At 71.1% G+C, this 113347-nt stretch carries 99 protein-coding genes and 1 pseudogene (2 of these 100 running past the window's edge); 41 read left to right on the top strand and 59 right to left on the bottom strand.

The genetic code is table 11. The features are described 5' to 3' along the window. The 5 genes from ABZ833_RS08420 to ABZ833_RS08400 form a co-directional block, all read right to left on the bottom strand. Window positions 1-354, bottom strand: partial view of an FAD-binding oxidoreductase gene (locus tag ABZ833_RS08420; protein WP_361042832.1) — the 5' portion only. It extends 252 nt beyond the left edge of the window; only the first 354 of its 606 coding nucleotides appear in the window; it begins with the start codon at window positions 352-354; its stop codon lies beyond the left edge, outside the window. Further along, entirely contained in the window at window positions 351-1604 is a 1254-nt protein-coding gene (locus ABZ833_RS08415) for an aromatic ring-hydroxylating dioxygenase subunit alpha (RefSeq protein ID WP_361042829.1), read from the bottom strand. Before ABZ833_RS08415 ends, ABZ833_RS08420 begins: the two co-directional genes overlap by 4 nt. Before the next feature lie 20 nt (window positions 1605-1624). Then, complete coding sequence (locus ABZ833_RS08410; RefSeq protein ID WP_361042827.1) at window positions 1625-3688, bottom strand: FAD-dependent oxidoreductase; 2064 nt, start codon at window positions 3686-3688, stop codon at window positions 1625-1627. 164 nt (window positions 3689-3852) lie between these two features. Further along, window positions 3853-4635: an IclR family transcriptional regulator gene (locus ABZ833_RS08405; RefSeq protein ID WP_361042825.1), complete on the bottom strand. Its 783-nt coding sequence runs from the start codon at window positions 4633-4635 to the stop codon at window positions 3853-3855. Between the two features lie 84 nt (window positions 4636-4719). After that, window positions 4720-5634 carry a LysR substrate-binding domain-containing protein gene (locus tag ABZ833_RS08400; protein ID WP_361042821.1) on the bottom strand — a complete coding sequence of 305 codons (915 nt, stop codon included), beginning with the start codon at window positions 5632-5634 and terminating at the stop codon, window positions 4720-4722. A 208-nt stretch (window positions 5635-5842) separates the two neighbouring features. Between ABZ833_RS08400 and ABZ833_RS08395 the strand changes: the two genes are divergently transcribed. The 6 genes from ABZ833_RS08395 to ABZ833_RS08370 all read left to right on the top strand — a co-directional run bounded on the left by ABZ833_RS08395 (window position 5843) and on the right by ABZ833_RS08370 (window position 11659). Then, on the top strand, window positions 5843-7054 hold the full coding sequence (locus ABZ833_RS08395; RefSeq protein ID WP_361042818.1) for an FAD-binding oxidoreductase: 1212 nt from the start codon (window positions 5843-5845) through the stop codon (window positions 7052-7054). An 88-nt stretch (window positions 7055-7142) separates the two neighbouring features. After that, entirely contained in the window at window positions 7143-8540 is a 1398-nt protein-coding gene (locus ABZ833_RS08390) for a DUF1338 family protein (RefSeq protein WP_361042815.1), read from the top strand. Between the two features lie 40 nt (window positions 8541-8580). Next, the gene (locus tag ABZ833_RS08385) at window positions 8581-10119 is read left to right on the top strand and encodes an aldehyde dehydrogenase family protein (protein WP_361042812.1); all 1539 of its coding nucleotides are present in this window, start codon (window positions 8581-8583) and stop codon (window positions 10117-10119) included. Between the two features lie 68 nt (window positions 10120-10187). After that, window positions 10188-10529 (top strand): metalloregulator ArsR/SmtB family transcription factor, encoded by a 342-nt coding sequence (locus tag ABZ833_RS08380; protein ID WP_361042810.1) that lies wholly within the window; start codon window positions 10188-10190, stop codon window positions 10527-10529. Between the two features lie 3 nt (window positions 10530-10532). Further along, window positions 10533-11039, top strand: coding sequence for an SRPBCC family protein (locus ABZ833_RS08375; RefSeq protein ID WP_361042807.1), 507 nt, complete (start codon window positions 10533-10535; stop codon window positions 11037-11039). Beyond that, complete coding sequence (locus tag ABZ833_RS08370) at window positions 11039-11659, top strand: dihydrofolate reductase family protein (RefSeq protein ID WP_361042804.1); 621 nt, start codon at window positions 11039-11041, stop codon at window positions 11657-11659. Before ABZ833_RS08375 ends, ABZ833_RS08370 begins: the two co-directional genes overlap by 1 nt. Window positions 11660-11739: 80 nt before the next feature. Here ABZ833_RS08370 and ABZ833_RS08365 read toward each other — a convergent pair whose 3' ends face one another. After that, window positions 11740-11865 carry a hypothetical protein gene (locus tag ABZ833_RS08365; protein ID WP_361042802.1) on the bottom strand — a complete coding sequence of 42 codons (126 nt, stop codon included), beginning with the start codon at window positions 11863-11865 and terminating at the stop codon, window positions 11740-11742. Between the two features lie 418 nt (window positions 11866-12283). On the opposite strand from ABZ833_RS08365, the gene ABZ833_RS08360 reads away from it, so the two are divergent. Then, a complete protein-coding gene (locus ABZ833_RS08360; protein ID WP_361042800.1) occupies window positions 12284-13588 on the top strand; it encodes a sugar ABC transporter substrate-binding protein in 1305 nt (434 codons plus the stop codon). A gap of 146 nt (window positions 13589-13734) precedes the next feature. Beyond that, window positions 13735-13998 carry a hypothetical protein gene (locus ABZ833_RS08355; RefSeq protein WP_361042797.1) on the top strand — a complete coding sequence of 88 codons (264 nt, stop codon included), beginning with the start codon at window positions 13735-13737 and terminating at the stop codon, window positions 13996-13998. Window positions 13999-14508: 510 nt separating this feature from the next. Here the strand turns inward: ABZ833_RS08355 and ABZ833_RS08350 are convergent. Further along, complete coding sequence (locus ABZ833_RS08350; protein ID WP_361043154.1) at window positions 14509-15471, bottom strand: endonuclease/exonuclease/phosphatase family protein; 963 nt, start codon at window positions 15469-15471, stop codon at window positions 14509-14511. A gap of 271 nt (window positions 15472-15742) precedes the next feature. Between ABZ833_RS08350 and ABZ833_RS08345 the strand changes: the two genes are divergently transcribed. Beyond that, window positions 15743-16063 (top strand): cupin, encoded by a 321-nt coding sequence (locus ABZ833_RS08345; protein WP_361042794.1) that lies wholly within the window; start codon window positions 15743-15745, stop codon window positions 16061-16063. A gap of 10 nt (window positions 16064-16073) precedes the next feature. Here the strand turns inward: ABZ833_RS08345 and ABZ833_RS08340 are convergent, their stop codons facing one another. Together ABZ833_RS08340 and ABZ833_RS08335 are read right to left on the bottom strand one after the other, a co-directional pair. Continuing rightward, on the bottom strand, window positions 16074-16637 hold the full coding sequence (locus tag ABZ833_RS08340; protein ID WP_361042792.1) for a cysteine hydrolase: 564 nt from the start codon (window positions 16635-16637) through the stop codon (window positions 16074-16076). A 41-nt stretch (window positions 16638-16678) separates the two neighbouring features. Then, on the bottom strand, window positions 16679-17083 hold the full coding sequence (locus ABZ833_RS08335) for a Rid family hydrolase (protein ID WP_361042788.1): 405 nt from the start codon (window positions 17081-17083) through the stop codon (window positions 16679-16681). Between the two features lie 80 nt (window positions 17084-17163). Here ABZ833_RS08335 and ABZ833_RS08330 point away from each other — a divergent pair, with 80 nt between their 5' ends. Genes ABZ833_RS08330 through ABZ833_RS08320 form a run of 3 tightly spaced genes read left to right on the top strand, consistent with a single transcriptional unit; the run spans window position 17164 to window position 19123 of the window. Beyond that, window positions 17164-17772, top strand: coding sequence for a 2'-5' RNA ligase family protein (locus ABZ833_RS08330; protein ID WP_361042785.1), 609 nt, complete (start codon window positions 17164-17166; stop codon window positions 17770-17772). Between the two features lie 53 nt (window positions 17773-17825). Further along, on the top strand, window positions 17826-18221 hold the full coding sequence (locus tag ABZ833_RS08325; RefSeq protein WP_361042782.1) for an SHOCT domain-containing protein: 396 nt from the start codon (window positions 17826-17828) through the stop codon (window positions 18219-18221). Between the two features lie 38 nt (window positions 18222-18259). Then, the gene (locus ABZ833_RS08320; protein ID WP_361042780.1) at window positions 18260-19123 is read left to right on the top strand and encodes a LysR family transcriptional regulator; all 864 of its coding nucleotides are present in this window, start codon (window positions 18260-18262) and stop codon (window positions 19121-19123) included. A 4-nt stretch (window positions 19124-19127) separates the two neighbouring features. Here ABZ833_RS08320 and ABZ833_RS08315 read toward each other — a convergent pair whose 3' ends face one another. The 9 genes from ABZ833_RS08315 to ABZ833_RS08275 form a co-directional block, all read right to left on the bottom strand. Further along, window positions 19128-20390, bottom strand: coding sequence for a cytochrome P450 (locus ABZ833_RS08315; protein WP_361042778.1), 1263 nt, complete (start codon window positions 20388-20390; stop codon window positions 19128-19130). Window positions 20391-20463: 73 nt separating this feature from the next. Continuing rightward, on the bottom strand, window positions 20464-21768 hold the full coding sequence (locus ABZ833_RS08310) for a cytochrome P450 (RefSeq protein WP_361042775.1): 1305 nt from the start codon (window positions 21766-21768) through the stop codon (window positions 20464-20466). Continuing rightward, entirely contained in the window at window positions 21765-22433 is a 669-nt protein-coding gene (locus ABZ833_RS08305) for an ATP/GTP-binding protein (RefSeq protein ID WP_361042772.1), read from the bottom strand. The genes ABZ833_RS08310 and ABZ833_RS08305 overlap by 4 nt, the downstream gene beginning before the upstream one ends. Further along, window positions 22411-22773 carry a DUF742 domain-containing protein gene (locus ABZ833_RS08300; RefSeq protein ID WP_361042770.1) on the bottom strand — a complete coding sequence of 121 codons (363 nt, stop codon included), beginning with the start codon at window positions 22771-22773 and terminating at the stop codon, window positions 22411-22413. The genes ABZ833_RS08305 and ABZ833_RS08300 overlap by 23 nt, the downstream gene beginning before the upstream one ends. Then, window positions 22770-23216, bottom strand: coding sequence for a roadblock/LC7 domain-containing protein (locus ABZ833_RS08295; protein ID WP_249592272.1), 447 nt, complete (start codon window positions 23214-23216; stop codon window positions 22770-22772). Before ABZ833_RS08295 ends, ABZ833_RS08300 begins: the two co-directional genes overlap by 4 nt. After that, window positions 23213-24757, bottom strand: coding sequence for an ATP-binding protein (locus tag ABZ833_RS08290; protein ID WP_361043152.1), 1545 nt, complete (start codon window positions 24755-24757; stop codon window positions 23213-23215). The genes ABZ833_RS08295 and ABZ833_RS08290 overlap by 4 nt, the downstream gene beginning before the upstream one ends. A 263-nt stretch (window positions 24758-25020) precedes the next feature. Continuing rightward, window positions 25021-26475, bottom strand: a complete 1455-nt coding sequence (locus ABZ833_RS08285) for a tannase/feruloyl esterase family alpha/beta hydrolase (protein ID WP_361042766.1) — start codon at window positions 26473-26475, stop codon at window positions 25021-25023. A 59-nt stretch (window positions 26476-26534) separates the two neighbouring features. Beyond that, window positions 26535-28040, bottom strand: a complete 1506-nt coding sequence (locus ABZ833_RS08280) for a PHB depolymerase family esterase (RefSeq protein WP_361042763.1) — start codon at window positions 28038-28040, stop codon at window positions 26535-26537. Between the two features lie 283 nt (window positions 28041-28323). Next, entirely contained in the window at window positions 28324-28857 is a 534-nt protein-coding gene (locus ABZ833_RS08275; RefSeq protein ID WP_361042760.1) for a flavodoxin domain-containing protein, read from the bottom strand. Window positions 28858-29192: 335 nt separating this feature from the next. On the opposite strand from ABZ833_RS08275, the gene ABZ833_RS08270 reads away from it, so the two are divergent. The 4 genes from ABZ833_RS08270 (at window position 29193) to ABZ833_RS08255 (ending at window position 32135) form a co-directional block, all read left to right on the top strand. Continuing rightward, complete coding sequence (locus ABZ833_RS08270) at window positions 29193-30056, top strand: universal stress protein (RefSeq protein WP_361042758.1); 864 nt, start codon at window positions 29193-29195, stop codon at window positions 30054-30056. Window positions 30057-30227: 171 nt separating this feature from the next. Beyond that, entirely contained in the window at window positions 30228-31079 is an 852-nt protein-coding gene (locus ABZ833_RS08265; RefSeq protein WP_361042755.1) for a universal stress protein, read from the top strand. A 73-nt stretch (window positions 31080-31152) separates the two neighbouring features. Beyond that, complete coding sequence (locus tag ABZ833_RS08260; protein ID WP_361042753.1) at window positions 31153-31689, top strand: hypothetical protein; 537 nt, start codon at window positions 31153-31155, stop codon at window positions 31687-31689. After that, window positions 31686-32135, top strand: a complete 450-nt coding sequence (locus tag ABZ833_RS08255; protein WP_361042750.1) for an RDD family protein — start codon at window positions 31686-31688, stop codon at window positions 32133-32135. The genes ABZ833_RS08260 and ABZ833_RS08255 overlap by 4 nt, the downstream gene beginning before the upstream one ends. Before the next feature lie 31 nt (window positions 32136-32166). Here the strand turns inward: ABZ833_RS08255 and ABZ833_RS08250 are convergent, their stop codons facing one another. Then, complete coding sequence (locus ABZ833_RS08250; protein WP_361042748.1) at window positions 32167-33585, bottom strand: MFS transporter; 1419 nt, start codon at window positions 33583-33585, stop codon at window positions 32167-32169. Between the two features lie 159 nt (window positions 33586-33744). Between ABZ833_RS08250 and ABZ833_RS08245 the strand changes: the two genes are divergently transcribed. Together ABZ833_RS08245 and sulP are read left to right on the top strand one after the other, a co-directional pair. Beyond that, window positions 33745-34161 (top strand): hypothetical protein, encoded by a 417-nt coding sequence (locus ABZ833_RS08245; protein WP_361042745.1) that lies wholly within the window; start codon window positions 33745-33747, stop codon window positions 34159-34161. Window positions 34162-34222: 61 nt separating this feature from the next. After that, the gene (gene sulP / locus ABZ833_RS08240; protein ID WP_361042743.1) at window positions 34223-35923 is read left to right on the top strand and encodes a sulfate permease; all 1701 of its coding nucleotides are present in this window, start codon (window positions 34223-34225) and stop codon (window positions 35921-35923) included. Here the strand turns inward: sulP and ABZ833_RS08235 are convergent. Genes ABZ833_RS08235 through ABZ833_RS08225 form a run of 3 tightly spaced genes read right to left on the bottom strand, consistent with a single transcriptional unit; the run spans window position 35920 to window position 41577 of the window. Next, on the bottom strand, window positions 35920-37413 hold the full coding sequence (locus ABZ833_RS08235) for an alpha-amylase (RefSeq protein ID WP_361042741.1): 1494 nt from the start codon (window positions 37411-37413) through the stop codon (window positions 35920-35922). The two genes, sulP and ABZ833_RS08235, sit on opposite strands and share 4 nt — an antisense overlap. Then, a complete protein-coding gene (locus ABZ833_RS08230; RefSeq protein WP_361042739.1) occupies window positions 37413-40109 on the bottom strand; it encodes a glucosidase in 2697 nt (898 codons plus the stop codon). Before ABZ833_RS08230 ends, ABZ833_RS08235 begins: the two co-directional genes overlap by 1 nt. A gap of 19 nt (window positions 40110-40128) precedes the next feature. Further along, window positions 40129-41577, bottom strand: coding sequence for a hypothetical protein (locus ABZ833_RS08225; protein WP_361042737.1), 1449 nt, complete (start codon window positions 41575-41577; stop codon window positions 40129-40131). Between the two features lie 147 nt (window positions 41578-41724). On the opposite strand from ABZ833_RS08225, the gene ABZ833_RS08220 reads away from it, so the two are divergent. The 3 genes from ABZ833_RS08220 to ABZ833_RS08210 all read left to right on the top strand — a co-directional run bounded on the left by ABZ833_RS08220 (window position 41725) and on the right by ABZ833_RS08210 (window position 45230). Then, entirely contained in the window at window positions 41725-42279 is a 555-nt protein-coding gene (locus ABZ833_RS08220; RefSeq protein WP_361042734.1) for a DUF1269 domain-containing protein, read from the top strand. Then, window positions 42279-42764, top strand: a complete 486-nt coding sequence (locus tag ABZ833_RS08215; RefSeq protein WP_361042732.1) for a DUF1269 domain-containing protein — start codon at window positions 42279-42281, stop codon at window positions 42762-42764. Before ABZ833_RS08220 ends, ABZ833_RS08215 begins: the two co-directional genes overlap by 1 nt. Before the next feature lie 162 nt (window positions 42765-42926). After that, the gene (locus tag ABZ833_RS08210; RefSeq protein ID WP_361042730.1) at window positions 42927-45230 is read left to right on the top strand and encodes a LuxR C-terminal-related transcriptional regulator; all 2304 of its coding nucleotides are present in this window, start codon (window positions 42927-42929) and stop codon (window positions 45228-45230) included. Between the two features lie 63 nt (window positions 45231-45293). On the opposite strand, the gene ABZ833_RS08205 is transcribed toward ABZ833_RS08210, so the two are convergent. Both ABZ833_RS08205 and ABZ833_RS08200 read right to left on the bottom strand, forming a co-directional pair. Next, entirely contained in the window at window positions 45294-45716 is a 423-nt protein-coding gene (locus ABZ833_RS08205) for a LuxR C-terminal-related transcriptional regulator (RefSeq protein ID WP_361042727.1), read from the bottom strand. Window positions 45717-45918: 202 nt separating this feature from the next. Next, a complete protein-coding gene (locus tag ABZ833_RS08200) occupies window positions 45919-46182 on the bottom strand; it encodes a hypothetical protein (RefSeq protein WP_361042725.1) in 264 nt (87 codons plus the stop codon). A 181-nt stretch (window positions 46183-46363) separates the two neighbouring features. Between ABZ833_RS08200 and ABZ833_RS08195 the strand changes: the two genes are divergently transcribed. Next, complete coding sequence (locus ABZ833_RS08195; RefSeq protein WP_361042722.1) at window positions 46364-46825, top strand: hypothetical protein; 462 nt, start codon at window positions 46364-46366, stop codon at window positions 46823-46825. 53 nt (window positions 46826-46878) lie between these two features. On the opposite strand, the gene ABZ833_RS08190 is transcribed toward ABZ833_RS08195, so the two are convergent. After that, window positions 46879-48183, bottom strand: a complete 1305-nt coding sequence (locus ABZ833_RS08190; protein ID WP_361042718.1) for a diacylglycerol kinase family protein — start codon at window positions 48181-48183, stop codon at window positions 46879-46881. 124 nt (window positions 48184-48307) lie between these two features. On the opposite strand from ABZ833_RS08190, the gene ABZ833_RS08185 reads away from it, so the two are divergent. Then, window positions 48308-49720: a DUF2252 domain-containing protein gene (locus tag ABZ833_RS08185; RefSeq protein ID WP_361042715.1), complete on the top strand. Its 1413-nt coding sequence runs from the start codon at window positions 48308-48310 to the stop codon at window positions 49718-49720. Window positions 49721-49779: 59 nt separating this feature from the next. On the opposite strand, the pseudogene ABZ833_RS08180 reads toward ABZ833_RS08185, so the two are convergent. After that, a pseudogene (locus ABZ833_RS08180) lies at window positions 49780-50448 on the bottom strand (YhjD/YihY/BrkB family envelope integrity protein); the annotation flags it as partial. 444 nt (window positions 50449-50892) lie between these two features. Here ABZ833_RS08180 and ABZ833_RS08175 point away from each other — a divergent pair. Next, the gene (locus tag ABZ833_RS08175) at window positions 50893-51303 is read left to right on the top strand and encodes an STAS domain-containing protein (protein WP_361042713.1); all 411 of its coding nucleotides are present in this window, start codon (window positions 50893-50895) and stop codon (window positions 51301-51303) included. A gap of 121 nt (window positions 51304-51424) precedes the next feature. Next, window positions 51425-51976, top strand: a complete 552-nt coding sequence (locus ABZ833_RS08170) for a DUF6069 family protein (protein ID WP_361042711.1) — start codon at window positions 51425-51427, stop codon at window positions 51974-51976. A 22-nt stretch (window positions 51977-51998) separates the two neighbouring features. Here ABZ833_RS08170 and ABZ833_RS08165 read toward each other — a convergent pair whose 3' ends face one another. Next, a complete protein-coding gene (locus ABZ833_RS08165; RefSeq protein ID WP_361042709.1) occupies window positions 51999-52907 on the bottom strand; it encodes a LysR family transcriptional regulator in 909 nt (302 codons plus the stop codon). Between the two features lie 426 nt (window positions 52908-53333). Here ABZ833_RS08165 and ssuE point away from each other — a divergent pair, with 426 nt between their 5' ends. The 3 genes from ssuE (at window position 53334) to ABZ833_RS08150 (ending at window position 56401) form a co-directional block, all read left to right on the top strand. Beyond that, entirely contained in the window at window positions 53334-53888 is a 555-nt protein-coding gene (gene ssuE / locus ABZ833_RS08160) for an NADPH-dependent FMN reductase (protein ID WP_361042706.1), read from the top strand. 83 nt (window positions 53889-53971) lie between these two features. Next, window positions 53972-55153 carry an SfnB family sulfur acquisition oxidoreductase gene (locus tag ABZ833_RS08155; RefSeq protein WP_361042703.1) on the top strand — a complete coding sequence of 394 codons (1182 nt, stop codon included), beginning with the start codon at window positions 53972-53974 and terminating at the stop codon, window positions 55151-55153. A gap of 102 nt (window positions 55154-55255) precedes the next feature. Further along, entirely contained in the window at window positions 55256-56401 is a 1146-nt protein-coding gene (locus tag ABZ833_RS08150; protein WP_361042700.1) for an LLM class flavin-dependent oxidoreductase, read from the top strand. A 9-nt stretch (window positions 56402-56410) separates the two neighbouring features. Here ABZ833_RS08150 and ABZ833_RS08145 read toward each other — a convergent pair whose 3' ends face one another. The 4 genes from ABZ833_RS08145 to ABZ833_RS08130 all read right to left on the bottom strand — a co-directional run bounded on the left by ABZ833_RS08145 (window position 56411) and on the right by ABZ833_RS08130 (window position 62938). Further along, window positions 56411-56968 carry a dihydrofolate reductase family protein gene (locus tag ABZ833_RS08145; protein WP_361042697.1) on the bottom strand — a complete coding sequence of 186 codons (558 nt, stop codon included), beginning with the start codon at window positions 56966-56968 and terminating at the stop codon, window positions 56411-56413. 73 nt (window positions 56969-57041) lie between these two features. Beyond that, complete coding sequence (locus ABZ833_RS08140) at window positions 57042-57734, bottom strand: M15 family metallopeptidase (RefSeq protein WP_361042695.1); 693 nt, start codon at window positions 57732-57734, stop codon at window positions 57042-57044. Between the two features lie 329 nt (window positions 57735-58063). After that, a complete protein-coding gene (locus ABZ833_RS08135; RefSeq protein WP_361042692.1) occupies window positions 58064-61120 on the bottom strand; it encodes a BTAD domain-containing putative transcriptional regulator in 3057 nt (1018 codons plus the stop codon). Window positions 61121-61297: 177 nt separating this feature from the next. Beyond that, a complete protein-coding gene (locus ABZ833_RS08130; RefSeq protein ID WP_361042690.1) occupies window positions 61298-62938 on the bottom strand; it encodes an MFS transporter in 1641 nt (546 codons plus the stop codon). Between the two features lie 250 nt (window positions 62939-63188). Here ABZ833_RS08130 and ABZ833_RS08125 point away from each other — a divergent pair, with 250 nt between their 5' ends. Next, window positions 63189-63401, top strand: coding sequence for a DUF4287 domain-containing protein (locus ABZ833_RS08125; RefSeq protein WP_361042687.1), 213 nt, complete (start codon window positions 63189-63191; stop codon window positions 63399-63401). 16 nt (window positions 63402-63417) lie between these two features. On the opposite strand, the gene ABZ833_RS08120 is transcribed toward ABZ833_RS08125, so the two are convergent. Together ABZ833_RS08120 and ABZ833_RS08115 are read right to left on the bottom strand one after the other, a co-directional pair. Further along, entirely contained in the window at window positions 63418-64959 is a 1542-nt protein-coding gene (locus ABZ833_RS08120) for an FAD-dependent oxidoreductase (protein ID WP_361042684.1), read from the bottom strand. A 32-nt stretch (window positions 64960-64991) separates the two neighbouring features. Next, a complete protein-coding gene (locus ABZ833_RS08115; protein WP_361042681.1) occupies window positions 64992-65906 on the bottom strand; it encodes a diiron oxygenase in 915 nt (304 codons plus the stop codon). A gap of 410 nt (window positions 65907-66316) precedes the next feature. On the opposite strand from ABZ833_RS08115, the gene ABZ833_RS08110 reads away from it, so the two are divergent. After that, window positions 66317-67696 carry an alpha-amylase family protein gene (locus ABZ833_RS08110; protein WP_361042678.1) on the top strand — a complete coding sequence of 460 codons (1380 nt, stop codon included), beginning with the start codon at window positions 66317-66319 and terminating at the stop codon, window positions 67694-67696. 1 nt (window position 67697) lies between these two features. Here the strand turns inward: ABZ833_RS08110 and ABZ833_RS08105 are convergent, their stop codons facing one another. Together ABZ833_RS08105 and ABZ833_RS08100 are read right to left on the bottom strand one after the other, a co-directional pair. Continuing rightward, complete coding sequence (locus tag ABZ833_RS08105) at window positions 67698-68126, bottom strand: nitroreductase/quinone reductase family protein (RefSeq protein WP_361042676.1); 429 nt, start codon at window positions 68124-68126, stop codon at window positions 67698-67700. Further along, entirely contained in the window at window positions 68126-68707 is a 582-nt protein-coding gene (locus tag ABZ833_RS08100) for a TetR/AcrR family transcriptional regulator (RefSeq protein ID WP_361042674.1), read from the bottom strand. The genes ABZ833_RS08105 and ABZ833_RS08100 overlap by 1 nt, the downstream gene beginning before the upstream one ends. A gap of 166 nt (window positions 68708-68873) precedes the next feature. Between ABZ833_RS08100 and ABZ833_RS08095 the strand changes: the two genes are divergently transcribed. After that, window positions 68874-69341: a nuclear transport factor 2 family protein gene (locus ABZ833_RS08095; RefSeq protein ID WP_361042671.1), complete on the top strand. Its 468-nt coding sequence runs from the start codon at window positions 68874-68876 to the stop codon at window positions 69339-69341. On the opposite strand, the gene ABZ833_RS08090 is transcribed toward ABZ833_RS08095, so the two are convergent. The 8 genes from ABZ833_RS08090 to ABZ833_RS08055 form a co-directional block, all read right to left on the bottom strand. After that, window positions 69322-70548, bottom strand: a complete 1227-nt coding sequence (locus ABZ833_RS08090; protein ID WP_361042669.1) for an MFS transporter — start codon at window positions 70546-70548, stop codon at window positions 69322-69324. The two genes, ABZ833_RS08095 and ABZ833_RS08090, sit on opposite strands and share 20 nt — an antisense overlap. Further along, window positions 70545-71771: an ATP-grasp domain-containing protein gene (locus ABZ833_RS08085; protein WP_361042667.1), complete on the bottom strand. Its 1227-nt coding sequence runs from the start codon at window positions 71769-71771 to the stop codon at window positions 70545-70547. The genes ABZ833_RS08090 and ABZ833_RS08085 overlap by 4 nt, the downstream gene beginning before the upstream one ends. After that, window positions 71768-72859 carry a pyridoxal-phosphate dependent enzyme gene (locus ABZ833_RS08080; RefSeq protein ID WP_361042664.1) on the bottom strand — a complete coding sequence of 364 codons (1092 nt, stop codon included), beginning with the start codon at window positions 72857-72859 and terminating at the stop codon, window positions 71768-71770. The genes ABZ833_RS08085 and ABZ833_RS08080 overlap by 4 nt, the downstream gene beginning before the upstream one ends. 11 nt (window positions 72860-72870) lie before the next feature. Continuing rightward, complete coding sequence (locus tag ABZ833_RS08075; protein ID WP_361042661.1) at window positions 72871-73878, bottom strand: ABC transporter substrate-binding protein; 1008 nt, start codon at window positions 73876-73878, stop codon at window positions 72871-72873. Further along, the gene (locus tag ABZ833_RS08070) at window positions 73875-74690 is read right to left on the bottom strand and encodes an ABC transporter ATP-binding protein (protein ID WP_361042659.1); all 816 of its coding nucleotides are present in this window, start codon (window positions 74688-74690) and stop codon (window positions 73875-73877) included. The genes ABZ833_RS08075 and ABZ833_RS08070 overlap by 4 nt, the downstream gene beginning before the upstream one ends. Beyond that, window positions 74691-75794 (bottom strand): iron ABC transporter permease, encoded by a 1104-nt coding sequence (locus ABZ833_RS08065; RefSeq protein ID WP_361042656.1) that lies wholly within the window; start codon window positions 75792-75794, stop codon window positions 74691-74693. Between the two features lie 119 nt (window positions 75795-75913). Beyond that, window positions 75914-76657, bottom strand: a complete 744-nt coding sequence (locus ABZ833_RS08060) for a methyltransferase domain-containing protein (protein ID WP_361042654.1) — start codon at window positions 76655-76657, stop codon at window positions 75914-75916. A gap of 116 nt (window positions 76658-76773) precedes the next feature. After that, the gene (locus ABZ833_RS08055; protein ID WP_361042651.1) at window positions 76774-77964 is read right to left on the bottom strand and encodes a serine hydrolase; all 1191 of its coding nucleotides are present in this window, start codon (window positions 77962-77964) and stop codon (window positions 76774-76776) included. Window positions 77965-78154: 190 nt separating this feature from the next. Here ABZ833_RS08055 and ABZ833_RS08050 point away from each other — a divergent pair, with 190 nt between their 5' ends. Further along, window positions 78155-79525: an MFS transporter gene (locus ABZ833_RS08050; RefSeq protein ID WP_361042649.1), complete on the top strand. Its 1371-nt coding sequence runs from the start codon at window positions 78155-78157 to the stop codon at window positions 79523-79525. Here the strand turns inward: ABZ833_RS08050 and ABZ833_RS08045 are convergent. Further along, on the bottom strand, window positions 79492-80088 hold the full coding sequence (locus ABZ833_RS08045; protein WP_361042647.1) for a TetR/AcrR family transcriptional regulator: 597 nt from the start codon (window positions 80086-80088) through the stop codon (window positions 79492-79494). The genes ABZ833_RS08050 and ABZ833_RS08045 overlap by 34 nt on opposite strands. 168 nt (window positions 80089-80256) lie before the next feature. Here ABZ833_RS08045 and ABZ833_RS08040 point away from each other — a divergent pair, with 168 nt between their 5' ends. Then, a complete protein-coding gene (locus ABZ833_RS08040) occupies window positions 80257-81822 on the top strand; it encodes an AMP-binding protein (RefSeq protein ID WP_361042645.1) in 1566 nt (521 codons plus the stop codon). Between the two features lie 71 nt (window positions 81823-81893). Continuing rightward, on the top strand, window positions 81894-83090 hold the full coding sequence (locus ABZ833_RS08035; RefSeq protein WP_361042642.1) for an acyl-CoA dehydrogenase family protein: 1197 nt from the start codon (window positions 81894-81896) through the stop codon (window positions 83088-83090). 41 nt (window positions 83091-83131) lie between these two features. On the opposite strand, the gene ABZ833_RS08030 is transcribed toward ABZ833_RS08035, so the two are convergent. After that, window positions 83132-84496, bottom strand: coding sequence for an FAD-dependent oxidoreductase (locus tag ABZ833_RS08030; protein WP_361042640.1), 1365 nt, complete (start codon window positions 84494-84496; stop codon window positions 83132-83134). Between the two features lie 400 nt (window positions 84497-84896). Here ABZ833_RS08030 and ABZ833_RS08025 point away from each other — a divergent pair, with 400 nt between their 5' ends. Both ABZ833_RS08025 and ABZ833_RS08020 read left to right on the top strand, forming a co-directional pair. Beyond that, window positions 84897-85865, top strand: a complete 969-nt coding sequence (locus tag ABZ833_RS08025) for a superoxide dismutase (RefSeq protein WP_361042638.1) — start codon at window positions 84897-84899, stop codon at window positions 85863-85865. 114 nt (window positions 85866-85979) lie between these two features. Further along, window positions 85980-87425, top strand: coding sequence for a glyceraldehyde-3-phosphate dehydrogenase (locus ABZ833_RS08020; RefSeq protein WP_361042635.1), 1446 nt, complete (start codon window positions 85980-85982; stop codon window positions 87423-87425). 66 nt (window positions 87426-87491) lie between these two features. On the opposite strand, the gene ABZ833_RS08015 is transcribed toward ABZ833_RS08020, so the two are convergent. The 4 genes from ABZ833_RS08015 to ABZ833_RS08000 form a co-directional block, all read right to left on the bottom strand. Continuing rightward, window positions 87492-88754, bottom strand: a complete 1263-nt coding sequence (locus ABZ833_RS08015) for a helix-turn-helix domain-containing protein (RefSeq protein ID WP_361042632.1) — start codon at window positions 88752-88754, stop codon at window positions 87492-87494. Between the two features lie 75 nt (window positions 88755-88829). Beyond that, complete coding sequence (locus tag ABZ833_RS08010; protein ID WP_361042629.1) at window positions 88830-91439, bottom strand: LuxR C-terminal-related transcriptional regulator; 2610 nt, start codon at window positions 91437-91439, stop codon at window positions 88830-88832. A 183-nt stretch (window positions 91440-91622) separates the two neighbouring features. After that, window positions 91623-92519: a dienelactone hydrolase family protein gene (locus tag ABZ833_RS08005; protein WP_361042626.1), complete on the bottom strand. Its 897-nt coding sequence runs from the start codon at window positions 92517-92519 to the stop codon at window positions 91623-91625. 152 nt (window positions 92520-92671) lie between these two features. After that, entirely contained in the window at window positions 92672-95014 is a 2343-nt protein-coding gene (locus tag ABZ833_RS08000) for a collagenase (RefSeq protein ID WP_361042623.1), read from the bottom strand. Window positions 95015-95357: 343 nt separating this feature from the next. On the opposite strand from ABZ833_RS08000, the gene ABZ833_RS07995 reads away from it, so the two are divergent. From ABZ833_RS07995 to ABZ833_RS07985, 3 genes are all read left to right on the top strand, one after another. After that, window positions 95358-96029 (top strand): GntR family transcriptional regulator, encoded by a 672-nt coding sequence (locus ABZ833_RS07995; RefSeq protein WP_361042621.1) that lies wholly within the window; start codon window positions 95358-95360, stop codon window positions 96027-96029. 120 nt (window positions 96030-96149) lie between these two features. Beyond that, complete coding sequence (locus ABZ833_RS07990) at window positions 96150-98849, top strand: discoidin domain-containing protein (protein WP_361042619.1); 2700 nt, start codon at window positions 96150-96152, stop codon at window positions 98847-98849. Between the two features lie 73 nt (window positions 98850-98922). Continuing rightward, window positions 98923-99708 (top strand): class I SAM-dependent methyltransferase, encoded by a 786-nt coding sequence (locus ABZ833_RS07985; protein WP_361042616.1) that lies wholly within the window; start codon window positions 98923-98925, stop codon window positions 99706-99708. Here ABZ833_RS07985 and ABZ833_RS07980 read toward each other — a convergent pair. The 8 genes from ABZ833_RS07980 to ABZ833_RS07945 are packed head-to-tail and all read right to left on the bottom strand — an operon-like array spanning window position 99665 to window position 108016. Beyond that, window positions 99665-101476, bottom strand: coding sequence for a hypothetical protein (locus ABZ833_RS07980; protein ID WP_361042613.1), 1812 nt, complete (start codon window positions 101474-101476; stop codon window positions 99665-99667). The two genes, ABZ833_RS07985 and ABZ833_RS07980, sit on opposite strands and share 44 nt — an antisense overlap. After that, window positions 101473-102081, bottom strand: coding sequence for a hypothetical protein (locus tag ABZ833_RS07975; RefSeq protein ID WP_361042610.1), 609 nt, complete (start codon window positions 102079-102081; stop codon window positions 101473-101475). Before ABZ833_RS07975 ends, ABZ833_RS07980 begins: the two co-directional genes overlap by 4 nt. Continuing rightward, window positions 102078-102944 (bottom strand): carbohydrate ABC transporter permease, encoded by an 867-nt coding sequence (locus ABZ833_RS07970; protein ID WP_361042608.1) that lies wholly within the window; start codon window positions 102942-102944, stop codon window positions 102078-102080. The genes ABZ833_RS07975 and ABZ833_RS07970 overlap by 4 nt, the downstream gene beginning before the upstream one ends. After that, on the bottom strand, window positions 102941-103900 hold the full coding sequence (locus ABZ833_RS07965; protein WP_249592211.1) for a sugar ABC transporter permease: 960 nt from the start codon (window positions 103898-103900) through the stop codon (window positions 102941-102943). Before ABZ833_RS07965 ends, ABZ833_RS07970 begins: the two co-directional genes overlap by 4 nt. Next, window positions 103897-105180 (bottom strand): ABC transporter substrate-binding protein, encoded by a 1284-nt coding sequence (locus ABZ833_RS07960; RefSeq protein WP_361042605.1) that lies wholly within the window; start codon window positions 105178-105180, stop codon window positions 103897-103899. Before ABZ833_RS07960 ends, ABZ833_RS07965 begins: the two co-directional genes overlap by 4 nt. Before the next feature lie 57 nt (window positions 105181-105237). Further along, window positions 105238-105984 (bottom strand): cupin, encoded by a 747-nt coding sequence (locus ABZ833_RS07955; RefSeq protein ID WP_361042603.1) that lies wholly within the window; start codon window positions 105982-105984, stop codon window positions 105238-105240. After that, complete coding sequence (locus ABZ833_RS07950) at window positions 105978-106901, bottom strand: PmoA family protein (protein WP_361042601.1); 924 nt, start codon at window positions 106899-106901, stop codon at window positions 105978-105980. Before ABZ833_RS07950 ends, ABZ833_RS07955 begins: the two co-directional genes overlap by 7 nt. Continuing rightward, complete coding sequence (locus tag ABZ833_RS07945; protein WP_361042599.1) at window positions 106898-108016, bottom strand: Gfo/Idh/MocA family oxidoreductase; 1119 nt, start codon at window positions 108014-108016, stop codon at window positions 106898-106900. The genes ABZ833_RS07950 and ABZ833_RS07945 overlap by 4 nt, the downstream gene beginning before the upstream one ends. Window positions 108017-108347: 331 nt before the next feature. Between ABZ833_RS07945 and ABZ833_RS07940 the strand changes: the two genes are divergently transcribed. Then, window positions 108348-109703, top strand: a complete 1356-nt coding sequence (locus ABZ833_RS07940) for a Gfo/Idh/MocA family oxidoreductase (protein ID WP_361042597.1) — start codon at window positions 108348-108350, stop codon at window positions 109701-109703. Window positions 109704-109763: 60 nt separating this feature from the next. Here ABZ833_RS07940 and katG read toward each other — a convergent pair whose 3' ends face one another. Beyond that, window positions 109764-111977: a catalase/peroxidase HPI gene (gene katG, locus ABZ833_RS07935; RefSeq protein WP_361042594.1), complete on the bottom strand. Its 2214-nt coding sequence runs from the start codon at window positions 111975-111977 to the stop codon at window positions 109764-109766. Window positions 111978-112453: 476 nt separating this feature from the next. Here katG and ABZ833_RS07930 point away from each other — a divergent pair, with 476 nt between their 5' ends. After that, entirely contained in the window at window positions 112454-112870 is a 417-nt protein-coding gene (locus ABZ833_RS07930; RefSeq protein ID WP_361042592.1) for a Fur family transcriptional regulator, read from the top strand. Window positions 112871-112930: 60 nt separating this feature from the next. Here the strand turns inward: ABZ833_RS07930 and ABZ833_RS07925 are convergent, their stop codons facing one another. Further along, window positions 112931-113347, bottom strand: partial view of an acyl-CoA dehydrogenase family protein gene (locus tag ABZ833_RS07925; RefSeq protein WP_361042590.1) — the 3' portion only. It continues 1311 nt past the right edge of the window; only the last 417 of its 1728 coding nucleotides appear in the window; its start codon lies off the right edge, out of view; its stop codon occupies window positions 112931-112933.

Below are 113347 nucleotides of genomic sequence, written 5' to 3'. Positions count from 1 at the left end.
GAGCGGCCCCCGCGCTCGTACAGCGGCGCCCGGCAGCAGGCGATCGTGGAGCCATGGGGAGACCAGGCCGCCCGGCATCCGTTTCACCGTGATCGTCAGGAGGTCGGGGCGGGTCGGCGGAGACGAGATGGTGTAGCAGCGTTCTACAGGGCGGCCGTCGATGTCGAGGACGAGAGTGAGGAACTGGCCGGGGTCGTGCCGGAACATCCGAGGTTCGGCGGGTTCGAGGACGAAGGTCCGGACGTCGGAGGTGACGTCGATGACCTGCTTGCACACGAGCAGCCCGTCGCCCCAGGCCGGCGGCAGGCCCCCGGCTGTCGTGGTCGCTGTCCTCAGCATCGCTGTCGTCATCATCGCTCCAGGTGTGCCTTCAGCCGCGTGATGTACCAGTTGACGAAGTCCTCGACCTGCGACTCGCTCGGGCTGTAGGGACCGGGCACGTAGGCGGGACTGCTGATGCCCTGGTGGGCGCGGGCGACGAACGTCGCGTCCTGTTCGTTCGTGACCGCCCATACACGCGTCAGGGCGTCCAGGTCGTAGTCGACCCCCTCCTCCGCATCCGCGTGCACCAGCCAGGTGGTGCGCACGAGGGTCCGGTCCGACGCGAGCGGGATGACGGAGAACGTGACCGCGTGATCGGCCGCGAAGTGGAACCAGGCGTTGGGCTGCAGGTGAAAACCGAGGTGCCCGAGGCGCGCCGTGGGGAAGTCCGCCAGCAGACGCTTGACCGCTGCCGATCCGTCCTCCGTGAAGGACTCGCCTGCGAGGTCGAGTGGTTCGCGTTGAATGCGGAAGCCGGTGGGGCGGACGTCAAGCTCCTCGATCGGGGCGTAGGGAAGCCCGAGAGCCTCGTACGAGGCGTGCGCGTCCGCGTCGGCCCTGAGGAATCGCTCGTAGGTGGGGAGCAGGGCAGGCGGGACGTTCTCCGCGGTGAAGTTGTAGAGGGGGAAATAGCAGCGCTGGAGCTCGGGGTGGCCTGCGCAGTGGTAGCACTCCCGGTTGTTCTCCATGGTGAGCTTCCAGTTGCCGCTCTCGACGAGGTCGATCTGCTTCGCCACCTTGGCGTGGGGCAGGTTGTGCGGCGCGATGTAGGGCTCGACACGGCGTGCGACCTCGTCGAAGTCGGCGGGTGGTCGCTCGGCGAGGCAGATGAAGACGAGGCCGGTGACCGTGCGCACGTGGACGGATCTGAGGCCGAAGCACGAGCGGTCGAAGTCCGGCGCCTGCGACTCGGCGTACCGCAGCCGGCCGTCCACGCCGTAGGTCCAATGGTGGTAGCCGCACACGATGTTGCCCACAGAACCGCGCTCGTCATTGAGGATGCGGGCGCCCCGGTGGCGGCAGACGTTGTGGAAGGCCCGCACCTCCTCGTCGTCGTCGCGGACGAGGATGACGGAGTACGGTCCGACGGTGACCGTGACGTAGTCACCGGGTTCGGGGAGTTCGGCCTCCGTCGCGACGAAGATCCAGCTGCGGGCGAAGACGGCCTCGATGTCGAGGTCGAAGAACGCGTCGCTCACGTAGAACGGGGCTTCGAGACTCTGGCCGACGGAACGCCGGGCGACGAGCTCGGCGGTACTCGTGACGGGGGTCGGTGCGTTCATCGCGTCTCTCCGATGGCTCGTCAGACCGGCAGGCACAGCCGCAGGGCGTCGTAGACGGCAGCGTGGATGTTGCGGCTGGTGACCGCGTCGCCGATGCGGAACAGCTGGTACCGGCCCGCCTCGTTGCGGACGACGTTCTGTACGTCGTGCGCCAGCAGGGCGCGGTGGTCCACCTCACCGAGATTGCGGGAGCCGGCCAGCAGGTCGTTGTACAACTCGTCGTTGGGCAGGGTGCCGTGCTCAACCACGACGTGGTCCACGACCAGTTCGGTCTCGGACTCCGGCTCCGTGTACTCGCTGTAGAGGGTCGCGGCCAGACGCCCGTCCCCGGTGCGGCGGACGGAACGCAGCCGCTGGGCGAGGACGGTGGTGACGCCGTGCGCTGCGAAGACCCTCAGATACGCGGGTGAGTTCATGCTGCCGACGTCGGGCGCGAGCATGCGCTCCGGCGTCACGTAGTGCAAACGGGCGCCGGTCGCGGCGAGGAGTTCCACGGCGTCCATCGCCGGATAGCCTCCGTGGTCGTCGTAGACCAGTACGGCGTCGGTGCTCCGGGGGCGCAGGGAGCCGGACATGACGTCCCAGGTGTCGGCCACCAGGTGCTCGCCTTCGCCTAGGAAGGACCGGTTGGGGACGCCCCCGGTGGCGACGACGAGGTCGGCGTGCTCGGCGAGCACGTCCTGGGCCTCGGCGTACGTCCCCAGACGGAGGTCGACGCCGAGGTGCTTGCACTCACCGACCCGCCAGTCGACGATGCCGAGCAGATCGCGGCGCCGGGGGTTCTGCGCGGCGAGCTGGATCTGGCCGCCGGGCTGGTCGCTTGCCTCGAACAGCACGACGTCATGGCCCCGTTCGCCGAGGACCCGTGCGGCTTCGAGCCCGGCGGGCCCCGCTCCGACGACGACGGCCTTCCGTCGGCGGCCGATGGTCGGGGGGACGATGTGGGGTACGTGGAGTTCGCGTCCGGTGGCCGGGTTGTGGACGCACTTGGTGTCCCCGGAGTCGTAGATCGCGTCCAGGCAGTAACTCGCGCCGACGCAGGGCCGGATGCGGTCCTCCTGTCCGGTGGCCACCTTGGTCACCAGATGGGGGTCGGCTATCTGGGCCCGGGTCATCCCGACCAGATCCAGCAGCCCTGCTCGCAGGGCGTGCCGCGCGGTGGCGGGGTCGGCGATGCGGGCCGCGTGCATCACGGGGATGTCGAGGCGGCGGCGTATCTCTCCGTTGAACTCCAGAAAGGGCGCCAGCGGGGTGCCGATCGAGGGAATCGTCCGGGCCAGGGAGGCGTCACTCTCGATGGAGCCCCGAATGGTGCTGATGAAGTCGATGCCGTCGGCGCTGAATTGCTCGGCCGCCGCCATCCCCTCGTCGAACGTCAGGCCGCCGGGACGGTCCTCGGCGAGTGCCATCCGCATGCCCACGACGAAGTCGGGGCCGACGGCCTCGCGCACCGCACGGAGCACACGGCGCGGAACGGCCAGACGGTTCGTGAGGCTGCCGCCCAACTCGTCGTCCCGGTGGTTCGTCGACGGGGACAGAAAGCTGTCGAGGAAGTGGCCGTACGACTGGAGCTCGATGCCGTCAAGGCCGCCCGCCCGGCAGCGCAACGCCGCGGCGACGTAGTCGGCGACGATGCGGTCGATGTCCCATGGCTCGGCGGCCTTGGGGAACGCGCGGTGCGCGGGCTCGCGCAGCGGCGACGCGGACACCACCGGCAGCCAGTCACCCGAGTAGTTGCTGGTGCGGCGGCCCAGATGGGTGACCTGACACATGACGGCCGCGCCGGCGTCGTGCACGTCGTCGGCGAGCCTGCGCAACCACGGAACGATCTCGTCGCGGTACAGGAGCAGGTTGCCGAACGACGGGGGGCTGTCGGGGGACACGACCGCGGAGCCGCCGATCATCGTCAGGCCGACGCCGCCGCGCGCCTTCTCCAGGTGGTAGGCGCGATAGCGGTCCTTGGGCAGGCCGTCCTCGCCGAAGGCCGGTTCATGGGACGTACTGACCACCCGATTGCGCAGGGTGAGGTGCTTCAGCCGGAAGGGCCGGAGCAGGGGATCCACGTTCGAGGTCTGTGCGCGCACGTCCGCTCCTCGAGAAGCTCTGTGGGCGGAGAGACAGCGGCCACGGGCTGGGCCGCGCTCAGAAGGTCATCCACGCATTGCGTTTCGCAATGCGAAACAGTTACGCCATGCGAGACAAATGTGGAGCCTGGGCGTCTCCGTCGTCAACCCCTGGAGCGCTGCGCTCAACCGCGCCTGATGTAGCCCTTGCGCCACGAGATCTTGTCCCCGGCGGCGATGAGCTGCTCGACGAGCCCGGAAATCGTGTGGTCGTTGATGCGGAACGTCGGACCGGAGATGGTCACAGCGGCGATGACCTGCCCGTTCAGGGACCTGATGGGGGCGGAGAGAGCGGCGAGCCCGATCTCGTGCTCCTCGCTCGTGACGCCGTAGCCGAGTTCACGAACGGTCTGCAGCTCCTCCTTCAGGAGCGCCGGGTCCGTGATGGTGTGCGGGGTGAACCTCTCCAGCGGCTGATTCAGGATCTCGGCGGCCTCTTCCTGCCGCATGTGTGCCAGGAGGACCTTGCCCGCCGATGTGGCATGCAGAGGCGTGCGCTTGCCGACCCAGTCGATGCTGGTGATGGCCGCACTGCTGATCACCTGGTCGACGCTGACGACCGCCTGGCCGTCATGGACCGCGAGGTTGACCGTCTCGCCGACGGCCGCGGCGAGCTCCTGACAGATCGGGCGGCTCAGCAGCGACAGGTCACTTCCCTTGGTCGCCCCGCCGGCGAGCTCGACCACGGTGTATCCGATGCGGTAGCGCCCCCGTTCCGCGTCCTGTTCGACAAGGCCCCTGGCCTCCAGGGTGGCGAGCAGGCGGAACACGGTCGACTTGTGGATCCGCAGGGCTTCGGCGATGTCCGTGACGCCGGAAGGTCCCTGCGCGGCCAGTACTTGGAGGATCGAGACCGCCCGGTCCACCGACTGCACCGATGTGTCGCGCGCCCGACCGTTGCTGCTCATGCCCGGAAGCCTATCGGGGCGCGGTCACCGCCCTCCTTGTGCGACCGGCGACGGCCTCCCCGGAAGGGCCACCCTCACCAGGACCTACGCGTGTGTGTCACGGCGCTGATCGGCCACCGTCCGCAACACCTCGACCAGAGCCGCCACCGACGGCCTGCGTTCGGCCGAGGCGCGGCACACCACGACGACGTGCCTCTCGATCCGCTCGCGCAGCCGCACCACGTCGAAGCGTGAGGCGCGAAGGCCGAGCATCAGCTCGGTCACCGTGCTCACGCCGATGCCCGCCTCCACCAGGGCCAGGGTCGCCGCGGTGTCGGTGACCTCGTGGCGCACGTCCGGTTCGAGGCCCGCGCGGCGGCACGCGGTGCGCACGGCGCGGCCGTAGTAGCTGCCCGGCGACGGCAGGATCCACGCCAGGTCCCGGGTTTCGGCCAGAGCGGCGCGGTAGCGGCCCGCCATCCAGCCGGTCGGTACGGCCAGGGCGAAGCGCTCGCGGCAGAGCCGGGTCACCCGCAGAGCGGCGTCGCGCGGGATGGGCACGTCCGGGTAGTCCAGGCCGAGCGCGAGGTCCACGCCTCCCGAGGCGACGGCGTCGTACACCTCGTCCACGTCCATGTCACGGCTGTGCACGGCCAGTTCGGGGTGGGCCGCGTGCATCCGGCGCAGGGCGGGCGGCAGGATCTCGGCGGCGGCCGTGGTGAACAGGCCGACCAGCAGCGTGCCGGAGACCACGCCGCTGCCGCGCTCCAGCTCCTCGACGGCCTCGGCCTCCGTGGCCAGGATCCGCTCGGCGTGCCGGGCCAGCGTGACCCCGGCGTCGGTGAGCTCCACCCGGCGGCCCGCACGGCGCAGCAGCGGTGTGCCCACAGCCCTTTCCAGCGCGGCGATCTGCTGGGACACGCCGCCCGGGGTGTATCCCAGGGCCTGCGCGACGGCGGTGACGGTGCCGCGCCGGGTCAGCTCGACCAGGGACCGCAGCTGGGAACTCGTCCAATCCATGAAGCGACCGTATAGAGACCGTCAAAGATCAGGAGCAGAAACTGTTCATGGACGTCAAAGGTCGGGGTGCGTCACGATGACGGGCAGCCAGCTGATCAGCGTCCCTCGAGTTACGGAGCACGTTTCTGACGGCCCATGCCGCACCCGTGAACTGACGCCTCTTCAGACCCGTCGGTACGGGCGTCGGCCTCTGGAAGGGATCGGCCTCTTGTCCTCCTCTCCGCGTCCGTCCACCTCTTCCCGTCCCTCCACCGCCCCCGCCTTCCGCGCCCCGCCGCCGACCGCCGATGTCGTGATCGTCGGCGGGGGCGTGATGGGCGCCTCGATCGCCTTCCACCTCGCCGAGGCGGGAGTGAGCGACATCGTCGTCGTCGAACGCGGCGAACTCGCCTGCGGCAGTTCCGGGAAACCGATCGGCGGCGTGCGCGCCCACTTCTCCGACCCGCTCAACATCGAGCTGGGCCAACGGAGTCTGCGTGCCTACCGGGACTTCCCGCACCGGCCCGGCGCGGACATCCGCCTGGACACCGTGGGCTATCTCTTCCTGCTCACCGGCGAGCGCCAGGCCACGGAGTTCGCCGAGAGCGTGCGGCTCCAGAACAGCCTGGGCGTACCCAGCCGCATGGTCGGCGCCGACGAGGCCCGGCGCCTCTGCCCGTATCTGAGCACCGAAGGCCTCGTGGCCGCCGTGCACTCCCCCACCGACGGGCACGCCCGCCCCCGCCTCGTCGTGCACGGGTACGCCGACGCCGCGGACCGGGCAGGCGTCCGCTTCGCCACGCACACCCGCGTCACCGGCATGGACACCACCGGCGACCGTGTCAGCGCCGTGCACACCGACCGCGGCACCGTCGCCTGCTCCACCGTGATCTGCACGGCGGGCGCCTGGTCCGGCCGGATCGGCGCCATGGCCGGCGTCGGCCTCCCCGTCCGGCCGGTGCGCCGCCAACTGGCCTTCACCGAACGGCTTTCGCCGTCGGCACCGCGGATCCCCTTCACCATCGACTTCACCTCGTCCGCGTATTTCCACAACAGCGACGACGGGCTGCTGTTCGGCCTCGCCGACTCCCGCGAGGCCGAAGGCTTCGACACCACATGGACCCCGGAGTGGCTCGACCTGTTCCGGGACGTCGTACGCCACCGCGCCCCCGCCCTCGCCACGATGCCGATCGCCGACGGGTGGGCGGGCCTGTACGAAGTCACGCCGGACCACAACGCACTGATCGGCCGCTGCGGGGAGCGGCCCAACTTCCTTTACGCCACCGGCTTCTCGGGGCACGGTTTCCTCCAGGCCCCAGCTGTCGGCGAGGTCGTGCGCGACCTGTATCTGGAGCGCGAGCCGTGCGTCGACATCGCGCCGCTGAGCGCCGACCGTTTCCGGACCGGGGCCGCGAGCCGCCCCGAGGCCCACGTCGTATGACCCTCTCCCCTGCCCAATCCCGGGTCCGATCCCGGGTCCGATCCCATGTCCCGACTCCGTGTCCGAACATTCGAAAGGCAGACCTTCGATGATCAGCCAGTGGCAGCTGCGGGCCGCCTTCGCCGCACGGCTCTCGGAGATGTACGGGCGGGAAGTCCCCGCCTACAACACGCTCGTAGCCGTCTCACGCGAGGTCAACGAGGACACCCTGCGCGCGCAGGGCGCCGACGCCGAACGGCTCGGCTCCATCAGCCGCGTCACCGCGGAACGGCACGGCGCCATCCGGGTGGGCACACCCGCCGAACTGCGCGACGTCGCGCGGATCTTCGGCGCGCTCGGCATGCGCCCGGTCGGCTTCTACGACCTGCGGGAGGCGGCCGCGAGCGCGGTGCCGGTCGTGTCGACGGCGTTCCGCCCCGTGGACGCCGACGAGTTGGCGCGCAACCCCTTCCGGGTCTTCACCTCGCTGCTCACGCCCGCGGACCCGCGCTTCTTCGACGCCGAGCTGCGCTCCCGCCTGGAGACGTTCCTGGCCGGGCGCGAGCTGTTCCCGCCGGAGCTGCTCGCCCTGGCCGACCGGGCCGGGACCGAGCGTGAACTGCCCGAGGAGCACGCCGAGCGTTTCCTCCATCTCGCCGTCCAGGCCTTCGAGTTGTCGGCGGAGCCGATCGACCGGGCCTGGTACGAGGAGCTGGAGAGGGTCTCCGCGGTCGCCGCGGACATCGGCGGCGTCCGCTCCACCCACATCAACCACCTCACCCCGCGCGTCCTGGACATCGACGAGCTGTACCGGCGGATGACCGAACGCGGCATCGAGATGATCGACACCATCCAGGGCCCGCCCGGCTGGAAGGGCCCCGACCTGCTGCTGCGCCAGACGTCGTTCCGCGCCCTGGCCGAACCGCGCGCCCTGCGCCTGGCCGACGGCAGTGTGACCCGCGGCGCGCTGCGGGTGCGGTTCGGCGAGGTCGAGGCCCGCGGCATCGCCCTCACCCCCGCGGGCCGCGCGCTCTACGACCGCCTGCTCACCCTCGCCGACGACGAGGCCGCCCGGCGCCCCGCAGCCGACCGCACCGAACTGGCCCGCACGCTGTGGGCCGCGCACGTCCCCGCCACCGAGCGCGAGCTCGCCGCGCAGGAGCTCGCCTACTTCACCTACCACGCCGCACCCGACCGCCCGCGCGACGGCACCCAACTCCCCACCAACATCGTCGAGTTGGAGCGCCGGGGCTGGGTCCGGGCCGAACCCGTCGTCTACGAGGACTTCCTGCCGCGCTCCGCCGCTGGGATCTTCCAGTCCAACCTCAGCGGCGAGGGCTCCCGGAACACCGGGCAGGAAGGCGCCGCGTACGACAGCGAATGGCTCTCCGGCGCCATCGACCGCGAGGTCCTCGACCCGTACGCCCTGTACGAGCAGCAGCAGAGCCTCTCGATCACCGAAGTCGGCCGCGAACTGGGCCTGGACCTGGACAGCACGCGCCACTGATCCCCCGACATACGTCGTCCCACCTCACCCAGGGAGCATCATGACCGGCACCACCACCCTGCCCGGCACCGACGACCTGCGCAGCCGTGCCCGCACGAGCCTGGGGCGCATCGGCGTGACGGTCCCGGAGGGCAGCGACTTCCCGGCGCGTACGCCCATCACCGGCGAGGACCTGTTCGGCCTGACCGCGGCGACCGCCGCCGACACCGAGGACGCCGTCGCCGCCGCCCGCGAGGCGTTCCTCGCCTGGCGCAGCACACCGGCGCCGCGCCGGGGTGAACTCGTGCGCCGTCTGGGCGAGTTGTTGCGCGACCACAAGAGCGACCTGGCCGACCTGATCACCATCGAGGCGGGAAAGATCCGCTCGGAGGCGCTGGGCGAGGTCCAGGAGATGATCGACATCTGCGACTTCGCGGTCGGCCTCTCGCGCCAGCTCTACGGCCGCACCATCGCCTCCGAGCGTCCCGGCCACCGTCTCGCCGAGACCTGGCACCCGCTGGGCGTGGTCGGGGTGATCTCCGCGTTCAACTTCCCTGCCGCGGTGTGGTCGTGGAACACCGCAGTGGCTCTGGCCTGCGGCGACACCGTGGTCTGGAAGCCGTCCGAGCTGACTCCGCTCATCTCCCTGGCCTGCGACCGGCTGCTGGCCAGGGCCGCGGAGGAGGCGGGCGCCCCGCGCGACGTACACCGTCTTCTGCTCGGCGACCGCACGGTGGGTGAGCGGCTGGTCGACGATCCGCGCGTCGCGCTCGTCAGCGCCACCGGCTCCACCCGCATGGGCCGCGAGGTCGGGCCGCGCGTGGCGGCACGGTTCGGGCGCAGCCTGCTCGAACTCGGCGGCAACAACGCCGCGGTCGTGGCGCCCTCTGCCGACCTCGACCTCGCGGTGCAGGGCATCGTCTTCGCCGCCGCGGGCACGGCGGGCCAGCGCTGCACCACGCTGCGCCGTCTGATCGTGCACCGCGACATCGCCGACACGCTCGTCGCGCGCCTGACGGCCGCGTACACCAAGCTCCCCATCGGGGACCCGTTCGACGAGGACACCCTCGTCGGGCCGCTCATCTCGCCCGCCGCCCTCGACCGCATGCAGGACGCGCTCGCCCGCGTACAGGCACAGGGCGGCAAGATCCTCGCGGGCGGCAACCGACGCCTGGCGGACACGGCGCCGCAGGCCGCGTACGCCGAACCGGTCATCGTCCGCGTCGACGAACAGACCGACGTCGTACGCCAGGAGACCTTCGCGCCCATCCTGTACGTCCTCCCGTACGACACGCTGGAGGAGGCCATCGCGCTGCACAACGGCGTCCCGCAGGGGCTCTCCTCCAGCATCTTCACCCGCGACCAGCAGGAGGCCGAGCTCTTCCTGTCCTCCGAGGGCTCCGACTGCGGCATCGCCAACGTCAACATCGGCACGTCCGGCGCGGAGATCGGAGGCGCGTTCGGCGGCGAGAAGGAGACGGGCGGCGGACGCGAGTCCGGCTCCGACGCCTGGCGCGCGTACATGCGGCCCGCCACCAACACCATCAACTACTCCGGCCGCCTCGCCCTGGCACAGAACGTCAGCTTCCTCCAGGTGTGATGTCCGGGGAGGCTCCTTCCACCGGGACGACTTGAAACGCATGCCGATATGGGTATACGTTTGCTGCCATGGCACGAGCAACGACGACGTCAGACGTCTTCAACGCCATCGCCGAGCCGCAGCGCCGGGACATCCTGACGCTGCTGCGGGCAGGCGAACGGCCGGTGACGGAGGTCGCCGAGGAGCTGGGAATGACGCAGCCCGGGGCGTCCAAGCACCTGCGGGTGCTCCGCGAAGTCGGCTTGGTGCGGGACCGCAAGGCGGGCAAGCAGCGCCTGTACGACCTGGACGCACGTGGACTGCGAACGGTTCACGAGTGGACCGGCGGGTTCGAGCAATTCTGGAACGAGAGCTTCGACCGGCTGGACGCATACGTGCAGGAACTCAAGCAGGAAGGGCACCAGGAGTAGCTGATGAATTCGACTGAGCGAGAAGCACCGGCGCAGTCCGCGACAGCCGACCGTGAGATCGTGATCTCCCGGGACATCGACGCCCCGCCAGAACTGGTGTTCAAGGCGTTCACCGAGGTGCGGCACCTGTCGCGCTGGTGGGGGCCGGAAGGATTCACCACCACTACGCGGGCCTTCGAGTTCCGCGTCGGCGGGGTGTGGGATTTCGTGATGCACGGGCCGGACGGCACCGATTACAGCGAGTGGATCACCTGGACCGAGATCGTCCCGCCGGAGCGGATCGCGATGCTCCATGGCGAGTACCGCGGCGACCCGAATGCGTTCGAGTCGGTCCTCACGTTTACGCCCGACGGGGAGACGACCCGGATCGAGATGCTCACGGTGTTCCCCACCAAGGAGCTGCGCGACGAGGCGATCAAGAAGCACGGCGCGATCGAGGCCGGCCGGCAGACCCTCGGCAACCTGGCTGCCTACGTCGCGGAGATCGCCCGTAAGGGAGTTGAGGACTGATGGCCGGCAAAGTGTTCTTCAGCGTGTCGATGTCGCTCGACGGGTTCATCGCGCCCGCGTCCCCCGAAGAACTGATGGGGCGGCAGTGGATGGAACTGCAGCGGTGGGTATTTCCACAGCGGTTCTTCCGGGAGAACCTGAAGCTCGGGGAGGGCGGCGAGGAAGGGCGCGACAACGACATCGTGCGGGAGACGTTCGAGCGCACCGGCTCAAGCGTGATGGGCAAGCGGATGTTCGACGCCGGCGAGCATGCGTGGCCCGAGGATCCGCCGTTCCACACGCCGGTGTTCGTCGTCACGCACGAGAAGCGTGCCCCCTGGGTGCGGCAGGGCGGGACCACCTTCCACTTCGTCAACGACGGCATCGAGTCCGCGCTCGATCAGGCCCGCGAGGCCGCCGACGACCGAGACGTCCGCATCGCGGGCGGCGGCGCGACGATCCTGGAGTTCCTGAACGCCGGTCTGATCGACGAGTTCACGATCGCACTCTCGCCCGTGCTGTTCGGCTCCGGAATCCGCCTGTTCGAGGGCGTCGACGCGAGCCGCGTGGCTCTTGACCTGGTTAGTGCGGAGCCTTCGCCGAGGACGACGCATCTCAGGTACAGCGTGCATCCGCGGTAGGCGCGGACATGAGTGCGGCGCCTCTTGGAATGGGGACCGCCAAGAGGCGCCGCTGAACGCTGTCCAGGGCCGTTCAGCCCTCAAAGGTCGCGGCGGAAGAGCTCCACGATCACCGCCCAGAGAGCGCGGCCCACCAGGGCCGCTGTGATGCGTGTCGCGAGATCCCGTCCCACCTCTGTCTGTTTGGACGACTTGCGCTCGGCCATACCTCCTCCTCTCGGATACGGGGGGCGCCCGACCGGCCGCCGGATGACGGCCGACCTTGGGCGCCCCTCCCCCCAACGCGAGGAAGAGACGGGGTCAACATACCGATGGATGCCGGGAGTTCGGAAGCATCGGTCGCTCGTGACGGTGTGCCGAAGCCTGCGTACGGGAGCTTCGGGAGCTCCGGTGGCTTCCTCGGGCTCGTGGCGGCGAGTTTTGTCAGATCCGTTGACGAACCAACTACCTGCTCCTAGCTTCGAGTCGCCGCGCTTCGTATGTCATATACGAGACGCGGTATGCCATACGCGGTGTACGCATGCCCTGAGTCGGCGTACCCGGGCACAGTTCAGCGCCAGAGGAGGAGAGCCCGTCTTGAGTTCCCGCATCCGTAAGAGCCCACGTCGATCCGTCCCAGCAGCCATGGCCCTGTCACTCCTCCTCGGCATCACCGCCACCGCCTGCGGGGACGACGGCTCCGGCATCGCGGGCGAGGAGGGCAGCGAGGGCTCCGGCAAGGGGACCATCACCTTCTGGGACAACAACACCGCCGTGCGCCGCGGCATCTGGATGGAGATCATCAAGGACTTCGAGAAGAAGTACCCCGACATCAAGGTCGATTACGTCGGCATCCCCGCCGAGAACGCCCAGTCGAAGTACGACAACTCCATCCAGGGCGGCGGCCTGCCGGACGTCGGCGGCGTCGGCGCCGCCATGCTCGCCGCCATCGCGGCCCAAGGCGCGCTGGAACCACTGCAGGACCGGCTGGCCGCAAGCCCCTTGGACGGCGAGCTCAGCAAGAGCATGCTCGCGTCGACGACTTCGGCGGGCGGGACATCGCAGTTGCTGATGGTCCCGACCTCCGCGAACAACGGCGTGCTGTACTACCGCACCGACCTCTTCAAGGCCGCGGGTCTGGACGCACCGACCACGTGGGGCAAGTTCTACGAGGCGGCGGACCAACTGACCGCCAAGGGCAAGAACCAGTTCGGCTACACCATCCGCGGCGGTGTCGGCTCCATCGCCCAGGCCCTGGACGCGATGTACGGGCAGAGCGGCATCAAGTCCTTCTGGAACGCGGACGAGACGAAGACCACGGTCAACGCCCCGAGGAACGTCGCCGCCCTGGAGAAGTACACGGCCCTCTACAAGAAGACGACCCCGGCCGCCGACCTCAACAACAACTTCACGCAGATGGTCGCCCAGTGGGACGGCGGCCGGATCGGCATGCTCAGTCACAACCTCGGCTCCTACCAGGACCACGTGAAGGCCCTCGGCCCCGGCAAGTTCCGCGGCCTGCCGAACCCGAAGGCAGCGGGCGGCAAGCGTGTCCAGGTGTCCAACCCGATCGACGGGCTCTCGATCTTCAAGACCAGCACCAAGAAGAAGGCTGCCTGGAAGTTCATCGAGTTCGCCTCCTCGCACCGGGCCAGCTCCAAGTTCAACGAGTCCGCCGGTCTGATCCCCGCCAACAGCAAAGCGGTCAAGGACGCCTGGGTCGAGAAGTCCGAGCCGACGCGCCTGGCCGCCGACGCGCTCAACTCCCCGGCGACCACGATCGTCCAGCTGCCGTACTACCTGCCTGACTGGAACACGATCTCCAAGGCCGAGAACGAACCCGCGTTCCAGAAGGTCATGCTCGGCAAGACCAGCGCGAAGGACTTCCTCGACGACCTCGCCGACCAGCTCAACACCGCGCAGGCCGACTGGAAGCGGCAGAACTCCTGAGGCGCCGATCGGTTTCGTCATGCCGTCGCGTGCATGCACACGGCACCCTCAGACATCCGAGGGTGCGGAGCCCTCCGCCCCGGTGTTCCATCGATATGCCCAACTCGGCACAGAATCGGGGCCGTACGGCCCGAGACGGGGGACTCATGTCGATCAAGCAGACAGCGGCGCGACTTGTGGCTATCGCAGCCATCACGGGCGGAGCCTTCGCGTGGAGCGCGCTACCGGCCACGGCCGCCGACAACGGAGCACCGGGCGGCGGCGGATCGTTCGCACCGGCTGACAACGACTGGGGCATAGCGCCGTCGCAGAACGGCGGCGCTCCGGGTAATGGTGGGTTCACGCCCGCCGATCACGATTGGAACGTCGCGCTGCTCCAGAACGGTGGCGCTCCGGGCGGCGGCGGCTGACCTGGTCTTGCGGTCGGGTCAGCGGAGCACGGCATCGGCCGCCGCGATGGAGTCGATGCCGTGTTCGCCCTCGTCGGCCGCGGAGTCGATGAGCGCGAGCATCCGCTCTTCTCTTCCTGTGGACAACCCAGGGCGCCTGCCCCACCCCATGCCGCTAAGGTCCCGGCATGGTGTGGGGCAGGAGAGGCAGCAGGGTGCGGCCGTGCGCCTGGTGCGGGGAGCAAGTCGAGCAGACCAGCCGTTGGCGTAGGCGCCGATACTGCTGCCGCAGCCACCACTTGAAGGCCAGCGCACTCGCCCGACTGCTCGACGCCCTCGACTCGCTGACTGGCTAGTAGTCGGGCGCGAGGCCACCGCCAGGCGAACCGTGACCGTCGCCCAGCGCAGCCAGACCCCCGCCCGGGCTGCCGCCGTTCTCGGCAGGTGCCAGGCCGCTCCACGGCGCTCGCGGCCGATTTCCCACCCCCTCATATGTGACACCCGCCTACGCGCAGGTACGCGGGTGGGCCTTCAGCGGTGCCTTGCTCGATGAGCCAGTCCGGGGGCGGCCGTCGGGGCTGCTCGCCTCGGATCCAAGGCGATGTCTGCGGCGATGGGCAGGTGGTCGCTGCCCGTGGCGGGCAGCGTACGTACGTGAGTGACGGTTGCCTCGCGGGTCATGACGTGGTCGATCCGGGACACGGGGAAGGACGCGGGCCAGCTGAAGGCGAAGTCCCGTCCCGATGTGTCCAGGCGTGTGGTGACCGGGGCGAGGCCGCGGTCGTCCACCGTGCTGTTGAGATCTCCGAGCAGGATCAGCCGGTCGAGCTGCTCGGCGGCCAGCGCCGCGCCCAGCAGGCCGGCGCTCTCGTCCCGCAGGCCGGAACTGAAGCCGTGCCACCGCACGCGGACCGAGGGCAAGTGGGCGACGTACACCGCGACATCGCCCCACGGCGTACGAGCCGTCGCCCGCACCCCGCGGTTCCAGTCCTTCCCGACCCCCTCCGGCCTGATGTCCACCGCCCTGACGTCCGTCAGCGGATGCTTCGACCAGAGACCCACCGTGCCCCGCACCGCCCGGTAGGGATACCGCGGCGTCAGTTCCCTCTCGTACACCGGCCGCGCGGAGGGCGTCAGCTCCTCCAAGGCGATGAGATCGGGCTCGGGCTCGGTCAGGGCTCGGGCCGTGCCCGCGGGGTCGGCGTTCACGTCGCTGACGTTGTGCTGGACCGCCGTGATGTCGTGGGCGCCGTGGTACTCGGCCGTCGCCACCCGACCACCGAACAGGGCTCCCCAGACCGCGGCGGGCAACAGCAGTGCCACCAGCGCGACCGCCGAGCGGCGCAGCAGGGCCAGGACGAGCAGCACGGGAACCGCCAGGCCCAGCCACGGCAGAAACGTCTCTACGAGGCTGCCGAAGCGGACGACAGTGTTGGGCACGGCGGAGTGGAACGCCAGCAGAGCGGCGGTCAGGACGGCGAGCGACGCGAGGATCCGGCCGCGTACCCAGGGCGACCGCCCTGTCGCCTCCGCGCCCCACCGCAGCCACTCGACTCGTCCCCGCCGCACCTCTTGCGCCACCCGGCTCCCCCATGTCCCCGCTCGCCCACCCGTGAGCGCGACGTGCCTGGTAGGACGCCGTCATCGGGTGGTCAGGTTCCGGCCGCCGGATGCGGCATGGGCGTGCGGCGGGAACACTGGAACACTGGGTGCGCGTGCCCGGAGGCACGCGCAACACCTTCCGTTTCTGTCGAAGGGACATGCCGTGGCGGATCTCTACGCCCTTGTCGGAGAGCACCTCGAGAAGGCCCGCACCGCCGCGCACGGACGCAGCGCCGAGCTGCTCCTGCACGACGGTCCGCTGCGGCAGAGCCTCATCGTGCTCACCACCGGAACCGAGCTCGGAGAGCACGACGCGCCCACGGCCGCGACGCTGTTCGTCCTGCGCGGGCGGGTCGCTCTCACCACGGGGGACGACACGCTCGAACTGGCCGAGGGCGAGTTCGCGCCCGTCCCGCACAAGCGCCACGGCCTGACCGCCCTGGACGACTCGGCCGTCGTCCTGACCGCCGTCACCGAGGTCTGAGCCGACGGCGCTACCCCGGTGCGACGGCCTTGAGCCACTCCTCGACGGCGACGACCTCCGCCCACTGCGGGAACAGCTTCTCGGTCAGGAGCATGTGCACTTCGGGGTCCAGGTCGATGCAGGCGTCCGCCAGGACGGTGAGCCCGAGGTCCCGGTCGTTGGCATGACACGCGGTGTGCAGCACCACTCCGCTGGTGGCGATGCCGGTGAGAACGAGGTTGTTGATGTCGCGCGCCCTGAGCACCAGGTCCAGGTCGCTGCCCGAGAACGCGCTGCCGCGGCGCTTGGTGACCACGGTTTCGTCCGGCCGGGGCGCGATGTCGGGGTGGATCTCGCTGCCCGGCTCACCCTCGATGTGCAGGCCCGCCCGCACGACGGCGGTGAGCGCCTTGTTGCGGGGGCTGACATCAGGCCGGCCCGGTCGTAACGCGATGACCACGTAGATCACGGGGATGTCCGCCGCGCGGGCACCGTCGATCGCCCGGCGCAGGCGCGGCAGATATCCCGAGCCGTCGTCGGCGAGGTCCACGATCTCGCGCTGGACGTCCATCACGAGGAGGGCGCTGTTCCCCACGCCCGTCGTCCCTGCGTTCCCCACGCCCGTCGTCCCTTCGTTCACGACCGCACCGCCACCGCATCGACCTCGAACAGCATCCCCGGCAGCGCGAGAGAGGCCACGCCGCTCAGCGTCTGGGCGGGGAGCCGCTCGCCGAATCGTGCGTGCAGGGCCTTGCCCAGGACCTCCAGCTTGTCCAGGTCGTGGTCGACGACGAACGTGCCGAGCCGGACCACGTGCTCGTACCCGAGGCCGACCCCCTCCAGGGCCGACCGCAGCCGGTCGAAGGCGAGATCCACCTGGGCCGTGAAGTCGCCCGGCACCGGGGAGCCGTCGGCGTCGGAGGCGTACTGGCCACCGATGAAGACGAGTTCGCCGGGTGCCGATGCGGCATGGCTGTAGCCGAAGGGGGTCGGATCGTGGAGGGTGGCGGGGTTGGTCATCGTGCGCTGATCGGTCGTCATGTCTGGTCGAACATCCCGTGATGGCGTACCCATTCCGGCGAGGCGGAGGCAATCCCACGGCGGTGCGATCATGGCGCGTGATGAACGCCGATGACGAGTGTGCCGGGCGCGAGCCCGCGGGGGACGGGTGGCCGGACGTACCGGGTGAGACCGCCCTCACGATCAAGGTCCCCGAAGCCGACCCACTGGTCCGGGCCGGGTTCCCCGCCCATGTGACGGTGCTCTATCCCTTCGTGCACGAGAGCCGTCTCGACGCGGCGGCCCACCGCGAACTGTCCGCGCTCTTCGCCGGGCACGATGCCTTCACCCTGACGTTCGCCGAGTTCGCCCGCTATCCCGGTGTCCTCTACCTCGATCCATGGCCGCACGCCCCGGTCACGGCTCTGACCAAGGACCTCACCGGGCGCTGGCCCGAGGCGGTGCCCTACCGGGGGATATTCGAGCCCCCGCTCGCCCCGCATCTGACGGTCGCGAACGACGAGGGCCCCGCGACCCAGGACGCCGCGTACGACGCGCTGCAGGCCGAACTGGAGCCCCTCCTGCCGCTGAGCTGTCGCGTCCGCACGGTCCATCTCATCGTGTGGGACGGCACGCGCTGGCGGGACCGCGCCGCGTACGAACTCGGCCACCGGCCGGGAAAATGTCCTGCCGCCCGAGATGCAGTGCGCCCCTTTCAGCGATATGCCTGATTCACCGGACCTGATTCCGCGACCTCGCGGACCCGGTGAAAGGGGCATCCGCCGTGGACGACTACCCACTGATGAATCTCTTCCTGACGATGCTGTACCTCTTCCTGTGGATCATGTGGTTCTTCCTGCTGTTCAAGGTGATCACCGACCTGTTCCGTGACCACACGCTCAACGGCTGGTGGAAGGCGGGCTGGCTCATCTTCGTGCTCGTCCTGCCGTTCCTCGGGGTCCTCGTGTACCTCATCGCCCGTGGCCGCAGCATGAGCGAGCGTGACGTGGCTCAGGTCAAGGAACAGGAACAGGCGTTCCGCAGCTACGTACAGAAGGCGGCGGGTTCCGGTCCGGGCGGCGGCCACGTCGACGAACTGGCGAAGCTCGCCGAGCTGAAGAAGAGCGGTGACCTCACCACCGAGGAGTACGAGAAGGCCAAGGAGAAGATCCTGGCCTGAGGCGGCGCTGCCGCCCACCGCGGTTATGCTCCGGAAGCATGACCATCGAGCTGCGGCATCTGCGCGCCTTCCTCGCCATCGCCGAGGAGGGCAACGTCACTCGCGCCGCCGCCCGGCTCCATCTGAGCCAGCCCGCGCTGTCCCGCACGCTGCGCCAGCTGGAGGACCATCTGGGCGCCCGCCTCGTGGACCGCTCCACCCATCACCTGGAGCTGACCGTCCAGGGGCGGACGTTCCGCGACAAGGCGGCCGCAGCGCTCGCAGCCGTCGAGACCGCCCTGGATCCGCGGGGGCTGCGGAGGTGGCCGCTGCGCCTGGGCCACACCTGGGCCGCCCTGGGCGACCACACCGTCCCGCTGCTGCGCCGCTGGGACGAGACGCACCCCGGTACGCCGCTCGAACTGTTCCGCATCGACGACCGTACGGCGGGTCTCACCCAGGGCAAGGTCGACGTGGCTCTGCTGCGCGGCCCGGTCGCCGCGGCCGGGCTCTGCACGGAGCTGCTCCTGTCGGAGGAGCGGGTGGTGGTCATGCCGGCCGACAGCCCGCTCGCGTCACTCCACCGGGTCACTCTGGCGGATCTCACCGCCCATCCGATCGCCCTCAACACCGTCTCCGGCACCACGACGATGGACCTGTGGCCGACGGCGGCCCGTCCGGTCGCGACCATCGAGGTGACCAACACCGACGAGTGGCTCATCGCCATCGCCGCGGGCCGCGCCGTCGGGGTGTCCACGACCGCCACCCCGAGCCAGCACACGCACCCCTCGCTGGTGTTCCGGCCGCTCCCGGACGCGCCGCCCGTTCCCGTCACGCTGGCCTGGCGCGCGGGGCTCGGGCACCCGGCCATCCCTGACCTGGTGGCTCTCGCTCACCAGGTCATCGCGGCCACCGCACGCTGACGCCCTACGGCCGCGGAGCGCGCAGGCGCACGGGAAGCTTCTGCACGCTGTTCCCCACGAAGGAGGCGTGGCGGGGCAGTTCGGGTTCCGGCATCGCGAGGTCGAGGTCGGGGAAGCGGCTGAACAGCTGCTCCAGGGCGATGGTCGCCTCCATGCGGGCCAGCGGGGCGCCCATGCAGAAGTGTGCGCCGTGGCCCAGGGAGAGGTGCCGGGTGGTGGTGGTGTCGCGGGTGATGTCGAAGCGGTCGGCGTCGGGGCCGTGGGCCTGCTTGTCGCGGCCGGCCGCGGAGTATCCGGCCAGGACGGGGGTGCCCTGGGGGATGACGGTGCCGTCCAGCGTGAGGTCGCGGGTCGGGTACCGGAAGGGGAAGTAGCTGACGGGGCTGTCCCAGCGCAGCGTCTCCTCCACCACGTCGGCCCACGCCACCTTGCCGGCCTCGGCCAGGGCGAGCTGGTCGCGGTGGGTGCACAGGGCGCGTACGGCGTTGGTGATCAGGTTGAGGGTGGTCTCGTGCCCGGCGATGATCGTGAGCATCAGGGTGCCCAGCAGCTCGTGCGGGCTGAGCCGGTCGCCGTTCTCCTCCCGGGCCGCGATCAGGGCGGTGGTGAGGTCGTCTCCCGGGTTCGCGGCACGGGCGGCGGCGACGGCGCCGAGGACTTCCACCATCTCCTTGTTGGCCGCCATCGCCTCTTGGGGACCGATGTCGGTGGCGACGATCTGGTTCGACAGGTGGTGCAGGCGGTCGTGGTACTCGGCGTCCACACCCAGGAGTTCGCAGATGACGCCCATCGGCAGCGGAAGCGCGAAGTGCTTGCGCAGGTCAGCGACGCCGTCGCCCGCGGTGGCCGCCTGGTCGAGGCCGTCGAGCAGATCGGTCGTCAGGGCCGTGATCCGCGGCTGGAGCTCCGCCACCCGGCGCGGGGTGAACGCCTTGCCCATCAGGGAGCGCAGCCTGCGGTGGTCGGCGCCGTCGGCGGTGGTCATGCCCTGCACCGTCGCGAACGTCTTCAGCGGCCAGCCGTCGGGTATCTCGCCGGCCTGAAGGGCGGCGAAGTGCTGGGCGTTCTTGGCGACGTCGGGGTGCGCGAGGAACTCCTTGAGCGCGTCGTGGCCGAGGACCGCCATGCCCTGTACGTCGCCGGGCAGGACGGCGTGGGTGACGGCGCCGCGCGCCAGCAGCCGGGCGTTGTCCGCGTGCGGGCAGCCGCCGGCCGGGTCGAAGCGGTGCGGCTGGTCGGCTGCGGTGTTCACCGGTGACGTGTTCAACGGGGCTCCTGGTCTCGGGGAGGGCGGATCGGCGGCGATGGACGCGCCGGGCTGGCCGGCGGTGCGGGTCCGGTCAGCGCACGGACTGATGGTCCGGCAAAGGCGCGGGTTGCTGGGGCAGGACGGGTGCGGTGAAGCGGACCGGGAGCGCGGCGAGTCCCCTGCTCCAGGGCGACTTGATCCACTCCAGTTCGCTCTGCGGGATGGCCAGTTCGAGGTCGGGCAGCCGGTGGCGGATCGTGTCCACGGCGGTGCGGGTGATGAGCCGGGCCGGGTCCTGGGCGGGGCAGATGTGCGGGCCCGCCCCGAAGGCCAGGTGGGAACGGTTGCCCACGACCGGTGTGCCGTCGTCCGGGAGGATCTGCGGGTCGGCGTTGGCCCCTGCCAGACCGAGGATGAGCATGTCGCCGGTGCGGATGTGCTGCCCGCCGAAGGTCATGTCGCGGGTGGCGTAGCGGGCGGGGAAGTTCTGTGTGGGCGGGAAACGCCACAGAACCACGTCGAGCGCGTCGTCCACGCTGAGGTGGCCGCCGGTGAGCGAGGAGCGGAACTCCGGGTCGCACAGCAGGATGCGCAGGGTGGTGGCGATCCAGTTGACGGTGGTCTGGTTGCCCGCGACGAACATGACCACGAGGTTGTGCAGGACCTCTTCGTCGGTGAGCCGGGCCGGATGGTGCAGCAGGGCCGATGTGATGTCGTTGCCTCGCCGGCGCCGCTTCTCCTCGATCAGCTGGAGCAGGATCGCGCCCATGCGCTTGCTGGCGTCGGCGGAGGCGCTGGTGGCGGCGACCGTTCCGGCGACGGCCTCCACGAGGAGCCGGCCGGTCCGGTCGTCCAGGCCGAGCAGCTCGGTGATGACGCGCATCGGAAGCTTGCGCGCGTAGTCGGCCACCAGGTCGGCCTCGCTGCGCTCCGCGAACGCCACGATCACCTGCTCGGCCGTGGCCCGCACGGTGCGGCGCAGTTCGTGGCCGTTGATCCCGGCCAGCGCTGCGGAGACGGCGGCCCGCATCCTGCGGTGCTGCTGTCCGTCGGCGAACAGCAGGGCGGGCCGCCAGCCGACCATGGGCAGGATCGGCGAGTCGGCGGGCACCCGGCCCTCCCGCAGCAGGCTCCAGCGGCGCGGATCGTGCGAGAAGTCCTGTTCGTCGCGGGTCAGTTGAAGCACTTCACGGTGGCCGATGACGAGCCAGGCGTCGACGCCCGGAGCGATGGTGACCGGAGCCACCGGCCCGTGGTCGCCGCGCAGTTGCTCGTACAGGGCGGGCAACGCGTCGCCGTCGAGGTCGGGTCCGTAGAGCGCGGTCGTCGGCGCCGGGGTACCGGTGACCGGGCAGCGTGCGGGCGGCGGACCGGCCGCGGCGTGGGGCGAGGTCATGAGGTCTCCGTGGCGACGTCGATGAGGTGGCTGACGAGGGCGATCAGGGCCCGGACCGAGGACGCGGGGTCGCGTGCGTCGCAGGCCACCACGGGGGTGTCGGGGAGCAGGTCGAGGGCCGCTCTGAGGTCGTCCGCGCCGTACTGGGGGCTGCCGGGAAAGACGTTGACGGCGACCGCGAAGGGCAGCCCGAGCTCCTCCAGGTTGCCCAGGGCGTCGAAGGACGCCTCCAGGTCACGCGTGTCCACCAGGGCGAGGGCACCGAGGGAGCCCTTGGCCAGGTCCCGCCACGCGGGCAGGAACCGCTGCTGGCCCGGGGTGCCGAACAGGTAGAGCACCAGCTCCCCGTCGATGGTCATCCGGCCGAAGTCGAGGGCCACGGTCGTGGTCGTCTTGCCGTCGGCGACGACGGTGTCGACCCGGGCGCCCGCCTGGGTCATGACGGCCTCGGTGGACAGGGGTTTGATCTCCGAGACGGTGCCGATCAGGGTGGTCTTGCCGACACCCAGGGGTCCGACGACCAGGATCTTGGCGGCTCCCGCGACGCTCGAGGTGAGGTACTTCCCGGACCCGGCCCCGGACCCGGCCGCGGGCCCTGAACCGGCCTCGGCGCCGGATGGTTGCGAGGCCTGGGACGGCGCGTCAGAGGCGGCTTTCGAGACCATGGAGGACCTTTCTGAGCATGGTCACATCGGTGTGTTCGGCCGGGGGCACGGGCGGGCGGGTCACGATGAGCCCCCATTCGAGGAGATCGCAGAGCAGCACCTGTACGACCGAGGGGGGCTGGCCGATGTGGGCGGCCACCTCGGCCACCGAGAGGAGTCCCTGGCAGTGCGCCAGGATGGTCTGGTGCTCGGGCTGGAGCGACGCGGGGAACGGCGCGTCCGTCGCCATCACCAGGGACTCCCAGGCCAGGGCCTCCGTGTCGGACGCCGCCCGTCCGCGAGTGATCACGTACGGGCGGATCGCCGACGCCTTCGGCTCCTCCGGCCGTGGGCCGTTCATGACGCCGCGGCGGCCGGATCCCGCGGCTTGCTGCTCAGATGCGCGCCGATCTTCACCACGAGCAGCTGCATCTGCTGGGCCACAAGGCCGACGTCCGCTTCGAGGTCGGTGGCGACTCCCAAATGCGCGCCCACACCGGCGTGGGTGAACAGCACGAAGCCGTGGTCGGACTCCAGCATCAACTGCCGTACGCCGGCGCCGGACCCGAAGAGCAGCGAGGTCGTGGAGCGGCCCGTCATGGTCATCGCCGCACAGGCCGCGGAGAGGGACTCGGCCTCGGCGACGCTGAGGTCAGCCACAGGGCCGGAGAGGTTCTCCGCTGACGCGTGTCCGAGCCGCAGCCCGTCCTCGGAGACCACCACGCTGTGCCGGACCCCGGGGATCTCGATCAGCGGGCGGAGCATCCAGCCCAGGTCGGGAAGGGGGGTGATGATTCCGGTCACTGCCGGCCTCCGTCTTGCTCGTCGGGGGTGGGGGGTTGTGACGGTGTCACGGTCTGCGGGGGCTGCGCCGACGGGTTCGCGTCCGGCGCCGGGGCCCGGTCCGCGTCGAGGGCCGCGCGGCCGCGCAGCGAACCGGACACCACGCTGGCGATGGACGCGCGCGCCGCCTCCGGGGTCCAGGGGGCAGCGGGCGCGGCCGGGGGCGCCTGGCTCGGCGGCGGAACCGGCCGACGGGCCGCGGCCGGACCCGCCTGGCGCCGATTGCGCCGCCGGGGCAGTCCGGCCACTGTCTCGCTCGCGGGAGGTGTGCCCGGTGCCGCGGCCCGGACGGACAACTCCACGTGTTCGGCCGGGTCATGCTGATCGTGCACGTGCGCGCCGGCGCGCTCCGGAGCCTCGCCGGGTGCCGTCGGCTGCCGCACGGGAACGCCCACGGACGGCGAGGGCTCGGCGGCCTGACCCGGTGCCGCCGCCATCTGGGCGCTCACGCGATGGGACCCCGTGAGGTGCGAGGGCGGTTCGGTCAGCAGCCGGAACGGCACGAACGTCACCGCGCGCGTGCCGCCGTAGGCCGAGGCCCCGCTCAGCTCCACGTTGAAGCCGAGCTCCCGGCTCCAGCGGCCCACGCAGGCCAGGCCGAGGCGGGGCACCGCGCCCAGACGGGCCAGGTCCTGGTCGTCGCGGAGCTGGCCCATCGCCCGGTGCAGCACGTCCGGCGGCATGCCGAGCCCGGCGTCGTCGATCTCCAGTACCGCTCCGGCGCCCACCTCGCGGATGGTGACGACGACGTGGGAGCGCGAGGGCGAGAACACCGTGGCGTTCTCCAGGAGTTCGGCGATGGCGTGCATCAGGCCCTCCACCGCGGGCGGCACCGCGTAGAGCGTCTGTCCGCCGTGCACCTCGATCCGGCTGTACTCCACGATCCGCGACTGTGCGCCGCGTACGCAGTCGTACAGCGAGACCGGCCGTGTCTCGCGGCGGGCGGGCCAGATCCCGCACATCACCAGGAGTGTCTGGGCCTTGCGGGTCATCTGCGCGGCCGCGTGGTCGGCCTTCATCACCTCGCCCATGAGGTGCGGGTCGTCGATGGAGCGCTCGACCCGGTCGAGGACCTGCTGCTGCACCGTGGCCATCGCGTGCATGGTGCGCGCGACGGACTCGAACGCGGCCTGCACCGAGTCCCGCAGGCCGCGTTCGCGGCGTACCGCCTCGTCCGAACCCAGCGCCACGGCCACGGCCGCCAGCGCCCGAGCGAACTCCTCACCGGTCTCCCCCGGCGCGGCCAACGGCCCCGGCACGCCCTCGAGTCGCTGTCCGGCACGCACCCTCTCCGCGATCGCCGGAAGCCGCACGCCCGCGAGGTGCGTCACCTCGGCCTCACGGACCGCGGCAACACGCTCCTGCCGGGCGCGCTCCACCCGCTCGGCGGACAACTGCCGGACGAGGACCAGTACCCAGGCGATCAGCAGCACCGCGACCGCGGCGCAGCCACCGGCCAGGACCTGCCGCCACTCGGCCGCCGCGTCAAGGGCAGCGAGCACCGCACCCGCGATCGCGAGGACCACGGCCACCAGCCACACCGCGGCCTCGCGGCCCACGGACCCGCGCTTGAGACGGCTCACCACGGCGCACTTGACCCGGCGATCGTGCACACCTTCACCACAACGAACGAACCCTCCCCGCAAGCACCGAACTCCCTTACGAATGGGGAGCGAGGCGATCTTAGGTCAACTCGGCATTTTTGGCTCGTCCTTGAGGAATCCCGCCTTCCGGCCCGCCTTCTCCTACCGGGGCTTGGCCGAAATCACTGCCTGGCGAGGGGGCATCGGGCGAGCAGAGCAGCCGGTTCCGCGGCATCCGGACGCGGCACGGTCCGGCTGGGCGGCGGCTGTTCACCCCGGTCGATCCAGGCCTCCATCGCCGTGAAGGCCGAGCGGTGGCAGGGCACCAGGGGCCGCAGCTTGTCCGGGAACGTGTCGACGAGCGAATCGACGTGCGTGCCGCCCTCCACGCGGTAGTAGCGGAACAGATCGCCGCGGCCGGCACCGCGCACCATCTTCGCGTAGACGTCCGAGTCCTTGCTGATGGGCAGCTGGACGTCGAGGGTGCCGTGCACGGTGATCAGCGGTTTGCCGATGCGTCCGGTCAGGGCGATCTTCCGCACGGCGTCGCGGACCTCCCGCGGCCGGTCCGCGTACGCGTAGTCGGCGTCGCACGCCGGTGTCCCCGGTGCGCAGAAGGGAGTTCCGGCCTCCGTCGCACCGTCGTAGCCCGGGTCGAGCTCCTCGCGGTAGATCCGCTGGGTCAGGTCCCAGTAGACCTGGTGGTGATAGGGCCACAGGAATTCCGAACCGGCGGGGAATCCGGCCGCGACCATCTCCCGATGCGCTCTGCCCGCTCCTTCGCCACCCGCCGCATAGAGCGGATAGGCGCGCAGCGCGGGCGGCAGGAAGTCGAGCAGGTTGGGGCCCTTGGTCCTCCACAGCGTGCCTTCCCAGTCCACTCCCCCGTCGTACAGCTCGGGATGGTTCTCCAGCTGCCAGCGCACCAGATACCCGCCGTTGGACATGCCGGTGGCCAGCGTGCGCGCGGGCGGCCTGTGGTATCGCTGCGCGACCACCGTCCTTGCGGCGCGGGTGAGTTGGGTGACGCGGTCGTTCCACTCGGCGATCGCGTCGCCCGGCTCGGCCCCGTCCCGGTGGAAGGCCGCGCCGGTGTTGCCCTTGTCGGTCGAGGCGAAGGCGTAGCCCTGGGAGAGCACCCAGTCGCCGATCGCCCGGTCGTTGGCGTACTGCTCACGGACCCCGGGTGTGCCCGCGACCACCAGGCCGCCGTTCCATCGGTCGGGCAGGCGGATGACGAACTGCGCGTCGTGCTTCCAGCCGTGGTTGGTGTTGGTGGCCGACGTGTCGGGGAAGTAGCCGTCGATCTGTATGCCGGGCACCCCGCGCGGCGTCGTCAGGCCCGCAGGGGTCAGTCCTGACCAGTCGGCCGGGTCGGTGTGGCCGGAGGACACCGTCCCCGCCGTGGTCAACTCGGCCAGGCAGGACTTCTCCTGGCGCTCGGCGCCCGGCACCTTCAGCCTCGCCGAGGACGCGCAGTGCCGCGCGCCGCCGCCGTGGGTGCCGCCTGACTGTTCGGCGGCGGCCGGGACCGCGGCGAGGGTGACGAGCAGCGCCGTCAGGGCGAGGGCGCTCCGCAGCGACCGGGCGGGACGCGCCTTTTTGGGCAGGTGTCTGGGCGGATCTGTGGCGGGCACGGGTACCTCCGGTGGACGTGAATGCGTACGGCCGACTGCGGCGGGCTGCGTGGGGACCGTCAGGAGCAGGTGCCGTCGGCGATGACGTAATAGCCGGTCGGCGACTCCTTGAGGGTGTGGGTCACCGCGGTGTTGTAGAGGCCCATGTTCTGGTTCGAGCCCTTGGCGTAGGCGTAGCCGCCGGTGGTGGTGGCTCGTCCCGACTGGACCTGCTGGTAGTTGTTCGCCGTCCAGCACTTGGCGGTGGAGCCCGTGGTGGAGGCGGTGAGCCCGGCCGACCGCGCGCCTTCCGTGCCGGCCGTGTCGCGGGCGGCCACGCTGTACGTGTGGCCGGAGCCGGGGCTGAGACCGGTGTCCGTGAACGGCGGTCGGGTCGGCGTGGCGACACGGGTGCCGTCCCGGTACACGGCGTACGACGCGGCGTCGGTCACGCTGTTCCAGTTCAGGGTGACGGACGTGTCGGTCGCCCCGGTCGCGGCCAGGCCGCCCGGGGCGGGCAGACCGCCGGGGTCCGGGTCGGAGCCGTCGAGGCCGAAGAAGCCGGTGATCCAGTAGCTGGAGCAGATGGAGTCGATGAAGTTCGCCGTCCCGGTCGCACCGCACTCCTGTGCCCCTGTTCCCGGGTCGACCGGGGTGCCGTGGGCGATGGAGGGCACCCGGTCGACCTCCACGGCGACGCTTCCGTCCGTCCCGAGGTACTGCTCCCTGCGGGTGGAGTTGGGGCCGATGGCGGAGGTGCGGTCCGGGCTCTGGTCCAGGCCGTGGACCGCGGTCCACTGGTCACGCAGTTCGTCGGCGTTCCTCTTGGCGACGGTGGGGTCGTTGTCGCCCTGCCAGATCGCCACCCGCGGCCAGGGGCCTCCGTAGCCGGGGTGGGCGTCACGGACGCCCTGGGCCCAGGCCGAGGGGGTGCGGTCGACGCCGGGGCTCATGCAGCTGTACGCGGAGAGCACGTCGTCGGCACAGGCGTACGGGAGGCCCGCGACCACGGCGCCCGCCTTGAACACGTCCGGGTAGGTGGCGAGCATCACCGACGTCATGGCGCCGCCGGCCGACAGACCGGTGACGTACGCCCGTTCCGGGTCTGCGCCGTAGGCGGAGCCGGCGTGCGCCACCATCTGGCGGATCGATGCCGCCTCGCCCTGGCCGCGCCGCGTGTCTCCCGGCTGGAACCAGTTGAAGCACTTGCTGCTGTTGTTGGCGGACGTCTGCTCGGGGAAGACGAGCAGGAAGCCGTGCTGGTCGGCGAATTTCACCAGGCCTGCGTTGTCGGCGTACAGCTGGGCGCTCTGGCTGCAGCCGTGCAGGGCCACCACCACCGCGGGCTCGGCCGCCAGGTTCGCAGGCCGGTACACGTACATGTTCAGACTGCCCGGATTGGCGCCGAAGTTGCCGACCTTCTCCAGGGCGACGGCCGTCGGAGCCGCCTGCGCGGCGGGCGACGGCGCGCACACCACTGCGGCCACGACCAGGCCAAAGACGGCGGTCACCCGCCCCAGGGCCCGACGCCACCGCCCTCGCCGGGTCGCTCGGGCAGGGGGCCCTGCGGACGGCTGCGTATTCAACTGGGGATTCGGCTGGGGATTCGGCTGGGGATTCGGCTGGGGATTCGGCTGGGGATTCAATCGTCTCTCGTACGACGGCATGGCGGCTCCCGGCGGAGGGCGACGCGGTCTCCGGGGCGGATCACGCGACCCCGGGAACGTCCACTCCTGCCGTGGGCCGGTACGCCGGGGTGCCGGCAACCGTAGGAGCCACCGGAACCGGGGCAGAATGGCGACGGCCGCCACAACGCCGTCAACTGCCGCTGGTGTCGGACCTGTTGCCGCTCAGCGCCGGTCCGTGCTATCAGTGCGTTCCCGGATCCGGGTCGGCGCCCTCGACATCGGCGAGCCGACCGTGGATGCACTCGGCCCAGTGGTCGACGGCCTTCCAGTCCCGGTGGTCGCCATAGCGTCCGCCGCGTGCCCGAAAGGCGAGATGCCGCCACCCCGGGACGTGGTCGCGGTAGACGGCTCCGGCCAGCATCTGGTGCTCGCAGGGGCGGATGAGGGAGCGAATCCCGGCCAGTTGGCGGGGCTCGGTGCGGCGGCGCGCGGGCCGGTGCCCCTCGCGGGGCGGCACGCTGACGCTGTACAGCCACGTGGGGCGTGTGGCCAAGGTGCTGGGATGGCTGCGGATGAAGTCGGCGGCCGGTGCGAGCCAGGCCCCATGGTGCACCGCGCTGCCCAGCACGAAGGCGTCGTAGCCTCCCGTCTTCTGCTCCGCCGCCAACGGCACGACGACCGCGACGTGCCCGCACTCCGCCAGGCGGGTCGCGAGGCGCTCCGCGATGCCATGCGTGGAGCCGTGCACACCGGCATAGCCGACCAGGATGTTCATGCCGCAGCTCCTCTTCCGGGACGTGATCGCGGGTCCGAGGCACGGCCTTCCCGGGAGCCGCAGCTCTCCCACTGTCAGTTGAGACACAGAAAGGTGGAACGCCGAGGTCTGGGGCGTTCGCCACCCTAGATGGGGACGCCGACGTCGGACAGGTGCCTCTCAGCCACAGTGGTCACTCGAAGCGACGGGAAGCCGACGCGCTGTGTCCGAGGAGACGGCCCGCAGGGGTCAACCGTCCCCCTACCGAGGCCGGTTCGCCCCTCCCCGGTCGGCCTCCCCGGTGGAACCGTCCCAAGCAGGGCCCCTGCAGGGGCGTACCGGACGGCGGTAGCAGCGTGGACAAGCCCCTGATCGTCGGAGTCGACGGCTCCGATCCGAGCCTGCGAGCATTGGACTGGGCCGTGGACGAGGCCGCCGCGCGCGGGGTGCCGCTGCATGTCGTTCATGCGTCGAGGTGGGAGTGGTACGAGGGGCACGAACCGTCCTTCGACATCAACCGGACGTCGGTACAGGCCCTTTCGGACCACATCGCGGCTTCAGCGGTCGAACGCGCCCTGCACCGCACCACCATCGTGAAGGTGACGGGCGAGGTGCTGCCGGAGGACCCGGCCGTCGCGCTCGCCCTGATCAGCCCGGAGGCCTGTGCCCTGGTGGTCGGCAGCCGGGGACGCGGCGAGCTCGCCGAGCTGCTGCTCGGTTCGATCAGCCTGTCGGTGGCCGCGCACGCCACGTCGCCCGTGTTCGTCGTACGCGGCGGGGAGAAGAGTCTGCGGGGCGGGTTCCGCACCATCGTCGTCGGCGTCGACGCCCCTCAAGAGGCGGATGGTGCGGTGGAGTTCGCCTTCCGCGAGGCAGCGGCACGCGACGCCGCCGTGACCGTCGTCCATGCCTGGCGCCGCCCCGCCCGGGAGATCCCCGACTCCCCCTCCACGGCGCCTGACGACCGCCAGCGCCGGGCCACGGAGCTGGTCGAGCAGGCGGTACGGGACGCGGGGGCCGCCCACCCCGAGATCACGGTCCGCCGCGAGACGGTCGAGGGCCACGCGCGCACCGCGCTTCTCGCCGCTTCCCGGGACGCCGATCTCCTGGTGATCGGCGCCCGGCGCCGCAGGGGGCACGTCGGCATGCAGCTCGGTTCGGTCAACCACGCCCTGCTCCACCACTCGGCCTGCCCGGTGGCCGTCGTACCGCACGTCTGACCGCCCCGGCACACGGCCTGAACTCCCGCATGCAGGAGGCAACGTGACACTCCTCCGAACAACAGCCCTCGATTCCGGGGACGAGGCACTCGCCCACCGCCGGAGGCGGCGGAAGCCGTCGCCCGGGCCCGGACCGGCTGACGCCCCCAACGCATCGCGGAGGTGCGCACCATGACCACCCAGCAGACCATCACCGCCGGCATCGACGGCTCACCCGAGAGTCTGGACGCCGCCGGCTGGGCAGCCCGCGAAGCCCTGCGCCGTGACCTGCCCCTCCACCTCGTCCACGCCTGCGACCCACCGGCGGAAGGCAGTCGGCCGCCGGAGATCGACGTCCCGTTCCACCGCGAGGACGGCGCGCTCGACCGTGCCGTCCTCCAGCTCTCCCGCGCGCACCCCGGCCTGGGGATCCTGGACGAGCAGGTGACGGGACCACCGGTGCAGGCGCTGTCGGCGGCGGCCAGATCATCGGCTCTGCTCGTCCTCGGCTCACGCGGCTTCGGCGCGCTCACCGGTGCCCTGGTCGGCTCGGTCGCGCTGGCCGTCGCCGCGCGTGCCGCCTGCCCCGTCGCTCTGGTCCGGGCGGGGGACCACCCCGCCGACGAACACCGGAGCACGGACGGTCCGCGCCGCCCGGTCGTGCTCGGCCTCGACCTCGACCGCCCCGACGACGAACTCCTCGAGTACGCCTTCGACGCGGCGGCGTCCCGTCAAGCGCCGCTCCATGCCGTGCACATCTGGACCGCGCCCCTGATCCCCTCCGCGGACGCCGTCGACCCCGTGGAGGAGAAGTCACGCCTTCTGGCGGCCGTACTCACCCCCTGGCGGCACAAATTCCCCCGCACACAGGTCACCGAGCGGCTCCTGCACGGTCTGCCGGGCCACCACTTGGTCAGGGCCGCTTCGACCGCCGGTCTGCTGGTAGTCGGCCGCCGCATCCCTGCTGGGCCGCACCTCGGACGGACCGCGCACGCGGCGATCCACCACGCCAGGTGCCCGGTCGTCGTCGTCCCGCACTACTGAAGGATCGCCCCTCGGGGGCGACTCACCCGCGGCGGAGGATGTCAGGAATCGCGGTCGGCGCTGCGATCACCGGATGGCTGAAGACAACGCGGGTGGCCCGCTGGACTTCGTCGCCCGGCGGGCGCGGAGTGTGCTGGGAATCATGGATGAGGCGGCGACCACGGTGATCCGTGCGGTGGCCGGCGCGGTGCTCGACCGCATCGACCTGGACGACCTCGTGTCGCGCGTGGACGTGAACCGGATCGCCGAGCGGGTCGACGTGCGGCGCGTCGCCGACCGGGTGGACGTGGAGGGGATCGCCGACCGTGTCGACGTGAACCGCATCGCCGACCGCGTCGACGTCAATCGGGTCGCCGACCGGGTCGACGTCGACGCGGTGATCGTCCGGATCGATCTGGTGGGACTCACCCGCGGCGTGCTGGCCGAGACCGATCTCGGGCGCATCGTCCGGGACACCGGGGGCGGGATGGCGGCGGAGACCGCCGACGCGATCCGGCTGCTCGGGAGGCGCGGCGACCGGGGCGTCAACCGGTTCGGTGACCGGCTCCTCGGGCGTGCGGTGCCGCCGCAGGGCAACGGGGACGGTCCGCCGCCCGGGCGTGCGCGATGACCGTTCCGGGGCTCGGGTCCGGGCCCCGGCCCGAGCCGGCCGGGATCGTGTCGCGTGGCGTCGCGGCGGTACTCGACGCGTTGGTCGTCGCCGCGCTCGGCTTCGCGGTCCAGGTGGGCGCCGGGTGTGTCCAGCTCCTCGTCACCGGGCCCCCGTTCCGGTTCCCCGAACTCCCCGGCTGGCTCACCGGCGCCGCGGGGTGGGCCCTCGCCGTCCTGTATCTCGGCTGTTCCTGGGCCGCGATCGGGCGCACGGCGGGAGACATGCTGATGGGACTGCGCGTCACCGGCCGCGCCGGCCGGCTGCTCGGGCTGCCGCGCGCGCTGGTGCGTTCCGCGCTGTGCGTGACGTTCCCGCTGGGGCTGTGCTGGATCCCCTTCAGCAGACGTCACGCGTCGCTCCAGGACCTGGTGGTCGCCAGTGCCGTCCGCTACGACGGGCGTTGACGCCGTCCCGCGGTGCGGTCAGCGGGCGGCTTCACCCCTGCCGGGTGGGGGCGGAGGCCGGGGCCCGGGGCAGCTTGGCGGCGGCGGCGAACCCTCCGAGCCCGACGACGGCGAGGACCACGAGCGCCGCGGCGTACGGACCCACGGCCGGGTCCGCGACCAGGATGGTGCCCGCGATCGCGGTGCCCACCGAGGATCCGAGGTTCGACACACTGCGCGACAGACCGGATATCTCGCCCTGCTGGTCCTCGGGGAAGCTGGACTGCACCACGTTGACCGAGGGCGTCAGCATCACCCCCATGCCGAGGCCGATGAGCAGCAGACCGGGGACGGAGGTCCAGGCCTTCGGTTCGCCGTGGGCCATGGCGAGCAGCACACCGATGCCGCAGACCGTCACGGCGAACCCGGTCATGACGAGCGTGCGTTGCTCGTGCTTCTTGGCGAAGCGCGCGGCACCCAGCGAGGACACCAGGAGGCCGAGGGTGGACGCGCTGAAGATCACGCCGGTGTCGATCGCGTTGTACCCCCGGACGACCTGGAGGTACGCGGCCACCACGAAGGACACGCCCATGAGCATCAGCCACTGGGTGTGCTGGGTGATCAGGCCGAGGTTGGACGTGCGGTTGCGGAACAGGTCGGTCCGTAGCAGTGGTTGGGCCCCGGCGCGCTCCTTCGCCCGTACCCAGCGGAAGAAGCCCACCAACAGCAGGGCGCCGACCAGCAGCAGACCGCTCATCAGCCAGACGTTGTCGTCGGCGGCGAGGATTCCCATGACGACCAGGACCAGACCGGTCGCGGACAGCACCGCGCCACCGGTGTCGAAGACGCGGTCGGGGTTCGGGGGGAGCGGATCGTCGATGCGGCGGGTCAGCACGATGATCACCGCGACCACCAGGGCCTGGAAGACGAAGGCGGCCCGCCAGCTGATCGCCGAGGTGATGAGGCCTCCGATCAGCGGCCCCGCGGCGGCACCGATGCCGCCCATCGCCATGATCGCCCCGAAGGCACGGGCGCGGTCGGCCACGTTCGTGAACAGGAGGGTGGTGAGGATGTAGACCGGCGGGATGAGCAGGGCCGTGCCGACGCCCTCCAGGATCGAGTTGCCCAGGATGAGGACGCCGAGGCCGGGCGCCACCGCGCTGAGCAGCGCGCCGACTCCGTACACGGCGAGGCCGATGACGAGGCAGCGCTTGCGGCCGTACCGGTCGGTCAGGATGCCGCCCGGAATCATCAGGGCCGCCATGACGAGGAGGAAGATCGTGATCGCGGTCTGCACTCCCTGCACCGTGGTGTCCAGGTCCTCGCTGATGTCCTGGATCATGACGTTCATGTTCGAGCCCGCGAAGCTGCAGATGAACTGGGCGAGGGCGAGCGGCAGAAGCACCTGACGGGGCCAGGGGCGCTTCTCCTGCCGGGCGCCTGCTCCGTCTGGTGTGGACGGCACGGTCATCGCCTCGCCTCCATTCGCTGGCCGGACGACGGCCAGCCTCGTGGGAGGCCCGCCCTGCGGCGTCACCCCCGGAGGGTGACGACCGGGGGTACCTGCCGGGGGCAACACTCGGGGCACAGCGGTGCAATCGGCACCCTCCTCGAGTACGGAGGTCCCGGCATGGCCACGACCACTCAGCACCATCGCCCCGGCACCGCGCAGATAGCGGCCGGCGGGCTGACCATCTTCGCGGGGGTTCTCTTGTTCCTCTCCGGATCCATGGACTTCTGCCGTGGTCTCATGGCCGTCCTCGAGGACGACATCTTCCTCGCCACCCCCGGGTACACCTTCGAGTTCGACCTGACGGCCTGGGGCTGGATCCACATGCTCATCGGCACGGTGGCCGTGATCATCAGCTTCGGTCTGCTCGTCGCCGCGAAGTGGGCCCGGATCCTCGGCGTGATCATCGCCAGCCTGATGATCATCGCCAACTTCCTGTCCCTCCCCTACCACCCCGTCTGGTCCATCACCCTGATCGCGATGAACGGGTTCATCATCTGGGCCCTGTGCGTGGTGAAGAAGGACACCGTCTACTAGCAGAGGTGGCCCATGAGGGACGGACGCGCGCCCACGGGCGCCGGGCAGGGGTGAGATGCCGGTGCACGGGACGCCGCCCGGGGTCAGGACCCTGCGGAACTACCGCCGGGAGTGGTTGTTCAAGGACGTCGTCGCAGGCGTCGTACTGAGCACACTCCTGGTGCCGCAGGGCATGGCCTACGCCGAACTGGCAGGACTGCCGCCGATCACGGGTCTGTACACCTCCGTGCTCTGTCTGCTCGCGTACGCCGTGGCCGGGCCGTCCCGTGTCCTGGTGCTCGGTCCGGACTCCTCGCTCGGCCCGATGATCGCCGCGACGGTCCTGCCGCTGGTCGCCGCCGACGGGGACAGCGGACGCGCCATCGCACTCGCCTCGATGCTGGCCCTGATGGTCGGCGCGATCACCCTCCTCGCGGGGGTGGCGCGGCTCGGTTTCGTCGCCGATCTCATCTCCAAGCCCACCATGATCGGCTACATGAACGGCCTGGCCCTGACCATCCTCATCGGGCAGCTGCCGAAGCTGTTCGGGTTCTCGACCGATGCCGACGGGCTGATCGGTGAAGTGGACGCCTTCGTCCGGGGGGTGGCGGACGGGCGGACGGTGGCGGCCGCCGTCGCGGTGGGCGGCGGCTGCATCCTCCTGATCCTGCTGCTGCAACGTCTGATGCCGAAGATCCCGGCCGTCCTCGTCATGGTGGTCCTGGCCATCACCGTGTCCGTCGTCCTCGATCTGGACGAGCACGGGGTGAAGACCGTCGGCCGACTCCCCGAAGGGCTGCCGCCGTTCACGGTTCCGCACATCGGCTGGGGCGATCTGGGCCCGCTGTTCGTCGGCGCCCTCGGCATCGCCCTGGTGTCCCTCGCCGACACCATCTCCAACGCATCGGCCTTCGCGGCCCGCACCGGGCAGCAGGTCCGCGGCAACGACGAGATGATCGCGATCGGCACGGCGAACATGGCCGCCGGTCTGTTCCAGGGCTTCCCCGTGAGCACCAGCGGTTCACGCACGGCCGTGGCCGAGCGGGCGGGGGCCAAGACGCAGCTGACCGGGGTCGTCGGAGCGGCGCTCATCGTCCTCATGCTGGTCCTGCTGCCGGGGCTTTTCAGCGATCTGCCGCAGCCGGCGCTCGCCGCGGTGGTCATCACGGCCTCCCTCTCGCTGGCCGACCTCGCGGGCACGAGGCGGCTGTGGCGGCAGCGCAAGGCGGAGTTCTGGCTGTCCGTCGCGGCCTTCCTCGGGGTGGCCCTGCTCGGTGTGCTGCCGGGGATCGCCGTCGCGGTGGGCCTGTCCATCCTGAACGTCTTCCGGCGCGCCTGGTGGCCCTACAGCACGGTCCTCGGGCGTGTGCCAGGCGTGGAGGGCTACCACGACGTGCGGTCGCACGAGAGTGCCCAACTCCTGCCGGGCCTTGTGATCTTCCGCTTCGACGCTCCGCTCTTCTTCGCCAACGCCAAGGCGTTCCGCGAAGAGGTCCTGCGGTACACCCACGCAGAACCGGCGACAAGGTGCGTGCTGATCGCGGCCGAACCGGTGACCGACGTCGACACGACCGCGGCGGACATCCTGGAGGAGCTGGACGCGGCGCTCCTCGAGCTCGGCGTGAGCCTGGTCTTCGCCGAGCTCAAGGACCCGGTGCGGCACAAGATCGAGCGCTACGGCCTGACCCGTACCTTCGACGCGCGCCGCTTCTACCCCACCGTCGAGGCCGCCGTGGAGGCGTTCCGTTCGGACAACGGCGTGGACTGGGGTGGGCAGCCCTAGGGCCGGGAGGATCCGCTCGCCGTGACCGAGAGCACGTGCGTGCCCCACGGCGGCAGATCGACGTAGAGCCCGTCCGCCGCCAGCTCAGCGCCCGGGCGCTCGTACCGCTCCGTGTCGAGGAGCCCGGTCAACTCCCAGCTTCCCTGGCTCAGTTCGCCCCAGGGCAGCCTCACGCATGCCTGTGCCCGATGCTCCGAGAGGTTCACCACGGTCAGGAACCGTCCCGCCTCACCGGACCAGGACGAGGCGACCAGGGCACGGCCGGAGTCGTTGTCGGGCCAGCCGTCGCTGTCCAGGAGCTGCCACCGCCCCGTACGCATGGCGCTGCGGTGGACGGCCGACAGGAGACGCTCGTGGAAGGCCCGCAGGGAAGGATCCGGCGGCTCCTCCGGACGGCGGTCGAGGAAGACCGGCAAGTGGACGCGGCGCCCGGTGAACTGACCCTCGTGCCACAGGGTGGCGCCGGGCAGCGTGGCGATCAGGACGGCCGCCGCCCGCTCCTTGGCCGGGGGCAGGGTGCGCGCGGCCCGCGGCTCGTCGTGGTTCTCCAGGAAGCGGACGAGCCGGCGCTGGTACTGCTCGTCGGCCCGCAGGTGCGCCCGGACCGAATCGGCGCTCTCGTTCAGCACCCGGTCGTAGAGACGCTTGTCGTAGCAGAAGTCGAACCCCTGCTCCTGAAGGGCCCATTCGAGGTCCCAGTACGCCTCGGCCGCGAAGACCATGTGGGGATGCTGCCGACGGACTGCGGTGACGACCTCGGGCCAGAACTCCTCCTGCGGCTGGGTCCCCGCCCGCTCACCCCACGTCCGCGCGAAGACGTCGTTCATCAGCAGCATCGCCATGTCGCAGCGCACCCCGTCGCAGACCCGGCCGATGTCGCCGAGCACCTCCGCGGTCGCCCGCCGCAGGGCCGGGGCGAAGGCGTTCAGCTGCACCACGTCCGGCCAGGGCGGGAAGAACGGGTCGCGGCCCCTTGCGAGCACCGCGCGCCCGGTGTCGAGGAACCCGGCCGGATCACGCCGGGCGTCCTCGGCGTCACCCTGCACGAAGTACTCGGGGTGCTCGGTCACCCAGGGGCTGTCGGGGGCCACGTGGTTGGGCACGTAGTCGAGCAGCAGCCCCACTCCCCTGCGGTCGAGTTCGCCGCGGGCGACCGCAAGGCCGGCGCCGCCGCCGAGCGCCGCGTCGACCTCGTAGCGGCGGATGCAGTACGGCGATCCGGCGATGTCCTCATCGCCGATGTCCGGGACGGCCTCGGCGAACGCGCCGCGCAGCGCCGGGTTGTCCAGGGCGATGGCCCGTCCCCCCGGGCTGCGCTCCCACACCCCCATCAGCCAGACGGCGTCGATCCCGGCGGGCGTGATCTCGTCCCACACGTCCTTGGGCACGTCCGCGAGGCCGACGGGACGGCCGGCGCGGAGCCCGATCTCCCTCAGCCATACACGGGTGTTGACCTCATGCACGACGGGCTGCGCGGGCAAAACGGTCATCACTTCTGCCTCCTCGCGGATCCGGAGCGGAAGTCGTCCGGTCCGAGCGTGCCGAAGATCTTCATCAGGGCCGCGACCAGTCCGGTCCAGCCCGTCTGGTGCGATGCGCCGACTCCCGCGCCGTTGTCGCCGTGGAAGTACTCGTAGAAGCTGATCAGATCGCGCCAGTGCGGGTCGTCCGCGAACTTCGCCTGGCCGCCGTACACGGGCCGCCGTCCGTCGTCGCCGCGCAGGAAGATCCGGGCGAGGCGGCCACTGATGTCCTCGGCGACCTCGTACAGGTTCTTCCGTACCCCCGAGCCGGTCGGGCACTCGACGGTGAGGTCGTCGCCGTAGAAGCCGTACAGGTTGAGCAGACCACGGATGACGAGGGCGTTCATCGGCAGCCAGACCGGGCCGCGCCAGTTGGAGTTGCCGCCGAACATGCCGGTGTCCGACTCGGCGGGCAGATAGCCGACCTTGTACTCCTCGCCGTGCACCCAGAACGTGTACGGGTGCTCGGCGTGGTGGCGGGAGAGTGCCCTGATTCCGTAGGGGCTCAGGAACTCGTCCTCCGACAGGAGCCGGGCCAGCACGCGCACCAGCTTCTTCTCGTCCAGGACGGACAGGAGCCGCGGACCGCCCGCCGTGCCGGCCTGCGCCGAGGTCAGCGTCACGGACAGCGAGGGGTGGCGCGCGGCGAACCGCCGCAGCCGCTCGCTCAGACCGGAGAGCCGGGCCAGCTGGTCCGGCTGGAAGACGGTCGAGGCGCACAGCGGAAGCAGCCCCACCATGGAGCGGACCTTCAGCCGGACCGCCTGTCCGTCCGGCAGCCGCAGCACGTCGTAGAAGAACCCGTCCTCCTCGTCCCACAGCTCGTCGTGGAGGTCCCCGACGCGGTCCATCGAGGCCGCGATCCACAGGTAGTGCTCGACGAACTTCAGGACCAGGTCCTCGTACGCCGGGTTCTGCTCGACGAGTTCCATCGCGATCTGCAGCATCGACTGGCAGTACAGCGCCATCCAGGCGGTGCCGTCCGCCTGCTCCAGGGAGCCCCCGGTGGGCAGCGGGGCGCTGCGGTCGAAGACGCCGATGTTGTCGAGGCCGAGGAAGCCGCCCTGGAAGATGTTGCGGCCGTTCGGGTCCTTGCGGTTGACCCACCAGGTGAAGTTGGTGAGCAGTTTCTGGAAGGTGCGCTCCAGGAACGCGTGGTCGGCGTGGCCGGTCGTGCTCTTCTCCATCGTGTACACGAAGTACGCGGCCCAGGCGTGCACGGGCGGGTTGACGTCGCCGAAGTTCCACTCGTAGGCCGGTATCTGGCCGTTGGGGTGCAAGTAGGCGTCCCGCAGCAGCAGTTCGAGCTGCTCCTTGGCGAAGCCGATGTCGACGACCGACAGGCCCACGGCGTGGAACGCCAGGTCCCAGGCGGCGAACCAGGGGTACTCCCACTTGTCCGGCATCGAGACGATGTCGTCGCTCACCATGTGGAACCACTCGCCGTTGCGTATGCCGGGACGCGGTGGGCTCCACGGGGTCAGGTCGTGCTCGGCCAGCCACATCTCCAGGTCGAAGCCGTAGTACTGCTTGGACCAGAGCATCCCGGAGAGCGCCTGGCGCATGACACGCGCCTCGTCCTCGCTCGCCCCCTCGGGGGTCAACTCCCGGTAGAAGGCGTCGGCTTCGGCGATGCGGTCCTTGAACACCGTGTCGAAGCCCCGGGTCAGGGAGAGCTGCGCGCCGGCGGGGCCCATCCGCAGCCGCAGCGTCTGCGACCCTCCCGCGGGAATGCTCAGCGTGTGGTGGGCGGCCGCCTTGGTGCCCTCCTGCGCCGGGTTGACGGCGCTCTCGTCCCCTTCCACGACGTACCGGCCGATGGCGTTCTTGACGTAGGGGCCGGCGTTGGGCGAGCCGAACAGGTGCTCGTTGTCGGTCTCGTTCTCCGTGAACAGCAGCGGAACCCCCTCGCCGCACCGCAGGTCGTAACTGCCGAGCTGAGGGTGGTCGGCCCGGACCGTGACGGTCGAGCGCGGCCCGTCGACCGCCCGCATCCGCGGCCTGGTCTCCCCGTCGTGCTGCTCGCCCCAGGACCAGGTGTTGCGGAACCACAGCGTCGGCAGCACGTGCAGGGTCGCCTCGTCGGGTCCCCGGTTGTCGACGGTGACGCGCATCAGGATGTCGTCGTGGTCCGCCTTGGCGTACTCCACCGTCACGTCGAAGTACCGGTCGTCGTCGAACACACCGGTGTCCATGAGCTCGTACTCGAACTCCTGCCGTGTGCGGTCCCGGTTGACGGTCACGAGATCGTTGTACGGGAACGCGGCCTGGGGGTACTTGTACAGGTACCGCAGGTAGGAGTGGCTGGGGGTGCTGTCGAGGTAGAAGTAGTACTCCTTGACGTCCTCCCCGTGGTTGCCCTCACCGTTCGTGAGGCCGAAGGCGCGCTCCTTGAGGATCGGGTCGCGGCCGTTCCACAGGGCGAGGGCCAGGCACAGGCGCTGCTTGTCGTCGCAGATGCCGCCGAGCCCGTCCTCGCCCCACCGGTAGGCACGTGACCGCGCGTGATCGTGCGGGAAGTAGGACCATGCGTCGCCGCCGGGGCTGTAGTCCTCGCGGACCGTGCCCCACTGCCGTTCGCTCAGATACGGGCCCCACAGGCGCGACCTTCCGCTCCCGTCGCCGTTCGGTCCGATCCGTCCGGCGTGCGTCCGCGTCTTCATGCGCGTCTCCCTGCCTCGGTCAAACGGGTGCGCCAGTCTTCGCGGGGGTCCCACGGCCCGCCTCACCTTTCGGGGGTGAGCCGTCCTGGGGCGGTCCTGCCGCGCGGGCGACGAGGGTGAGCGCGATCTCGTACGCGGCCAGCAGCGCGCCGACCACGAGCAGCGCGGTCCACGACGACAGGAGCAGCGCGATCAGGGCCGCGACCACGGCTCCCGACACCCGCAGCACGTCGGCGTGCTGGGCCAGCCACGGCCGCACCCGCGCGCCCTCGGGGAGCCGCTCGCCGGCCTTGGCCACGAAGTGCCCGGTGGCCCGCACCCCCTGCGCCGTGTGCCTGCGCAGCGCCACGGGCAGGCGTCCGGGCCCCACCAGATACGCCAGCACGGCGATGGCGATCCCCAGCCACAGCAGCTGGTCGCCCCGGTCGCGCAGGGTCGTGAACACCGTCCACAGCGCGGCCTGTACGCCGTCGCGGTAGACGCCGGACGGCACCTGGTCGAGCAGCTGGTCACGGACCGCGCGCAGCACGGTCGAAAGCACCGTGACGGTCACCACCAGCCACAGACCGAGCTGGAGGAGGGTGCGCCGCCGCTGGGGCGAGATCCACAGGGCGAGTCCGAGCAGGACCGGCACTCCGATCACCAGGCCCACCACCGCGCGCTTGAACAGCAGGACGGAGTCCTGCAGTTGGCCCAGCTCGTTGCGGTTGTAGAGGCGGATCTGCGCGAAGTCCTCGGGCAGCGAAACGCCGAGCGCGCTCTCGATGCGCTCGTGCAGGCCCGGCGGTATCTCACCGGAGGAGAGGGCGGGCAGGTCCAGCTTCTTGCCGAACAGGGTGGGCAGTTGCTGCTCCAGGGAGCGCAGCGCGTTGTTGACCATCGGCAGCAGGTTCAGGGTGACCGTGTCGCCGCTCACTCGCACGTTCTCGTTGCGTTCCTCCAGCACCTCGACGATCCGCTCGTGGGCGAGCCGGTTCGTCGCACGCCACAGCTCCTGGAACCGGTCCGTCGCGATGAGTTTGGAGATCGAGTCCCGCAGATAGTCGTGGACGGCTCCGGTGACCGGTGCCGCGAGGAAGGACGCGCGCGGCGGCAGCGTCTCGGACAGCCGCTGCTCGACGTCCAGTTGGTCGAATATCTCGCGCGTCAGATAGGTGGAGACGGCGGCGTTCACGTCGGGGTCCTCGGGCAGCGGCCCCACCGTGGCGATCCAGCGGTCCGTGTTGAGCGTGGTCCGCGCACCCCACACACCCACGATCGAGGTGACGGCGAGGACGGCGACCAGCGCGATCAGCACGGCCGCCACGGTTCGCCTGACGGACAGCAGGCGGACCTTGCGCCGCCGTTCGGTGCCGGCCCGGTCCCGCAGCTCGGTGACCTCCGCCCGCAGGCGCTCCAGTTCGGACTCGGTGGTGCTGTCCCGGGTGGGCCCGTCGTCGCCGGGGTCCGGTGTCTCGTGATGAGTCATGGGCGTCGTACCTCCGCCTCCCACCGTCACCGCGCCCGTGCCCGCCTTGCTCACCTGCGGCGGGTGACGCGCCGTACCGGGTGCCGACGCTGTGATGACGGCCGTGACGGGGGACGTGACGGCGGCACATCCGCGAGAGGAGACACGATGGCTGGGATCGGACCGGTACAACTCCTGACGGTCGAGTTCGGACCTGACGCCAAGTTCGAAGGGCGGATCATCGAGGAACTGGCGATCCTTGAGGCGAACGGACAGATCCGCGTCCTGGACATGCTCTTCGTCCGCAAAGAGCCCGGCGGGAATCTGTTCGCCCTGGACTTCCAGGCGGAGGGCATGGGAGAGACGGTCGCCTCGCTTCTCGGGATCTCCGAGGAGCAGGTCCGTGCCGCGGAGGAGACCTACCCGAGCCTGGCCGAGGGCAATGCCTTCGGCCTGACCCTCACGGAGATCAGGGAGATGGCCGAGTCCCTCGACCCGGGGGCCGCCGCGGCATTCATCCTGCTGGAACACATCTGGGCCAAGTACCTGCGCAAAGCCCTCCGCGACGCCGGCGCGGTGCCGGTCGCCGAGGGCTTCCTCACCGAAGAGGCACTGGCCCCCGTTCTCGCCGAACTGACGGCAATGGCGCAGAAGTTGGGTGACCCGGTCACACCTCAAGCGGGTCCGGACCCGACGACCGACAACCACCGGAGGAGGGCCTGATGGCCGATCTCGTCGTGCTCGGATTCTCGGACAAGGAGAAGGCGGAAGGGGTTCTGCGGCTCGCCAAGGAACTGCACCGCCAGGAACTGCTCGACCTGGAGGACGCGGCACTCGCCTGGCGGACCATGGACGGCAAGCTCCATGTGCGTCAGACGTTCAGCACCACGTCCACCGGCGCGGCCAGCGGCGCCCTGTGGGGCTCGCTGTTCGGGCTGCTCTTCCTGATGCCGGTGTTCGGTGCCGCGGTGGGAGCCGCCACCGGAGCCGTCGCCGGAAAGCTCACCGACATCGGCATCAACGACGCCTTCGTCAAGGAGACCGCGAGCGCCCTCGAACCGGGCCGCGCCGCCGTCTTCGCCCTTGTCCGGCGCTCGACACCCGACCGCGTACGTGACGCGGTACGTCCCTTCGGCCCCACCGTGATCCGTACGTCGCTCACCAAGGACCGGGAGGAGGAACTGGTCAAGGCCCTTCAGGAGAAGTGACCGCAGGCGGCCCGGCGCTCCGGGCCGGGCCGCTGTGGCAGGCGCCGCCCCCCACGGGAATTTCACCCGGGTGAGATGGCGCCTGCCGCGCGCTCCCGCTGACCTGTCGCCCCCATACTTGCCGCAGCCGCACCACTTGGCTCCGAGAGCGAGGTGCCGCCCATGGCCGAGTCCTCACGCCCCGCACGGGACACCGGGCCGAACCAGGCCTCCGCCGGCACGGCGCCCTCGCTGCCCCCTTGGCTGGTGCCCAGACCCCGTCTGACGGACCGTCTTGTGAGGGGCGTCCTCGGACCGCTGACCGTGATCGTGGGGCCCGTAGGCGCCGGCAAGACCGCTCTCGCCCTGGAGTGGGCGCACACCCGGCGCCTGCCGGGCCCGCTCGCCTGGGTCAGCTGCGACGGCCGGGCCGAGCAGTCCAGCGTCTTCTGGCCGCGCGTGATCGGCGCGCTGCGCGAGGCCGGCGTGGACGTGGCCGAACCCGTCACCTCGGAGGCGGAACCGCTGCTCGTGGCGGCGCTCGCCGCCGATCTCAACCAACGCGGTGAGCCGGTGGTGCTGGTCCTTGACGACTTCCAGCCCACGCCCGGCTCCCCCATCGCGGAAGGGGTCAGCAGCCTCCTGCGGCATCTGCCGGGGGTGCTGCGCCTGGTGGTGCTCGCCCGCCGTGACCCTCCCCTGCATCTGCACCGCGGCCGGCTCACCAGCGAGGTCACCGAGCTGCGCACCGGCGACCTGGCCTTCGACGACCGGGAGACGGCGGCGCTCCTCGCCCAGCACGGGATCGACGTGCCGAAGCAGACGGTGACCACGCTGCGACGGCGCACGGACGGCTGGGCGGCGGGGCTGCGTCTTGCCGCGATGTCCATGGAGAAGCGATCCGATCCCGAGCGGTTCGTCACGCAGTTCGCCGGCGACGACGAGGCCGTCGCCAGCTACCTCGTCGAGGAGGTGCTCGATCAGCAGCCCGACGGCATGCGCCGACTGCTGCTCACGACGAGCGTGCTGGATCGCGTGAACGCCGAACTGGCCGTGGAGCTCTCCGGCGAGGACGCGGGCCGGCACTTCGCCTCCCTCGTCCGCGAGAACTCGTTCCTGCAACCCGTCGGCCAGGGCTGGTACCGCTGCCACCAGATGTTCGCCGACGTGCTGCGGATGTGCCTGCGCCACGAGAAGCCCGGCCTCGTCGCCCCGTTGCACCGCCGTGCGGCGGCCTGGCTCGGCGAGCACGGGCTGCTGGCCGACGCCGTGCGGCACTTGCTCGCCGCGGGCGACTGGGGCACGGCAGGACGGCTGATCGTGGACCGCCTCGCGATCGGCCAGGTGCTCGGCCTCACCAGGCTGCGGCTGCCGAGCGAGCTGACCCGGCGGCTGCCCGAGCAGCTGCCGACGGAGAACCCCGAACCGGCGCTGCTCGCCGCGGCGGTCGCCCGGGTCCGCGACGACGACCAGGCGTGCACGCGCTACCTCGACCTCGCCGACCGGCTCCTCGCGGAACTGACGGCGGACGAGGACCGCATGGCCCGGTGCCGCCTGGCCCGCGCCGTCATCCGCATGGACCAGCTGCGCTCCCGGAACCCCCAGGAGGCGCGCGCCGCCGCGGCCGACGCGGAGTCCGCCCTCTCACGCCTGCCGCACGCGGCGCTCGCGCAGCGCCCCGAGATCCTCGCCCTCACCCTGGCCATCCGTGGCAGCGGCGAGTTACGGACCGGCGGCCTCAAGCCGGCGGAGGCCTCCCTCACCGGAGGGCTCAAGGCCGCGGGCGCCGCCGGGAACGGCACACTGCGCCGGGACTGCCTCATCGAACTCGCGCTCCTCGAGGCGCTGCGCGGCCGCTTCCGGGCCGCCGACGAACTCGCCGCCCAGGCCATCCAGCCGCCCCTGCCCGCCTGGACCGTGGCGGAGCGCTCGCAGGCGTGCCTGCATCTCGTACGCGCCTGGGTCGAACTGGCACGTGCCGAACCCGGCCGCGCCCGGCGCGAACTCGCCGGGGCCAAAGCCGTGTTGGGCGGACTGCCCGACGATTTCCTCACCGAGATCGCTTCCCTGGTGGCGGGGCTCGCCACGGTGGTGGAGCAGGGCGGTTCGGCGCCCGCTCCCATCGCCGAGGTGGTGGCCGCGTCCCGGCTGCCCCGTACCGTGCTGCGGGCGCTGGTGCCTGCCTGCGTCTCGCTGCTCGACTCCGCCCGTCACAGGAGCTCCGTCACCGCGGCTCCGCAGCACACGGCCGCCCGGCCGGCCCTCGCCGTCGTGGCCGCCCCAGCCACCCCCGCCGAGCGGCTCAGCGCGCGGGAGCGCGACGTCCTGAACCGGCTCGCGCAGATGATGACCACCGAGGAGATCGCCGAAGAGCTGTATCTCTCGGTGAACACGGTGAAGACGCACCTCAAGAGCGTCTACCGCAAGCTCGCCGTGACCCGGCGCTCGGCCGCTGTCCGCCGGGCCCGCGAACTCCAGCTCCTGTGACGGTGACTTCGGCTTCGGCTGCCGCGTTGGCCTTGGCTTCGGCTGCCGCGTTGGCCTAACGACCTACACGAGCCCCAGCACGCGGGCACGCTGCACGGCTTCGGCCCGGGAGGCCACGCCCAGCTTCCGGTAGACGGCGCGGACATGACTCTTGACCGTGTTCACCGACACGTACAGGTCCTCGGCGATCTCCCGCAGCGGCACCTCCTGCTGCAACCGGCACAGCACCACCAGCTGACAGCTCGTCAACGGCTTCAGAGGCGGTGGTACGGACACGGGCCGCCGCGACTGCTCGGGCGCCAGGGCCAGCACAGCCGCTGCCTCTCCCACCAGCGCACCCGCGCTGCGGAGATCACCTACGTCCCCCGCGATGCGTACGAGGGTACCGGCGACCCACACCAGACAGGCCGTCACGCTCGGATCGGCCGCCTGGTTCTCCCGGCTCAGCACATGCAACCGCCCATGCAGGGCGGAGACTTCGCCCACCGCCCCCCTCGAGCCACCTCCAGGCTCCGTGCACAACGCTGCGGACATGCCCCTCACCTCCCCATGTGCAGGGCATTACCCCTACACCCTGGGGCGATCGGCACGTTGATGGAAGGGGCCGGTCGGCCTTTTCGAACGGAGGCTCGATCCTTGCCGCCTGCCGAGTCCACGCCGCTGTCCGGATGCTGGTGCCGAGACCGGTCTAGGTGCTGGTGCCCGGCACCCGGCGTACCTCGAGGAGTTCGAGCCCCAGCGCCTGGATGCGGTCGAGGATCCCGTACAGGGCGGCCTGGTCGAGCCCCACACCGAGGAGCACCGTTTCGGCGGGGCGCAGCACAACCGTCAGCTCTCCGAACGCCGACCGGAAGGCCTCGCCGATCCTGCCCCGGACGCGGATCTCGAAGTCGGCGCCGCCGGGTGGCGTCCCGGCCGGTTCGGGCCTCGAGCTCTCGTGTGCCCCGCCCATGGCGCCACCTCCAGTGCGACGGCCCTGCGTCAGCCGCCATTCTCGTGGCAGTACGGCCGGCGGCATCACCTCGTGCGGGTGACGGCGGCGCCACCTGGACTTCCGGGCTCATCCGCTGCGGGTGAACCGGCCGTGCGGCGCCGGGCGGGATGCTCCGGGTCCACCGAGGAGGAGGTTCGACATGGCAGATCAGATCTCGCCGGACCAGACGCGTTCCGGCGCGCCCGAACCGCAGCCCCACGTCAGTCCGGTCGCCGTCGGAGGAGTCGTCTTCGCCGTATGCGTACTGGGCATCATCGGGTCGTTCCACGCGATCGCGGGACTCACCGCGATCCTCGACGACAACTTCTACCAATCGCAGAACGACTACCCGTTCGACTTCGACCCCAACATCCGCGGCTGGGTCCAGATGCTCACCGGCGTCCTGGTCCTCGCGGCGGCGCTCAACATCTTCAGCGGCCGTACGTGGGCCCGTGCCGTCGGCATCGCCATCGCGGGGTTCAGCGCGTTGGAGAACTTCTTCTTCACCCCGTACTACCCGGTGTGGTCGGCCATCATCATCGCCCTCGACATCCTGGTGATCTGGTCGCTGACCATGTACGGGCACCGTCAGGCCCACAAGGTCTACGGGGCTCCGGTGTAGCGGGCTTCCGGTCCATCGACACGGAGAGGTCACCTCGGCACCGAGAGGTCACCTCAGTGCCGGGAGGTCAGCCCGAGCCTGCTGATCAGACGCCAGTCGAGCCTCGGCCGCTCCCGGTACGTCCCCGGCCGCAGCCGGGGCACGACCACCCGCAGGACCCCGGGCCGCACCTCGCAGTGCACGGGGACACGCAGACGCACCGCCTCGCCGTCGATGCCGACCGGGATCTCCTCCTGGTCGGCATCGACGACCACGGAGGCCGCGGCCGCCCGGGTCAGCCCGGCGGACTGCGCTCCGCGCAGCAGCCCCGCGGCCTGTGCGGCACTCGTGACGTGGACGCCGACGCAGCCAAGGGTCCCGCCGTCCAGGCGTGTGCGGCGGCCGAGGCCCGCGACGTCGTTCGTGCCGTAGGGGTTGTTGCTCACCAGCAGGGCCTGCGGATCCGTGAAGTCGTGCTCCCCGGCACGTGCCGTCAGCCGCGCGCCCCGGTGGCCCACGAGGAGATCCGGCAGGAGCCCCAGGGTGGTGCGCGTCTTGCCGTCCCGGTAGGCCGGGCTCTGCACCACTTCGGCGTACGCGCCGAACGACACGTTGTTGACGAAGGGCCGCCCGCCGGCCCGGCCGAGATCCACCCGCAGTTCCACCCCGTCGCGCAACGCGTCAAGGGCCTTCGACGGGTCCTCTCGGTCCAGGCCCAGATCGAGGGCGAAGTGGTTGCGGGTACCCGCCGGGATCACCAGGAAGGGCAGGTCGAGAGCGGCGGCGACCTCGGCGACCAGCGCCTGGGTGCCGTCGCCGCCGGCGACGCCGAGCAGATCGGCGCCCTCGGCCGCGCACTTGCGGGCGAGTGCCGCCACATCGGTCTCGCCGGGCCCTTCGAGGAGCACCACTTCGGCGCCCAGCGCACCGGCCCGCTCGTCCAGGGCGAACCGGTGCACCTTGCCGCCGCCGGAACGCGGATTCATGATCAGGACCGGGTGTACGAACGTCGCGGCCGGCTGCTCCGGCATCTGATCCGGGGCAGCGTGCCGGGCGAGGGCCGCTCGGCCCGTGCCGGCCGCCAGGAGCCACAGCCCACCGGAGGCCAGGACCACCCAGGTGAGCCGGGCCTGGGTGAACTCCACCAGTACCCAGATCGGCGTGATGAGCGCAAGCAGCGCCGCGAGGATCCGCGGCAGGCCACGCCTGCTGAGGATCCACCAGACCGCGGCAGCCGTGATCGCCAGGCCCGCGAGCCCCACGCCGAGCAGCGCGAAGGTCTTCAATCCCGCGAACACTCCGAGCACCAGCACCGCGGCAGCGGCGGATGCCAGGGACGCACGGGCCAGCCATCGCTGTCCTCGCATCGTCGGTTCCATGCCTCTCAGTCTGCGGCCTCGGAGCACCCCGGGCCTCACCCCTGGAAGGCGACTTCACACCACCGGGGTGACGCCGATCGGCCGCGGCGCGCCCAGAGTCCTCAGCGCCTGGAGGGAGCACACCATGACCGAGACCACGCACCGTCACCTCACCCCGAAGCAGCGGGCAGCCCTGGGAAAGGCGGGCCGGTCCCGTGCCCAGCGGTCCGGCCACGCCGAGTTCGCGCCCGCGCCCGACCGGCCCGACCCCATCGACGTGATCGAGCGGCAGTCGGCGAGCCGGCTCTCCGAACTCGTGCCGATCCGCTACGGCCGGATGCTCGAATCGCCGTTCCGCTTCTTCCGCGGGGCGGCCGCCATCATGGCCACCGACCTGGCCACCACCCCGGACAGCGGTCTGCGGGCCCAACTGTGCGGAGACGCGCACATGTTGAACTTCCGCCTGCTCGCCTCGCCGGAGCGGCATCTGATGTTCGACGTCAACGACTTCGACGAGACGCTTCCCGGACCGTGGGAGTGGGACGTCAAACGCCTCGTGGTGAGCCTCGTCATCGCCGGACGCGAGAACGGCTTCAGCCCGTCGCAGCGGGCCCGCGTGGTGCGATCGACGGTCCGCTCGTACCGGGAGTCGATGCGGGGATTCGCCCGGATGCGGACGCTCGACGTGTGGTACTCCCGCATCGACGTGGAGGATCTGCACGCCACGCTGTCGGCCAAGCTGGACTCGCGAGCGCGGCGGAGGGTGTCCCGCACGATCAGCAAGGCCCGCACCCGTGACCATCTCCAGGCCCTGGAGAAACTGGCCCGGGTGGTCGACGGCCAGCTGCGGATCGCCCCCGACCCGCCCCTGATCACTCCGCTCGACGACCTCATGCCGGGGGTCGAGCGCAAGGAGCTCGAACATCAACTGCGGGACCTGATCGACCGGTACGCGACGACGCTTCCCGCCGACCGCCGGGCCCTGCTGGCCCAGTACCGGGTGGTCGACATGGCGCGGAAGGTGGTCGGGGTGGGCAGCGTGGGGACGCGCTGCTGGATCATCCTGCTGCTCGGCCGGGACGACGGCGACCCGCTGCTGCTGCAGGCGAAGGAAGCACCGGTGTCGGTGCTCGCGGAGTTCGCCGGTGCGAGCAGTCACCTCAACCAGGGCGAACGGGTCGTCGCCGGGCAGCGTCTGATGCAGGCGACCAGCGACATGTTCCTGGGCTGGGAGCGGGTCGAAGGGCTCGACGGCCGTGAACGCGACTTCTACATACGGCAGTTGCGGGACTGGAAAGCCATCCCCCAGGCCGAGCTGATGACCCCCGACGTCATGCGCCTCTTCGGCCGGATGTGCGGTGCGACCATCGCCCGCGCGCATGCCCGCTCCGGTGACCGGATCGCCATCGCCGCCTATCTGGGCGGCTCCGATTCCTTCGACCGGGCCCTGGCCCGGTTCGCCGAGTCGTACGCCGACCAGAACGAGCGCGACCATCGGGCGCTGGCCGCCGCGGTACGGGACGGCCGGGTGACCGCGGCGCCGGATCCGTCGGCGTGAGAGACCCTTCGCCCACCGGGCGTCAGCCGTCGGCGCAGGAACTCCTCCTCGGAGAGCAACCGGCCGACGGCGACGCCGAACACGACGACGGTGAAGAACAGGATCAGCCAGGACAGCAAGGTGAACACCGAGCCGAGCGCCCCGTAGCGACCTTCGCTCATCCGTAGCGCACGGGGCAGCCACAGTCCCGACAGAGAACAGAACGAGACCACTCCCGTGCCCGTCAGCAGGGCGCCCGGCAGCAGGGGCAGCCAGGGCACCCGTCCGGCGAGCAGCAGGTGCTGGGTCCACCACCACATCAGGACCGACGCCCCCAGCTGCAGCGGCACGCCCAGGACGGGGCCCGCGCCGAACGCCCGGTGCAGCACGCCCTGCACGATGAGCATCGCGATCCACACGAGAAGCCACACGGCCCAGCGCCAGGCCACGAGCCGCACACCGGAGCGGGGCAGGTCCCAGGAGCGTTCGCACATGCGTTGCAGGGCACGGGTGAAGGCGGTGGCGGACAGCAGCGCGACCAGCACGCCCGCCGCACCCCAGCTGTGCAACGCGGTGTCACCGCCCGCGGCCACGCCCTCGGCCTGCGCCACCACGGGCCCGCCCGAACCGATGAGGGTGCGCAGCGAGCGCAGCAGTTCGCTCCGCACGGCCTGCGGGCTGAACGAGGCCACCGCGATGAGCATCGGCAGCGCGGCCAGAAACGCCTGCGCCGCGAGGCGCGTCGACATGTCGAGGATGGTGACGCGCACGAGCTGCTGGACGACGCGCCCCGCCAGCGGCCGGGCCGCACCGGCGATCGGCATGACGGTGTCCTCTCGTAGCAGGAGCCAACTCCTGCCGGACACCTTCTGGTTCAGCGCCTCGCCGCACGTCGCCCGCTCCGGGTGACGTACGCAGGTGACCGCATGAGACGCCCCGGAATCGCGGCGCGCCGAGGCGGCAGCCCGCCAACTTCACGGGAATGGCAGTTAGTTGCCCCAGACATGTGCCAAACGCGGCCCGATGGGGTCATGATGGAAATCTCTCATCTCCCTGTCTCACCAGGGCAGACGAGGGATACGCGGACCGCTGCCACGGCCCGGCAAGAAGTCTTGCCGCGACCTGCCCACCGGTTCGCCGCTCACGATCACCCTGGCCCCCGGTGAGTCCATTCCCCTCCCCTCCCTTGGCACATGTCAGGCCTCGTCCACACCGAGGATGCCACCATGATCAACGGCGCCCCGCCCGCCAGCAACGGGCATCTGCACACCTACCGCACGCAGGGTCATCTGGTCCTGGAGTTCCGAGGCGCGATCGACATCAGCGCCGCCCTCGACATGGCCCCTGCCCTGGACGCACATACAGAACGGCCCGCCCTCACAGCGATCATCGACCTCACCCCTGTCGACTTCTTCGACTGCTCGGGTCTGCGCCTGCTGTGCCGGGCCCGACGGCGCATCCTGGAACACGGCGGCCAGCTGCAGCTGGTCTGCGCGCACCCCCTGACCCTGCACATCCTGCGCGTGACCGGCCTCCTTCCGGTCTTCGACCCCGTTCCCTGCCTCGCGGACGCCCTGGGCCAGCCCGATGCGGAAGCCGGCTGACCGCTCCCTGCCCGCCGGTCGCCCGGAAGGCCCGCACTCGTGTGGCGGCTGTCCACTGGTGGTGTGGCCGCACGCCGGGACGATCGGAGGGAACGGGTCACGCGAGGAGGGGTAAGGCCACATGGAGCCACCACGTCAGCCCTACGGCTACGAGCCGGGGTACGACAACGGATCACCACAGGGCTACAGCGGGCCTTCCGGCTACGGGCAGCCCTCCGAGTACGGGAACCAGGCGCCACCCTCGCGCTCCCGCGTCGACGCCGGGCGGCTGTGGATCGGCGGCCTGGTCACCGCGCTGGTCGCCGCGCTCACCGCCGTCGTCGGGCTGCTGCTCGTACGGGGCATCCTCGGCATCCCGGTCTTCGCGCCCGAGGGTGACGGCGCGATGGGCGATGCCTCGACCGGGCTGCTGGCCGGCGGTGCCGCGCTGGCCGCCCTCGCGGCGACGCTCCTGCTGCATCTGCTGCTGCTCGGCACGCCCCAGGCAGGCCGCTTCCTCGTCTGGATCGTCTCCCTGACCACCGTCGTCATGGTGCTGCTGCCCTTCACCTTCTACGCGTCACTCGAAGCCCAGATCGGCACGGCGGCCGTCTACCTGGCCATCGGCGTCGCCATCGGCTCGCTCCTGTCGGCCGTGGCGCGCGGAGCCGTGCGCGGCGGTCAGGGGCAGTGAGGCAGGAGCGGCGAGGCCGGGCTCACGGACGTTCCCTGAGCCCCGCCGCCCTGGTCACGAAGGCCTCGTGCAGCTCCCTCACGGCCCGCGGGAAGGACTCGCTGCGGCGGCGCTGAAGGACCACGAGGACGCGGGTGGTCTCGTCGGTGAGCGGGCGGTGCGTGATCATTCCGGCCCGCTCAAGCGGGTCGCCGATGACGCTGAAGTCGGGCAGGAGCGCGGCCCCTAGGCCCTCGGCCACCATCAGCTTGCCCAGTTCCGCGCCGTCCGTGGAGTACGCGAAGGACGGCGGTGAGCCGCCGAGGAGACGGTGGGCGTAGCGGTGCATGACGTAGCCGGCGCGCATCGCGATGAACGGTTCCGTCTCCAGGTCGGCGGGCGAGACCGCCTTCAGTCGGGCCAGCGGGCTGTCCGGGTGCAGGCAGACGACGGGCCTGCCGCGCAGCAGCTCCGTGGTGTCGAAGTCGGGCGGGGTGTCGTCGCCGTCCAGGTAGTTGACCAGCCCCAGGTCGAAGCGCCCCTCGCGCAGGCCGCGGTGGATGTCGTCCTGCTGCGAGCCGACCATCTCCACCTGTGTCGCCGGGTGGGTCTCCCGGAAGGCGCGCACGGCGGGGACCAGGAGCGGGGCCGTCGCCGCGTTCACCGTGCCGACGCGCACCACACGGCTGGACTGGTGCTGATCGTGCGCGGCCCTGCGCAGCCGGTCCACCGATTCCAGTACGCCGATGATGTGCGGCAGGAGCTCACGGCCCTCGTCGCTGACCTTCGCGCCGGAGCGGTGACGGTCCAGGAGCGAGACCCCGAGCTCCCGCTCGAGGTTCCGCACGGTCTCGCTCAACGCGGGCTGGGAGAGGTGGAGTTCGCCAGCGGCGCGGCGCAGTGAGCCGAGCCGGGTGACCGCCTCGATGTACTCGAGCTGCTCTGTCCGCATGCCGCGCGCCTCTCCCCTAACCCCCGACGTGGGAGGGAAACCCTATCAGGGCTTAGTGATTACCGACTCGACGTCCCGTGGGGGCAGCTGCTTGAATCGAGCACATGAATGCAGTGCGATCCCACCTCACGCGGCGACGGTACGTCGACCTCGCGCGGGTGTGCAGCGCCTGCTGTCGCCACGGCCGCTGAGCATCCGCCGGGCACTCCACCGCCTCTCGTGCGCGTGAACTCCGCGACCTGCCGGGCCCGTTGACGGCCCACGCGCTTCCCTGTCGGGTCTGACGGGTCCCCGCGTACGTACCGAGCAGCGCCGCGCCCTTCGCGACTGCGTGCACCCGCAGGCCTGCCGCCTGCCCTCCTCCCCTCGCATCCCCCTGCCTCGCACCACCGGCCCACGTGGCCGCGTACCCGAAGGACTTCCGCCATGGCCACCGTTCTCACGCTCACCGGCAGCGCATCCGCCCCCGGCTCCTCCCGCACCGCGCGTCTCGTCAAGCACCTGGGCCGCGACCTTGCCGCGCAGGGGCACCGGGTGCGGTCACTGGACGTACGCACGCTGCCCGCCGAAGCGCTCCTTTCCGCGGACACCTCGCACCCCGCCGTCGCCGAGGCGGTCGCCCTCGTCGAGGACGCCGACGCGCTCGTGGTCGGCACACCCGTCTACAAGGCGGCGTACTCAGGCGTCCTCAAGACCTTCCTCGACCTCCTTCCGCAGTACGCGCTGCGCGGCAAGCCCGTCCTGCCACTGGCCACCGGAGGCTCCCCCGCCCATGTCCTCGCCGTCGACTACGCGCTGCGGCCCGTCCTCACGTCGCTGGGCGCCGAGGTCGCCCAGGGCTGGTTCGTCCTGGACCGCCACATCACGGCCGCCGACGACGGGACGGTCAGCCTCACGCCGGACGCGGACGCCGGTCTCGCCCCCGTCGTCGACCGCTTCCGCGAGGTGCTCGCGGAGCCGACGCGGCTCGCGGTGGCGTGAGGGGGCAATCGGCTTTCCCTTCCGCACGGAGAGCGCCCCCACATCCCTCCTCCTCCCTCCCCGGCACCCGAAAGGCCCCGCCCATGCCCCAGATCCCCGCCTCCGATGCGGAGGCGATCGCGCTCGCCCGTCAGGTGGCCGAGCGTCTGGCCGCCGGTGACGCGCGCCGCGACGCCGAGCGCGATCTGCCGTACGAGGAGGTGCGCGACCTCACCGAAGCCGGTCTCTTCACGCTGTCGATCCCCCGCTCGTACGGCGGGCCCGAGCTCGGTGCGCGCAGCCTGGGCGAGGTGTTCACGGAGCTGACGGCCGGTGACGCGAGCGTCGGCCAGATCCCGCAGAACCACTACTTCTTCGTCAACGTCCTGGCCCACGCGGGCACCGAGGAGCAGCGCGCCTTCTTCTACCGAGAGGTCATCGCGGGGCGGCACTTCGGCAACGCGCTGTCCGAACGAGGCACCCGTACGGCCCGTGAGTTCGCCATCGGCTTCGAACGGCACCCCGACGGCGGCCGCGTCCTGAACGGCACCAAGTTCTACGCGACCGGATCGCTCTTCGCGCACTGGATCCCGGCGTACGCCAACGACGAGGAGGGCCGCACGCACGCCGCCTGGGTTCCGGCCGACCATCCCGGCGTGCGCGTCGAGGACGACTGGAACGGCATGGGCCAGCGCACCACCGGCAGCGGCACCGTCCGCTTCGACCAAGTGCGGGTACCCGCCGAGCACATCGTGCCGGTGTACTCGATCTTCGAGAAGGACGAGGTGTTCGGCGCCTTCGGCCAGTATCTGCACGCGGCCATCGACACGGGCATCGCGGTCGGCGCCCTGCGCGAGGGCAAGCGGCTCATCCACTCCCTGGCCCGCCCCCGTCTGGAGGCGGGCGTGGAGCGCGCCGCGGACGAGGGCGCGGTCATCGACGGTTTCGGCGAACTCGCCCTGCGGGTGCGCTCCGCGCGCGCCCTGCTGCGCGAGGCCGGTGACGCCCTGGACGCCGCCCGCGCCGAACTGACCGAGCAAAGCGCCGCCGAGGCGTCGGCCGCGGTGGCCGCGGCCCGCGCGCACTCCGACGCGGTGGCCCTGGCCGTCTCCAGCGGCATCTTCGAACTCATCGGCACGCGCGCCGCGGACCGGGACCTGAACCTCCACCGGCACTGGCGCAACGCCCGCACCCACACCCTGCACGACCCACGCCGCCTCAAGCTCCGCCACCTGGGCGGCTGGGAGCTCAACGACACCCCGCCGCCCCGCAACGGCCTGGTGTGAGACGGGCCCGACTTCACGTCCACATCACCACACCGACGACACCGACCACATCGCTCATACGGTTCACATGGCTCACATGGCTCACAGAGGACACCCCCGCCCATGCCCCTGACCTTCCACTGGTTCCTGCCCACCAACGGCGACAGCCGCCATATCGTCGGCGGCGGCCACGGCGTGCCCACCGGTGCCGCCGGGGGCGACCGCCCCGCCACGCTCGCCTACCTCACCCAAGTGGCGTGTACCGCAGAGCAGTTGGGCTTCGAGGGAGCGCTCACCCCCACCGGCGCCTGGTGCGAGGACGCCTGGCTGACCACGGCGATGCTGGTGGAGTCGACCGAGCGCCTGAAGTTCCTGGTGGCCTTCCGCCCCGGTCTCGTCACGCCGACCCTCGCCGCGCAGATGGCGGCGACCTACCAGCGGCACTCCGGCGGACGCCTGCTCCTCAACATCGTCACGGGCGGCGAGGACCACGAGCAGCGCGCGTACGGGGACTTCCTCGGCAAGGACGAGCGCTACGCCCGCTGCGACGAGTTCCTGCACATCGTCCGCTCCCTGTGGCGCGGCGAGAGCGTCGACTTCCGAGGCGAACACGAACGCGTCGAACAGGCCCGTCTCACCCGCCTCCCCGCCCCGGTGCCTCCGGTCTACTTCGGCGGCTCGTCAAAGGCGGCGGGCCCGGTGGCGGCCCGTCACAGCGACGTCTACCTCACCTGGGGCGAACCACCTGCCCAAGTGGCCGAAAAGATCGCCTGGATCCGCACGCTGGCCAGGGCCGAGGGCCGCGAGGTCCGCTTCGGCATCCGCCTGCATGTGATCGCCCGCGACACGGCCGAGGAAGCTTGGGCCCAGGCGAACCGCCTCCTGTCGGGCACCGACCCGTCCGTGATCAGCGAGGTGCAGCAGGGCCTGGCCCGCTCCGGCTCCGAGGGCCAGAAGCGCATGCTGGCCCTGCACGGCGGCACCACCGACCGCCTGGAGATCTACCCGAACCTGTGGGCAGGCATTGGCCTCCTGCGGGGCGGCGCGGGCACGGCCCTGGTCGGCTCGCACACGGAGATCGCCGACCGCATCGCGGAGTACCACGCCCTGGGCATCGACGAGTTCGTGCTCTCCGGCTACCCGCACGTGGAGGAGGCGTACTGGTTCGGCGAGGGCGTACTGCCGCAGTTGACGAAGCGGGGTCTTTGGCGCCACCCCGCGGCGGCATCACTCGACGAGACACCGGCGGCGGTGCCGTTCGCCTCGTAGCTTCCTCGCTCATCCTGCGGCGGGGCGGTAGCGCACGTCGACCTCGGCGAAGGGCTGTGAGCCGTGGGCGTGGCTCAGTCGGATCGGGCGGCCGCCGGGGTTGTCGAAGAGCCGGATGCCCTCACCGAGCAGGACGGGGGCGATGTGCAGGTCGATCTCATCGATCAGGCCGCGTTCGAGCAGTTGGCGGCCGATCGTCGGGGAGAGGACTTCGAGGTTCTTGCCGTCGGCGGCCTCCAGGCCGATGCGTACCGCCTCGGCCACGTCGCAGTTCAGGAACGTGACACCGTCGGCGGGCGTGGCGTCTTCGGGGTGGTGGGTGAGGACGAAGATCCGGCCCTTCCAGTCCTCGCTGTAGGGGCGGGCGCCCGGGGCGCGGTCCCAGCCGTTCCGCCCGCCCAGGACCGCGCCGGTGGTCTCGATGTACTCCTCTTCCACGCCGTCGCGGCCGGTGACGCCGGTCAGCCAGTCCATGGCGTGGTTCGGGCCCGCCACGAACCCGTCCAGCGACATGCTGAAGTGAAGGAGGACCTTGCCGGCGGCCTGCTGCGGTTCGATGTCGAACATCTGGAGCTCCGTCGCTCGTCGTGCCGGCGCGATCGCGCCGCCTGCACAGACAGACCGGACGGACGCCCCGAACTCATCGCCGCATGGTCGGACCGTTCGGATTCTCGGCCGAGGGCTCGAGCGTCATCGGGCCGTACCGCGCGGTGGGTGCCTCGGCCGTCAGGGCCCAGTAGCGGTCGCCGTAGGACCAGTGCCACCACTCCGTGGGGTAGTTGACCAGGCCCGCCGTGGCGAGGGCGGCGGTGAGGGTGCGGCGGTTGCGGCGGGCGCTCGGGGTGATGAGGTCGCTGTCCATGTAGCAGGCGCCCTCGCTCTCCTCTGGGCTCGCGTTGACCGGGGTACCGAGGTCGAGTTCGGTGCCGGACGTGGTGCACAGGGTGAGGTCGACCGCGGCGCCCGCGACGTGCGGGCCCACTTCGGGCGGCGAGAGGGAGCGGCTCGTCTGCCGGTGGAGGTAGGCGTCCGACCAGTCGGGGTTGGCCTTCCTGAGCTCGGCCGCGTACTCGTCGAAGTACTGGATCTGCAGGGCGAGCGGGCGGTATCCCTCGGTGACCAGGAAGCGCAGGCCCTCGGGGAGCAGCCGGGCGGCGCGGGCCAGGCGCCAGGCGACGCCCTCGCGTAGCTGGGCGTAGGCCCCGGCCGGGTCGGCGAGGCGGTCGTCGACGTCCAGGAAGGGCAGTTGGCGCAGGTCGACGAGGGCTTCGCCGCATTCGTCGACCTGGATGCCGACGACTCTGGGGTCGTTCATGAGGATGATCGGCGACATGCTTGCCCCTTCGTGGCGACGGTGGCGGGCACAGCTCCGGGGACGGGCTGCCGCCCGCCCCCGGAGTCCCCTCCGTGCCCTGGCAGGGGCTCTACGCGACGAGCGGCCCACACGACCGACGGTGTCGGTGGTGTGGGCCGTACGAGGCATCAGTGGCCTTCCCCCGTGCTTCCCCCGATGAATTCCGCTGAGTCCCCCGTTGTTTCCTGCGATCCCCCGTTGCCGTCGGCGTGTTCACCCGCCGACAACCACAGCGTGACGCAGCCCGCTGCAAATTCTCTGCAAGTGCGCGGTAAGCGGACTGCAGGGCACCGCACGCCGGGACCGGCTCAGAGCCCCGGCTCGTTCCGTTCGCGCGCCTCGTACGCCGTGAAGACCTCCCGCGCCTCGGCGCGCAGCGCACCTGCCGCCACCCGGTCGCCCGCGGCCTCCCGCGCCGCGGCGAGATCGCGCAGGGTGCGGGCGCGGGGCAGCGGCAGCTCCAGGTCGTTCCAGAGGGCGGCGGCCGCGGTCAGGTGCTGTTCCGCGGTGTCGAGGCGGCCCGCGGCGAGCTCGCACTCGCCGAGGGTGCGCAGGCCCAGTGCCTCGCCGAAGCGGTCGCGCTGGCCTCGGCAGACGTCGAGGACCGTGCGGATCTCCGCCGCCGCTTCGGCCGAACGGCCCAGTCTGATACGGGACTTGGCCCTGGCCTGCATCGCGTACGCGAGCATGAGCGGGTCACCCAGCGTGCGCAGGAGGTCCACCGCACGTCCTGAGAGGTCCTCCGCGGCTCCGTACTCGCCGAGCGCGCGGTGCACCAGGCCGAGGGAGCGCAGCGTGAGGGACTCGCCGCGGCGGCTGCCGAGCCTTCGGTAGGCGCGCAGCGACTCGTCGAGGAAGGCGCGCGAGGCCTCGAAGTCGCCGAGTTCGAGCTGGACGGATCCGGCGTACCGGCAGGAGAGGCCGATGCCCGGGTCGTCGCTGAGCCGGCGGAACCCGTCGACGGCGCGGACGAGGGTCTCCTGCGCCGCGCGCAGCCGTCCCGCTTCCCGCAGCGCGCTGCCGAGCCCGGCGAAGGCGGCGGCCCGGCCGCGTATGTCGCCGAGTTCGGCGCAGAGCCCGGCCGCCTGCTTGAAGTAGCCCTGCGATTCGGGAAACCGGTCCTGTTCGTAGCGGAGTTGGCCGAGGCCGATGAGCAACAGGGCCTCGCCCGCTCGGTCCTCGGCGCGGCGGGCGGCGGCCAGGGCCGCGTCGTGGGTGCGCCACCAGGCTTCGAAGCGGTTGCCGACGGTGTACGCGGAGGAGCACAGGGCGGCCGCCGCTTCGCAGGAGAGGGTGTGCAGGTCGAGGGCCGCGGCGCGCTCGACGGCGGCGGCGATCGCGTCGGCCTCGGCCTCGAACCAGGCGGCCGGGTCGGCGAGCGCCCGCTGGGTGGCCTCTGGCCCCACGGGGCGGACGAGCTTGCGCAGGGCTTCGGCTTCGGCTCCGCCCGGGCCGCCCGCGTCCAGGAGCCCGCGGTGCAGTTCGACGGCGCCGGACGGCGTCGCGGACGCGGCGCGGCCGGTCAACCAGAGCCAGGCGCCCAGTGCGCGGCCGACGGCGGCGGCCCGTTCGGCGGGCGGGTCCTCGGCGTCGGCGCGTTCGGCGGCGTACACGCGCACCAGGTCGTGGGGCCGGTAGCGCGGCTGGCCCGCGCGGTCGACGCCGGTGCAGTGCAGGAGCTGGGCGTCGATGAGCTGTTCCACGACGCGGTCGGCCTCGGCCTCCGGCACGTCGAGCAGCGCGGTCACCACCCACGCGGCCACATCGGGCGCGGAGAGCAGGCCAAGGCGGCGCAGGGCGGTGCGTGCGGGGGCGTCCAGGGCCCGGTAGCTCAGGCCGAGGCCGGCCCGTACCTCCAGGTCGCCGACGGCGAGTTCGTCCAGGCGGTGGTGTTCGTCCGCGAGCCGGTCGGCGAGCATGCGCGCGGTCCAGTGTGTGCGGGTCGCGAGGCGGGCTCCGGCGATGCGGATGGCGAGCGGGAGCCCGCCGCACAGCTCGACGATGCGCCGGGCGGCGTCCGGCTCGTCCGTGACGCGCCGCTCCCCCGCGACGCGGCCGAGGAGTTCGGTCCCGGGCTCCGTGTCGAGCACGTCGAGATCGGCGCGGTGGGTGCAGGGCAGGGCGCCCAGGCGGGCCCGTGCGGTGATCAGGACCCCGCAGGTGGCGCTTCCCGGGAGCAGCGGGCGCACCTGGGACTCGCTGGCCGCGTCGTCGAGCACGAGCAGGACGCGGCGCCCCGCGACCAGGCTGCGGAAGAGGTCGCGCCGCTCGGCGTCCCCGTCGGGCGGGTCCGCTCCCAAGGCGTACAGGAGCCGCCCGAGCACCTCGCCGGGTGCCACGGGATCGGTGGCGCCCCGCAGCTCGGCGTACAGCTGCCCGTCCGGGTACGCGTCGGCCACCTGGTGCGCCGCCCGGACGCCCAGGGTGGACTTGCCGACGCCGCCGGGCCCGGACAGCACGACGACCGGCATGGCCTCACGGGCCCTCGACAGCGCGGCGCGTACATCGGCGAGTTGCGAGTCGCGCCCGGTGAAGTCACCGATGGTGGGCGGCAGGAGGGCCGCCACCGGGACGGCGACGGCATCCCTGGGTACGGCGGGGTCGGCGGCATCTCCCGCGAGCAGCGCCTCGTCCGCCCGCAGGATCGCCTCGTGCATCCGTCTGAGGTCGGGGCCCGGATCGATGCCGAGCTCCTCGGCCAGTACGTCGCGTCCCTCCAGGTACACGGCGAGCGCGTCGGCCTGGCGCCCCAACCGGTAGAGGGCGAGCATCAGTTGGCCGCGCAGCCGCTCGCGGGTGGGGTGCGTGGCGACCAACGCGGTGAGCTCGGCCACCAGTTCCGTCTCGCGGCCGGTCTGCGCGAGGTCCGCGGCGATGCGCTCCTCCAGGGCCGCCTGCCGCGCCTCTTCCAGCTGGTCGGCCATGGCCCGCAGCGTCTCGCCGATCCCGCCGAGCGCGGGGCCGCGCCACAGGGCCAGGGCATCCCCCAGCAGCCGGGCGGCCGCGGCGTGATCGCCGTCCGCCGCGGCCTGCCTGCCCCGTACGGCAAGGCGCTCGAACTCGACCCGGTCGACGAGGGTGGCGTCCGCGTGGATCAGATAGCCCGGCGGCCGGGTCTCGATGGCGTCGGCGGACAGCGCGCGGCGCAGCGCGGAGACGTACGACTGGATCAGCGAACGTGCCGTGTCCGGCGGCCTCTCGCCCCAGATGGCGTCGATCAGCGCGTCGACGGACACCACGCGTCCCGGCTCCAGGAGCAGCGCCGCGAGGAGCGCTCGGGGCTTGGGCCCGCCCAGGGCGAGCCGACGGCCCGCGCGCCATGCTTCGACCGGGCCCAGCAAGCGGTAGTCGGTGTCCGTGTTCACGCCCGTCTCCATGGGTCCTTGCCCCGCGCCGCCCCCACCGCCTCTGAGCTCCCGAGCCGCGATCGGCTGGTCATAGTACGTCTGCCCGTTCTCAACTCGCGTGCACACCAAGGGAATCAGGCCATCCGTCATCCGGGCGCCGAGCAGCTCCGGATGGTGGCTCCAGTGGGGGCGGATTCAGCTGCGAGGAGGGTCGTCGCGGGGAGGCGGCGGAGCCTCAGCCGCGCCCGGGGACGGTGCGTCCGCGCTCGACACCGGGTCGTCCGCGGCCGGCGCGAGCGGCACGGCGCCGCCGCCTTGGAGGCGTTCCAGGTCGGCGGGGCGCACCTGGATGACGAACAGGGCGATCAGGGCGGCGACGACGGCGAAGACGGCAGCGGCGATGAAGGAACTCGAGATGCCCGAGGCAAGGACCTGGTCGCCCCAGCGCCCCGGCAGCTCGCCCGTCCTGCGGAACTCCACCAGCTGGGCCGGGGTCGCCTCCGCCAGGAACCGCGGGACCTGGTCGGTGGCTTCGTTGCGGCTGGCCGTGCCGAAGACGGTGACGAGGACGGACAGGCCGAGCGAACCGCCCACCTGCTGGGTCGCGTTGAGGATCCCGGAGGCCGCTCCGGCGTTCTGTGGCTCGACGCCCGAGACCGCCATCAGCGTCAGTGACACGAACTGCATGCCCATGCCGAAGCCGAAGACGAGCACGGGGCCGAGCAGGCTTCCCGTGTACGTGCTGTCGACATCGGTCAGCGTCAGCCAGCCGAGCCCCGCGGCGGCCAGCGTCGCGCCCACCACCATGAAGGGCTTGGGCCCCCACTTGGGCAGGAGCTGGGAGGCAAGTCCCGCGCCGACCGCGATGATCGCGCTCACCGGCAGGAAGGCGAGACCGGCCCGCAGCGGGCTGAAGTTCAGGATGTTCTGGACGAAGAGCGTCAGGAAGAAGAACATCCCGAACATGGCCGCGGCCAGGCACAGCATCATCCCGTAGACACCGGCGCGGTTGCGGTCGCGGAACATCCACAGAGGGGTGATGGGCTGCTTCGAGCGGCGCTCGACGGCGAGGAACAGGCCGAGGAGGACGACGGCCGCCGCGAAGGACGCGATGGTCAGGCTGTCGCTCCAGCCGTCCTCGGATGCGCGGATGAAGCCGTAGACGAGCAGCACCATGCCCACGGTGGAGGTGAGTGCGCCGAGGAGGTCGAAGTGTCCCGGGTGGCGCTCGGACTCCCGGATGTAGCGGGGTGTCGCCAGGGCGATGAGCAGGCCGATGGGGATGTTCACGAAGAGGACCCAGCGCCAGTCGAGCCACTCCACGAGCAGCCCGCCCGCTAGCAGTCCGATCGCGCTGCCGCCGGCCGACACGGCCGCGAACACGCCGAACGCCCTGTTCCGCTCGGGCCCTTCGCGGAAGGTAGTGGTGATCAGCGAGAGGGCGGTGGGCGACGCGATGGCGCCGCCGACGCCCTGCAGCGAGCGTGCGGCGAGCAACTGCCAGGACTCCTGGGAGAGTCCGCCGAGCAGCGAGGCGAACACGAAGAGCAGGACGCCGAACATGAAGACTCTGCGGCGCCCGAGAATGTCGCCGAGGCGCCCGCCCAGGAGGAGCAGACCGCCGAAGGTCAGCGTGTAGGCGTTGATCACCCAGGACAGGGTCTCGGTGGAGAAGCCGAGCGAGGTCTGGATGTGCGGAAGAGCGATGTTCACGATGGTGATGTCGAGGACCACCATCAGCTGGCACGAGGCGATGACGAGGAGTGCGATACCGCTGCCGCTGCCCCGCTTCGGGGAGGCGGCAGGCTCTGAGGGTGTCGTCCGAGAGCCCGTCATGGGATTGCCGGTGTGTCGTGCCAGCGGTGAACGGAGGCGTTCACAGATCCAAGGCTAAGCCCGTCCGCCCGGCCCCGCCATTCGTTCACGGGGCACGGCCCGGGCTCTTCGCGGTCGGGGTGAAAGCCGTCGCGGACCACTGCGGCCGGGGCGCGTGATGTGACCCACGACACCCCGGCCGGCCGATGACTTGATCGAGTCCCACCCGTCCTACTGGCAACAACACTGCGAAGGACGGGACGGCGTCACCATGACCGAAGCCACCAAGGGCCCAGCCGCCTACTTCCCCTCGATCGAGAAGAAGTACGGCCGCCCGATAGCGGAGTGGAAGGACCTCATCCGTTCCTCTCCGCTGACCAAGCACATGGAACTCGTCGGCTGGCTCAAGACCGAGCACGGTCTGGGGCACGGACACGCCAACGCCCTGGTCGCGCACACCCTGGCCGAGACCCGCACCACCTGAGCCGCCGCTGCCGTCTCTACCGGCTCACAGCGGCGCTCCCCCCGCGGTTGCGGCGCCGCGCGAGCCGGTGGAAGGCCTTCGGCGCGGACCGCGGTGCGGGCAGGGCGCCGGCGACCGCGTCGGCGAGGAGCGTGGTGACCGTCTCGGCGGCGCAGGTGCGGTTGGCGCCGATGCCGCCGCTGGGACCCCGCTTGATCCAGCCGACGACGTAGGTCCCCGGCTCTCCGGCCACCCGGCCGCCCTCGTGCGGCACGGTGCCGGTGGTCTCGTCGAAGGGCAGTCCGGCGACCGGCACCCCGCGGTAGCCGATCGCGCGGAGCACCATGTCCGTACGTATCGTCCGCTCCCCCGAGGCCTCCACGACGCGCACGGCCTGGACGGCTTCCTCGCCGAGCATCTCCACCGGAGCGGAATGGAAGCGGAGCACGATGCGGCGCCCCGGAGCGGGCGGCTGAGCCCAGTCGACGCGGTCGCGCGTGACGCCGTGCAGGAGGGCCGCCTTGCCCTGCCCATCGGCCCACGAACCGGCCTCGTCGATGGCCGCCCCGGTCCGGGGATCGTGGTCGTCGACGACCAGGTCCAGGCCCGGAACGTGCTGGAGGGCGAGCAGTTCGGACCTGGTGTACGCGGCGTCCTCGGGGCCCCGCCTCCCGAGCAGGACCACTTCGCGCACCTTGCCGGCGCGCAGCGCCGCCAGCGCGTGGTCGGCGATGTCGGTGCGGGCGAGGCCGTCGGGGTCGGCGAGCAGGATCCGGGCGACGTCGAGCGCGACGTTGCCGTTGCCGACGACGACCACGCGCTCGGCGGACAGGTCGATCGCGTCGGGCGCCGCGTCCGGGTGGCCGTTGTACCAGGCGACGAAGGCCCTCGCGGAGATGCTGCCGGACAGTTCCTCGCCCGGGACGGCCAGGGTGCGGTCGGCCGACGCGCCCACGGCGTAGATGACCGCGTCATGGTGTGCGGCCAGTTCCTGCGCGGTGACGTCGGCGCCCACGTCGAGCCCGAGGTGCATCCGCACCCGCGGATGGGTGTGGAACCGCGCGAAGGTGTCGCCGACCTTCCTGGTCGCGGGGTGGTCCGGTGCCACGCCGAAGCGGACGAGGCCGCCGGTCTCCGGCAGCCGGTCGATCAGCGTGACTTCGGCGCTGGTGTGCAGGAGCAGGTCCTGGACCGCGTACATCCCGGCCGGTCCTGTGCCGACGACGGCAACCTTGAGCGGCGCGAAGTCCGACGGCAGGACGCGCGGGAAGGACGGCTCGTCCCAGGCGTGGAAGTTCGGTCCGTCCGGGGCCGGTTCGGGCTCGCGGTCCGCGTAGTACGCGGCGTTGATCGTCGCGTACTCCTGCTGGGCGACGGGCAGGCTGTCCACCGGGAAGATCGCGTCGACCGGGCAGGCGTCGGCGCAGGCGCCGCAGTCGATGCAGGTCTTCGGGTCGATGTGCAGCATCTCCGTGCTGCCGAACGCCCGCTCCTGGGGCGTCGGGTGGATGCAGTTGACCGGGCACACGGCGACGCACGTGGCGTCGCTGCAGCAGGTCTGGGTGATGGCGTAGGTCATGTCGTCGGCTCGACTCGCTCGGCTCGGATCGCTCAGATGAGGTGGGCGCGCTTGTAGAAGGCCAGCGCCGGCTTGGTGAGAAGGCGGGAGGAGGCCAGGAACTCCATCAGCCCCGAACAGCTGGACCGCATCATGGACTTGTGGTGTTCGTTGGCCTTCGCCTCGGCGAGGGCGCGCTTCTCGTCGAGCCCGGCGTTCGCGTACACCTTGGGGTTCACCATGCTGGTGACGATGTAGTACGAGGCGATCGCGACCACGAACGCGTTGATCTGGCGGCGCAGTCGGCCCGCTCCGGACAGCCGCTTGCTCGTCTGGTCGCGGGCGAACTTCATGTGCCGCGATTCCTCGACGACGTGGATGTTGTTGATCGTGCGGACGAACGGCACGACGCGCTCGTCCCGCATCCAGTCGCGCTGCATGACGTCGAGCACTTCCTCGGCCACGAGGATCGCGGCGTAGGCCGCCTCGCCGAAGGCCACCGTCTTGAACACCCGGCCGAGTTCCATCGCGAACCGCTTGGGGCGGTAGGCGGGCGCGCCCAGCTTCTGGGCGCCGCGGGCGAACATGATCGAGTGCCGGCACTCCTCGGCGATCTCGGTGAGGGCCCACTGCACTTCGTCGCTGGCCGGGTTCTTCATGTAGACGTCGCGCAGCACCATTTGCTGGAGGATCATCTCGAACCAGATGCCTGTGCTGGCCACCGATGCGGCTTCCTGGCGCGTCAGTTCCTTGCGCTGCGCGTCGGTGAGCTCCTGCCAGTACGGCGTGCCGTACAGGGAGCACCATTCCGGACTCGCGCCGTGGAAGTCGCGGTCGAGAGGGGTCTCCCAGTCCACCTCGGTGGCCGGGTCGTAGGCCAACACGGCGGCCGAATCGAGCAGTCGCCGGGCCACGTCGTCCTCTTCGGGACGGTCCTGCGATGTCGGCCGAACAGTGCTGCTTGCCATGCTGCGGCTCCTTGACTCTGATGCGTACGTTCTCTTGTTCGCTCAGGCAACGGACCGGGGCGTCGTCCCGCGACGCGCGGCGGCCCGCTTGTTAGACAGACCGTATAACAAGCGGGTCGGGCAGCCTACCCCCGAGTAAGAACTGAATTCACGCAAGTTCTTGCGGCAAGAACCCTGCGCAGGTCAGCCCTCCTGGAGACCCCATTCGGGCAGCGATTCCCCATCACTCACCCGTCACACCGGACACCAAAGTCGCTCTGAGCACTGATAGTTGAAATATCTTGCAGAAAGCATTGACGCGTACATGCGCGGACGGCAGGCTCCCCTTCGGAATCCCCCCACGGCAGCCTCCCCACGAGCAGCTGCCCTTCTTTGGGCACTGCTGTGCCCGGTCTCGAAGGAGCCGCACCATGCAGCACCGTTCCCGCCTGCTGGGAGCCACATCGGCCGGGGTCCTTGCCGCGGCCGGCCTTGCGACGTTCGCGCCCTCGCAGTCGCAGGCGACACCGCCCGGCGACAAGACCGTCACCGCCACCATGTTCGAGCGGCAGTACGCGGATGTGGGCAAGGCCTGCGCCACCGAGCTCGGCCCCGCGGGCTACGGCTACGTCCAGGTGTCGCCCGCCACCGAGCACATACAGGGCGACCAGTGGTGGACCTCGTACCAGCCCGTCAGTTACAAGCTCGCGGGCCGCCTGGGCGACCGCGCCTCCTTCAAGAGCATGGTCGACGCCTGCCACCAGGCGGGGGTCAAGGTCATCGCGGACGCCGTCATCAACCACATGGCGGCCGGCGCGGGAACCGGCACCGGCGGCACGCAGTACGGCAAGTACGACTACCCCGGCTACTTCCAGGACGCGGACTTCCACAGCTGCCGCACGAGCATCAACGACTACACCAGCCGTGACAACGTCCAGAACTGCGAACTGGTGGGCCTGGCCGACCTCGACACGGGCAGCGACGCGGTGCGCACCACCATCGCCGCGTACCTCGACGATCTGCGGTCCCTGGGCGTGGACGGCTTCCGCATCGATGCCGCCAAGCACATGGCCGCCGACGACGTCGCCGCCATCAAGGGCAAGATGAGCGACCCCGGGTTCTGGGTCTCGGAGGTCATCCACGGAGGCGGCGAGGCCGTCCAGCCCGACGAGTACACCGGCGTCGGGGACGTCGACGAGTTCCGCTACGGCGGGCACCTCAAGAGTGCCTTCCAGGGCGGGAACATCGCACAGTTGAAGTCGGTCGCCGACGGCAAGCTGGGCAGCGGCTCGGCCCGTACGTTCGTCGACAACTGGGACACCGAGCGCAATGGCTCGACGCTCACCTACAAGGACGGCGCGACCTACGCCCTGGCCAACGTCTTCATGCTCGCGTCCCCCTACGGCTCACCGAACGTGTACTCCGGCTACGAGTGGTCCGACAAGGACGCGGGTCCGCCCAGCGGCACGAGCGGCTGGACGAACACGCACACCCAGCAGGCGGTCACCGGCCTGGTCGGGTTCCGCAACGAGGTGGGCGCCGCGGAGCTGACCGACTGGTGGGACAACGGCGGCAGCGCCCTCGCGTTCGGACGCGGGGACAAGGGATTCGTCGCCCTCAACAACGGCGACGGCGAACTGAACCAGACGTTCGCGACGTCCCTGCCCGGCGGCACATACTGCAATGTCGCCAAGGCGTCCCCGGACAGCTGCGACGGCAACACGGTCACCGTCGGGGACGACGGGAAGATCGAGACCACCCTGCCCGCCCGCAGCGCCCTCGCGCTGCACACCGGCTCGAAGACCGGCTGACCTAGACCAGGCGGAACACCGGATGACGTACCGACTCGGCGGCGAACTCCTCGTCCGTCGAGTCGCCCGTCACGTCGAAGTAGGGGCGGGTGACGGGTACTTCGCGCCAGTACTGGCGAAGGACGGGGATGCTCTCCTCGGGGCCGAGCTCGACCACGCGCACCGTCTCGGACCTGCCGCCCCTGCTGAGGTCGACCTGCCCGGCCACGCGGGCGTTGCGCACCCAGTTGCTCACGCCGTAGGCGCCGACGAGCCAGCGCTCGCCCCCGGCTGACATCACGTCGACCGGGGTGGAGAAGAGACGGCCCGACTTCCTGCCGCGCACGGTCAGGATGTAGCGGTAGCCCTTGCCCCTCCCGAACCGGGTCATCGTCCGGAACACGCCGTTGATCAGGCGCGTGCCGAAACCGATGCGATACGTCTTGGCCATCAGCCTTCTTCCTGTCGAGTGACCGGCGGTTGCCGCGCGGCCAGCAACTGGGCGGCGCCAAGGCGGGCTTGGCGCGCCGGTTCGGGTGAACCCGTGATCGCGGCCGTGGTCATGGCCCCCTCCGCGAGCAGGACCAACGGGCCGACAGTCTGCCCCGATTCGCCCGCCGCGGCCACAAGTCCCGCCATGTAGTCGTGGAAGGCACGCTTGTGGGCCCGGACGGTGTCGGCCACCGCCGGGTCGGCGGCCCCGAGTTCACCGAAGGAGTTGATGAAGGCGCAGCCCCGGAAGTCCGGCTCGGAGAACCACTCGTAGAGCCAGTCGTAGACCGCGAGGACGCGCTCCACCCCGCCCGGCACGCTCTCCGCGTACTCGGCGAGCCGGGTGCGCCAGCGGCGGTCGCGGCGCTCGAGGCAGGCGAGGACGAGCTCCGACTTCGAGGGGTAGACCTGATACAGCCGCTTGAGCGAGACGCCCGAGGCAGCACGCACCTGGTCCATGCCCACGGCCTGGATCCCGCGCCCGTAGAAGAGCTCCTCGGCGGCGTCAAGGAGTCTGGCTTCCGCTTCGGCGCGATCCATGGGAGCTCCAAGGGGCGAGGACAGGGAGTCGAGAACGGTCGTTCTCCGACCCTACTACGACCCCGAGTGCGCCCGCATCATTGCGCGAGAACGTGCGTTCTCCTACCGTAGACACCCTCACAGGAGAACGACCGTTCTCGCGATGTGCGACGTTCAGGAGAGAGCCATGACCACACGACCCCCCGTCCCGCCCTTCACCCGGGAGACCGCGGCCGAGAAGGTCCGCCTCGCGGAGGACGGCTGGAACTCCCGCGACCCCGAGAAGGTCTCCCTCGCCTACAGCAAGGACTCCCGCTGGCGGAACCGTGCGGAGTTCGTCACGGGACGCGACGCGATCGTCGCCTTCCTGTCCCGCAAGTGGGACCGGGAGCTCGACTACCGCCTCATCAAGGAGCTGTGGGCGCACGACGGCAACCGCATCGCGGTGCGCTTCGCCTACGAATGGCACGACGACTCCGGCCACTGGTACCGCTCGTACGGCAATGAGAACTGGGAGTTCGACGACGACGGGCTGATGCGCGTCCGGCATGCCTGCATCAACGACCTGCCCATCCAGGAGTCCGACCGCAAGTACCACTGGCCGCTCGGCCGCCGCCCCGACGACCACCCCGGGCTCAGCGACCTAGGCCTGTGACGACAGGCCGACGGGACCAGCGCCTCAGGAGCAGGGGCAGCAGCACGCACTGCGCGGCGACGGCGATCCAGAACAGGCCCGCCCCGCTGGTGCGTTCGGCCAGCTGGTAGCCCTCGCCTCCGGCGACTCCGCTGACGAAGGCGCCGATCCCGGCCGCGAGGCGCTGGTGACCGAAGACGACGGCGGGTGCGCGGGGCGACCGGGCCAGGGCTTCGAGGTCGTTCTTGAAGAACAGGACGATCTCGCCGACGCAGACGAGCAGGGCTCCGGCCAGGATCGCGGCGTGGCTGCCGGCGGCGAGCATGGCCATGCCCGCGGCCATCGCGCCGAAGCCGAGCCACAGGGCACGGGCATAGGGCAGGCGCGCGATCCGGTCCGAGAGGAGGGGCTGCGCGACGACCAGCAGGAACGCGTAGAGCGCGAGGACCAGGCCGTAGTACGTCGTCGAGGTGCGGGGCACCGCGTACAGCGCGAGGTAGTGCTGGAAGAACATGAAGACGTACAGGCTCAGGACGGTGGTCGCGAAGGGCAGCACGGCCAGACCGGCGAACACCCTGTCCCGGTGCGCGGGTTGTCCCTGTCCTGCCCTGTCGGTCCGGCCGTGCTCGGGGCTCTCCGCGGGCAGCAGGGCATGGCCCGCCGTGATCACCGCGAACAGCACGGTCACCGCGGTGAAGAGTCCTGCCGATGCGCTGAGGACGAAGGGTGCCGCCGCCAGCGGACCCAGGGCGATGCCCGCGTTCAGCGCCGAGCCGCTCGCGGACAGCAGCAGGGGGCGCCGCTCCTCGTCGACCTCGTGTATCAAGTACGCCTTGTTCGCGGGCAGATAGAGCGCGGCGCCGACGGACACCAGGAAGAGGGCGAAGACGGCGGCGGCCGGGTGGCGCAGGCCGGGCAGGAAGCAGCCGAACCCCGCCGTGCGGATCACCAGGGCGAGCAGCATCGTGCGCCGCAGCCCGATGCGCTCGGCGACCGCGCCGCCCACCGCACCGCCCGAGAACTGCACCAGCGAGGCGACGGCGAGCACGACGCCGACCGTGCCGAGCCCCATGCCGAGCCGCTCGTGGAGGAGCACCGACATGAAGGGCAGAACGGCGAAGCTGCCGAGCGGGATCAGGAACGACCCGGCGAGCAGGAACCGCTGCGGCCCGGTCAGCCGCGCGAGGCCGGATCGCAGGCGTCCGCGCGGCTTCCCGAGGAGCGTCACTGCGGGGCGTGGGCGGCGACGAGCGGCCGTATGCTCCCGGCCGCGCTGAGAGCGCGGTGCAGGGCGAGTTCCGCGGTCACGCCCTCGGCGAGGACGATCCCGGTGCAGCCGCGCTGGTCGTTCACGTGCTCCAGGCGGTCGCCGGGGGCCGCGGTGGGATACCACTCGGGCGAGCCGGGGAAGGCTGCGAGGCCGTCGATGCCGGTCCATCCGGTGAGGGTGCCCGGCCGGTCGGGGTAGACGAGGACGAATCCCGTGGCGGGGCCCGTGGCCGCCGGTGCGTCGAGCAGGGCGGGGCGCAGGCCGAGTGCCACGGCGATCGTCGCGTCGTACACGTTGGTGCGCAGGGCGCGGCACAGTGCCTCGCCGACGAGTGCGCCGCCGATGCGGCGGTTGATCTCCACGAGCTGAGGACCGTCGGCGGTGAGGACCAGCTCGACGTGTGCGAAGCCCGCGTCGTGGCCCGCCGTCCTCAGGACGCGCCCCACCCAGTCCTCGATCAGGGCGAACTCCGGTGCCGGCAGGGCGACGGGGAAGGCCGCGGCCTCCTCGCGGACGGACGGCTCGGGGGACATCTGCCGGCTGAGTACGCCCAGGAGCTTCGTCTCGCCCGCCCAGCTGAGCGTCTCCGCGCTGTAGACGGGCCCGGCGAAGAACGGTTCCGCGAACAGCCGCCCGGCGAAGGGGCGTTGGGCGGCTTCGCGGAGAGCGTTGTGCAGCTGCCGTTCGTCGCGTACCAGCCAGACGTTGCGCGACGAGGTGCCCGCGGAGTCCTTGAGGACCACCGGCAGGCCGATCCGCTGGAGCACCTCGTCGGCCGCCGCGGGGTCGGCCGGGATCGTGAGGCCGGGGCCGCGGCTCAGGTCCTGCTCGTGGAGGAGGTTGCGCACCCGGGACTTGTCCCGCAGGAGACGGACCGCGGCCGGGTCGGGCCCCGGCAGGCCGAACTGGGCGGCCAGATCGGCGCCCGGCACGCTCCAGGTGTCGGTCGAGTTGATGAGCCCCTTCAGGCCGGGCACCGCGGCCAGGGCCGCTGCGCACGCGACCGCGTCACGGGTGTCGACGTCGACGATGTCGAGTGCTCCCGGTTCCAGGCGGTCCAGTTCATGCCGGTAGACGGCTCGGTCTCCCGTGAGCAGACACAGCCGGTGCCCGGCGGCACCGGCCGCCTCCACCAGGCGTCCGAGGCCGAAGGTGAGTGCTTCCAGGGCGGCGATCGTCACGATGCCTTCCCCTCCTTCTCGTGCTTCCCGTGCTTCTTGGTGCGTACGTCCTCGTGCTTCTTCGTGCCTACGTCGTAGCTGCGCCGGTTCCACTCCATCGCCGACCACGGCAGGGCGAGGTCGGCCAGGTCCGTGATCTGGTGCGGCTTGAGGGTGCGCGGGTCGAGGGCCTCCTGGTGCCGGGAGAAGACCCGCTCGGTGTAGCGGTGTCCCGTGTCGGCGCCGATCACCAGGTGCATGCGGTCCGGATTGCGGGCCGCCTCCCAGGCCGTGACGAGGTGGGCCGCCCCGGTGGAGAGGCCCGCGAACACGGCGTGGGCGCGCAGCAGATCGACGGCTCCCGCCATGGCGTGCCGGAAGTCGACCCAGTGGAGGGTGTCGTACAGGTCGTGGCGGACGTTGTCGAAGGGGATCGAGCTGCCGATCCCGGCGATGATCGCCTCGGGGTCGCTGAAGTCCTCGCTGCCGAAGGTGACGCTGCCGAAGGGCTGAAGCCCCAACAGCCGCACCTCACGGCCGCGTTCGCGCAGCGGCTGGACGAGACCGCCGGTGGAGGCACCGGTGCCGACGGCTCCGACCACGGTCAGGGGGGCGTCGGGCAGGGCGGCGTCGACCAGGTCCGCGAACTCCTCGTAGCCGGCGTAGTGGACGCCGTCGTGGTACTGCCGCATCCAGTGCAGGTCGGCGCGCTCGAGCAGCAGTTGCTGCACCCGCCGCACCCGCCGCTCCTGGTCGAGCCGCAGGCTGTCCGATGGCGGCATCTGGTCCACGGTGGCGCCGAGGATCTCCAACTGGGCGCGCATCGCGGCATCGACGGTGGTGGAGGCGACGATGTGGCAGCCGAGGCCGTAGCGGTGGCAGGCCATGGCGAGGGCAAGGGCGTAGATGCCGCTGGAGCTGTCGACGAGGGTCTGGCCTGGCCGTACGGTGCCGCGTTCGAGGAGGGTGCGGACCGCGCCGAGCGCCGCGTACACCTTCATCGTCTCGAAGCGCGCCAGGACGACGTTGTCGGAGAGCCGCAGCAGGTCGGGGGCTTTCATCGCGTCGGTGATGTGCCCGTGGACGGTGGCCGCGGGGGCCGCTGCCATGCGCAAGGGGGTCACCGCCCGACCGACCGGAGGTAGCCGCCCAGGTCCTCGGCGCCCTTGACGTTGCGCGGGCCGCTGACGGCGTCGCCGTAGGACATGACGAAGAAGCGGCCCTCCTTCACGGCCGGGACCGACTTCAGGCCGGGGAGCGACCTCAGGTAGGCGATCTTCTCCTTGGCGGGCTGGTCCGCGTAGTCGATGATGACGATGACCTCGGGCTTCGCCTTGATGACCGGTTCCCAGCCCACCGTCGTCCAGCCCTTGTCGAGGCCGTCGAAGACGTTCGTCGCGCCCGCGGCCTTGATGATGTCGTTCGGTGCGGCATGGCGCCCCGCGGTGAAGGGCTGGTCGGTCCCCGAGTCGTAGACGAAGACCTTGGCCGGGTCGCCCTTCTCGGGCCAGGTCTTCTTCAGGGCGGTGACGCGCCCCTTGAGGTCGGTGACGACCTTCTCGGCCCGCTTCTCCACGCCGAAGATCCGGCCCAGGTTGTCCAGGTCCGTGTAGAGCGCCTCCAGGGGCGTCACGTCGACACTCTTGTCGCCGTAGTCCCAGCATGTCTCGGTGTGCAGATAGCTGGCGGATCCGACCTTCTCCAGGAGGGCGGGCGTGATGCCGCGCTCCTCGCTGAAGCCGGAGTTCCACCCGGCGAAGACGAAGTCGGCCTTGGCGTCGACCACGATCTCGCGGGTGATGCGCTCGGTGCCGAGGCGCTCCACGTCGGCGTAGTCCTTGCGCCAGGGCGAGCCCTTGATGGAGGGGTCGCCGAGCTTGTTCATGACGTAGCCGCGCATCCGGTCGGCGAGACCGAGGGAGAACATCTTCTCGGCGCCGCTGACGTCGTAGGCCACCGGACGCTCGGGACGGGTGTACGTGACGTCCTTGCCGCAGTTGTCGACGGTGACCGTCTTCGCCTTGTTCTTCGCCGTCGGCTCGACCTCGGCGCCGCAGCCGGTGGTCAGAAGCCCGGTCGCGAGCAGCACGGCGGCTGCCAGGGTGCGGGGCAGCGGTGGTCGGTTCATGAGTGCGGTCCTTCTGCCAGGGCGTCGGCGGGTGCCGGGGTGCCGGTGGGGGCGAGGTCGTAGACGAGTTGGGGCGTCCCGGTGCGCGGGTGGTGCACGACGGTGGCGTCGACGCCGAACACCTTGCGGATCAGCTCGGGGTTCAGGACCTGTGCCGGGCTGCCCGTGGTGACCAGGGAGCCGGAGCTCAGGACGGCGATGCTGTCGCAGGCCGCGGCCGCCAGGTTGAGGTCGTGCAGCGCGGTGAGCACGGTGAGGCCCGATCCGCGCAGGAAGGAGAGGAGTTCCACCTGGTGGCGGATGTCGAGGTGGTTGGTGGGTTCGTCCAGGACCAGGACGCGGGGTTCCTGGACGAGGGCGCGTGCCACGAGCACGCGCTGCCGCTCGCCGCCGGAGAGGGTGAGCACGCTGCGGTCCGCGAGATGGGTGACGTCGAGGCGGTCCATCGCCTGGCGGCACAGGGCGCGTTCGCGTGCCGTGAGGGGATGGTTGCCGCTTGCGTGCGGGGCGCGGCCGAGGGCCACGACTTCGTCGACCGTGAAGTCGAGTTCGGTGTGGCTCTCCTGGGTGAGAGCGGCGATCGACCGGGCGCTGTCGCGCAGCTTGAGCGACGCCAGGTCGGCGCCGTCCAGGAGCACGGCTCCCGAGGTCGGCTTGAGCGCGCGGTAGACGCAGCGCAGTGCGGTGGACTTGCCGCTGCCGTTCGGGCCGACGACCCCGACGATCCGCCCTGCCTCCACCTCGATGTTCAGCCGGTCGACCAGGGCGCGCCCCGCGGCCTCGACCGAGAGCTCCCGCAGTACGAGGGTCATCTAGCGCCCTCCGAACAGATAGCCGCGGCGGCGCATCAGCACGATGAACACCGGTACGCCGATGAGCGCGGTGATGACCCCGAGCGGCAGCTCCTCGGGGGCGAACGCGGTACGGGCCACGAGGTCGACCCAGACCAGGAAGCAGGCCCCGGCGAGCGGCGCGACGGCAAGGACCCTGCGGTGTGTCGAGCCCACCAGGATGCGCACGACGTGCGGCAGGACGAGCCCGACGAAGCCGATCGCACCGCTGACCGCGACGATAAGACCGGTGACCGCCGCCGTGAGGAGGAAGAGCCGGCGCCGCAGCGCCTCCGCGTCCACGCCCAGGCTGGCCGCGGTCTCGTCCCCCAGCGACAGCACGTCCAGGGAACGGCTCTGGCGCAGCAGCACCACGACCGTCACCAGGACGGCGCCGGCCGCGAGCGGCAGCGACTCCCAGGACGCCGAGCCGAGACTGCCGAGGAGCCAGAAAAGGACCGTGCGGGCGGCCTGGCCGTTCGGGGAGAGGAAGACGAGGACGCTCATCAGCGCCTGGAACCCGTACGCCAGCGCGACGCCGGTGAGGACGAGACGCAGCGGCGTCAGACCGAGCGGTCCGCGCGCCGCCAGATACACCAGGACGGTGGCGCCGAGCGCCCCGAGGAACGCGGCGGCGGACAGGGCGAAGACACCCAGGCTCGCGAAGACCCCGAACACCACGACCGCGGTGGCGCCGACCGACGCGCCGGACGAGATGCCGAGGACGAACGGGTCGGCGAGGGCGTTGCGCACCAGCGCCTGGATGGCGACGCCGACGACCGCGAGCCCCGCCCCGACCACGGCGGCGAGCAGCACCCGTGGGGTGCGCACGTGCCAGACGATGGAGTAGCCGCTCACTTCGTCCGCCCCGATACTGCCGCCGGTGAGAGCGGCGGTCAGGAAACGCACGACGTCCCCGAGCGGCACGACGGTCGGGCCGAGGGCGATTCCGGCGAGCACGGAGATCACCAGTGTCACGGAGAGCACCGTCAAGGTGGTCACGAGCCGTCCGCGGCCCGCCTTGCGCGCCGTCGGCTCGTAGTGGGCTGTCTCCGGGGAGGCGGTCCCGGTTGTGGCCTCGGTCATGAAGTCCCTTCACCCATCGGGCAGTTCGCAGCGGAGCGGCCGCCCCGGCGCGGGTGCGGCACGATCCAGTAGTCGGCGGGCGTCGCCGCCGAGTTCCCGGAGATTCACGAACTGCCCGGTCACTGCACGGGCTTGGTTCCTCGCACGATCAGGCGCCGCGAGTGGTGGTCGTAGGGCGCGCCGTCGAAGCCGCCGAAGCACTCCACGTCGGTGAAGCCGGCGTCTTCGAAGAGGGCACGCAGCTCGGCCGCGCTGTAGAGGAAGGAGGTGATCGAGGCTTCGCGCGCGACCCCGTCGCGTACGAGCGTCCAGTCGGTCCGCAGCCGGGTCCAGCTGTCCAGGACGGTGTCGCGCTGCACCACGTAGGCGCCGTCGAGTTCGACAATCTGGGGGCGGCCGATCCAGCCCGCGAGCACCTCTTTGCCCATCACGTCGATCAGCAGCTGTCCGCCCGGCACCAGCGAGTCGTGGGCGTTGCGGAGCACTTGGAAGTTGTCCCGCGGGTCGTCGAAGTAGCCGAAGGAGGTGAAGACGTTGAGCACGGCGTCGTACGACTGCGGCTCGACGTGAGTGAGCATGTCCGCTTGGAGCAGGCGGACATCGGCCGCGGCGTCCTCGCACACGACGCGGGCCCGCTTCAGGAGTTCCGCGCTGAGGTCCACGCCCGTGACCGTGTAGCCGCGGCGCACCAGCGGCACCAGGTACAGGCCGGGCCCGCAGCACAGATCAAGTACGCGGCTGCCCGCCGGAAACCCGAGCAGCGGCGAGTGCGCGACGATCTCCGCCGTCTCCGCACGCCGCCGCTCGGAGAACATCGTCTCGGAGAAGTCGGACCAGAATCCGTCGTCCTCGTACCAGTGCATGCTGCCGCGACCTCGCTCCAGTGGGCTGTTCCGGCCCGCACGCCGCGGCTGGATGTGCCGCGTGCGTACGGGACTTGCGCACCAGTGGTCGGCTGCGGGTCGCTTCTGGTTCCCGGTCAGCCCCGGGTGTCGAGGTGGGTGCCGATCTGGAGGAAGGCGGGGACGAGCGGGGCGGCCTGCACCGCGGGTGACATGACCTGGGAGGCGAAGTGGGCGATGACGAGCTCCAGCCCGGGTGAGACGAACAGCCGCTGGCCGTGGATTCCGCTGGCCATGAAGGAGCCGTACGGATCGTTCGGGATCCACCACAGGTCGTGGTACGAGAGTGTGGCGGGCGAGTCGGCGGGCGCGGCCGGAAAGCGGACGCGCCGGGGGTAGCCGTCGGGGACGCCGCTGGTGATGGTGGTGGCGACGGCCTCGGGCACGATCTGCCGCTCACCGACCGCCCCACCGCGCCGGAGCATCTCGCCGAGCCTGGCCACGTCGCGGGCCGTGGCGCTGAATCCGCCGCACGCGGCTTCGACGCCCTCGCTGTCGAGGATGTAGTAGGCGTCCTCCTCCGCGCCCAGGTGGGACCAGAGCAGTTCGCCGAGCAGGGCGGACGTGGTGACCCCGGTGATCCGGCGAAGGACCTCGGCGAGGGCTTCGACGTTGCCGTTCTCATAGCGGAACTCGGTGCCCGGAGCCCCGGTGGCCCGTGCGGTGGCGAGGTGTTCGCGGATGCTGCCGGGGCCGCTGTAGCCGTAGGGCCTCAGTTGGGGCCCCACGACGGCGAAGTAGCGCTGTGCCTCGATGGCCTTGTCGAAGCGGCGGCCCGCGTAGCTCAGCTGCGTGCCCATGTGGAGCAGGTGGTCGACCTGGGCCTCTCCGAACGCCGTGCCCGCCAGTTCGGGGACGTAGTGCGACGCCAGGGCCGTGCGGTCCAGGAGCCCCTGGTGCGCGAGCATCGCCGCCATGAGGCCTAGGTAGGACTTGGCGGCCGAGGCGTTGAAGTGGGGCGTGTGCGGCTCGGCGCCGTGGAGGTAGCGCTCGTGGACGACGGATCCGCGGTGCATGACCACGAAGGCGTCTGTCTGGGCGGCCGCGAACAACTCCGGAAGCTTGAGCGTGGAGCCGTCCGGAGCGGCGATCTCCAAGGCGTCCAGGTCGTGCGGCCTGACGGGCAGATCGCGGGCGGGTGCCCGGCCCCGCCACACCCGCCGGCTGGGTGAGAGCTCGCGGCCCGCGGCCGTGTAGCGCCGGACCCAGGCGGGGTCCGTGTATCCGCGGGCCCACATGAGGTCGTTCAGCGGCGCCGTCTCGATCATGGATCGCTCCCATCAGCAGCTTCAGGTAGGCATCATCAAGCCATGGATTCACTTCACTCTAATCGTTAACATACAGACTGTTCAGTACGCTGATGCCGCCGCGATCCCGCATTCCGGGCCTCCGCATGCCATCGCCTTCGCATGCCCTCCCGCCGCACCCGCCCCTGCTCCCCCGACCGCAGGAGTCCCCATGGCCACCCCGCACACCACGTCCCTGCCCCTGCCCCTGGAAGACGCCCCGCCGCCACCCGAGTTCGACCGGCGGCGCGCCTGGCTGATCACCGCGATGATCGTTCTGTTCATGCTGATCAACTACGCCGACAAGTCCGTTCTCGGGCTCGCGGCCGTCCCGATCATGGACGAGCTGGACATCAGCAACAGCACGTACGGAATGATCTCCAGCTCGTTCTCGATCCTGTTCAGCCTCTCCGGGCTCGTCGTCGGATTCGTCTCGTCACGCATCTCCAGCCGGGCACTCCTGTTCACCATGTCCCTGCTGTGGGCGGTGGCCCAACTGCCCGTGCTGATCGTGGCGGCGGTGCCGACGCTGATCGCGGGGCGTGTGCTGCTGGGAGCGGCCGAGGGGCCTGCCGCCTCGATGTCCATGCACGCGCTCTACAAGTGGTTCCCCTTCGACCGGCGCGGCCTGCCGTCGGCGCTGCAGATCAGCGGTGCGGCGCTGGGCACCCTCATCGCGGCGCCCGTCGTCACCTGGCTCATCACGGCCTTCGGCTGGCGCTCGGCCTTCGCCGCGCTCGCGGTGACCAGCCTGACGTGGAGTCTCATCTGGTGGCGGGTCGGCCACGACGGTCCTTACGGGCAGGCGCGCCCCAGCGCCGGCGCCGGCACGGGCGCGCCCCAGCCGCGCGAACCCCGGCTCCCCTACCGGAAACTCCTGCTGAACGGCACGGTGGTGGGGAGCATCGCCGGAGCGTTCGGCGCCTCGTGGGCGCTGGCCCTCAGTCACGCCTGGCTGCCGGCCTACTTCAGGACCCAGCTCGACATGACGCCGAGTGCCGCCGCGACGGTCATCAGCGGCATCTCCGCCTTCAGCTTCGTCCTGCTCCTCGCGGTCTCGCCGTTCGCCGACGCGCTGAACCGGCGGGGTGTGGCCGCGCGGTGGGCGAACGGCGCGCCGCAGGGGATCGCGGTCGTCGTCGCCGGGCTCGCCATGGCGAGCTTCTCCTTCGTGGGGGACGGATGGCTCCAAGTCCTGCTGATCGCCGTGGCGTTCGGGGGGAACGCCATCGTCTTCCCCTTGCACTACATGACGACGGCCGCCGTCGTACCCACCCACCAGCGCGGAGCGCTCTTCGGCATCGTCGCCGCGACGGGGACACTGCCCGGACTCGTCGCCCCCTATCTGACCGGCCACCTGCTCGACACCGCGGACTCACAAGGCGCGGGCTACACCACTTCGTTCCTGCTCTCCGCGGGGGTCATGCTGCTGTCCGGCCTCGTGGCACTGGCGTACATACGGCCGGAGCGGGACGCGCGGCGGCTCGGCCTCACCCCCGACGAACCCGCTCAGACCGGCGCGTCGAAGCCGCTGGCCCAGTAACGACCGCGCAGGGCCAGGTCGAGCAGCTGGCGCACGACCTCCTCGGGGGGCATCGGCGGCGTCTCCTGCTCGGCCCACCAGCGCAGCACCGCGATCTGCTCCCCCACCCAGACCCGGGCGAGGAGGTCGGCCTCGATGCGCGGTTCGACGCCGTTGCGATCGGCGCGGGCGCGGAACTCCTCGGCGGTGGCCCGCGCACAGGTGTCCACGAACATCTGCAGCGGCTTGCCGTCGCCTTCGCCGCGCAGCACGATCCGGTACAGATCGCGCTCCTCACGGGCGTGCCGCAGCATCTCCAGGACGGGCTTGCCGGTGAAGCCGACGGCGCTGTCGGCGACGGTCGGGCGCAATCGCTCACCGAGCTCGTCGAGCAGATCGGACGTCACGCGGGCGAACAGACCCTCCTTGTCCTTGAAGTGCGCATAGAAGGTCGCGCGGGCCACGTCGGCGCGCTCGGTGATGTCCTCCACGGTCAGCGCGGTGAAGCCGCGCTCGAGGACCAGTTCCACCAACGCCGAGCCGAGAGCCCGCCGTGACCTTCGTGTCCGCCTGTCCTCGGCCATCGTGGCCCTCCTCGCCCGCAGTCGTGATTGCGGCCCCAGTCTAGAAGACTCTTGACAGTCCAGAGGTTACTGAACAAGCTGTCTGTTATTGAGCATGATGTTTATTTACATGCCTCGTGCTGCCCCTCCCCTGCTCTGCTCTGCTCTGCTCTGTTCCGGAGAACCGTGATGAACCTCGGCACCTATCTGACCCGCAGCGCCCGCTACTGGCCGCAGGCGACGGCCCTCGTCTGCGGTGACCGCTCGTGGACCTTCGACCGGCTGGACGCCACCACCAACCGGCTGGCCTCCGCGCTGCTCGCCCGCGGCCTGCGCCCCGGCGACGCCGTGGCCTCACTCGCCTGGAACCGGGGCGAGCTGGTGGAGGTCGAATTCGCCCTCTACAAGGCGGGGTTGATGCGCGCCCCGGTCAACGCCCGGCTGGGCCGCGGGGAGATCGCACACATCCTGCGCTACGCCCCGGTGCGCGCCCTCGTCTTCGACACGGCCCACCACGAGGACGCGCTCGCCGCGATCGCCGCGGCCGGCACCGGCTGCCTGCCGGTCCCGCTGGACGGCCCGCTCGATGCGGACACGCCGACCGTCGCCTACGAGACGCTGCTCGCCGAAGGCGGCGAAGAACCGATCGCCGTCGAGGTCGACGAACACGCCCCCTGTGTCCTGAACTTCACCTCCGGCTCCACCGGCGCCCTGAAGGCCGCGGTGCAGACGGTCGGCAACCGGCTCGCGAACATGCGCAAGCTGCTGATGAGCGACGAGTCCCGCCCCCGGCCCGGCACCCGCTATCTCGCCTGCGGTCCCATCACCCACGCCACCGGCATGGGTCTGCTGGCCGGGGTGTTCGGCGGCTCGACGACGCACGTCCTGCCCACCTGGAGCCCCGAAGCCTTCGTGGAATCCGTGGAGAAGGAGCGCATCACCGCGACGTTCCTCGTGCCGGCCATGCTGAACATGGTGCTCGCCCACCCCGGCGCCGCCGCGCGGGACCTGTCCTCCCTGACCAGCGTGCGGATCGGCGGCGCTCCCATCTCGCCCCAGCGGCTGCGCGACGCCGTGGAGTTCTTCGGTCCCGTCGTCGCCCAGGGGTACGGCCTGGGCGAGACGACCAGCGTGGTCGCCGGACTGAGCAGCGAGGAGATCGCCCACGCGGTCAAGGAGGACCCGGAACTCCTGCAGTCCTGCGGCCGCGCCTCGTACGACACCGAGATCCGCGTCGTCGACGAGAGCGGCGGCGAGCGCGCGCCGCGCGAGGTCGGCGAGGTCATCGTGCGCGGACCCGACTGCGTAAGGGAGTACTGGCAGGAGCCGCAGCTGTCCGCCGAGACGTTCCGCGACGGCTGGGTGCACACCGGCGACCTGGCGTGGATGCGCGAGGACGGCTATCTCTTCCTCGTCGACCGCAAGAAGGACATGATCATTTCTGGCGGGTTCAACATCTACTGCACCGAGGTCGAGTCCGCCCTCTACGAACACCCCGCCGTGCGCGAAGCCTGCGTGGTCGGCGTGCCGAACGAGACGTGGGGCGAGGCGGTCAAGGCCGTCGTCGTGGCGGAGCCCGGCGCCGACGTCACCGCGGACCAGCTCATCGCCTTCTGCGCCGAGCGCCTCGACCGGCTCAAGAAGCCCCGCTCCGTCGACTTCGTCACCGAACTCCCCCACAACCGCAACGGAAAGCTCGACCGCAAGGCCGTGCGTGAACCGTTCTGGGCCGATGCCGTCCGGCGTGTGAACTGATCCGCCCGCGGCCTCCCCCGCCCCAGCATCCGCATCCGCATCCGCCGTCCCGGAACGAGGAACGACCCGACATGACCTTCTCCCTGCGCCCCACCTACGACGACCCGCAGCTGGCCGACCTCGTCGACCGCCTGCGCGACTACCTGGACGGTGAACTCGCCGACCACGAACGCGAGCGCGGTCTCACCCACGAGAGCCGCCTCACCCGCGCCGACCTCGAACCCATCTGGCGCCGCAGCCGCGAACTCGGCTTCTACGGCATCCACCTGCCCGAGGAGTACGGCGGCCAGAACCTGACGTACACGCAGCTCGCCGCGCTCAAGGAGGAGATCGGGGCCAGTGGCCGCGTCCTCGCCCACAGCGTCCTGGGCGACATGGGCGGCCCGCTGCGCGCCGGTGACATCCTCAAGCACGCCACCGACCACCAGCTCGCCAAGTACCTGCTGCCCCTGGTCCGCGGCGAGCGCGCCTGCTGCTTCTCCCTCACGGAGACCGACGCGGGCTCCGACGTGCGCTCCATGCGCACCACCGCCGTCCGCGACGGTGACGGCTACCGCCTGACCGGCCACAAGGTCTTCTCGTCGGCAGGGCCCTTCGCCGACTTCGCCATCGTGGTGGCCCGCATGGCAGGCACCGGTGAACAGGAGGGTGACAAGCCGCGGTTCTCCGCCTTCCTCGTCGACCTGGACAGCCCCGGGTGCCGCGTCGAGGACGGCGCGACCCCGATGTCGGGCGAGCACATCGAGAGCGACATCGTCCTGGACGGCTGTCACGTCCCCGCCGCCAACCTCCTGGGCCAGGAGGGCGAGGGCATGCGGATCGCGCTCGGCCGCGTGACCACCAACCGGCTGCTGCACTGCCCCACCGTCATCGGCGCCACCCGCCGCGCCATCGACCTGACCCTGGACCGCACCCGGCACCGCAAGGCCGCGGGAGGCAAGCCCCTGCTCTCGCTGCAGGCCATCCAGCACAAGGTCGCCGACATGGCCACGGAGTTCTACGCGGCCCGCTCCATGACGTACGCGGCGTTGGCGGCCCTGGACCAGGGCCACGACGCGCACACCGAGGCCTTCATGTGCAAGCTCTTCGTCGCCGAGTCCGCCTTCCGGATCCTCGACGAGGCCGTCCAGATCCACGGCAAGGAAGGCCTCACCCAAGGCAACGAGATCGAGTTCCTGTTCCGCAAGATCCGGATGTTCCGCATCCTCACCGGGACATCCGAGATCCAGCGCAACGGCATCGCCAAGCTCCTGGCCTTCCATGCCTGACCGGGTGCCGTACCCGGGTCTGGCGCGGAGAGTTGGCCCGCCTAGGCGCCGCTCGCCTTGAGCATGTCCTCGCGCTCGACGATCTTCACGCGCTCGCGGTCCTCCGCCTCGCCGAGGGCCTTCTCCGCGGCGTCGAGGCGGTACCAGCCCTCCCATGTGGTGAAACGGATGTTCCGCTCGCCGAGGAAGGCTTCCACCGCCGACGGGTCGGGGGCTGTGGGCGTGTGCAGGCGGGCGTTCGCGTGGTCGTCCAGGAGGCTGGCCACCGTCTCGTTCGCGTCGCCCTTGGTGTGACCGATCAGGCCGACGGGGCCGCGGCGGATCCAGCCGGTGACGTACGTCGACTGCAAGTGCTCCCCGGTCTCCTCGATGACCCGGCCGCCCTTGTCCGGCACCGTGCCCGACGCGACGTCCCAGGGCAGCTTGGGCAGCTCGTCGGAGAGGTAGCCCACGGCGCGGTAGACGGCGCCGAGGTCCCAGTCCTTGAACTCGCCGGTTCCCTTGACGTTGCCCGTGCCGTCGAGGGCGGTGCGCTCGGTGCGCAGGCCGACGACCCGGCCGTCCTCGCCGAGGATCTCGGTCGGCGACTCGAAGAAGTGCAGGAACAGCTTGTGCGGGCGCTCGCCGGCGTCGCGGATCGCCCAGTTCTCGAGGGTCTTGGCGACCATGTCGGCCTGCTTGTTGCCGCGCCGGGTGGCGATCGAGCCGTCGTCGTAGTCGATGTCCTCGGGGTCGACGATGACCTCGATGTTCGGGGAGTGGTCGAGCTCCCGCAGCTCCATGGGGCTGAACTTGGCCTGCGCGGGGCCGCGACGGCCGAAGACGTGGACCTCGCGCGCCTTGTTGGCCTTGAGGCCCTCGTGGACGTTCGGCGGGATCTCCGTCGACAGGAGCTCTTCCGCGGTCTTGGCCAGGATGCGCGCCACGTCGAGCGCGACGTTGCCGACGCCGAGGACGGCGACCTTCTCCGCGTCGAGCGGCCAGGTGCGCGGCACGTCCGGGTGCCCGTCGTACCAGGAGACGAAGTCCGCGGCGCCGAACGAGCCGTCGAGCTCGATGCCGGGGATGTCGAGGGCCCGGTCGGCCGTGGCGCCGGTGGAGAAGATCACCGCGTCGTAGAAGCTGCGCAGGTCGTCCAGGTCGATGTCGTTCGGGTAGTCGACATTGCCGAAGAAGCGGATCTGAGGCTTGTCGAGGACCTGATGCAGGGCCGTGACGATGCCCTTGATCCGGGGGTGGTCGGGGGCGACGCCGTAGCGGATGAGGCCGAAGGGCGCGGGCATCCGCTCGAAGAGGTCGATCGACACACCGGGCTCGACCGCCACTGCGGATTTCAGCAGCGCGTCGGCGGCGTAGATGCCGGCCGGACCGGCTCCGACAACAGCTACCCGCAGAGGGCGAGACATGATCAGGTTTCCCTTCGAGCGAAGACATGGGGCTCGTGGGGAAGCCTAAACTAAGGCAATCCTAAGTTAGTACGCGGGCCGGATCTATGACCCCATAAGGCCAGCTTATGGGGTCGCGTAGGCAAGGTTTGACTTGTGCCCGGGCGGGGCGCGCGGCCTTGCGAGGGGTCACCGCCCTTCGGGGCGCGTGGAGATACGAGCGGGGCGCGAGGGAACTCCCGCAGGCGGCGCCGCGTTGTCAACTCACCGAGTTCGCAACCGAGTTGGAGCAGAGCTTGCTCAGCGCTTGGAGCAGAACTCACTCAGTGCACCGAGTCCGTCGCGTTGTCGAGTTGTGTCGAGTTGTCGCGTCGCCCCGTTCGCAGACTCCCATCCCCGCTCTTCACGGAGGCCCGGAACCATGACCCGCGATCACCATGATCACCGCAGTCAGCCCCAGCCGTCCCGTCGCACCGTCCTCGGCGGCGCCACCGTCGCGGCCCTCGCGGTGGCGACCGGCGCCGGAACGGCAGGCGCCGCCACCGCCGCGCAGGGCTCCGGATGGCCGACCGAGTTCCCTCTCCCCGACGGCTTCCTCCCCGAGGGAATCGCCATCGGCACAAAGCCGTACGCGTACATGGGCTCGCGCGCCAACGGCGCCGTCTACCGCACCGACCTGCGCACCGGCCGGGGCGAGGTCTTCTTCGAGGGCGCCACCGGCATGGTGGCCGTCGGCCTGAAGCTGGACGCCGACGGCCTGCTCTACGTCGCCGGGAACACCGGAGTCGCGCGGGTCCTGGACACCCGCAGCGGCAGGCTGGTGGCCACGTACCAGCTGACGGAGGCGGCGGGCCACTTCATCAACGACGTCACCCTGCTCGGCGACCGCGCCTGGTTCACCGACTCGCGCGACGGCGTGCTCCACGGAGTGCCCCGCGGCCGCAAGGGCACGGTGCGCGCGCTGCCGCTCAGCGGTGACTGGGTGCAGACACCGGACGTCATCAACGCCAACGGCATCGTCGACACCCCCGACCGCCGGGGACTGATCGTCGTCAGCAGCTCACCGGGCAAGCTCTACCGCGTGCACCTCAAGACCGGGCACGCCACCGAGATCACGCTGACCGGGGCGGACAGCGTGGTCAACGGCGACGGCCTCCTGCGCATCGGCCGCACCCTCTACGTCGTACAGAACCGCCTGAACCTGATCAGCGTGTTCGACCTCGACGCCGGTGCCCGCACCGCCACCCTGCGCCGCACGATCACCGACCCCCGCTTCGACATCCCCACCACGGCGGCCCGCTGGGGCGATCGCCTCTACCTCGCCAACGCCCGCTTCACCAGCCCGCAGGAGCCCGGCACGACCTTCAACGCCGTCGCCGTTTCCCTCTGAACCCCCTCCGGAGCGATGAATCCTCTATGGAGCGAGCACAGACGGCACCCATTGCAAGATCAAAAGTGGCATCGGGTTAGCATATGAGCGCCGCCTAGCTCGAAAGATAAACCTGTGACTGTCAATGACGACTCGTTCACCAACTGGAAGAACCGCGAGGAGATCGCGGAGTCGATGATCCCGATCATCGGGAAGCTGCACCGGGAGCGGGACGTCACCGTCCTGCTCCACAGCCGCTCCTTGGTGAACAAGTCGGTGGTCAGCCTCCTGAAGACCCACCGATTCGCCCGGCAGATAGCCGGTGAGGAACTCTCCGTCACCGACACGCTGCCGATCCTGCAGGCCCTCACCACGCTCGATCTCGGCCCTTCGCAGATCGACGTGGGCCTGCTCGCCGAGACGTACAGGACCGACGACCGCGGTCTGTCGGTCGCGGAGTTCACCGCCGAGGCCGTCGCCGGTGCCACGGGCGAGAACAAGATCGAGAGCCGCGAGGGACGCGACGTCGTCCTCTACGGCTTCGGCCGCATCGGCCGCCTCGTCGCCCGCCTGCTCATCGAGAAGGCCGGTTCGGGCAACGGACTGCGCCTGCGCGCCGTCGTCGTCCGCCAGGGCGGCGAGCAGGACATCGTCAAGCGCGCCTCGCTGCTGCGCCGTGACTCCATCCACGGCCAGTTCCAGGGCACGATCACCGTGGACGAGGCGACCAGCACGATCATCGCCAACGGCAACGCGATCAAGGTGATCTACGCCAACGACCCCTCCGAGGTCGACTACACGGCGTACGGCATCAAGGACGCCATCCTCATCGACAACACCGGCAAGTGGCGCGACCGCGAGGGGCTCTCCAAGCACCTGCGCCCCGGTGTCGACAAGGTCGTCCTGACCGCTCCGGGCAAGGGCGACGTCCCGAACATCGTGCACGGCGTCAACCACGACACGATCAAGCCGGACGAGCAGATCCTGTCCTGCGCCTCCTGCACCACAAACGCGATCGTCCCGCCCCTGAAGGCCATGGACGACGAGTACGGCGTGCTGCGCGGCCACGTGGAGACCGTCCACTCGTTCACCAACGACCAGAACCTCCTGGACAACTTCCACAAGGCCGACCGCCGCGGCCGCTCCGCGCCGCTCAACATGGTGATCACCGAGACCGGTGCGGCCTCGGCCGTCGCCAAGGCGCTGCCCGACCTGAAGGCGCCGATCACCGGCAGCTCGATCCGCGTCCCCGTCCCGGACGTCTCGATCGCCATCCTGAGCCTGCGCCTGGGCCGCGAGACGACCCGCGAGGAGGTTCTCGACCACCTCCGCGACATCTCGCTGCACTCGCCGCTGAAGCGACAGATCGACTTCACGACCGCCCCCGACGCCGTCTCCATGGACTTCGTCGGCTCGCGTCACGCGTCGATCGTCGACGCGGGCGCGACCAAGGTCGACGGCGACAACGCGATCCTCTACCTCTGGTACGACAACGAGTTCGGCTACTCGTGCCAGGTGATCCGCGTCGTCCAGCACGTCTCCGGGGTGGAGTACCCGACGTACCCGGTGCCGGTGGCCTGATACGGCGGCACGACCCTGCGGTGGGGCGGCAAGGGATTCCCTTGCCGCCCCACCGGCGTTGCACGGTCAACCGCCGAGCAGCCTGCGGGCCCCCAGGGCGAGCGAGATCTCCACGAGGTCGCCAACCCGGGTGAGGCTGCGCCCTGTCAGCTGCTCGACGCGCCGCAGCCGGTTGAGGACCGTGTTGCGGTGACAGTAGAGGCGGGCTCCGGCGCGCTGCGCGGAGCCGTCGCTCTCCAGCCAGACGACGAGCGTGTCGAGCAGCAGGTCCCGGTCGGCGGGGTCGAGGGAGCGCAGCGGGCCGAGGACCCGCTCGGCGAGCGCCTCGGCCAGCTCGGGCGACGAGACGACGAGGGCGTCGGGCAGGCGTTCGTCCAGGAGCACGGTGCCGCCGCTGCGCGGGCAGGCGCGCAGTGCCGTGTCGGCGAGGCGGCGGGCGTAGGGGACGGCGGCAAGGCCCTCCACGGGTGAGCCGATCCCCGCGCGGGCTCCGGGCGGCAGGGAGAGACCGGCGCCGAGCGCGGACACCTCGGCCGCCGGGTCGCCTTCGGCGTCGCCGAGCAGGACCAGGGCGTACTGGACTCCGGGAGCACTGTGGCGCAGCGTCCGTGCGGCCGTCGGCAGGGCGAGGCGGGTGTCCTCGCCCGCCACGGCGATCACGGCGTACCACCCGTCCTCGGGCAGCCCCAGGACGTCGGCGGCGGTGGGCAGGTCGGTGAGGCGGGCGCTTCCGTCGAGGAGGCCCGCGGTGAGCAGTCGCAGCCGGTTCTCGTGCTGCCAGGCCAGGCGGCGCTCGGTGCGGCGGTAGGCGTCGGCGACGACACCGCAGTGCTCGTCGACGAAGTTCCATACGTCCGTGGCGACATGGATGAGCAGCCGCATGTCGTCGGGGTTGTCGCGCGACACCTCGTCGACCAGGCCCTGCCACACCATCGCCCCGCCGAGCCGGAAGGCGTGCAGCAGCGCGTCGAGCGGCAGGCCCCGTTCGGCGCGTGCCCCGGCGATCTGCATGGACGTGCGGTGGGCGGCCTCCCTGGTCTCCCCGGGCTGGAGGAGCGAGGTGACGCTGTGCCGCAGCGAGCGGTGCACCTCCTGCCACACCTCGGTGGGGCGCGTCTCGATGTCCGCCCGGTAGACGGGCTCCTGCTCGCCCAGTTCGGCGACGAGCCGGTCGGTCATCGCGGCCAGGTCTCTCAGCAGGGCGCGGGCGGCCCGGTGCAGCACGGCGACGGCGTCGGCGTCGAGGAGGGAGCGTGCGCCGGGTGCGAGCGGCGTGATGGCGGGCACTTCGTGCAGGGTCCCGACCCGTGACCGCAGGACGTGTGGCATGGGACCTCCACGGGGAGTGTGCGCACTGCCGGATCTTCCTGACGCCCGAAGAATGGCATACCGCCCAGTCGGTACCTAGAGGTGTGCGGCAATCTCCTCATCACGGTCCGGCAACCCGCCGTCACCCGCCAGCAGCCGCGAGAGCTCGACGCGGGAGCGTACGCCCAGCGCGGCGAACACATTGCGCAGGTGGTGGTCGACGGTGCGGTGGCTCACCGAGAGGCGCACCGCCACCTCCCGGTTGGTGGCTCCCTCCGCCACGTGCCGGGCGATGCGCTGCTGCTGCGGGGTCAGTTCCGCGAGCGGCCCCGGCCCCGGCTCCCCCGCCACCGCCTCGCCCGCGGCGCGCAGTTCACCGCGGCTGCGGTCCGCCCAGGCGCGCGCGCCGCACCGCTCGAAGCCGACGAGGGCGTCCCGCAGCGGTTCACGCGCCTCGCGGGTACGGCGCCTGCGGCGCAGCCACTGGCCGAACAGGAGCTGCGTACGGGCCCGTTCGAACTCGCCCGGCGAGCGGTCGTGGAGCGCCAGCGCGCTCTCGTACGCCGCGGCCGTCTGCTGCGGTGGCGCCAACAGGGCGCGGCAGCGTGCCAGTTGGGCCGGGGCCAGACCGTCGGCGGTGACCTCGGCCCAGCGGGCGAACTCCGCCGTGGCGCTGCGGGCCTCTGTCACGCGCCCCGCCTGGACGGCCGCTTCCACGAAGCAGGGGACGGCCAGCATCCGGACGGCGAAGTGCCCGCGCCGCGGTCCCGGGGCGACCAGTGGGGCGAGCCGGGCCGCCGCGTCCCCGGGGCGCCCCGCGGCGAGGTCAGCTCGGGCGACCGCCCAGACGGCGAGCGTGGCGGCCTGGGTGAGACCGTGCGGTCCCGCGCCCGCCGCCGCGGCTGCCGCGTGTGCCGCGCAGGCGTCCGCGTCGCCCTCCACGGACGCCGCGAGCGCGAGGACCGCGTGCAGCGAGACCGCGACATTGGGCTGCCCGATGCGGTGGGCGGCCCTGAGTCCTTCGAGGGCGTGCGCCCGCGCCCGGGTGTGGCGGCCCGCGCGCAGCTCTCCGTAGGCCAGGTGCTCCAGGGCACGCGGCAGCAGGACCTCGGGGCCATAGGCGCGTACGGCCGCGAGCGCTCGGGCGCCCGCCCCGCAGGCGGTCTCGACCTCGCCGACGACCAGGGCCGCGGCTCCGGCCCGCAGCAGCCCGGCCGGGTCGCTCGCCCCGGGCAGGTCCGCCAGGCAACGGCGCAGCGAGGCGTGGCCCTCGGCGGTGCGGCCCGCGAGGACCGCGCACATCCCGGCGCGGTACGCCTCCAGGGGCGGGTCGTCCGCGCAGGCGGGGACGCGCGCCATCGCCTCCCGGTAGGCCGCCGCGTCGCCCATCGCCCAGGCCGCCTCCGCCGCGCCGATCAGCGCGTGCCGGGCCGGTTCGGGCGGGAGCAGCAGGGCGGCGGTCAGCAGCTCCTCCCGGGCGTCGGCGGCGGGACCGTCGGCGAGGGACAGCAGTCCGCGCACCCGGTGGACGCCGCCGTGGGCGGGGGCGCCCGCGGTGCGGGCCAGCAGGGCGCGGGCCCGGACGGGGTCGCCTGCGAGCCGGGATGCTTCCGCCGCGGCGGCGAGCCGGTCGGTGCGCAGCGTCGTGTCGGCGGTGAGCGCGGCGGCGCGGGCCAGGGCGGCGGAACGCTCGGCGTGCGGGCGTGGTTCGGCCCCCTCCATGGCGAGGGCTCCGGCGAGCGGGGCGTCGTGATCCCCTGCCGCGCAGGCCAGTTGGACCAGGCAGGAAAGGCGGTCGCGGCAGACGGCGGCGAGGCGGGCGTGGGCGGCTCTGCGGCGGGCGAGCGGGGCACGGCGCAGCACGGCTCGGCGCAGGAGCGGGTGGGTGAAGTGGACGCGCCCGCCCGCTCCGACGACCGCGCCAGCGGCTTCGGCGGGTGTGAGTCCCGAGGGGTCGGCGCCCGCCCGCACCAGCAGGGCGAGGTCCGCGCCCGCGCCGTCGGGCTCGTGCTCACCGGCCGCGGCGGCGAGCAGCAGCAGGGCGCGGGCATCCGCGGGCAGTGCGGCGATGCGGGCGGCGTAGGCGTCGAGGAGGTCTTCTCCGCCGGGCAGGGGGTCGGGCAGCGGGGTACGTCCGGCCAGTTGGCCGGGGGTGAGGGCCGCGATCAGCGCGCGGAGCAGGCGCGGGTTGCCCGCGGCCTCGCGGATCAGCCAGGCGGCGACGACCGGGTCCGCCGAGCCCTCGGTGAGCCGGTCGAGCAGGGCGGCGGCCGCGCTGTCGTCGAGCGGCCCCAGGTGCAGAGTGGCCAGTCCGCCCAACTCGCTTGATCCTGCGTGGTGTTCGGCCAGGGTGAGCAGTACGGCCACGGGTCTGTCGGCGGGCAGGAGGCGCAGGTCCGCCAAGAGGGCGGACCTGGCTGCCGACGGCCAGGTGTGCGCGTCGTCGACGCAGACGAGCAGCGGGCCCTGCCGCGGCAGGTCCGTCGGCACGGTCAGCTGAACCGACGGGACGACCGGGGCGCAGGTGTCCCGCGCGTGATCCACGAGCGCGGTGCGGCCGAGGCCCGGCGGCGCGGTCAGGACGAGTACGCCGCCCCGCCCGGTCCGTAATCGCCCCACCAGGGATTCCACGGCGGCGATTTCCTCGCGGCGGCCGTGGAGCTCGGGGGGCCTGAGCGTGCCGGGTACGGTCGTCGAAGGGGTCACGCCCGCACGTTACTTTCGCGTAACACGGCCCGGAAGCCCCGCGTCCGCACGGCTGGGCACGCCCCCAACGGTCGGCGCTCCCGGGTGTGCGCGGGCACAATGCCGGGGCCCTGGGACGACACACGTCGTCCGCCGCCGGCTGACCGGCGACGGACGACGGGCCCCCATGACGGGTCGTCAGGATCAGGAGGTGTGGGGGCAGTTGCCCCGGTACTCCTCGATCGTCAGGCTCGGCTGCGGCAGCGGGCAGAGAAACTGCTCGAAGCGGGTGTCGTTGTCGATGAACCGCTTCAGCCAGGAAATGCTGTACTTCGCGATCGTCGTGTTGGACGAGTTCGGCGTGAAGTGGGTGGCGCCGTTGAGCTCCAGGTACGCCTTGTCCAGGGAGCTGGGCAACGACCGGTAGAACGGCTCGGAGTGGCTCGCGACGGGGGCGACGGTGTCGCCGTCGGCGCCGACGACGAGCGTCGGTGTCCGCAGCTCGGGCCAGGTCGTGTCGGTGTTCCAGCCGGTCAGCGGGATCGCCGCCTTCAACGAGGTACGGCTCTTGGCGGCCTCCAGGGTTCCTCCGCCGCCCATGGAGTGCCCCATCACGCCGAGCCGGGAGGCGTCGATCCGGCTCCGCACCGAGCTCGTCTTGGTCAAGTAGTCGAGGGCGGAGAGGAGTTGGCGCCCCCGGCTGGCGGGCTGGTCGAGCGTGGTGAGGGTATCGATGGTGAAGACCACGAAGCCCTGGGAGGCGAGCCGCGGGCCCAGCCAGGCGATGCTCGACTGGTAGGCGGTGAAGCCCGGGGAGATGACGACCGCGCCGAAGGTGCCGTCGGCGGTGGACGTCGGGTAGTAGACGGTGCCGCCGCCGAAGCCGGACACGCTCAGCGACGAGACGTTGGTCTGCGAGACGGCGTAGGAGCCGCGCGAGGCCTCGATGCTGGAGACGGTCGGTTCGGGGCCGCGTTCGTAGGGGTTGTCGGCGGCGGCCTGGGCGCCGGGCGCGAGGCCGGTGCCCAGGAGTCCCGCGGTGGCGACCGCGGCGGCCAGACAGGCCCGCACCACGGGGCGGGAGAAGACGTGCAGGCGCACGGAGGGGTCCTCTCGATCGTGGCGGGCCACGCGGGAGGAGGGAGATACGCCCCGGTGGAGACCGCCGTATTCGTTGGCGGTCCCCACCGTGGCGGTACTGACAGGGTGTCGACATCGGTGAAATCACCGGTGTCGCGGGAACGTGGTCCGCGTCAGCCGCGCAGGGGCCCCTCGCAGGAGTAGTCCGATGTTCCGGCGCGCCCGTTGGTCCAGATGTCCACCTCGCCGAAGGCGCAGTTCATGTCGGTGAGGTTGTTGTCGCCGCCCGCCGCCCGGTCGAGGATGAAGGCGTCGACGGTCTCGGACATGTCCTTGAAGACGAGGTCCGGGTCGGCCGCGTCGCCGAGGTTCGCGGTGATCCGTCCGGTGCACACGAACCGCGGGCGCGCGGGGGCACTGGTGGAGCGGCAGTCGGGCGTGATGCCGGTCGTCGCGGTGAACGAGGTGCGGACCTGGTCGGCCGTGCTGTCGCGCAGCTGCCCGACGGGGACGTATTTGGTGTCGGGCACGAACAGGTCGTCGACGTGCGCGATCTGCTTGTCGAGGAAGGCGTCGTAGGCGCTCTGCAGCCCGGTGTCACGGCCGAGGCGGTCGCGCCAGGCGTCGAAGGCGCCCGGGTCGTCGGAGCGAAGGTGGCGGTACATCTCCTTGATCAGCGCGGGGCGTTCGGTCCACAGGAACTCGAAGAAGGCGCCCGCGTAGTCGTAGAAGCGGAAGCCGTCCCCGTCGTAGGTGGCGTGCAGCAGCTGGTCCACGCTCATGCGCGGGCCGCCGTTCGCGGTGTCGTCGATGATGCCCTGGATCAGCGACTTGCGGACCTTGATGCCGTCGTCGCGCGTGGCGCCGTCGAAGAACTCCGCGGTGCCCTCGTCCATCGCGGTCGTCCGGTCGCCCTCGTACCACGGCCCCTCACCGAAGAAGCCGGGCACCGCCCAGCGGCCGTTGAGGTAGTGCGTGTACTCGTGACGGAACAGCTCCTCGAGCGTCAGCGAGGAGTCCTGGGGCACGCGCCGCTGATAGGTGTAGAAGGTCGCGCCCCTCTCGATGTAGACCCCGCCGTTGTCGGTGCCCATGCCGGTCAGGAGCGGGTGGAAGTTCTCGTAGTCGGCGCGCGAGGCGTACAGGACGGTGTTCAGGGCGGTGTTGGGGTCGCCGCCGAGCGGCTCCTGGGTGCCTACAACGCGGTGGAACTGGGCCTTGACCTGCTTGCTCGCGTAGTAGAGCTGGTCGACGGTGTCGCGGTCGAGGGCGGTGCGGACCTTCATTCCTCCCTCGTCGTACGCGTAGGTCTGCGGGAAGAGGCGGCGCTCGATGTCGTCCCTGCACACCTTGTACGGCTTGCAGGCGTCGAACTCGATGAGCCAGGTGACGACCTTCGCCCACGGAGCGCTGCCGTCACCGAAGTTGCGGGCGGTGGTGTCGAGGAGCGGGCCGAGCCCGGCGACGGTCTCGGCGCGCAGGGCGTCGATCTGGCCGAACCGGCCGTACTCGCTCACCGCGTCGCGCACCACCCAGGCGTTGGTCTTGCCCTTGAGGTGGACGTACCCGGCGAACGCCTTGAAGGCGGCGCGGTAGGAGGCGTCGGCGGTCACCGCGGCGCGGAAGGCGGTGTCCTGGTTGCCGGGGTAGACGCCCAGGTAGTTCAGGCTGAGCGCGGAGAGGGCGGCGCCGCCCCAGGAAGCGTCCTGGGCGGTGTCGGGGTGGGCGGCGTCCATCGTCGCCAGGACCCGTTTGACGAGCGGGAGTTGATGCTGGCGCAGCCCTGTCGCGCTGGCCGCCGTGAGCGCCTCACGGAGTGTCTCGGCGTTGGAGCGCGTGACATCGAAGGCGTGGGCGGCCGTCCCGAAGGCGTCCACGGCCCCGCGCATGGCGGCCAGGGTCGCCGGGTCGCCGATGTCGACCTCGTCGTGCGAGAAGGCCTGGTAGGAGACGGCGTGCAGGTACGTGAACATCTCCAGCAGGTGGCTGCCGTTGGTGCCGTCGTGGGAGGCGGCGAGCTGGGTGACGCGCTGGGAGACGGCCTGTATGTGTGCGCGCGACATGACCGGGGCGAGGCGCTGGTCCCAGGTCCAGACGAGTCCGCGCAGACAGCCGTCGGCGGTCACGGCCGGGTCGGCGAGAAAGTCGACGAACTGCGCGGGTGACAGGCCGGTGACGCCGTCGAGGGTGCACGGCACCGACATCTTGCCGACGGTGGCGCGGGGCACGTCGGCCGTGGCCTTCGCCTTCTTCGTGCGGGGGCCGGGCACACGGCCGTCGGTGAGCGCGCCCGGGGCCGGGAGCTTCCAGGTGGCGGACCTCGGCGCGTTGCCTCGGCGGTCGACCCGGTCGAACGGGCTCGGCGTCTCGGGCCCCGGCGCGGCGGGTGACGCGGCGGCCGGGCGCCGGTCGGGAGTGGCGGCGTCCGCGCCGGCGATCGGCGCGGCGGTGGCGCACAGCGTCACGGATATCGCCGCGGCGATCACGGATCTGCGCAGGGTTCGGGGTTGGTGCACGACAGGCTCCTGGTGTGTGGGAGGTGGGGCAAGCAGTGCGTGCGTTGTGGCGCGGAGGCACTTCCGGACCTTCCGACATCAACTGCCATGCGTTCAGCGGCACTTGAGCAGAGAGGTCCTGCGCCATGTGATGCGTAACGTAGTAATGTGAAATGGTACTGACAACCCCTCAGACACCGGGATGGCCCCCAAGTCCCCTGCGGCATCCGGTCGTTCACCCTGCTCGTGCGCTCCGCCGGCGCACCGGACGCCGGGGAGAGAACAAGGTGACCTTGTACGCTGGTGAACCACTCGGGGCGGGCGCGCGGGCCACGACCTGCGGGGCCACGAAGGGATCACCACCATGGGCCACCTCCCACAGCTCACCCTCGTCACTCCCCGGGAGCGGCTGCGCGATCAGGTCGCCCACCATCTGCGGGCCGCGCTGATATCCGGCGAACTCAGGCCCGGCGAGGTCTACTCGGCGCCCGTTCTCGCCGAGGACTTCGGGATCTCCGCGACGCCCGTGCGCGAGGCGATGCTCGACCTGGCCCGCGAGGGCCTGGTGGAGCCGGTCCGCAACAAGGGCTTCCGGGTCACCGAGGTCAATGAACGCGATCTCGACCAGTACACCGAGATCCGCACGCTCATCGAGGTCCCCATGGTCGGCCGCATCACCCGCTCCGCCTCGCGTGCGGACCTTGAGCGGCTGCGCCCCGTGGCCGATGAGATCGTGCGCGCGGCCCGCGAACACGACCTCATCGGCTATCTCGAGGCCGACCGGCGGTTCCACCTCTCCCTGCTCGCGCTCGGCGGCAACGACCGGCTCGTCGAGACCGTCGGCGACCTGCGCAAGCGCTCCCGCCTGTACGGACTGACGGCGCTGGACGAGCGCGGCCGCCTGATCCCGTCGGCCCAGGAGCACATAGAGCTCCTGGACCTGATGGTGGCGGGCGACACCGAGGGCGCGGAGCAGTGCATGACCCGCCATCTCGGGCATGTGCGCTCATTGTGGGCGCGTGGCGCCAAGGACTAGGCGGGCAGACCTACTCGCGGGTTCGTTTGATTCTTCAACACATTGCGCGATTCGTTGACGCGGACCGTTCACATCTTTATGGTCGCCTGACCTTCCCCGGCGACCCCGCAACGGAGCACAATGAGGTCCCTCCCCCGCACGGCCCGGTTCATCGCACCCTTCCTCGTGGGTGTGCTCGCCGCGGCCGTTCCCCCCACCGCGGCGGCCGACATCGCGACCCCGAGAACCGAAGAGCCGACGACGCCCGCGCCTTCACCCCATGACGACTGGACGCTGACGTCGACCCGCATCGACGCGAAGGACACGTACCACGCCTTCGTCGGCAACGGCTATCTCGGCCAGCGCGTCCCGCCCAACGGAACCGGCTACGCGGCATCCGACGCCAAGACCGGGTGGCCGCTGTTCACCCCGCGCTACGACGGTTCCTTCGTCTCCGGGCTCTACGGCCACAACAAGGACACCACCGAGAACCGCCAGGTCGCCGGGGCCATCCCCACGTGGACCCCGCTCACGGTGTCCACCGGCGGACCCGCGTCCGAGACGTTCACCTCCGCGACGCCGGCCGCCCGGATCTCGCACTACCGGCAGAGCCTGGACCTGCGCCGCGGCCTGGTGCGGACCGAGCTCACCTGGACGGCCGCCGACGGCCGGGCCACCGACCTCGTCTACGACGTCCTCGCGGACCGCGACAACCCCCACGTCGGCGCCGTACGTCTGCGCATGACCCCGCACTGGAACGGCAGCGCGAAGGTCACCGACCGCATCGACGGCCGCGGCGCCCGGCGCATGACGCCCACCGGCGGCGGCGCCCGCTCCGGAGGCCGGACCATGGCCGTGGGGTTCCGCACGGACGGCACGAAGACCGAAGGGGCGGTCGCGTCAACGCTGCGCGCAGGGCAGGGCGTGCGTACAGGAAATGAACAAAACTCAGCCAGTGCACGCAAGTTGAGCGCCCATCAGTCCGTCGGCGTCCCGGTCCGCTCCGGCCGGACCTACGAGCTCACCAAGTACGTGGGCGTCGACACCGCACTGACCTCCCGCGCCCCCGAGCGCGACGCCGTCGCGGCCTCGCAGAATGCGGCAGGGCGTGGCTGGGACGCCTTGTTCAGCGGCCACACCGCCGCCTGGCGCAAGCTGTGGCGCAGCGACATCGAGGTACGGGGACAGGGCGAGCTCCAGTCGTGGGTGCGGTCCGCCCAGTACGGGCTGCTTTCCAGCACCCGCACGGGCGCGGCCAACAGCATCTCCCCCACCGGCCTGAGCAGCGACAACTACGCCGGCCTCGTCTTCTGGGACGCGGAGACCTGGATGTACCCGGCGCTGCTCGCCGCCCACCCCGACCTCGCCAAGTCCGTCGTGGACTACCGCTACCGCACCCGGGCCGGCGCCCGCGCCAATGCCGAGAAGCTCGGCCACCCCGGTCTCTTCTACCCCTGGACCAGCGCGAGCAAGGGCGACATCAAGTCCGAGTGCCACAGTGTGGATCCGCCGCACTGCCGCACCCAGAACCACCTGCAGAGCGACGTCGCCCTGGCGGCCTGGCAGTACTACCTCGCGACCAAGGACACCCACTGGCTGCGCACCCGCGGCTGGCCGGTGATCAAGGGCATCGCCGAGTTCTGGGCCGACCGCGCGACGCGCAACGCCGACGGCAGCTACTCCATCAAGGACGTCGCAGGGCCCGACGAGTACAGCAACGGCGTCGACGACGGTGTCTTCACCAACGCGGGCGCCGCCACCACCCTGCGCACCGCCGCCCGCACCGCGAAGATCCTCGGCAAGGACGCTCCCGCGAGCTGGCACACCGTCGCCGACAAGCTGCGCATCCCCTACGACAAGAAGAAGCAGGTCTTCCAGCAGTACGACGGCTACAAGGGCTCGGTGATCAAGCAGGCGGACACCGTGCTCCTGATGTACCCGCTGGAGTGGCCGATGTCGAAGCAGGCCGCCACCAACACCCTCGACTACTACGCGGCCCGCACCGACCCCGACGGGCCCGCGATGACCGACTCGGTGCACGCCATCGACGCCGCGGCCATCGGCGAGCCCGGCTGCTCCGCGTACACCTACCTGGAGCGCTCCATCCGGCCCTTCGTACGCGGCCCGTTCGACCTGTTCTCCGAGGCGCGCGGCGACAAGGCGGGGGCCTCGGACCCGCTGTCGGGCTCCCCGGCACAGAACTTCACGACCGGCCAGGGCGGCTTCCTCCAGGTCTTCACCAACGGCCTGACCGGGCAGCGGATGCGTGAGAACAGCGTGCAGCTCGACCCGATGCTGTCGCCGCAGCTGTCCCAGGGCGTGAAGCTGGACGGCCTGCACTGGCAGGGCCGTACGTACGACATCGCCATCGGGGCCCACGAGACCACCGTGCGCCTCACTCACGGAGAGCCCTTCGAGATCGAGACGCCGCAGGGCAAGCAGGTCGTCAGCGAGGGCGCGCCCGCGCACATCAAGACCCGCCGCCCGGACCTCGAGCCCACCGACAACCTCGCCAGGTGCCGTACGGCGAAGGCGACTTCGGAGCAGCCCGGCCAGTACGCGAAGGCCGCGCTCGACGGCAACACCGCCACCGCCTGGGTTCCCGACGCCGCCCACGCCGGACTCACGGCGGACCTCGGCAAGGTCTCCCGGATCTCGAAGATCACCCCGCACTGGACGGACGTGAAGCCGACGAAGCACACCGTGCAGACCTCGCTCGACGGAAAGCACTGGAAGTCCGCCGCACCCGACGGGGGCACGGCCCGCTACATCCGCGTGACGTTCACCTCCAAGGACGCGAAGAAGCCCGCGGGCATCCAGGAGTTGACCGTCGGCCGATAGGTCGCGGCGGGAGTGGCGGTGGCGGCACAAAAGGAGTGCCGCCACCGCCGCTCCCGTTGTTAGCCTCGCAGGCGTGGCAGACGAGGCGTACGAGAACCCGAGGCTGGCGGCGCTCTACGACCCGCTCGACCCGGACCGTGGCGACCTGGACGTGTACGCCGCCGTGGCAGCGGAACTGACGGCGCATCACGTACTCGACGTGGGATGCGGCACGGGTACGTTCGCGCTGCTCCTGTCCGGCCGTGGACTGCGGGTGACCGGCGTCGAACCGGCCGCCGCATCGCTCGACGTCGCACGGTCCAAACCCGGCAGCGAACGCGTGCGGTGGATCCACGGCGACGCGACCGCGCTCCCCGCGATGCGGGTGGACCTGGCGACCATGACCGCCAACGTGGCCCAGGCGATCGCGGACCCGGAGACATGGGAGGGCACCCTGCGCGGAATCCACGCCGCGCTGCGGCCCGGCGGCCACCTCGTCTTCGAGACCCGCGACCCGGCCAGGCGGGCGTGGCAGGAGTGGAATCGCGCCGCGACCCACCGCACGGTCGCCGTCGAGGGCGTCGGTGACGTCGAGACCTGGCTGGACGTCACCGACGTCACCTGGCCTCTGGTGACCTTCCGCAGCACCGTTGTCCTGACCGCGACCGGCGAGACCCTCACCTCCGACTCGACCCTGCGCTTCCGCGAACGCGACGAAGTGACCGCCTCGCTGACCGCGCACGGCTACGTGGTGGACGAGGTCCGCGACGCCCCGGACCGGCCGGGCAGGGAGTTCGTCTTCTTCGCCCGCCGCCCGGAGGTCCACGAGAGCGCGGTCAGCGCAGCGTCATCCGGTACGTCAGCGGTGAACGCCCGGTGATCAGGACCCGGATGCCGTCCGGGGTGAGGGAGCCGTTCATCCAGGTGTAGCGCTCCCCCGGCTCGACCACGGGCGGCTGCTTGCCGCCCTTTCCGTTGCCGGGGCCGAACGTGATCCGGTCGTCGCCGACCGCGTAGGTCGCATCGCCGCTGACGAGCTGGTAGGTGTCGTCCGCTCCGGCGACCGGCTCCAGGCCGTCGCCCGACAGCTCCCCGCCCCGCCGGAAGCACAGCTCAAGGGCCAGCGGCACAGCGGCCTCGGACACGTCGAAGGACAGCTCCCAGCCGCCGTCCGTCTCGCGCACCAGGATCTCGGTGCGCAGGGTCCGGTACTCCCCCGGCCGGTGCGGGAAGTCCATCGCCGACCAGAAGCGCCCGTCGTCGGTGAGCGGGTAGAGCCCGTCCTTGCGCCGGTGGCGGCGCGGCAGCGGCTGGTGGAACGCCGCGCGGACCTCCGCGTGCAGCCGCCACGCGTCGCCCCGCCGCTCAAGCCCCTCGGACCGGAAGGGCCCGAGCGAGAAGAACTGCGGGGCAAGACGCAGCGAGTCGAGGATCGCGGCGCCCTTGCGCATCTTGAAGAACGTGGGGTTGGTGGAGAGGCCCGAGGAGATGGCGTGCACCTCGGGCAGGTCCGTGCCGCCGAAGATGCTCGCCGTGCGCTCGCCGCGGCGCACGCGCACCAGGCGGCAGCTGTCGTCGTGGTGCTCGAAGTCGGCCGGAAGCTCCTTCACCGCCGGCAGCTCACGGGCCAGCTCGGGGCGGTCGAGGACCTCGGCGAGCCGGTCGCCCAGCGGGGTCTCGCCGAAGGTCTGCCCGGTGCCGCGCTCCCGCAGGAGTTCGGCGACCGCGGCGAACGTTCCGTTGCCGTCGCGGATCGCCAGCTCCCGGTACTGGAGCCAGAACTCGGGCAACTGGCGCAGTGCCGCCTGGTCCTGGCGGCGCGAGTGGACGGACTCCACCTCTCCGCCTGGCTCGGTCACGTAGAGCGAGGCGGTGAGGTTGTCCCGTACGTGTGCGTACAGGTCGCGGCGGTCGTGGAAGCGGGCGATGGTCAGCAGGGCCGGGTTGGTGACCACCGCCGAGTACGTGGGACTGCGCTCGCTGTACTCGCCGCCCGGCAGCTGGTCGATGCCCTCCGCGAGCCAGGCGTCGATGCGCCGGGGGTAGGAGGCGTCGGGCCAGCGCCGGTGGATGCGGGAGAGCGCGGAGCACACCAGCCAGCGGTGGTTGGCGGTGTGCACACCGCCGTGCGCGAGGCCGGGTCCTGCCTTGCGCAGGATCCGCTCGACCGTGGCCCGCACCTTCTCGGTGGACCGTTCGCCGTCCTTGTCCAGCAGGGCGTAGGCGATGTTGAGGTCGACGATGGAGAAGGCGGTGTCGGGCGGCGAGTGGACGGCGCCCTGGTCCCACAGCCCGTCGTCGAACTGTTCGTCGGCGAGGGTGTCCGCGAGCTCTCCCATCGGGCCCAGGAGCGCGCCGTCGTGGTGGTACGCCGACGCGGCGTGCACGTGGACGGAGGTGAGGGTGCGCAGGCTGCGGGCGGCGGCGCGGGCTTTGCCCATGTCGCGCAGCTCGGTGATGTTGCCGTCGTACGTGTCGAGGACGGCGGCGGCGCGCTCGTCGGCGGCGGTGGTGAGGAGGGTGACGAAGTCCGTGTCCTGCGGGGGCTGTTCGGGTCGGCCGCTGTCGGCCGCCGCGGCCGTGCGGCCGGAGATCCCCACGGCAGTGGCCGTGGCGGAGGTGGCGAGGAAGGTCCTGCGGGCGATCACGCTGTCTCCCCATGAGGCATGCGTACGTGGTTGCGTACGTCGATGGCGGTGAGCGCCAGGGCCAGCGGCCCGGGCACCAGGAACGCGAGCGGCAGCATCATCCAGGCGCACAGCACGGCCGCCGCCAGCGCGAGCAGGACCAGGAGGCTGCCGCCCACGTCCCGCGCCGCGTCACCGGCGGCGCAGCGCACCGCCGCGCGCCAGTCGCCGAGCGCTTCGGGGCGGGCGCAGGCGCGCAGCCCCACGATCACGGCGCACGCTCCGATCGCCGCGGCCGTCACGGCGAAGACGCGGGCCCCCGGCAGCCCCACCCCGGCCAGTGCCAGATCGGCGGCGAACAGCAGCACCCCGGCGAGCACGACCGCCCCCGCGGCGAGGTCACCGACACGGAACCTCTGCCGCAGCAGCGCCAAGTACCGTCTGGCCGTGGCGGGTTGGCCCTCCCCCGTGCCGCGCACGACCGCGCAGGCGGTGGAGAGCGCCGCCGGAGCGGTGATCAGTGGCAGACAGGCGAGCGCCGTGACCACGCCCAGGGCCAGCACATCCGCGAACAAGGTCATCCGCGGCCCGAAGATCTCGCCCGGCTCGCGGGTCCGCGCGCTCATCCCTTGACCCCGGAGTTGGCCATGCCTTCGACCAGGAAACGCTGGAAGGCGAGGAAGAACAGCACGATCGGCAGGAGCGCGATCACCGACATGGCGAACATCGGGCCGAACGCCGACTGACTGGAGGCGTCCACGAACGACCGCAGCGCCAGTGTCAGGGTGAACTTCTCCGGCGAGAAGAGATAGATCAGCTGGGTGAAGAAGTCGTTCCAGGTCCAGATGAAGGTGAAGATCGCGGTGGTGATCAGCGCGGGCCTGGTGAGCGGCAGGACGACCAGGAAGAAGCTCCGGAACGGGCCGCAGCCGTCGATCCTGGCGGCTTCCTCCAGCTCACGCGGCAGACCGCGCATGAACTGCACGATGAGGAAGACGAAGAAGGCCTCGGTGGCGAGGAACTTCGGCAGGATCAGCGGCCAGTAGGTGTTCACCATGCCGAGCTGGTTGAAGATGATGTACTGCGGGATCAGGACCGCGTGGTGCGGCAGCATGATCGTCGCGATCATGAAGGCGAACAGCGGCCCGCGGAAGCGGAACCGCAGCCGGGCGAAGGCGTAGGCCGCGAGCGAGCAGCTCAGTACGTTGCCGATGACCGCGCCGCCCGCGATCAGCAGGGAGTTGGAGAGCAGCCGCCCGACGGACACGTCGTCCACGCCGTCGAGGGCGGTCGAGTAGTTCGACCACTCCAGCTTGCCCGGCAGCAGGTTCAGGCTCGCGATCACCTCGTCGGCGGGCTTGAGCGACGTGGCGACGAGCCAGGCCAGCGGATACAGCATCACCAGGAGCGCGGCCAGACATCCGGCGTGCAGCGCCACCCGGCGCCAGGGAAAGGACCGACGGCCCACGGTGGTTGCGGTGGTGGTCATCGCTCCCCCTCGTTCGCGTAGAAGACCCAGGAGCGCGAGGTGCGGAAGAGCACCGCGGTCACGGCTCCGATGGCGAGCAGCAGGACCCAGGCCATGGCGGACGCGTAGCCCATGTGGGAGGCGACGAATCCGCGGTCGTAGAGGTAGAGCGTGTAGAAGAGGGTGGAGTCGGCGGGGCCGCCCTTGCCGCCGCTGACCGCGAAGGCGGGGGTGAAGACCTGGAAGGCCTGGATGGTCTGGAGCACCAGGTTGAAGAAGAGCACCGGCGACAGCATCGGCAGCGTGATGGAGATGAACTGCCGCTTGCGGCTCGCCCCGTCCACCGAGGCCGCTTCGTAGAGCTCGACGGGGATCTGCTGGAGGCCCGCAAGGAAGATCACCATGGGGGCGCCGAACTGCCAGACCGTCAGGAGCGCCACGGCCAGCAACGCCCAGCCGGGTTTGTTGACCCAGCCGCCGGTGTGGATGCCGATGTCGGACAGGAGGTTGTCGACGGTGCCGCCGTCGTTGAAGACCGCCCGCCACACCAGGGCGATCGACATGGACGCGCCGAGCAGCGAAGGGGCGTAGAAGGCGGACCGGTAGAAGGACTTGCCGCGCTTCATGGACTTCAGGGCGAGCGCGACGGCGAGGGCGAGCGCCAGTTGCAGGGGCACGGCGATGACGACGTACATCAGGGTCGCGCCGACCGAGCGCCAGTAGCGCGGGTCCTCGGTGAACATCTGGACGTAGTTGCGCAGTCCCACCCAGCGCGGGGCGTTGAACAGGTCGTAGTCGGTGAAGGACAGATACAGCGAGACGGCCATCGGGAGCAGCGTCAGGACGACGGCGCCGAGCACCCAGGGCGAGAGGAACACCCAGGCCGCGCCCTCGCGGCGGATCCTGCCGCGCTGCTGCCGCGGTGGTGCCGGGCTCTTGGCGCGCGCGGGCTTCGCGGGTATGTCGGTGGTGGTCATGACCTCAGCTCCGCCTTCGCCTCGGCGATGAAGTCCTCCGCGGCCTCGCGAGGAGTCATCTGCTCGAACGACACCTGGTCGTAGTCGCGCTGGAAGGTGGTCTGCAGGGAGTTGTCGCCGGAGGGCGGGGCCTTGGGCGGTGTCTTGAGGCTGCCGTCGACGGAGTCCTGGTAGTCGGCGACGACCTTGTCGAAGTCCTTGAGCTCGGGGCCGATGTCGTCGCGGATCGGCTCGTTGACGGGGATGCCGCGGGAGGCGCCGAGGATCGCCGCCGCCTTCTCGTCATTGATCATGAAGTCGATGAACTCGGCGGATTCCTCGGGGTGTTCGGTGGTGGCCGCCGCACCCATGAACATCGAGGGCTTGAAGTACTGGCCGGGCGTGCCGTCCGAACCCGAGGGCATCGGGGCGAGGGTCAGGCCTTCGCCCACGATCGCCGTGAATCCGCTGGAGGGCGCGTCCCAGTTGAAGTCGGCGACCGCCTTGCCGCGGGCCAGCGGCTGGTTCTCCACCGACCCGTCGAGCTGCGTGGTCTGCTCGGCGGACGACACCGCGCCCTCGCGCCGCAGCTTGTCGGTGAAGGTCCACCAGCGGGTGAGGTCGTCGGCCGTGAAGCCGAGGTCGCGGTCCTTCGTGTACAGCGACTTGCCCTGACCGCGCAGCCACACCTCGAAGCAGTCCTCGCTCTGCCCGGGGTCGACGGAGCCGGGCTTGCCCGCCTTCTTCGCCAGCTCCCGCATGGCGTCGGCCCATTCGTCCCAGGTCCAGCCCTTGCGCGGGAGCGTCACCCCTGCCGCCTTCCACTGCTCGGCGTCGTACACGACGGCCTCGGTGCCGCGCCCCTGCGGGATCGCGTACTGAGTGCCGTCCACGACGCCGGTGGCGAGGAGGCCGGGGTCGATCGCGTCGGTGCGCAGGGCCTTCTTCTGCTTTCCCAGGTCGAGCAGGATGCCACCGGACGCGTACTGGTCGATCTGCCGGTAGTCGAGCTGCATCACGTCGGGCGCGTCGCCGCCCGCGGCCTGGGTGGCGAGCTTCTGCTTGTACGCCTCGTAGCCGGCGAACGAGGTCTGCACCGTGACGCCGGGGTGCTTCTTCTCGAACAGCGCGACAGCTTCCTGGGTACGGGCCGCCCGGTCGGGGTTGCCCCACCAGGTGTAGCGCAGAACGGTCTTGCCGCCGCCGCTCGATTCGTCCGAGCCGCCGCAGCCGGTGAGCAGCACGCTGAGCGTGAGCACCGCGACCGTCGCGCAGGACCACTTTGTCCTGTTTCCGGGCATGCCGAAGACACCTCTCCTCTCTGGTTCCTTGACGGGCTTGTCTGGTGAAGGCTGCGGCTATGCGCCGTGGTACGGGAGCGTGGTGCCCGGCAGTTCGTACTCGTCGCGGCGCCCGCACATGCCGTAGCCGCCGATGCGGGAAGGACGGCTGTCGTACGAGCCCGATCCCGCGAGGTGGTCGGGGCTGCCGGCCTCCAGCGCGTCGAGCTGCGCGCCGGTGCGCTCGGCGGCGGCAAGGGCGCCGGCCCGCCACAGTTCGCGCCAGGTGGGGACCTTGTCCCGCACCAGCCGGGCCGCGGCCTGCTGGAACTCCAGGTAAGGGCCGTTGTCCCCGGCTTCGAGCGCCTCGCGCAGCGGCAGATAGCCCTCGACGGCCAGGTCGCGGCGCTTGCGTGCGGCGGCTTCGGCCTCCGGACCTTCCTTCGCGGGGAGCTTCGCCGCGGCGGCGTACCGCTCGGGGTCGGCGAGCACGTCGGGCGGGAAGGTGAAGACGGCGTCCCCCGCCTCGGGCAGGCCGCTGTTCTGCATCAGGACCGTGATCCGCAGGTCGCCGCCCTGGACCATGCGGTGCACGGTGCCGGGGGTGAACCACGCGACCGAGCCCGCTTCCAGGGGGACCTCGCGGTAGCCGTCGGGGCTGAGCGTCTGGACGGCGCCGCGGCCACCGGTGACGACGTAGGCCTCGGTGCACACGAGGTGCAGATGCGGGCTGCCGCCGCACACGCCGTCGGCGGCCTCCCAGTCGTAGGCACTCAGGTGCGAGAGGCCGATGGCTCCGGGCAGCGGGTGCGGAAGGCTCACCATGACAGGCCCTTCAGGTGGGTGGCGACGCGGTCACGGTCCCAGGCGCCGTCGGCGACCACGACGCGGTAGCGGTAGGTGAAGGAGGCGCCGGGCGGCAGCGCGAACTCGTCGAAGAACGCCCAGGAGAAGGCGACGGTCGGGATGGGTTCGGAGCGCACGAACCAGTGCGAGTCATGGATCGCGCTCGACTCGTCGAGGTTCTCGGGGGCGTGCGCGAAGACGAGCGTGGAGTGCGCGTCGACGTCGTCGTGCTCGGCGGTGAAGGCGAGCCAGGGACCCTGGGCGCCCATCAGCTGCGCCGCGTCCTTCTCGTCGTCGGGACCGAAGGCGTCACCGCCGGTGAAGTCGCGCGGCCCACGCCACTGCAGGCCCGTGTATCCGGCCATGTCGCGTCCCGCCGTGGTCGGCGAGCCGAAGCGCAGGGGTTCGTCACGGACGTTGGTCAGCCGGATCGACCAGTCAAGGGCCCAGGATCCGGCCTGCTCGTCGACGGAGTGGACGGTGATGCCGCGCTCTTCCCTGGCCCATTCCTGGCCGCCGTTCTCGATCCAGGTGAGCTCTTCGACGAGGCTGAGGCGGTCGTCCTCGACGTCCAGGACGGAGAAGCCGTCGTGGCGCATGGATCCGACCCGCTCCGGCAGGCGCAGATAACCCTCGCCGTGGACATAGCAGTTGCCGCCCCAGAAGTTCTGCCCCGACAGATGGCTGGCGGTCATCTGGAGGCCCTTGTGCCAGCGGTGGTCGTTGGGGCGGTACCCGGAGACCTGGTGTCCGGCCAGGGTGCGCAGCGGGTGGATGTAGGGCTTGCGGGCCTCGAAGGGGTCCGGGTCCGGCGCGTAGACGTAGCTGAGCAGCTCGACGTCGCCCGACCGGACCGTGATCCGCTCGCCGTGGGTGTGGGTGACCTGAATCGTCATCGCTTGGGGCTCCAGTCGGGGTGGCTGCCGTGCATGGCCGGGTAGTAGGGGTCACCGGCGGCGATCTCGCCCGCGCGCACCGGCTGTCCGGTGAACGCCGACTTGTAGAGCGCGGCGGCGAATTCGAGGGTGCGGCGGGCGTCGGTCCCGCTGCCCGGCGGCCGTACGCCCTGCTCGTACGCGTCGAGGAGGGCACCGAGCTGGGCGGCGTGCGAGCTGGGCACGTCGGCCGCGGGGGTGCGCCAGGCGTCGGCCCGTTCGGCGTCGACGTGCGGGGCCGGCGTGTAGACCCAGTCGTCGTTGGAGTGCCCGTACAGGTGGGTGAGTTCGACGGTCGCGTCGGCGCAGTCGACGCGGATGCGGCTGACCTCGTCCGGGGACAGGACGCTGTTGACGACGGTGGCGAGCGCGCCGTTCCCGAACCGCACCAGGGCGGTCGAGACGTCCTCGCTCTCGGTGTCGTGGACGAGGAGGGCCGCCATGGCGCGGATCTCGGTCCAGTCGCCGAGCAGGTGCAGGAGCAGGTCGAACTGGTGGATGCCGTGCCCCATGGTGGGCCCGCCGCCCTCGCTCTCCCACCGGCCGCGCCACGGCACCGCGTAGTAGTCGCTGTCCCGGTGCCACGTGGTCTGGCAGTGCGCGACCCGGGGTGCGCCGAGCGCGCCGCCCGCGATCAGTTCGCGGGCGTGGACGGCGCCCGAGCCGTAGCGGTGCTGGAAGACCACGGAGGCGTACGTTCCCGACGCCTGCTCGGCGGCGGCGATCTCGTCGTACTCGGCGAGCGAGAGGCACAGCGGCTTCTCGCACAGCACCCACGCGCCCGCCTTCAGGGCGGCCACGGTCTGCTCCCGGTGCAGCGACGGCGGTGTGCCGATCAGGACCAGGTCGGGGCGGACCGCGTCGAGCATCGCGTCGAAGTCCGTGTAGCCCTCGACGTCCATGCCCGTCTCCCCGGCCTCCGCGCGGAAGGCGGCGAGCCTGGCCGGGTCGACGTCGACGGCGGCTCTCAGCTCGATCCGGTCGGAGTGGGCCCGCAGGGCGGGCAGATGACTGCCGGTCACGATGCCGCCGGTGCCGACGACCGCGGCACGTAGACGGGTGGGGGTGGAGGACATACGGTCTCCTCGAACGAGCTTAGAAAGCGCTTGCACTGGGGCCGACCCTAGGCACCGCAGGAATGTCAGGACAAGACCTCGGAGCCGAAAACTGAATCGACTCAATATGTGGACAGCGAACGTTGCCCGACCGCCGCCCACCACCCCCGCGCCGACCAGGATCTTCATCCGCGCCGGTGGAGATCGCCCAAGTCAAAGCCGCGTCCCGTTCGTTCCGGCCCTCTTGCCCGGCGCGGTCGCACCTGCAACCGTTGCCGCGCGATCACCGACTCCCCCGTGACGCCCGCATCCGGACACCCCGCACCCTCCACCTCCCCGAACGGATTCCCGCATGCCCTTCGACGCCCCGCGCCGTCGCCGCTGTGCCGTGGTGGGACTCGGCGCCCGCGCCCAGCTCTTCACCGAGGCCCTCGCCGGTCCCTACGCGGACCGGATCGAGCTGGCCGGCTTCTGCGATGTCAACGCGCACCGCATGGCCGTCCACAACGACTGGATCGCGTCCGCCCGCCCCGGCCGACCGCCCGTACCCGCCTACTCGGCGGACGACTTCGAGGAGATGCTGCGCCGCGAGCGCGTCGATCTGGTCGTGGTGTGCACGGTCGACCACCTGCACGACCACTACATCGTGCGGGCGCTCGAAGCGGGTTGCGACGTGGTCACCGAGAAGCCGATGACCACGACCGCCGAGCGCGCCCGGCGCATCCTCGACGCCCAGCGCCGCACGGGCCGTGAGGTCCGCGTCGCCTTCAACTACCGCTACAACCCGGTGCATTCGGCCGTGCGCGAGCTCCTCGCGGACGGCGAGATCGGCGAGGTCGGCTCGGTGCACTTCGAGTGGCTGCTCGATCTGCGCCACGGCGCCGACTACTTCCGCCGCTGGCACCGCGACAAGGCGAACTCCGGCGGCCTGATGGTGCACAAGGCCACCCACCACTTCGACCTGGTCAACTGGTGGCTGGGCGCGGAGCCGGAGACCGTCTACGCGCAGGGCGGGCTCTTCTTCTACGGCGACGAGGCGGGCGACCGGCGCGGCCTGGCCCGCGACTACACCCGCGCCCATGGCTCCGCCGCCGCCGACGGCGACCCCTTCGCCATCCGCCTGGCCGACTCCGCCGTGCTCAGCGCCCTGTATCTGGACGCGGAGGCGGAGGACGGCTACCACCGCGACCAGAACGTGTTCGGGCCCGGGGTGAGCATCGAGGACGACATGGCGGTCCTCGTGCGCTACTCCTCCGGCGCGACCCTCACGTACCACCTCACCGCGTACGCGCCCTGGGAGGGCTACCGGATCGCCTTCAACGGCAGCGAGGGTCGCGTCGAACTCCTCGTGGAGGAGTCCACCTGGACCCGGCCCGATGTGCGGACCGACGGGGCGAGCGCCGTCCTGCACGGCTCGGCGGTCGGGGACGAGGCAGGGCGCACCCAGCTCCTGGTGCGCCGCGCCTGGGAGGAGCCCCGGGAAGTGAAGGTGCCCACGGGCGAGGGCGGGCACGGAGGCGGGGACGTGCGCATGCTGGCCGATCTCTTCGGCGAGCGGGCGCCCGGCGACGCGGACTCCCTGGGCCGCGCGGCGGACGCGGGCGACGGAGCCCGCTCGCTCGCCACGGGCCTCGCCGCGAACCGTTCCTTCGTCACGGGGCTTCCGGTCGACGCCCGGCGCCTCATGGACAGCGGAGACGACAGCTGAAACGGCGTCCGGGCCGGCCCGCGTGGGCCGGCCCGGACGCCGTGTCCAGAGGTGTCGGACTCAGACGAGGTCGAACCGGTCGAGGTTCATGACCTTGTCCCAGGCCGCGACGAAGTCCTTCACGAACTTCTCCTTGGCGTCATCGCTCGCGTAGACCTCGGCGAGCGCGCGCAGCTCGGAGTTCGAGCCGAAGACGAGGTCGGCGCGGGTGCCGGTCCACTTGACCGCGCCGCTCGCGTCACGGCCCTCGAACTCGTCCTGCGCCGCGGACGTCGACTTCCAGGTCGTGCCCATGTCGAGCAGGTTGACGAAGAAGTCGTTCGACAGGGTGCCCGGCTTGTCGGTGAACACGCCGTGCTTCGACCCGGCGTGGTTGGCGCCCAGGACACGCAGACCACCGACGAGGACCGTCAGCTCGGGCGCGCTCAGGGTCAGCAGGTTCGCCTTGTCGATCAGCAGGAACTCGGCCGGCAGGCGGTTGCCCTTGCCGGCGAAGTTGCGGAAGCCGTCGTTGGTCGGCTCGAGCGCGGCGAACGACTCGACGTCCGTCTGCTCCTGCGCGGCGTCGACACGGCCCGGCGTGAACGGCACCTCGACCTGGACGCCGCCGTCCTTGGCCGTCTTCTCGACCGCGGCGGAGCCGCCGAGGACGATCAGGTCGGCCAGCGAGACCTTCTTGGCGCCGGAGTTGAAGGACGACTGGATGCCCTCGAGCGTACGCAGGACCAGCGCGAGGTCGTCCGGGTTGTTGACCTCCCAGCTGCGCTGCGGCTCCAGGCGGATGCGGCCGCCGTTGGCGCCGCCGCGCTTGTCGCTGCCGCGGAAGGAGGACGCCGCGGCCCAGGCCGCGGAGACCAGCTGCGCGGTGGTGAGGTCCGAGCCGAGGATCTGCTCCTTGAGGGAGGCGACGTCCGCCGCGTCGATCTGCTGGCCATCGGCCGCCGGCAGCGGGTCCTGCCACAGCAGCACCTCGGAGGGCACCTCCGGGCCGAGGTAGCGCACGATCGGGCCCATGTCACGGTGCGTCAGCTTGTACCAGGCGCGGGCGAACGCGTCCGCGAACTGGTCCGGGTTCTCGTAGAAGCGCCGCGAGATCTGCTCGTAGACCGGGTCGAAGCGCAGCGACAGGTCGGTGGTGAGCATCTGCGGGCGGTGCTTCTTCGACGCGTCGAAGGCGTCGGGGATGACCGCCTCCGCGTTGGTCGCCACCCACTGGTTGGCACCCGCCGGGCTCTGGGTGAGCTCGTAGTCGTACTCGAAGAGGTGCTTGAAGAAGTCGTGACCCCACTTCGTGGGCGTGGTGGTCCAGATGACCTCGAGACCGCTGGTGATCGCGTCCTTGCCCACGCCGGTGCCGTGGGAGTTCTTCCAGCCGAAGCCCTGCTGCTCCATGAGCGCGGCCTCGGGGTCGTCGCCGACGGCCTCGCTCGGTCCCGCGCCGTGGGTCTTGCCGAAGGTGTGGCCGCCCGCGATGAGCGCGACGGTCTCCTCGTCGTTCATCGCCATGCGGCGGAACGTCTCGCGGATGTCGCGGGCCGCGGCGACCGGGTCCGGGTTGCCGTTGGGGCCCTCGGGGTTGACGTAGATGAGACCCATCTGGACGGCGCCCAGCGGGTTCTCCAGCTCACGGTCGCCGGTGTAGCGCTCGTCGTCGAGCCAGGTGGTCTCGGGACCCCAGTAGACGTCCTCGTCGGGCTCCCAGACGTCGGCGCGGCCGCCGGCGAAGCCGAAGGTCTCGAAACCCATCGTCTCCAGGGCGACATTGCCGGTGAGGACCAGGAGGTCGGCCCAGGAGAGGCTCTGGCCGTACTTCTGCTTCACCGGCCAGAGGAGCCGGCGGGCCTTGTCGAGGCTGACGTTGTCCGGCCAGCTGTTGAGCGGGGCGAAGCGCTGCTGTCCGGCACCGGCGCCGCCGCGGCCGTCGCTGATGCGGTACGTGCCCGCGCTGTGCCACGCCATGCGGATCATCAGCGGGCCGTAGTTGCCGAAGTCGGCGGGCCACCAGTCCTGCGAGGTGGTGAGGACCTCGGCGATGTCCCGTTTCACGGCCGGCAGGTCGAGGGTCTTGAACGCCTCGGCGTAGTCGAACTCCTCGCCGAGAGGGTTGGACACGGCGGGGTTCTTGGCGAGGATCTTCAGGTTGAGCCGCTCCGGCCACCACTGGCGGTTTCCACCGCCCTGGGTCGGGTGCGGCGCGCGACCGTGCGCGACCGGGCAACCGCCGGTCTCTTCCGGCTCGGGGTCGGTGACGATCGCGTCATGGTTGTCAGTCATGGGAATCCTTCCGGACGGGGCGGATCACGGTGCTCGGGAACTGCGAACGGCAGATCGGTCGGGGGCGCCCAGGGACGGCACGGGCCTGGTCGGCCGAGAAGCCGACGCCGCGGTGGTCACCGCCCAAGGGCCGGCGCGGGCGTGAACGGTACGCCCGCGGTTGACATGGGCAGGCTTCTCCAGGAGAGCCGGGTCCTGGACCGGTTCCAGGCGGAGCTGGATCGATTCCAGGCCGAGGACCACCACCCGCTCGCCGGACTGTTTCTCCGCGAGCGGGGCACTGGATGTCGGGGCGAACGCACCGGATGCCGGGGCGAACGGACCCGTCTCCTGAAGTCACGTGCTGTTCCCTGCTGTTGCCCTGTCCCTTGGCCGTCGGCCGGAACTGATCCTACGATGGACGAAGTCCAAGTCAATACGACAGACGGGTCCGTACGAATTCAGTCGTCAGACGACGCACAGTTAGGCTGGTAAGCATGAGCGATCTCCTGGAACGGCTCCGTGGACGTGGCTGGAGGATGACCGCTCAGCGCCGGGTGGTCGCCGAGGTCCTCGACGGCGAACACGTCCACCTCACCGCGGACGAGGTGCTCGCGCGCGCCACCGCCCGGCTGCCGGAGATCTCCCGCGCCACGGTCTACAACACCCTCGGTGAGCTGGTCTCCCTCGGCGAGGTGATCGAGGTGTCCACCGGCCGAGCGAAGCGGTACGACCCGAACGCCCACCACCCCCACCAGCACCTGGTGTGCTCGGGCTGCGGCGCCATCCGCGACGTACACCCCGGCGGCGACCCGCTGGCCGCGCTGCCGGCCTCCGAGCGCTTCGGCTTCACCGTCTCCGAGGCCGAGGTGACCTATCGGGGGCTGTGCCCGAACTGCGTCACTCAAGGGTGAGCCGGCACGTCAGAAGCCCCCGGCCCGACATGCGGACCGGGGGCTTTTGAACAGGGAGGGCTACGGGGCCATCTCGTACTCCCCGGCCAGCGCCTCGACCCGCTCCCACACCCGCGCCGAGCGGGCCTCGTCGACGACCGGGCGGCGCACCGCGCCCAGCGCCCAGCTCTGCTGCTGTGCGGTGGCGGAGTCCTTGCCGTGCAGTTCGACGGCGTGCGCGGAGAAGTCGCGCACGAGAACGGAGAAGAGTTCGTCGAGCACGTCCTGGTCCAGGCCGGTCAGGCGCGCCTGCTCCAGGATCAGCTGGCCGTGCACGACGAGGGCGAACAGCTGGCCGACGGCGAGGAGGAGGTCGAGGTCGCGGCTCTGCTCCTTGTCGGGGGCGGCCGTGGTGACGAACTCGCAGAGGGCGTCGGCCTGTTCGCGGAAGCGGGCGACGTTGGGCACATCGGCGTACGCGTCGTAGGCGGTGCGCCA

Source organism: Streptomyces sp. NPDC047525, from assembly GCF_040643025.1.
GTDB lineage: Bacteria > Actinomycetota > Actinomycetes > Streptomycetales > Streptomycetaceae > Streptomyces > Streptomyces durmitorensis.
The sequence above is the reverse complement of the archived record's forward strand: the minus strand, read 5'-3'. Positions and strand labels throughout refer to the sequence as shown.

What these genes read in the sequence shown, in the direction of transcription:
- ABZ833_RS08080 (WP_361042664.1), bottom strand. Translation starts at nt 72,859, where the DNA reads ATGGCAGCGGCCCCCGCGGCCACCGTCCACGGGCACATCACCGACGCG.
- katG (WP_361042594.1), bottom strand. Translation starts at nt 111,977, where the DNA reads ATGACTGACAACCATGACGCGATCGTCACCGACCCCGAGCCGGAAGAG.
- ABZ833_RS08390 (WP_361042815.1), top strand. Translation starts at nt 7,143, where the DNA reads ATGATCAGCCAGTGGCAGCTGCGGGCCGCCTTCGCCGCACGGCTCTCG.
- ABZ833_RS08310 (WP_361042775.1), bottom strand. Translation starts at nt 21,768, where the DNA reads ATGACCTCGCCCCACGCCGCGGCCGGTCCGCCGCCCGCACGCTGCCCG.
- ABZ833_RS07955 (WP_361042603.1), bottom strand. Translation starts at nt 105,984, where the DNA reads ATGGTGAGCCTTCCGCACCCGCTGCCCGGAGCCATCGGCCTCTCGCAC.
- ABZ833_RS08255 (WP_361042750.1), top strand. Translation starts at nt 31,686, where the DNA reads ATGACCGTTCCGGGGCTCGGGTCCGGGCCCCGGCCCGAGCCGGCCGGG.
- ABZ833_RS08400 (WP_361042821.1), bottom strand. Translation starts at nt 5,634, where the DNA reads ATGGATTGGACGAGTTCCCAGCTGCGGTCCCTGGTCGAGCTGACCCGG.
- ABZ833_RS07965 (WP_249592211.1), bottom strand. Translation starts at nt 103,900, where the DNA reads ATGACCACCACCGACATACCCGCGAAGCCCGCGCGCGCCAAGAGCCCG.
- ABZ833_RS08120 (WP_361042684.1), bottom strand. Translation starts at nt 64,959, where the DNA reads ATGACCTACGCCATCACCCAGACCTGCTGCAGCGACGCCACGTGCGTC.
- ABZ833_RS08330 (WP_361042785.1), top strand. Translation starts at nt 17,164, where the DNA reads ATGAACGCCGATGACGAGTGTGCCGGGCGCGAGCCCGCGGGGGACGGG.
- ABZ833_RS08035 (WP_361042642.1), top strand. Translation starts at nt 81,894, where the DNA reads ATGACCTTCTCCCTGCGCCCCACCTACGACGACCCGCAGCTGGCCGAC.
- ABZ833_RS08215 (WP_361042732.1), top strand. Translation starts at nt 42,279, where the DNA reads ATGGCCGATCTCGTCGTGCTCGGATTCTCGGACAAGGAGAAGGCGGAA.
- ABZ833_RS08405 (WP_361042825.1), bottom strand. Translation starts at nt 4,635, where the DNA reads ATGAGCAGCAACGGTCGGGCGCGCGACACATCGGTGCAGTCGGTGGAC.
- ABZ833_RS08225 (WP_361042737.1), bottom strand. Translation starts at nt 41,577, where the DNA reads ATGACTCATCACGAGACACCGGACCCCGGCGACGACGGGCCCACCCGG.
- ABZ833_RS08030 (WP_361042640.1), bottom strand. Translation starts at nt 84,496, where the DNA reads ATGTCTCGCCCTCTGCGGGTAGCTGTTGTCGGAGCCGGTCCGGCCGGC.
- ABZ833_RS08300 (WP_361042770.1), bottom strand. Translation starts at nt 22,773, where the DNA reads ATGAACGGCCCACGGCCGGAGGAGCCGAAGGCGTCGGCGATCCGCCCG.
- ABZ833_RS08375 (WP_361042807.1), top strand. Translation starts at nt 10,533, where the DNA reads ATGAATTCGACTGAGCGAGAAGCACCGGCGCAGTCCGCGACAGCCGAC.
- ABZ833_RS08115 (WP_361042681.1), bottom strand. Translation starts at nt 65,906, where the DNA reads ATGGCAAGCAGCACTGTTCGGCCGACATCGCAGGACCGTCCCGAAGAG.
- ABZ833_RS07930 (WP_361042592.1), top strand. Translation starts at nt 112,454, where the DNA reads ATGAGCGATCTCCTGGAACGGCTCCGTGGACGTGGCTGGAGGATGACC.
- ABZ833_RS08210 (WP_361042730.1), top strand. Translation starts at nt 42,927, where the DNA reads ATGGCCGAGTCCTCACGCCCCGCACGGGACACCGGGCCGAACCAGGCC.
- ABZ833_RS08175 (WP_361042713.1), top strand. Translation starts at nt 50,893, where the DNA reads ATGTCAGGCCTCGTCCACACCGAGGATGCCACCATGATCAACGGCGCC.
- ABZ833_RS08095 (WP_361042671.1), top strand. Translation starts at nt 68,874, where the DNA reads ATGACCACACGACCCCCCGTCCCGCCCTTCACCCGGGAGACCGCGGCC.
- ABZ833_RS08220 (WP_361042734.1), top strand. Translation starts at nt 41,725, where the DNA reads ATGGCTGGGATCGGACCGGTACAACTCCTGACGGTCGAGTTCGGACCT.
- ABZ833_RS08105 (WP_361042676.1), bottom strand. Translation starts at nt 68,126, where the DNA reads ATGGCCAAGACGTATCGCATCGGTTTCGGCACGCGCCTGATCAACGGC.
- ABZ833_RS08060 (WP_361042654.1), bottom strand. Translation starts at nt 76,657, where the DNA reads ATGCACTGGTACGAGGACGACGGATTCTGGTCCGACTTCTCCGAGACG.
- ABZ833_RS08155 (WP_361042703.1), top strand. Translation starts at nt 53,972, where the DNA reads ATGCCCCAGATCCCCGCCTCCGATGCGGAGGCGATCGCGCTCGCCCGT.
- ssuE (WP_361042706.1), top strand. Translation starts at nt 53,334, where the DNA reads ATGGCCACCGTTCTCACGCTCACCGGCAGCGCATCCGCCCCCGGCTCC.
- ABZ833_RS08065 (WP_361042656.1), bottom strand. Translation starts at nt 75,794, where the DNA reads ATGACCGAGGCCACAACCGGGACCGCCTCCCCGGAGACAGCCCACTAC.
- ABZ833_RS08360 (WP_361042800.1), top strand. Translation starts at nt 12,284, where the DNA reads ATGGCCCTGTCACTCCTCCTCGGCATCACCGCCACCGCCTGCGGGGAC.
- ABZ833_RS08235 (WP_361042741.1), bottom strand. Translation starts at nt 37,413, where the DNA reads ATGACCGTTTTGCCCGCGCAGCCCGTCGTGCATGAGGTCAACACCCGT.
- ABZ833_RS08415 (WP_361042829.1), bottom strand. Translation starts at nt 1,604, where the DNA reads ATGAACGCACCGACCCCCGTCACGAGTACCGCCGAGCTCGTCGCCCGG.
- ABZ833_RS08380 (WP_361042810.1), top strand. Translation starts at nt 10,188, where the DNA reads ATGGCACGAGCAACGACGACGTCAGACGTCTTCAACGCCATCGCCGAG.
- ABZ833_RS08370 (WP_361042804.1), top strand. Translation starts at nt 11,039, where the DNA reads ATGGCCGGCAAAGTGTTCTTCAGCGTGTCGATGTCGCTCGACGGGTTC.
- ABZ833_RS08320 (WP_361042780.1), top strand. Translation starts at nt 18,260, where the DNA reads ATGACCATCGAGCTGCGGCATCTGCGCGCCTTCCTCGCCATCGCCGAG.
- ABZ833_RS08125 (WP_361042687.1), top strand. Translation starts at nt 63,189, where the DNA reads ATGACCGAAGCCACCAAGGGCCCAGCCGCCTACTTCCCCTCGATCGAG.
- ABZ833_RS08200 (WP_361042725.1), bottom strand. Translation starts at nt 46,182, where the DNA reads ATGGGCGGGGCACACGAGAGCTCGAGGCCCGAACCGGCCGGGACGCCA.
- ABZ833_RS08140 (WP_361042695.1), bottom strand. Translation starts at nt 57,734, where the DNA reads ATGTCGCCGATCATCCTCATGAACGACCCCAGAGTCGTCGGCATCCAG.
- ABZ833_RS07995 (WP_361042621.1), top strand. Translation starts at nt 95,358, where the DNA reads ATGGGCCACCTCCCACAGCTCACCCTCGTCACTCCCCGGGAGCGGCTG.
- ABZ833_RS08145 (WP_361042697.1), bottom strand. Translation starts at nt 56,968, where the DNA reads ATGTTCGACATCGAACCGCAGCAGGCCGCCGGCAAGGTCCTCCTTCAC.
- ABZ833_RS08195 (WP_361042722.1), top strand. Translation starts at nt 46,364, where the DNA reads ATGGCAGATCAGATCTCGCCGGACCAGACGCGTTCCGGCGCGCCCGAA.
- ABZ833_RS08055 (WP_361042651.1), bottom strand. Translation starts at nt 77,964, where the DNA reads ATGATCGAGACGGCGCCGCTGAACGACCTCATGTGGGCCCGCGGATAC.
- ABZ833_RS08230 (WP_361042739.1), bottom strand. Translation starts at nt 40,109, where the DNA reads ATGAAGACGCGGACGCACGCCGGACGGATCGGACCGAACGGCGACGGG.
- ABZ833_RS08170 (WP_361042711.1), top strand. Translation starts at nt 51,425, where the DNA reads ATGGAGCCACCACGTCAGCCCTACGGCTACGAGCCGGGGTACGACAAC.
- ABZ833_RS08305 (WP_361042772.1), bottom strand. Translation starts at nt 22,433, where the DNA reads ATGGTCTCGAAAGCCGCCTCTGACGCGCCGTCCCAGGCCTCGCAACCA.
- ABZ833_RS07945 (WP_361042599.1), bottom strand. Translation starts at nt 108,016, where the DNA reads ATGTCCTCCACCCCCACCCGTCTACGTGCCGCGGTCGTCGGCACCGGC.
- ABZ833_RS08075 (WP_361042661.1), bottom strand. Translation starts at nt 73,878, where the DNA reads ATGAACCGACCACCGCTGCCCCGCACCCTGGCAGCCGCCGTGCTGCTC.
- ABZ833_RS08045 (WP_361042647.1), bottom strand. Translation starts at nt 80,088, where the DNA reads ATGGCCGAGGACAGGCGGACACGAAGGTCACGGCGGGCTCTCGGCTCG.
- ABZ833_RS08250 (WP_361042748.1), bottom strand. Translation starts at nt 33,585, where the DNA reads ATGACCGTGCCGTCCACACCAGACGGAGCAGGCGCCCGGCAGGAGAAG.
- ABZ833_RS08335 (WP_361042788.1), bottom strand. Translation starts at nt 17,083, where the DNA reads ATGACGACCGATCAGCGCACGATGACCAACCCCGCCACCCTCCACGAT.
- ABZ833_RS08070 (WP_361042659.1), bottom strand. Translation starts at nt 74,690, where the DNA reads ATGACCCTCGTACTGCGGGAGCTCTCGGTCGAGGCCGCGGGGCGCGCC.
- ABZ833_RS08385 (WP_361042812.1), top strand. Translation starts at nt 8,581, where the DNA reads ATGACCGGCACCACCACCCTGCCCGGCACCGACGACCTGCGCAGCCGT.
- ABZ833_RS08100 (WP_361042674.1), bottom strand. Translation starts at nt 68,707, where the DNA reads ATGGATCGCGCCGAAGCGGAAGCCAGACTCCTTGACGCCGCCGAGGAG.
- ABZ833_RS08265 (WP_361042755.1), top strand. Translation starts at nt 30,228, where the DNA reads ATGACCACCCAGCAGACCATCACCGCCGGCATCGACGGCTCACCCGAG.
- ABZ833_RS07975 (WP_361042610.1), bottom strand. Translation starts at nt 102,081, where the DNA reads ATGAGCGCGCGGACCCGCGAGCCGGGCGAGATCTTCGGGCCGCGGATG.
- ABZ833_RS08040 (WP_361042645.1), top strand. Translation starts at nt 80,257, where the DNA reads ATGAACCTCGGCACCTATCTGACCCGCAGCGCCCGCTACTGGCCGCAG.
- ABZ833_RS08015 (WP_361042632.1), bottom strand. Translation starts at nt 88,754, where the DNA reads ATGCCACACGTCCTGCGGTCACGGGTCGGGACCCTGCACGAAGTGCCC.
- ABZ833_RS07990 (WP_361042619.1), top strand. Translation starts at nt 96,150, where the DNA reads ATGAGGTCCCTCCCCCGCACGGCCCGGTTCATCGCACCCTTCCTCGTG.
- ABZ833_RS07950 (WP_361042601.1), bottom strand. Translation starts at nt 106,901, where the DNA reads ATGACGATTCAGGTCACCCACACCCACGGCGAGCGGATCACGGTCCGG.
- ABZ833_RS08275 (WP_361042760.1), bottom strand. Translation starts at nt 28,857, where the DNA reads ATGAACATCCTGGTCGGCTATGCCGGTGTGCACGGCTCCACGCATGGC.
- ABZ833_RS08025 (WP_361042638.1), top strand. Translation starts at nt 84,897, where the DNA reads ATGACCCGCGATCACCATGATCACCGCAGTCAGCCCCAGCCGTCCCGT.
- ABZ833_RS08355 (WP_361042797.1), top strand. Translation starts at nt 13,735, where the DNA reads ATGTCGATCAAGCAGACAGCGGCGCGACTTGTGGCTATCGCAGCCATC.
- ABZ833_RS08165 (WP_361042709.1), bottom strand. Translation starts at nt 52,907, where the DNA reads ATGCGGACAGAGCAGCTCGAGTACATCGAGGCGGTCACCCGGCTCGGC.
- ABZ833_RS08260 (WP_361042753.1), top strand. Translation starts at nt 31,153, where the DNA reads ATGGCTGAAGACAACGCGGGTGGCCCGCTGGACTTCGTCGCCCGGCGG.
- ABZ833_RS07960 (WP_361042605.1), bottom strand. Translation starts at nt 105,180, where the DNA reads ATGCCCGGAAACAGGACAAAGTGGTCCTGCGCGACGGTCGCGGTGCTC.
- ABZ833_RS08245 (WP_361042745.1), top strand. Translation starts at nt 33,745, where the DNA reads ATGGCCACGACCACTCAGCACCATCGCCCCGGCACCGCGCAGATAGCG.
- ABZ833_RS08190 (WP_361042718.1), bottom strand. Translation starts at nt 48,183, where the DNA reads ATGGAACCGACGATGCGAGGACAGCGATGGCTGGCCCGTGCGTCCCTG.
- ABZ833_RS08365 (WP_361042802.1), bottom strand. Translation starts at nt 11,865, where the DNA reads ATGGCCGAGCGCAAGTCGTCCAAACAGACAGAGGTGGGACGGGATCTC.
- ABZ833_RS07970 (WP_361042608.1), bottom strand. Translation starts at nt 102,944, where the DNA reads ATGACCACCACCGCAACCACCGTGGGCCGTCGGTCCTTTCCCTGGCGC.
- ABZ833_RS08050 (WP_361042649.1), top strand. Translation starts at nt 78,155, where the DNA reads ATGGCCACCCCGCACACCACGTCCCTGCCCCTGCCCCTGGAAGACGCC.
- ABZ833_RS07940 (WP_361042597.1), top strand. Translation starts at nt 108,348, where the DNA reads ATGCCCTTCGACGCCCCGCGCCGTCGCCGCTGTGCCGTGGTGGGACTC.
- ABZ833_RS08150 (WP_361042700.1), top strand. Translation starts at nt 55,256, where the DNA reads ATGCCCCTGACCTTCCACTGGTTCCTGCCCACCAACGGCGACAGCCGC.
- ABZ833_RS08110 (WP_361042678.1), top strand. Translation starts at nt 66,317, where the DNA reads ATGCAGCACCGTTCCCGCCTGCTGGGAGCCACATCGGCCGGGGTCCTT.
- ABZ833_RS08185 (WP_361042715.1), top strand. Translation starts at nt 48,308, where the DNA reads ATGACCGAGACCACGCACCGTCACCTCACCCCGAAGCAGCGGGCAGCC.
- ABZ833_RS08130 (WP_361042690.1), bottom strand. Translation starts at nt 62,938, where the DNA reads ATGACGGGCTCTCGGACGACACCCTCAGAGCCTGCCGCCTCCCCGAAG.